Origin of the sequence: Paraburkholderia aromaticivorans, assembly GCF_002278075.1 — a bacterium.
GTDB classification, from domain to species: domain Bacteria; phylum Pseudomonadota; class Gammaproteobacteria; order Burkholderiales; family Burkholderiaceae; genus Paraburkholderia; species Paraburkholderia aromaticivorans.
Genome location: NZ_CP022990.1, coordinates 748,486 through 863,828 on the forward strand (window position 1 = coordinate 748,486; position 115,343 = coordinate 863,828).

General features: G+C 64.8%; 95 protein-coding genes and 1 pseudogene (2 of these 96 only partly in view). 34 read left to right on the top strand and 62 right to left on the bottom strand.

The window, feature by feature from the left end:
* The 4 genes from CJU94_RS23085 to CJU94_RS41870 all read right to left on the bottom strand — a co-directional run.
* Positions 1–586, bottom strand: partial view of a chemotaxis protein CheB gene (locus CJU94_RS23085; protein WP_095421002.1) — the 5' portion only. It extends 41 nt beyond the left edge of the window; 586 of the gene's 627 nt are visible here — the first part of the coding sequence; its start codon is at positions 584–586; its stop codon lies off the left edge, out of view.
* Between the two features lie 10 nt (positions 587–596).
* Positions 597–1,442 (bottom strand): CheR family methyltransferase, encoded by an 846-nt coding sequence (locus CJU94_RS23090; protein ID WP_095421003.1) that lies wholly within the window; start codon positions 1,440–1,442, stop codon positions 597–599.
* 45 nt (positions 1,443–1,487) lie between these two features.
* On the bottom strand, positions 1,488–5,066 hold the full coding sequence (locus tag CJU94_RS23095) for a response regulator (RefSeq protein ID WP_095422754.1): 3,579 nt from the start codon (positions 5,064–5,066) through the stop codon (positions 1,488–1,490).
* A gap of 211 nt (positions 5,067–5,277) precedes the next feature.
* Positions 5,278–5,460, bottom strand: a complete 183-nt coding sequence (locus CJU94_RS41870; RefSeq protein ID WP_244221057.1) for a hypothetical protein — start codon at positions 5,458–5,460, stop codon at positions 5,278–5,280.
* On the opposite strand from CJU94_RS41870, the gene treF reads away from it, so the two are divergent.
* Positions 5,444–7,144 carry an alpha,alpha-trehalase TreF gene (gene treF / locus CJU94_RS23100; RefSeq protein ID WP_244221058.1) on the top strand — a complete coding sequence of 567 codons (1,701 nt, stop codon included), beginning with the start codon at positions 5,444–5,446 and terminating at the stop codon, positions 7,142–7,144. The genes CJU94_RS41870 and treF overlap by 17 nt on opposite strands.
* 58 nt (positions 7,145–7,202) lie before the next feature.
* On the opposite strand, the gene katE is transcribed toward treF, so the two are convergent.
* Positions 7,203–9,326 carry a catalase HPII gene (katE, locus tag CJU94_RS23105; protein ID WP_095421005.1) on the bottom strand — a complete coding sequence of 708 codons (2,124 nt, stop codon included), beginning with the start codon at positions 9,324–9,326 and terminating at the stop codon, positions 7,203–7,205.
* A 246-nt stretch (positions 9,327–9,572) separates the two neighbouring features.
* Positions 9,573–10,469: a MipA/OmpV family protein gene (locus CJU94_RS23110; RefSeq protein ID WP_095421006.1), complete on the bottom strand. Its 897-nt coding sequence runs from the start codon at positions 10,467–10,469 to the stop codon at positions 9,573–9,575.
* 625 nt (positions 10,470–11,094) lie between these two features.
* Here CJU94_RS23110 and CJU94_RS23115 point away from each other — a divergent pair.
* Positions 11,095–12,111 carry a 1-aminocyclopropane-1-carboxylate deaminase gene (locus CJU94_RS23115; protein ID WP_095421007.1) on the top strand — a complete coding sequence of 339 codons (1,017 nt, stop codon included), beginning with the start codon at positions 11,095–11,097 and terminating at the stop codon, positions 12,109–12,111.
* A gap of 177 nt (positions 12,112–12,288) precedes the next feature.
* Here the strand turns inward: CJU94_RS23115 and CJU94_RS23120 are convergent, their stop codons facing one another.
* Positions 12,289–13,179 (bottom strand): LysR family transcriptional regulator, encoded by an 891-nt coding sequence (locus CJU94_RS23120; RefSeq protein ID WP_095421008.1) that lies wholly within the window; start codon positions 13,177–13,179, stop codon positions 12,289–12,291.
* Between the two features lie 130 nt (positions 13,180–13,309).
* Between CJU94_RS23120 and CJU94_RS23125 the strand changes: the two genes are divergently transcribed.
* Positions 13,310–14,035: a pirin family protein gene (locus tag CJU94_RS23125; protein ID WP_095421009.1), complete on the top strand. Its 726-nt coding sequence runs from the start codon at positions 13,310–13,312 to the stop codon at positions 14,033–14,035.
* A 129-nt stretch (positions 14,036–14,164) separates the two neighbouring features.
* The gene (locus tag CJU94_RS23130; RefSeq protein WP_095421010.1) at positions 14,165–14,578 is read left to right on the top strand and encodes a DoxX family protein; all 414 of its coding nucleotides are present in this window, start codon (positions 14,165–14,167) and stop codon (positions 14,576–14,578) included.
* 83 nt (positions 14,579–14,661) lie between these two features.
* Here the strand turns inward: CJU94_RS23130 and CJU94_RS23135 are convergent, their stop codons facing one another.
* The 5 genes from CJU94_RS23135 to prpR all read right to left on the bottom strand — a co-directional run bounded on the left by CJU94_RS23135 (position 14,662) and on the right by prpR (position 21,550).
* On the bottom strand, positions 14,662–15,816 hold the full coding sequence (locus CJU94_RS23135) for an alkane 1-monooxygenase (RefSeq protein ID WP_095421011.1): 1,155 nt from the start codon (positions 15,814–15,816) through the stop codon (positions 14,662–14,664).
* Between the two features lie 474 nt (positions 15,817–16,290).
* Positions 16,291–16,830 (bottom strand): hypothetical protein, encoded by a 540-nt coding sequence (locus CJU94_RS23140; protein WP_244221059.1) that lies wholly within the window; start codon positions 16,828–16,830, stop codon positions 16,291–16,293.
* A 286-nt stretch (positions 16,831–17,116) separates the two neighbouring features.
* Complete coding sequence (gene ahpF, locus CJU94_RS23150) at positions 17,117–18,709, bottom strand: alkyl hydroperoxide reductase subunit F (RefSeq protein ID WP_095421013.1); 1,593 nt, start codon at positions 18,707–18,709, stop codon at positions 17,117–17,119.
* A 160-nt stretch (positions 18,710–18,869) separates the two neighbouring features.
* On the bottom strand, positions 18,870–19,433 hold the full coding sequence (ahpC, locus tag CJU94_RS23155; protein ID WP_095421014.1) for an alkyl hydroperoxide reductase subunit C: 564 nt from the start codon (positions 19,431–19,433) through the stop codon (positions 18,870–18,872).
* A gap of 125 nt (positions 19,434–19,558) precedes the next feature.
* A complete protein-coding gene (gene prpR / locus CJU94_RS23160) occupies positions 19,559–21,550 on the bottom strand; it encodes a propionate catabolism operon regulatory protein PrpR (RefSeq protein ID WP_095422755.1) in 1,992 nt (663 codons plus the stop codon).
* A gap of 204 nt (positions 21,551–21,754) precedes the next feature.
* Here prpR and CJU94_RS23165 point away from each other — a divergent pair, with 204 nt between their 5' ends.
* From CJU94_RS23165 to CJU94_RS23175, 3 genes are all read left to right on the top strand, one after another.
* On the top strand, positions 21,755–22,636 hold the full coding sequence (locus CJU94_RS23165) for an isocitrate lyase/PEP mutase family protein (protein ID WP_095421015.1): 882 nt from the start codon (positions 21,755–21,757) through the stop codon (positions 22,634–22,636).
* A gap of 469 nt (positions 22,637–23,105) precedes the next feature.
* Entirely contained in the window at positions 23,106–24,545 is a 1,440-nt protein-coding gene (locus CJU94_RS23170; RefSeq protein ID WP_095421016.1) for an MFS transporter, read from the top strand.
* A 37-nt stretch (positions 24,546–24,582) separates the two neighbouring features.
* A complete protein-coding gene (locus CJU94_RS23175; RefSeq protein WP_095421017.1) occupies positions 24,583–25,017 on the top strand; it encodes a GNAT family N-acetyltransferase in 435 nt (144 codons plus the stop codon).
* 84 nt (positions 25,018–25,101) lie between these two features.
* Here CJU94_RS23175 and CJU94_RS23180 read toward each other — a convergent pair whose 3' ends face one another.
* From CJU94_RS23180 to CJU94_RS23190, 3 genes are all read right to left on the bottom strand, one after another.
* Positions 25,102–25,980, bottom strand: coding sequence for a 2OG-Fe(II) oxygenase (locus CJU94_RS23180; RefSeq protein ID WP_095421018.1), 879 nt, complete (start codon positions 25,978–25,980; stop codon positions 25,102–25,104).
* Positions 25,981–26,089: 109 nt separating this feature from the next.
* On the bottom strand, positions 26,090–26,569 hold the full coding sequence (locus CJU94_RS23185; protein WP_095421019.1) for a nuclear transport factor 2 family protein: 480 nt from the start codon (positions 26,567–26,569) through the stop codon (positions 26,090–26,092).
* Positions 26,570–26,693: 124 nt separating this feature from the next.
* Positions 26,694–28,292 carry an MFS transporter gene (locus tag CJU94_RS23190; RefSeq protein WP_095421020.1) on the bottom strand — a complete coding sequence of 533 codons (1,599 nt, stop codon included), beginning with the start codon at positions 28,290–28,292 and terminating at the stop codon, positions 26,694–26,696.
* A gap of 108 nt (positions 28,293–28,400) precedes the next feature.
* Between CJU94_RS23190 and CJU94_RS23195 the strand changes: the two genes are divergently transcribed.
* The 3 genes from CJU94_RS23195 to CJU94_RS23205 all read left to right on the top strand — a co-directional run bounded on the left by CJU94_RS23195 (position 28,401) and on the right by CJU94_RS23205 (position 31,606).
* Positions 28,401–29,276 (top strand): LysR family transcriptional regulator, encoded by an 876-nt coding sequence (locus CJU94_RS23195; RefSeq protein ID WP_095421021.1) that lies wholly within the window; start codon positions 28,401–28,403, stop codon positions 29,274–29,276.
* Between the two features lie 214 nt (positions 29,277–29,490).
* On the top strand, positions 29,491–30,048 hold the full coding sequence (locus CJU94_RS23200; protein WP_095421022.1) for a hypothetical protein: 558 nt from the start codon (positions 29,491–29,493) through the stop codon (positions 30,046–30,048).
* A 208-nt stretch (positions 30,049–30,256) separates the two neighbouring features.
* Complete coding sequence (locus CJU94_RS23205; protein WP_095421023.1) at positions 30,257–31,606, top strand: DUF2325 domain-containing protein; 1,350 nt, start codon at positions 30,257–30,259, stop codon at positions 31,604–31,606.
* A gap of 24 nt (positions 31,607–31,630) precedes the next feature.
* On the opposite strand, the gene CJU94_RS23210 is transcribed toward CJU94_RS23205, so the two are convergent.
* The 3 genes and pseudogenes from CJU94_RS23210 to CJU94_RS23220 form a co-directional block, all read right to left on the bottom strand.
* Entirely contained in the window at positions 31,631–32,032 is a 402-nt protein-coding gene (locus CJU94_RS23210) for a winged helix-turn-helix domain-containing protein (protein WP_244221060.1), read from the bottom strand.
* 52 nt (positions 32,033–32,084) lie between these two features.
* A pseudogene (locus CJU94_RS23215) lies at positions 32,085–32,664 on the bottom strand (nitrogen fixation protein NifQ).
* A gap of 83 nt (positions 32,665–32,747) precedes the next feature.
* Complete coding sequence (locus CJU94_RS23220; RefSeq protein ID WP_095421024.1) at positions 32,748–33,266, bottom strand: molybdopterin-dependent oxidoreductase; 519 nt, start codon at positions 33,264–33,266, stop codon at positions 32,748–32,750.
* Positions 33,267–33,429: 163 nt separating this feature from the next.
* On the opposite strand from CJU94_RS23220, the gene CJU94_RS23225 reads away from it, so the two are divergent.
* Positions 33,430–34,308 (top strand): extracellular solute-binding protein, encoded by an 879-nt coding sequence (locus CJU94_RS23225; protein WP_095421025.1) that lies wholly within the window; start codon positions 33,430–33,432, stop codon positions 34,306–34,308.
* The gene (locus tag CJU94_RS23230; RefSeq protein WP_095421026.1) at positions 34,305–36,176 is read left to right on the top strand and encodes an ABC transporter ATP-binding protein/permease; all 1,872 of its coding nucleotides are present in this window, start codon (positions 34,305–34,307) and stop codon (positions 36,174–36,176) included. Before CJU94_RS23225 ends, CJU94_RS23230 begins: the two co-directional genes overlap by 4 nt.
* Here the strand turns inward: CJU94_RS23230 and CJU94_RS23235 are convergent.
* From CJU94_RS23235 to CJU94_RS23245, 3 genes are all read right to left on the bottom strand, one after another.
* Positions 36,158–37,600, bottom strand: a complete 1,443-nt coding sequence (locus CJU94_RS23235) for a nicotinate phosphoribosyltransferase (RefSeq protein ID WP_095421027.1) — start codon at positions 37,598–37,600, stop codon at positions 36,158–36,160. The genes CJU94_RS23230 and CJU94_RS23235 overlap by 19 nt on opposite strands.
* Before the next feature lie 141 nt (positions 37,601–37,741).
* The gene (locus CJU94_RS23240) at positions 37,742–38,944 is read right to left on the bottom strand and encodes a CpaE/TadZ family protein (protein WP_095421028.1); all 1,203 of its coding nucleotides are present in this window, start codon (positions 38,942–38,944) and stop codon (positions 37,742–37,744) included.
* Positions 38,945–39,011: 67 nt separating this feature from the next.
* Positions 39,012–39,296 (bottom strand): hypothetical protein, encoded by a 285-nt coding sequence (locus CJU94_RS23245; protein ID WP_095421029.1) that lies wholly within the window; start codon positions 39,294–39,296, stop codon positions 39,012–39,014.
* Between the two features lie 1,330 nt (positions 39,297–40,626).
* Between CJU94_RS23245 and CJU94_RS23250 the strand changes: the two genes are divergently transcribed.
* From CJU94_RS23250 to CJU94_RS23265, 4 genes are all read left to right on the top strand, one after another.
* Positions 40,627–42,063: a sigma-54-dependent transcriptional regulator gene (locus CJU94_RS23250; protein ID WP_095421030.1), complete on the top strand. Its 1,437-nt coding sequence runs from the start codon at positions 40,627–40,629 to the stop codon at positions 42,061–42,063.
* A 221-nt stretch (positions 42,064–42,284) separates the two neighbouring features.
* Complete coding sequence (locus CJU94_RS23255) at positions 42,285–44,048, top strand: MFS transporter (RefSeq protein ID WP_095421031.1); 1,764 nt, start codon at positions 42,285–42,287, stop codon at positions 44,046–44,048.
* Positions 44,049–44,195: 147 nt separating this feature from the next.
* Complete coding sequence (locus CJU94_RS23260; RefSeq protein ID WP_095421032.1) at positions 44,196–44,537, top strand: NIPSNAP family protein; 342 nt, start codon at positions 44,196–44,198, stop codon at positions 44,535–44,537.
* Between the two features lie 339 nt (positions 44,538–44,876).
* The gene (locus CJU94_RS23265; protein WP_095421033.1) at positions 44,877–47,537 is read left to right on the top strand and encodes a mechanosensitive ion channel family protein; all 2,661 of its coding nucleotides are present in this window, start codon (positions 44,877–44,879) and stop codon (positions 47,535–47,537) included.
* Here CJU94_RS23265 and CJU94_RS23270 read toward each other — a convergent pair.
* From CJU94_RS23270 to CJU94_RS23335, 14 genes are all read right to left on the bottom strand, one after another.
* Positions 47,476–48,327, bottom strand: coding sequence for an alpha/beta fold hydrolase (locus CJU94_RS23270; protein ID WP_095421034.1), 852 nt, complete (start codon positions 48,325–48,327; stop codon positions 47,476–47,478). The two genes, CJU94_RS23265 and CJU94_RS23270, sit on opposite strands and share 62 nt — an antisense overlap.
* 143 nt (positions 48,328–48,470) lie before the next feature.
* The gene (locus CJU94_RS23275) at positions 48,471–50,735 is read right to left on the bottom strand and encodes an ATP-dependent DNA helicase (protein WP_095421035.1); all 2,265 of its coding nucleotides are present in this window, start codon (positions 50,733–50,735) and stop codon (positions 48,471–48,473) included.
* Positions 50,732–52,654, bottom strand: a complete 1,923-nt coding sequence (locus CJU94_RS23280) for a VRR-NUC domain-containing protein (protein WP_095421036.1) — start codon at positions 52,652–52,654, stop codon at positions 50,732–50,734. Before CJU94_RS23280 ends, CJU94_RS23275 begins: the two co-directional genes overlap by 4 nt.
* An 83-nt stretch (positions 52,655–52,737) precedes the next feature.
* A complete protein-coding gene (locus tag CJU94_RS23285) occupies positions 52,738–53,625 on the bottom strand; it encodes an MBL fold metallo-hydrolase (RefSeq protein ID WP_095422757.1) in 888 nt (295 codons plus the stop codon).
* Positions 53,626–53,779: 154 nt separating this feature from the next.
* Positions 53,780–55,198 (bottom strand): MFS transporter, encoded by a 1,419-nt coding sequence (locus CJU94_RS23290; RefSeq protein ID WP_095421037.1) that lies wholly within the window; start codon positions 55,196–55,198, stop codon positions 53,780–53,782.
* A gap of 58 nt (positions 55,199–55,256) precedes the next feature.
* Complete coding sequence (locus CJU94_RS23295) at positions 55,257–56,270, bottom strand: succinylglutamate desuccinylase/aspartoacylase family protein (RefSeq protein ID WP_095421038.1); 1,014 nt, start codon at positions 56,268–56,270, stop codon at positions 55,257–55,259.
* Positions 56,271–56,426: 156 nt separating this feature from the next.
* Positions 56,427–57,311: a LysR family transcriptional regulator gene (locus CJU94_RS23300; protein ID WP_095421039.1), complete on the bottom strand. Its 885-nt coding sequence runs from the start codon at positions 57,309–57,311 to the stop codon at positions 56,427–56,429.
* Between the two features lie 75 nt (positions 57,312–57,386).
* A complete protein-coding gene (locus CJU94_RS23305) occupies positions 57,387–57,974 on the bottom strand; it encodes a LutC/YkgG family protein (protein ID WP_095421040.1) in 588 nt (195 codons plus the stop codon).
* Positions 57,961–59,355 (bottom strand): lactate utilization protein B, encoded by a 1,395-nt coding sequence (locus tag CJU94_RS23310; RefSeq protein WP_095421041.1) that lies wholly within the window; start codon positions 59,353–59,355, stop codon positions 57,961–57,963. The genes CJU94_RS23305 and CJU94_RS23310 overlap by 14 nt, the downstream gene beginning before the upstream one ends.
* On the bottom strand, positions 59,352–60,095 hold the full coding sequence (locus CJU94_RS23315) for a (Fe-S)-binding protein (RefSeq protein WP_095421042.1): 744 nt from the start codon (positions 60,093–60,095) through the stop codon (positions 59,352–59,354). Before CJU94_RS23315 ends, CJU94_RS23310 begins: the two co-directional genes overlap by 4 nt.
* A gap of 391 nt (positions 60,096–60,486) precedes the next feature.
* Positions 60,487–61,233: a FadR/GntR family transcriptional regulator gene (locus CJU94_RS23320; RefSeq protein ID WP_095422758.1), complete on the bottom strand. Its 747-nt coding sequence runs from the start codon at positions 61,231–61,233 to the stop codon at positions 60,487–60,489.
* A 189-nt stretch (positions 61,234–61,422) separates the two neighbouring features.
* Positions 61,423–63,126 carry a S10 family peptidase gene (locus CJU94_RS23325; RefSeq protein ID WP_095421043.1) on the bottom strand — a complete coding sequence of 568 codons (1,704 nt, stop codon included), beginning with the start codon at positions 63,124–63,126 and terminating at the stop codon, positions 61,423–61,425.
* A gap of 188 nt (positions 63,127–63,314) precedes the next feature.
* Positions 63,315–64,493 carry a pyridoxal phosphate-dependent aminotransferase gene (locus tag CJU94_RS23330; RefSeq protein ID WP_095421044.1) on the bottom strand — a complete coding sequence of 393 codons (1,179 nt, stop codon included), beginning with the start codon at positions 64,491–64,493 and terminating at the stop codon, positions 63,315–63,317.
* A gap of 435 nt (positions 64,494–64,928) precedes the next feature.
* Positions 64,929–66,410 carry an RNA polymerase factor sigma-54 gene (locus CJU94_RS23335; RefSeq protein ID WP_095421045.1) on the bottom strand — a complete coding sequence of 494 codons (1,482 nt, stop codon included), beginning with the start codon at positions 66,408–66,410 and terminating at the stop codon, positions 64,929–64,931.
* Between the two features lie 500 nt (positions 66,411–66,910).
* On the opposite strand from CJU94_RS23335, the gene CJU94_RS23340 reads away from it, so the two are divergent.
* Positions 66,911–67,249 carry a BON domain-containing protein gene (locus CJU94_RS23340; protein WP_095421046.1) on the top strand — a complete coding sequence of 113 codons (339 nt, stop codon included), beginning with the start codon at positions 66,911–66,913 and terminating at the stop codon, positions 67,247–67,249.
* 228 nt (positions 67,250–67,477) lie between these two features.
* Here CJU94_RS23340 and CJU94_RS23345 read toward each other — a convergent pair whose 3' ends face one another.
* A complete protein-coding gene (locus CJU94_RS23345; protein ID WP_095421047.1) occupies positions 67,478–67,930 on the bottom strand; it encodes a PA2169 family four-helix-bundle protein in 453 nt (150 codons plus the stop codon).
* Between the two features lie 369 nt (positions 67,931–68,299).
* Between CJU94_RS23345 and CJU94_RS23350 the strand changes: the two genes are divergently transcribed.
* Positions 68,300–68,542, top strand: a complete 243-nt coding sequence (locus CJU94_RS23350; protein WP_095421048.1) for a hypothetical protein — start codon at positions 68,300–68,302, stop codon at positions 68,540–68,542.
* Positions 68,543–68,745: 203 nt separating this feature from the next.
* Here the strand turns inward: CJU94_RS23350 and CJU94_RS23355 are convergent, their stop codons facing one another.
* The 5 genes from CJU94_RS23355 to CJU94_RS41455 form a co-directional block, all read right to left on the bottom strand.
* Positions 68,746–69,327: a glycine zipper domain-containing protein gene (locus CJU94_RS23355; RefSeq protein WP_095421049.1), complete on the bottom strand. Its 582-nt coding sequence runs from the start codon at positions 69,325–69,327 to the stop codon at positions 68,746–68,748.
* A 94-nt stretch (positions 69,328–69,421) separates the two neighbouring features.
* The gene (locus CJU94_RS23360; RefSeq protein ID WP_095421050.1) at positions 69,422–69,766 is read right to left on the bottom strand and encodes a DUF1488 family protein; all 345 of its coding nucleotides are present in this window, start codon (positions 69,764–69,766) and stop codon (positions 69,422–69,424) included.
* Positions 69,763–70,326, bottom strand: a complete 564-nt coding sequence (locus tag CJU94_RS23365) for a DUF4142 domain-containing protein (protein ID WP_095421051.1) — start codon at positions 70,324–70,326, stop codon at positions 69,763–69,765. Before CJU94_RS23365 ends, CJU94_RS23360 begins: the two co-directional genes overlap by 4 nt.
* Positions 70,327–70,420: 94 nt before the next feature.
* Positions 70,421–70,972, bottom strand: coding sequence for a type 1 glutamine amidotransferase domain-containing protein (locus tag CJU94_RS23370; protein ID WP_095421052.1), 552 nt, complete (start codon positions 70,970–70,972; stop codon positions 70,421–70,423).
* A 184-nt stretch (positions 70,973–71,156) separates the two neighbouring features.
* A complete protein-coding gene (locus CJU94_RS41455; RefSeq protein ID WP_167397571.1) occupies positions 71,157–71,498 on the bottom strand; it encodes a chemotaxis protein in 342 nt (113 codons plus the stop codon).
* Between the two features lie 181 nt (positions 71,499–71,679).
* Here CJU94_RS41455 and CJU94_RS23375 point away from each other — a divergent pair, with 181 nt between their 5' ends.
* The 5 genes from CJU94_RS23375 to CJU94_RS23395 all read left to right on the top strand — a co-directional run bounded on the left by CJU94_RS23375 (position 71,680) and on the right by CJU94_RS23395 (position 76,343).
* Entirely contained in the window at positions 71,680–72,942 is a 1,263-nt protein-coding gene (locus CJU94_RS23375) for a DNA topoisomerase IB (RefSeq protein WP_095421053.1), read from the top strand.
* Between the two features lie 193 nt (positions 72,943–73,135).
* Entirely contained in the window at positions 73,136–73,663 is a 528-nt protein-coding gene (locus CJU94_RS23380; RefSeq protein ID WP_095421054.1) for a PRC-barrel domain-containing protein, read from the top strand.
* Positions 73,664–73,826: 163 nt separating this feature from the next.
* Positions 73,827–74,213, top strand: coding sequence for a DUF3175 domain-containing protein (locus CJU94_RS23385; protein WP_095421055.1), 387 nt, complete (start codon positions 73,827–73,829; stop codon positions 74,211–74,213).
* 103 nt (positions 74,214–74,316) lie between these two features.
* Positions 74,317–75,636: a cation:proton antiporter gene (locus CJU94_RS23390; RefSeq protein WP_095421056.1), complete on the top strand. Its 1,320-nt coding sequence runs from the start codon at positions 74,317–74,319 to the stop codon at positions 75,634–75,636.
* Between the two features lie 137 nt (positions 75,637–75,773).
* Positions 75,774–76,343 carry an FUSC family protein gene (locus tag CJU94_RS23395; protein WP_095421057.1) on the top strand — a complete coding sequence of 190 codons (570 nt, stop codon included), beginning with the start codon at positions 75,774–75,776 and terminating at the stop codon, positions 76,341–76,343.
* On the opposite strand, the gene CJU94_RS23400 is transcribed toward CJU94_RS23395, so the two are convergent.
* Complete coding sequence (locus tag CJU94_RS23400) at positions 76,344–77,306, bottom strand: cupin domain-containing protein (protein WP_095421058.1); 963 nt, start codon at positions 77,304–77,306, stop codon at positions 76,344–76,346.
* A 117-nt stretch (positions 77,307–77,423) separates the two neighbouring features.
* Here CJU94_RS23400 and CJU94_RS23405 point away from each other — a divergent pair, with 117 nt between their 5' ends.
* The gene (locus tag CJU94_RS23405; RefSeq protein ID WP_095421059.1) at positions 77,424–77,780 is read left to right on the top strand and encodes a carboxymuconolactone decarboxylase family protein; all 357 of its coding nucleotides are present in this window, start codon (positions 77,424–77,426) and stop codon (positions 77,778–77,780) included.
* A 152-nt stretch (positions 77,781–77,932) separates the two neighbouring features.
* Here the strand turns inward: CJU94_RS23405 and CJU94_RS23410 are convergent, their stop codons facing one another.
* Positions 77,933–78,982 (bottom strand): aldo/keto reductase, encoded by a 1,050-nt coding sequence (locus CJU94_RS23410; protein ID WP_095421060.1) that lies wholly within the window; start codon positions 78,980–78,982, stop codon positions 77,933–77,935.
* A 352-nt stretch (positions 78,983–79,334) separates the two neighbouring features.
* Here CJU94_RS23410 and CJU94_RS23415 point away from each other — a divergent pair, with 352 nt between their 5' ends.
* Together CJU94_RS23415 and pdeR are read left to right on the top strand one after the other, a co-directional pair.
* Positions 79,335–83,867 carry a DEAD/DEAH box helicase gene (locus tag CJU94_RS23415; protein WP_095421061.1) on the top strand — a complete coding sequence of 1,511 codons (4,533 nt, stop codon included), beginning with the start codon at positions 79,335–79,337 and terminating at the stop codon, positions 83,865–83,867.
* Between the two features lie 215 nt (positions 83,868–84,082).
* The gene (gene pdeR, locus CJU94_RS23420) at positions 84,083–86,086 is read left to right on the top strand and encodes a cyclic di-GMP phosphodiesterase (RefSeq protein ID WP_095421062.1); all 2,004 of its coding nucleotides are present in this window, start codon (positions 84,083–84,085) and stop codon (positions 86,084–86,086) included.
* Between the two features lie 101 nt (positions 86,087–86,187).
* Here pdeR and CJU94_RS23425 read toward each other — a convergent pair whose 3' ends face one another.
* A complete protein-coding gene (locus CJU94_RS23425; RefSeq protein WP_095421063.1) occupies positions 86,188–87,075 on the bottom strand; it encodes a crotonase/enoyl-CoA hydratase family protein in 888 nt (295 codons plus the stop codon).
* Between the two features lie 506 nt (positions 87,076–87,581).
* Positions 87,582–89,045 (bottom strand): M20 family metallopeptidase, encoded by a 1,464-nt coding sequence (locus CJU94_RS23430; RefSeq protein ID WP_095421064.1) that lies wholly within the window; start codon positions 89,043–89,045, stop codon positions 87,582–87,584.
* A gap of 227 nt (positions 89,046–89,272) precedes the next feature.
* On the opposite strand from CJU94_RS23430, the gene CJU94_RS23435 reads away from it, so the two are divergent.
* On the top strand, positions 89,273–89,581 hold the full coding sequence (locus CJU94_RS23435; RefSeq protein WP_095421065.1) for a superinfection immunity protein: 309 nt from the start codon (positions 89,273–89,275) through the stop codon (positions 89,579–89,581).
* A gap of 87 nt (positions 89,582–89,668) precedes the next feature.
* Here CJU94_RS23435 and CJU94_RS23440 read toward each other — a convergent pair whose 3' ends face one another.
* The 4 genes from CJU94_RS23440 to CJU94_RS23455 form a co-directional block, all read right to left on the bottom strand.
* Positions 89,669–89,941, bottom strand: coding sequence for a YodC family protein (locus tag CJU94_RS23440; RefSeq protein ID WP_095421066.1), 273 nt, complete (start codon positions 89,939–89,941; stop codon positions 89,669–89,671).
* Positions 89,942–90,423: 482 nt separating this feature from the next.
* Positions 90,424–91,968 carry an MFS transporter gene (locus tag CJU94_RS23445; RefSeq protein ID WP_095421067.1) on the bottom strand — a complete coding sequence of 515 codons (1,545 nt, stop codon included), beginning with the start codon at positions 91,966–91,968 and terminating at the stop codon, positions 90,424–90,426.
* Between the two features lie 31 nt (positions 91,969–91,999).
* A complete protein-coding gene (locus tag CJU94_RS23450; protein WP_095421068.1) occupies positions 92,000–92,674 on the bottom strand; it encodes a TetR/AcrR family transcriptional regulator in 675 nt (224 codons plus the stop codon).
* A 149-nt stretch (positions 92,675–92,823) separates the two neighbouring features.
* A complete protein-coding gene (locus tag CJU94_RS23455) occupies positions 92,824–93,249 on the bottom strand; it encodes an OsmC family protein (protein WP_012427331.1) in 426 nt (141 codons plus the stop codon).
* 352 nt (positions 93,250–93,601) lie between these two features.
* Here CJU94_RS23455 and CJU94_RS23460 point away from each other — a divergent pair, with 352 nt between their 5' ends.
* A complete protein-coding gene (locus CJU94_RS23460) occupies positions 93,602–93,907 on the top strand; it encodes a DUF4148 domain-containing protein (protein WP_095421069.1) in 306 nt (101 codons plus the stop codon).
* Positions 93,908–93,981: 74 nt separating this feature from the next.
* Here the strand turns inward: CJU94_RS23460 and CJU94_RS23465 are convergent, their stop codons facing one another.
* The 6 genes from CJU94_RS23465 to gltA form a co-directional block, all read right to left on the bottom strand.
* Positions 93,982–94,536, bottom strand: coding sequence for a carboxymuconolactone decarboxylase family protein (locus CJU94_RS23465; protein ID WP_095421070.1), 555 nt, complete (start codon positions 94,534–94,536; stop codon positions 93,982–93,984).
* 35 nt (positions 94,537–94,571) lie between these two features.
* Entirely contained in the window at positions 94,572–95,900 is a 1,329-nt protein-coding gene (locus tag CJU94_RS23470) for an aspartate aminotransferase family protein (protein ID WP_095421071.1), read from the bottom strand.
* Between the two features lie 33 nt (positions 95,901–95,933).
* Positions 95,934–96,995: a C45 family autoproteolytic acyltransferase/hydrolase gene (locus CJU94_RS23475; RefSeq protein WP_095421072.1), complete on the bottom strand. Its 1,062-nt coding sequence runs from the start codon at positions 96,993–96,995 to the stop codon at positions 95,934–95,936.
* Between the two features lie 127 nt (positions 96,996–97,122).
* On the bottom strand, positions 97,123–97,977 hold the full coding sequence (locus CJU94_RS23480; RefSeq protein ID WP_095421073.1) for a MurR/RpiR family transcriptional regulator: 855 nt from the start codon (positions 97,975–97,977) through the stop codon (positions 97,123–97,125).
* A 598-nt stretch (positions 97,978–98,575) separates the two neighbouring features.
* Complete coding sequence (locus CJU94_RS23485; RefSeq protein WP_095421074.1) at positions 98,576–100,849, bottom strand: amylo-alpha-1,6-glucosidase; 2,274 nt, start codon at positions 100,847–100,849, stop codon at positions 98,576–98,578.
* A gap of 221 nt (positions 100,850–101,070) precedes the next feature.
* Positions 101,071–102,369, bottom strand: coding sequence for a citrate synthase (gene gltA / locus CJU94_RS23490; protein WP_095421075.1), 1,299 nt, complete (start codon positions 102,367–102,369; stop codon positions 101,071–101,073).
* A gap of 441 nt (positions 102,370–102,810) precedes the next feature.
* Here gltA and CJU94_RS23495 point away from each other — a divergent pair, with 441 nt between their 5' ends.
* The gene (locus CJU94_RS23495) at positions 102,811–103,212 is read left to right on the top strand and encodes a hypothetical protein (RefSeq protein WP_095421076.1); all 402 of its coding nucleotides are present in this window, start codon (positions 102,811–102,813) and stop codon (positions 103,210–103,212) included.
* Positions 103,213–103,383: 171 nt separating this feature from the next.
* Here CJU94_RS23495 and CJU94_RS23500 read toward each other — a convergent pair whose 3' ends face one another.
* The 3 genes from CJU94_RS23500 to CJU94_RS23510 form a co-directional block, all read right to left on the bottom strand.
* Positions 103,384–104,169 carry an alpha/beta fold hydrolase gene (locus tag CJU94_RS23500; protein WP_095422759.1) on the bottom strand — a complete coding sequence of 262 codons (786 nt, stop codon included), beginning with the start codon at positions 104,167–104,169 and terminating at the stop codon, positions 103,384–103,386.
* A 272-nt stretch (positions 104,170–104,441) separates the two neighbouring features.
* Positions 104,442–105,494, bottom strand: coding sequence for a rod shape-determining protein (gene mreB / locus CJU94_RS23505; protein ID WP_095421077.1), 1,053 nt, complete (start codon positions 105,492–105,494; stop codon positions 104,442–104,444).
* 216 nt (positions 105,495–105,710) lie between these two features.
* Positions 105,711–106,370 carry an alpha/beta hydrolase gene (locus tag CJU94_RS23510; protein ID WP_095421078.1) on the bottom strand — a complete coding sequence of 220 codons (660 nt, stop codon included), beginning with the start codon at positions 106,368–106,370 and terminating at the stop codon, positions 105,711–105,713.
* A gap of 337 nt (positions 106,371–106,707) precedes the next feature.
* Here CJU94_RS23510 and CJU94_RS23515 point away from each other — a divergent pair, with 337 nt between their 5' ends.
* Complete coding sequence (locus CJU94_RS23515) at positions 106,708–108,285, top strand: DHA2 family efflux MFS transporter permease subunit (protein ID WP_095421079.1); 1,578 nt, start codon at positions 106,708–106,710, stop codon at positions 108,283–108,285.
* Between the two features lie 22 nt (positions 108,286–108,307).
* On the opposite strand, the gene CJU94_RS23520 is transcribed toward CJU94_RS23515, so the two are convergent.
* Positions 108,308–109,057, bottom strand: a complete 750-nt coding sequence (locus CJU94_RS23520) for an AraC family transcriptional regulator (protein ID WP_095421080.1) — start codon at positions 109,055–109,057, stop codon at positions 108,308–108,310.
* 356 nt (positions 109,058–109,413) lie between these two features.
* Here CJU94_RS23520 and CJU94_RS23525 point away from each other — a divergent pair, with 356 nt between their 5' ends.
* The 4 genes from CJU94_RS23525 (at position 109,414) to CJU94_RS23540 (ending at position 113,650) form a co-directional block, all read left to right on the top strand.
* Positions 109,414–110,262: a hypothetical protein gene (locus CJU94_RS23525; protein ID WP_095421081.1), complete on the top strand. Its 849-nt coding sequence runs from the start codon at positions 109,414–109,416 to the stop codon at positions 110,260–110,262.
* Positions 110,263–110,546: 284 nt separating this feature from the next.
* A complete protein-coding gene (locus CJU94_RS23530; RefSeq protein WP_208645402.1) occupies positions 110,547–111,401 on the top strand; it encodes a PadR family transcriptional regulator in 855 nt (284 codons plus the stop codon).
* A gap of 64 nt (positions 111,402–111,465) precedes the next feature.
* Entirely contained in the window at positions 111,466–112,293 is an 828-nt protein-coding gene (locus CJU94_RS23535) for a siderophore-interacting protein (RefSeq protein ID WP_425272224.1), read from the top strand.
* 100 nt (positions 112,294–112,393) lie between these two features.
* The gene (locus tag CJU94_RS23540) at positions 112,394–113,650 is read left to right on the top strand and encodes an MFS transporter (protein WP_095421082.1); all 1,257 of its coding nucleotides are present in this window, start codon (positions 112,394–112,396) and stop codon (positions 113,648–113,650) included.
* A gap of 52 nt (positions 113,651–113,702) precedes the next feature.
* Here CJU94_RS23540 and CJU94_RS23545 read toward each other — a convergent pair whose 3' ends face one another.
* The 3 genes from CJU94_RS23545 to CJU94_RS23555 form a co-directional block, all read right to left on the bottom strand.
* Entirely contained in the window at positions 113,703–114,788 is a 1,086-nt protein-coding gene (locus CJU94_RS23545; protein ID WP_095421083.1) for an AI-2E family transporter, read from the bottom strand.
* A 159-nt stretch (positions 114,789–114,947) separates the two neighbouring features.
* A complete protein-coding gene (locus tag CJU94_RS23550) occupies positions 114,948–115,190 on the bottom strand; it encodes a CsbD family protein (RefSeq protein ID WP_095421084.1) in 243 nt (80 codons plus the stop codon).
* Between the two features lie 76 nt (positions 115,191–115,266).
* Positions 115,267–115,343 carry the final stretch of a CsbD family protein gene (locus CJU94_RS23555; protein WP_095421085.1) on the bottom strand. The gene runs 106 nt beyond the window's last position, so only the last 77 of its 183 coding nucleotides appear in the window; the start codon falls outside the window, past its right edge; the stop codon is at positions 115,267–115,269.

Here is a 115,343-nt window from a genome sequence, read left to right on the forward strand (position 1 = left end):
TTTCAGGAGAGTAAATAAATTCGGCCGCGCCGCGCTCAATCGCGGCACGCGGCATTTCAGGCGAGCTGGCGGTGTCCGGCGCCTGCACCCAGGTGGTGCCGCCCAGCGCGCGCACCCGCTTCAATCCCTGCGCGCCGTCGTCGTTGGCGCCGGATAACAGGATCGCCAGCAGGCGTTCGCCATACACGGCGGCGGCCGACTCGAACAGCACGTCGATCGAAGGCCGCGAAAAACGCACGGCGGCGTCGGTGGATAGCGCGACGGTGCGGTCCACCTCCACCAGCATGTGATAGCCCGGCGGCGCGATGTGCACGCGACCCGGCATGATGCGTTCGCCCGCATCGGGCTCGAGCACCGGCAACGCGCAGCGGTGCGCGAACGCGCCCACCAGATAGCTGGGTGAATCGGGCGGCAGGTGCGTGACGATCATGACGGCCGGCGCAAAGTCCGCGGGCAGCCCGCCGAGCAGCACGTTCAGCGCTTCGATGCCGCCCGCCGAGCCGCCGAGCACGACCAGCTCGTAGCCGCGCGCCGCTTCGGCGCGCGGTTGGGGATCGGCGGCGGACTGGACAGGTGAGCGTGGCATGATGAACCCGCTAGCGCTTCTGATAAATGCGTTCGCCCGGGCGGAACTCGTCGAACGCTTCGTAATGACGGGAAAAACGTAAGCTTTCCTTACTGCCCAAGCCCAGAAAACCGCGCCGCACGAGCGCGTTTTCGAACAGACCCAGCGCGCGATCCTGCAAACCGCGATCGAAATAGATCAGCACGTTGCGGCACGATACCAGATGCGCTTCGAGAAAGACTTCGTCGGTGGAGAGGCTGTGGTCGGCGAATACCACGCGCCCTTTTAACGAGCCCGCAAAGCGCGCGCCGCCATAGGCAGCGTGGTAGTAGTCGGACAGTGAACGCTTGCCGCCCGCGGCCAGGTAGTTCTGCGTGAAGCCCTGAATCCGGTCGAGCGCGTAGATGCCGGACTCGGCGCGCGCGAGTGCGTCCGGGCTGATGTCGGTCGCGTAGAACAGCGTGCGCTCGGTCAGACCCTCTTCGTCGAAGAGAATTTTCAGCGACCACAGTTCCTCGCCGGTGCTGCATCCCGCCACCCACACCTTGATCGACGGATAGGTGCGCAAACGCGGCAGAACATGCTCGCGCAGCGCAAGGAAATACGCCGGATCGCGAAACATGTCGCTCACCTGGACCGTGAGGTACTGAAACAGCCGCGAGAACTCCTCGCCGTCGCGCATGATGCGGTCCTGCAACTGCGACAGCGTCTTGAGCCCGAACTCGTCGAGCGCCTGGGACAGGCGGCGCCGCAGCGACGACATCGCATAGTGACGGAAGTCGTGCTGATACTTGAGATAAATCGCCTCCAGCAGCAATTTCAACTCGATGTCGAAATCGCTGAGGCGTTGCGGCGCGTCGAATTCGGACTGGCTCATTGGCACTCGCTCATGCGTACCCGCTGACAGGTTCCCGTTCCATGGCTAGCGTTGCCGCAACCACACGCGGCACAGCGCGACCAGCTTGTCCACGTCGATCGGCTTGGAGACGTAATCGTCCGCGCCGGCTTCGAGGCAGCGGGTGCGGTCGTTCGCCATCGCCTTCGCGGTCAGCGCGATGATCGGCAAGTGAGCAAAACGCGGATCGCGGCGAATCTCGCCCATCGCGGTCAAGCCGTCCATCTCCGGCATCATGATATCCATCAGGATCAGATGCACTTCGGGACCGTTTTCCAGCGCGTCGAGCGCTTCGCGGCCGTTGCGCGCAATCTGCAGTTTCGCACCGAGCGGCTCCAGCACGTGCGAGAGCGCGAAAATATTGCGCACGTCGTCTTCGGCCAGCAGGATCGTGCGGCCCTCGAAGGCATTGTCGCGCTGACGCACCGTGCGCAGCATGCGCTGCTGCTCGGGCGCGAGCGACGACTCGACGCTGTGCAGGAACAGCGTGACTTCGTCGAGCAGACGCTCGGGCGACTTCGCCCCTTTGATGATGATCGATTTCGAATAGCGGCGCAGGCGGTGCTCTTCGTCGTCGGAGAGCATGCGGCCGGTGTACACGATGACAGGCAGCGAGACATGCGCGGTGTTCGTCGCGAGGCGTTCGAGCAGGTCGTAGCCGGTGCCGTCGGGCAGCGCGAGATCGGTCACCACGCAGTCGAACGAGACCTTCGCCAGATATTCGAGCGCTTCCGCCAAAGTTGCAACCGCAACGATCTCGGTGTTCTCGCTTTGCAGGAGCGCACGGATGCTTTCGCGCATCGGCGCATCGTCCTCGATCACCAGCACGCGTTTCAGACGCTGCTGCAGGCGCGCTTCGAGGCGGCGGATCGCGGCTTCCATCGTGCTGCGCGCCGTCGGCTTGAGCGTATAGCCGATGGCGCCAAGATGCAGTGCCTTGTCGGCGTGATCCGTGGCCGAGACGATATGAATCGGAATATGCCGCGTGAGCGGATCGTTCTTCAGCCACTCCAGCACGGTGAGGCCGGAGCGGTCCGGCAAGCCGACATCGAGCAGCACCGCCGCCGGGCGCATGTCGCGCACCAGCGCGAGGCCGCTGGCGGCGTCGCTGGCGTGAACGAAATCGAAGTCCAGTTCATGGGTCAGATCGCGCAGGATTTCGGCGAAGGCCACATCGTCTTCCACGGCCACGATCAGACGGCCGGCACGCGTGCGGTGGTCGCGGTCGTCGGCAATCGGGCCGATCGGGGTGTCGGGCCCATTGCCCGTCGCGAGGTCGCCGCCGAGGCCGTTCACGAGGCCATTCGCGGGCGTGATCACCGCGGGCGTGTCGGCGCTCGAAGGCGGCCGCGTCAGCAGCGGCTCCGCCGTCGATCCGGCCCCCGTCTGCGCGCCGGCCGGCGGCACGGCCGATCCGAGTACGGGCGCGTGAGCGTCGGCACTTGCGCTCAACGCTGCCTGAGCGTCGAGCGGCAACCACAGCGAAAACACACTGCCCTTGCCGAGCTCGCTGGCAACGGTGATCCTGCCGCCCAGCAGGCGCGAAAACTCGCGCGAAATCGACAGGCCCAGACCGCTCCCGCCGTATTGACGACTAGTCGAGCCGTCCGCCTGCTGGAACGCTTCGAAGATCATGTCCAGCTTGTCCGGCGCGATGCCGATGCCGGAGTCGCGCACGTCGATGCGCAGCATGTCGCCTTCAACGGGTGCGACCGAGAGCGCCACCTCGCCGTGTTCGGTGAATTTCACTGCGTTCGAGAGCAGGTTGCGCAGAATCTGGGTGACGCGCTGGCCGTCGGTGATGAACGTATCCGGCGTGCCCGGCAGGCGTTCGAACGCCAGGCGCAAATGTTTGGCGCCGGCCATCGGCTTGAACATTTCCTCCAGCGCCTGAAGGGTCGCGTCGATCGACACCGTTTCGAGTTCGACCGTGACCTGTCCGGCTTCGACCTTCGACAGATCGAGAATGTCGTTGATCAGCACCAGCAGGTCGCTGTTGGAGGCGTGAATCGTCTCCGCGTAGCGCACCTGTTCTTCGGTCAGATTGCCGGTGCGGTTCTGCTGCAAGAGCTTCGCGAGAATCAGCGAACTGTTCAGCGGTGTGCGCAGTTCGTGCGACATGTTGGCGAGGAATTCGGACTTGTAGCGGCTCGACTGTTCGAGGCGCTCCGCGTTGGCCGCGAGGTCCGCCTGCGCGCGCAGCAGATCGGACTTTTGCCGCTCGAGACGCTGCGCATATTCTTCCAGCTGCACGTTGGTCTGCTCGAGCTCCGCCTGTTGCGCCTCCAGCCGCGTTTGCGATTCCATCAACGCGCGGCCGCGTTCTTCGAGTCCCTCGTTGGAGACGCGCAGTTCTTCCTGCTGAACCTGCAGCTCTTCGTTCAACTGCTGCGTTTCGGCCAGCGCGTCCTGCAGACGCTCGCGATACAACGCCGCCTCGACGAAGTCGCCCATGCTATTCGCGATCAGTTCCATGAACTCCTGGTCGCGCGGCGCCAGTTCACGCACAAAGCCCAGTTCGACGACGCCGTTGACCTCGCCGTCGTTTTCGATCGGCATGATGAGCAGGTTCTTCGGCGCGCTCTTGCCGGTCGCCGACACCACCTGCACATAATTCGCCGGCACATCGCGCAAGACCAGCGTGCGGCGCGCGGCCGCCGCCTGGCCGATCAGCGTCTCGCCTTCTTCGAAACTGCGCGCCGCGCCCTGTTCGCTTTCACGGCTGAAACCGTAGGTCGCGATGCGGCGCAGCGTGCCATGCCGTTTGTCGCGCACGTACAGCGCGGCAACGACGACACCCAGATACTGCGCGAGGAAATCGAGCATCGCGCGGCCCACCAGCAGCGAGGTCGCCTGACCGACCACCTTTTCGGCAAGCAGACGTTGCCCCGAGCGCAACCACACCTGCTCCTGCAGCATGTCGGTCTGGTCGGCCTGCTGCCGCAGCGCGGCGTCGTAGGTGGACGACAGGCTCGTCAGTTCGCGTCGCCCCATCCACGCGAGCAGGCCGCTCACGCTCAGGCTGAAGAGCAGAAACACGCTCACCAGCGTGGTGGTGACGCGGCGCGTCGCCTCGGCGCGTTCCTGGCGCAGGCGCAATTCGACATCGAGAAAATCGCCGAATTCACGGCGCGTTTCATCGAATTCGATCTTGCCGCGACCGCTCGCCACGGCGCTTTCGAAGTCCTGATTACGCCGGCGCGCGTCGATCATCTGCTCGGCAAAGTTGCTCCAGCGTTGCTGGATCGCCTCGATCTGCTTGAGCTTTTCGACTTGCGGCGGGTTGTCGGAGACCAGTTCCCGCAAGGCCTCGATCTGGGTTTTGAAGCGCGGGCCGCCTTCTTCATACGGCGTGAGGAAACTCTCGTCGCCCGTGATCAGGAAGCCTCGCATCGAAGACTCGCGGTCGACCGCGAGGCGCAGCATTTCATTGGCCTGGCCGATCACGCGCTCGGAGTGCTCGGCCCAGTTCATGGTCGAGACCAGATAAGCAATCAGCCCAACGAACACAGCCATCGTTACCAGGCCGACACCCAAAGGCAACGCAATGTTACGTCGAATGATGCTGCGAAAACGATTCTGGTCGACGGCCTGAGATGCGGTCATTTTTTCTGTCTTCGGCTGGGCGAATCGAGTCGATTCGGAATATTTTTCGGATATTTTGAGCGATTCATTTTGTCGCGCTTCGACGGGCGTAATCATACAGGATGGGTGTTCTTTTTGAGATGCTCGCATGCCGTTTTAGGCTTGCTGGGCGGGGCTGTTGCCGACTCACGCAACTTTGCGTGGCTGACCCGGGTCAATCGTGCGAGGAATGTCAATCCGCGCCTTCGATCGTTCGATCGCCGCCCACTTTTATCCGGTAGCCGATGCCCTCCCACCACTTCATCGCACTCTCGCGCGCGTCTTTGCGTACCCTCTTCGCCGCGGCGCTCGTCTGCCATGCATCGGCAAGCAGCGCGGCGCCGGTTTCCGGTCCGCCCGTGGCACACGGTGGCATCGTGGCCGCGGCGGTGCATGTCGAGCCGCCCACGCAGGCTTCGCCCGTCGTGCCCATTGCGCCGTCCGAGCAGTACCCCACGCTCTATCGCGACGTGCAACTCGCGCATCTCTATCCGGACAGCAAAACCTTCGCGGACATGGTGCCGCTCAGTCCGCCCGCGCAGCTCGCCGCCGCTTACGAAAACGCGAAGCAGCAGCGCAACTTCAGTCTCGCCGACTTCGTGAAACACAACTTCACGCTGCCCGCGCGCACGGCGAAGGCCTACGTCTCCGATTCGAACCAGGACGTGGTCGGCCATATCGATACGCTCTGGAACGTGCTGCGCCGCGAGCCGGATGCGGCAGCGAGCCCGTGGTCCTCGCTGCTGCCGCTGCCGTACGCGTATATCGTGCCGGGCGACCGATTCGACGAGATCTACTATTGGGACTCGTACTTCATCATGCTCGGCCTCGAGCAGAGTGGCCGGCATGCACTGGTCGTCGACGAACTGAAGAACTTCGCGACACTGATCGACCGGTACGGCCATATTCCGAACGGCAATCGCACCTACTATCTCAGCCGCTCGCAGCCGCCGTTCTTCGCGCAGATGGTGCGCCTCGTGGCCGATCGGGACGGCGACGCCGTCTATGCGCAATATCTGCCCGAGTTGCAGCGCGAGTACGCGTACTGGATGGACGGCAGCGAAGGCCTTGCCGCAGGCCATGCGAGCCGGCATGTGGTGCGCCTGCCGGACGGCACCCTGCTCAACCGCTATTGGGACGAACGCGCGACGCCGCGCGACGAGTCGTATCGCGAAGACGTGCTGACCGCGCAGCAGACCCCGCAACGCGATCCCGCGGACCTCTGGCGCAATCTGCGCGCGGGCGGTGAAACCGGCTGGGATTTCAGCTCGCGCTGGTTCGCGGACGGCAAGACGCTCGCCACCGTGGACGTGACCTCGCTCGTGCCCGTCGATCTGAACTGCCTGCTGGCCGATCTGGAGCGCACCCTCGCGAAGGCCTATCGTCTGCGCGGCGACCGCACGCATGCGGAAAATATGGAGCAGCGCGCCGCCACCCGCGCCGAAACCATTCGCCGCGTATTGTGGGACCCACAGTTGCAGGCATTCGGCGACTACGATTTCGTGCATCACACGCTGACACACAGACTCACAGCCGCGACGGTGTATCCGTTGTATACGGGCGTAGCCAGTGGTCAGCAGGCGAAGCTTGTCGCCGCCACCGTGCAGCGCGAATTGCTGCGCCCCGGCGGGCTCGCTACGACGCAGGTGGCGAGCGGCCAGCAATGGGACGCGCCGAACGGTTGGGCGCCGCTGCAATATCTGGCCGTGATCGGCCTGCGGCGCTACAGCGAACCGGCGCTTGCGCACACCATCGCGACGCGTTGGATCAGAACCAATGTTTCGTACTACCAGCACACGGGTAAGCTCGTCGAGAAATACGATATCGATGCGGCGACGCCGGGCGTCTCCGCGGGCGGCGGCGAATATCCGTTGCAAGACGGGTTCGGCTGGACCAACGGCGTGCTGCGGGCGTTGCTGGTGCTGTATCCGCAAGCGGTGCGGACCTCACGCCCCGGCGATATTCCCGAAGGTCCGGCGGGCGTGTCGGCAGCCGCGTCCGCCGCTGCCGCCGCGCCTAAGAACACGCACCGGCTAAACGGCGCGCGGGTGAACCCGTAGCATCGACAACCCTGGCCGGTTCGCGCCAGCCAGGGTTTCGCACCACTCGCGAGACGCCTTACGCCGGCACGGTCTCGGCCTGCCCGGCACGCGACCACACGCGATGCTGCCCAGCCGCCTTGATAAAGGCCTTCAGCACTTCGGCGGCCTGCTTGTCGTCGCCGGTTGCCACGCCGTCGGCATTGTCCGGCAAGTGCGCGGCGGCGAGCACGTCGCGGCCCGCGCCGATCGCCGCAATCGCCTTCAGATGCTTGAACGCCTCCAGCACGAAATGCCGCGCGTCGCCTGATTGCGCCAGCGTCTTCGCGCCCTCGCCGCCTCCCACCACGATCACCGCGTCGAACATGATCGACGGCAATCCGGCGATCGTCGCGTCCGGCGCCATGCCGTCGATCGCGGCAAGCGTCGGGGCGATCAGCATCGGCGCCGCGCCCTCGCCTTGCAGCGTCTGCTGAAGCTTCCTGATGGCGGCGCCATCCGAACCGGGGGCGGCCAGCAAGGCGATCTTGCGGGTCTTGATGCCGGGCTTCACCCGGTTAAGAAGACTCAGCGCCGGCGATTCCTTGGGACCGGACAACTTTGCCGTGCCTTTCTTCGGCGCCGGCAAACCCAGTCCTTCGGCCACCTGCGCCGCGAGCCCCGCATCGAAGTTGGCGAGAATCTCGTTGACCACGCGCGCACGGATCTCCGGCTTCGTCACCTTGCCGAGTTCGAACTGATAAGCCGCGGCGATATGGTCCTTTTCGGGCTGCGACATGCTGTTGTAAAACAGCGCGGCCTGCGAAAAGTGATCGGCGAACGATTCGCTGCGCACGCGGATCTTGGTGCCTTCCACACGCTCCTGATAGCTCTCGAAGCCGCCATCGGCAGGCGCCGGAGGGGTTTCCTTCGGCCAGCCGCCGCTCAGCGAATTCGGCTCGTACGAAGCCTGGCCTACATGGATCGTCTGCCGGTGCATCGCGTCACGCTGGTTGTTGTTGAACGGGCACACGGGCCGGTTGATGGGGATTTCGTGGAAGTTCGGGCCGCCCAGGCGGCTGATCTGCGTGTCCGTGTAAGAGAACAAACGCCCTTGCAAAAGCGGGTCGTTCGAGAAGTCGATACCCGGCACCACATGGCCCGGATGAAACGCCACCTGTTCAGTTTCGGCGAAGAAATTGTCAGGATTGCGATTGAGCGTCATCTTGCCGATGATCTTCACGGGCACGAGTTCTTCGGGAATCAGCTTGGTCGGATCGAGCAGGTCGAAGTCGAACTTGTGTTCATCCGCTTCTTCAACGATTTGCACACCGAGTTCGAACTCCGGAAAATCGCCTCGTTCGATCGACTCCCACAGATCGCGCCGATGGAAGTCCGGATCTTTGCCGGCCAGCTTCTGCGCTTCATCCCATAGCAGCGAGTACGAACCCAGCACCGGGCGCCAGTGAAATTTGACGAAGCGGCCTTTGCCTTGGGCATTCACGAAGCGGAACGTGTGAATGCCGAAGCCTTCCATGGTGCGCAGGCTGCGCGGGATCGCGCGGTCCGACATGGTCCACAGCACCATGTGCGCGGATTCGGGCACCAGCGAGACGAAGTCCCAGAAGGTGTCGTGCGCGGATCCGCCCGTCGGCATTTCGTTCGGCGCTTCCGGTTTGACCGCATGCACGAAGTCGGGAAACTTGATGGCGTCCTGAATGAAGAACACCGGCATGTTGTTGCCGACCAGATCGTAATTGCCTTCCTGGGTGTAGAACTTCACGGCGAAGCCGCGCACGTCGCGCACCGTGTCGGCGGAGCCGCGCGGACCTTGCACCGTCGAAAAGCGCACATAGACCGGCGTTTGCACAGCCGGGTCCTGCAGAAACGCGGCTTTGGTGTACTCGCGCATGGACTCGTACACCTGAAACACGCCATGCGCCGCCGAGCCGCGCGCATGCACGATACGCTCGGGAATACGCTCATGGTCGAAGTGCGTGATCTTCTCACGCATGATGAAATCTTCAAGCAGCGAAGGGCCGCGGGGACCTGCGCGCAGGGTATTCTGGTTGTCGGAGATCTTGACGCCCTGATTGGTTCTTAGCGCCTCACCTTCCGGACTGACTCGAAACTGTTCGAGATCCTTCGATTTCGGATCCGATTCGGGACCATTCGCCTGCGCGTTTTTCGCTGCGGGCTTCTGTGCGTTCGTTTTACCTGCCATGGGAATCTGCTCCTTGCGTTCGGGGCGTGCCGGCGGGGAACTCCGGGCTGACGCACCGAAACAAGGGAGCAAACGGTGTACCTGCGCGCCGAGGCAGCGAACGGCTCGACCGCGCATGCCGAATGCCTAATGCCTAATGCCTAATGCCTAATGCCTAATGCCGAAAGGGTAAGCATGCGGGCGAGCCATGCGGCGCGCGCAATTCGCGCGCCGCCGGCCATCGACTGCCGACGCGCAGACGCTGTATCAGAAGCGGTAGTTGATGGAAATATCGGCTACGCCGTTGGCCTTGCGATGCGTGACCGGACTATTGCCCGCGCTTCCCACCAATTGTTCGAAAGCGCCGTCCGCGGTGGCGAACCAGTGCTTGTCGAACAGCCACACCGCGCTGACGCCGAAACCCACTGACTTGAAGCCCGCGCTGGCGTGGTATTGCGAATACTGCGAATGGGCCGCCTGACTCTGATTCACGCCGAACCAGCTATTCATGTAGGTGGAGTCCGCGAGCGACACATTCGGGCCGGCGAACCAGAAGAACTTGTTGGTGCTGCCCGGCATCGGCATATACGCGCCGAAATCGCCGATCCAGCCATTCGAGCCGCCGAAATAGCGTCTCACGTCCGCACGCAGCACCAGCGGGAAATCCTTCGAGATCACATATTCGCCGGCCAGTTTGATGCCCGGCGCGGGATTGATATTGCCGAGGCCGTTCAGTTCCTGCGGGTCGTCATGGCCGCGCCGTCCAAGATCGTAGACGGCCGCAAGACTCGCGCGCCAGTTCGGGCCTTGTGCGAAGTTGACACCGAAACCCTCGCCGCTCGACAGGAAGAACAGATCCTTGTAGCGCACGTCCACGCTCGGACCGGTCATCAGGTGATACCGGTCGGATCCTTCATAGCGCGGCTGGAACGACGTCGCCATGCCGAGGCGCACCTGCCAGTCCGGGATATTCGGCTGCCACATCTTCTGCAGCGGAATACCGACCGAATATTGCCATTCGCCGAGCGGCGACGGTGTCTGAGCCGAGACCGACCCCGGTAGCACGGCGACACCGCCAATAGTCGCGGCGACGAGAGAAGTCGCCGCGATGCCTGTTTGTTTATTGCGGAGCCTGCCGCCCCGCTTTCTACGGCTGTTGAACACCAGAATTCTCCGATCTCGCATGTCGCGAGGAGGGTTATGGGTTCGCCCAAGGCCCGCAATGGATAAAAACGGCCCCGGGCGGCCGCCGCTCTGTCAGGTGCGGCATGTAACTTTTTCAGCGAACGGCACGCGCTGTCCGGCAAAACACACGACTTGCACGCGGCCGATGGTCCGTCAGACGGACATTTGTCTAACCAGACCGGTGCGAAAGATTTGCCGATGGATGCATCTTTGCAAAATGCGGGCCCGAGCAGTGGAGCGTAGGTTCGGATTGCGCCGGCGCGGCCGGCTTGACCGTGGCCGCGAGCGAGACATGTGCAACTGACGCGCCGGCTTTCAACCGCCTCGAGATCGCCCGATCGAGGCGCTCGATCGGTTGCAGCGGACCTGCCGGCACTGCAACGGCAAGGGTAAGGGCAACCGCAGTCCGACTTGGGTCGTCACGAATTTTTGTTGCATCCATAACCATTTTTACCAATCCTTTGTTAATTCGAATTGCCCTACCTATTTTCAAAATTATGTCTAGCGAAATTTTTTCGCAAGCACATTTCCAGTGCATTTGCCTACCATTTCTATACCGCGAACGGATGCTGTTCGCGTCTCATTTACCGATCAAGGAGCTGCCATGAACCTGCAACGATTCCCTCGTTACCCGCTGACTTTCGGGCCGACGCCAATCCAACCGCTAGCGCGTCTGAGCAAGCACCTCGGCGGCAAAGTGCATCTGTATGCGAAACGCGAAGACTGCAACAGCGGCCTGGCGTTCGGTGGCAACAAGACACGCAAGCTCGAATATCTGATCCCTGAAGCGCTTGCTCAGGGTTGCGACACGCTCGTGTCGATCGGCGGCATTCAGTCGAACCAGACGCGCCAGGTGGCGGCCGTGGCGGCTCATCTGGGCATGAAGTGCGTGCTGGTGCAGGAGAACTGGGTCAACTATTCGGACGCAGTCTACGACCGCGTCGGCAACATCCAGATGTCGCGCATTCTCGGCGCCGATGTTCGCCTCGTGCCCGACGGCTTCGACATCGGTTTTCGCAGGAGCTGGGAGGATGCGCTGGAAAGCGTGCGGGCGGCCGGCGGCAAGCCGTATGCGATTCCGGCAGGCTGCTCGGATCACCCGCTCGGCGGCCTGGGTTTCGTCGGCTTCGCGGAGGAGGTGCGGGCGCAGGAAGCCGAATTGGGCTTCAAGTTCGACTATGTCGTCGTGTGTTCCGTGACCGGCAGCACGCAGGCCGGCATGGTGGTGGGCTTCGCCGCTGACGGCCGCGCCGATCGCGTGATCGGCGTCGACGCTTCGGCCAAACCCGCGCAGACGCGCGAGCAGATCACCCGCATCGCGAGACAGACCGCGGAGAAAGTCGGCCTGGAGCGCGATATCACGCGGGCCGACGTGGTGCTCGACGAGCGCTTCGCGGGTCCGGAATACGGATTGCCGAACGAAGGCACGCTGGAAGCGATCCGCTTGTGCGCGCGCACGGAGGGCATGCTGACCGATCCCGTCTACGAAGGCAAATCGATGCACGGCATGATCGAAATGGTGCGCAACGGCGAATTTCCGGAAGGCTCGCGCGTGCTGTATGCGCACCTCGGCGGGGTGCCGGCGTTGAACGGCTACAGCTTTATCTTCCGAGACGGCTGAACGCTCCGACCGGCGGCCAGCACCGGCAAGCAGCGACCGGCGCCTGTCCAGCCGGTCGCTGCTTTACTCGTGCGCTTTACTCGTGCGCTTTACTCGTGCGCTTTACTCGTGCGCTTTACTCGTGCGATTGCACCGGATCACCGCCCCCGGCTGACAAGCACGCGGTCAAACAAGGCTTTACGCGCTCAAGCGCTTCCTCAAATGCTCTCTCAAGAACTCCGCGAACGCCCGGATCGTGAGGGAGCTTTGCCGGTGCTGCGGATAAACGGCGTAGACGCTCGTCGCAGTAGGCAGAAACTCTTCGAGCACCGGTACGAGCTGACCGGTCTTCAGCGCGTCCGCGACGATAAAATCAGGAAGCCGAACAATCCCGAGGCCCGCCACGGCCGCATCGCGCACCAGTTCGCCATTGTTGGCGCGCAATGGACCGTGTACCTCGACGCCCTTCGTCACACCATCCACGACGAACTCCCAGTTCACCGCCCCGCCATGGCCATACAGCAGACACGAATGACGCGCCAGATCGCCGGGCACCGCCGGTGCGCCGCGGCGGCGCAGATAGCCCGGACTGCAGCACGCCACCACCCTGATGTCCACGAGCTTTTGCGCGATCAGCGTGGAATCGGCCAAAGTGCCGATGCGGATCGCCATGTCGAAGCCCTCGCCCACGACGTCGACGGTGCGGTCGCTCAGATCCATCTCGAAGCGCACGTCCGCGTGCTCGCGCAGGAACATCGCCACGAGCGGCGACAGATGCGCCATGCCGAACGACATCGGCGCGCTCACGCGTAACAGGCCGCGCGGCCCGGCCCGCCGCAGCGACATGGCCTGCTCGGCGTCCTCGACCTCGCCGAGAATGCGTTTGGCGCGCTCGTAAAACTCCTGCCCGAGCGCGGTTACCGCCAACTTGCGCGTATTGCGGATCAGCAGTTGCACGCCGAGCGCCTCTTCCAACGCCATCACCCGCCGGCTGACGAACTGTTTGGACAGCGACAGCCGGTTGGCCGCCGCCGTGAAGTTACGGGCGTCGACCGTGGCGACGAAAATCCGCATGTCGTCAAGTTGCATCGTATTGTCCACTCCACATTGACAGTGTTTCCATTTACAAGGCGATTATAACCATCCGGATTGACCTACACTCTCATTCATGGATCGCGGGCCACCATCTGGCCGGATCGCCCAACCCAAGGAGAAAACGATGCTTGAAATCAGACACGCCAATCAACGCGGCCGCGCGGAGCACGGCTGGCTCAGCTCGCGTCACACGTTTTCGTTCGCGAACTATCACGATCCGAAGCAGAACGGCTTCTCCGACCTGCTCGTCATCAACGACGACCGTGTCGCGCCGGCGCAAGGTTTCGGCAAGCATCCGCACCGCGACATGGAAATCTTCTCGTATGTGCTGGAAGGCGCGCTGGAACACAAGGACACGATGGGCACCGGTTCGGTGATCGTGCCTGGCGACATCCAGTTGATGAGCGCGGGAACCGGCGTCGCGCACAGCGAATACAACCATTCGAAGAGCGAACCGGTGCACTTCCTGCAAATCTGGATCGCGCCGGGGCAAATGGGTACGGCGCCGCGGTATCAGCAGCGTCACTTCGGCGCGGACCAGAAGCGCGGTGTGTTACGCCTCGTGCTCTCGCCGGACGGCGCGAACGATTCGCTGGTGCTGCAGCAGGACGCGCGGGTCTACGCCGGTCTCTTCGACGGCGACGAAACCGCGCGGCTCGAACTGGCCAGCAATCGCTATGCGTATGTGCACGTGGCGCGTGGCAGCGTGAACGTGAACGGTGTCGAGTTCAAGGAAGGCGACGGTGCGCGTGTGCGCGGCGAAGAAGCGCTAACCTTCACGCAAGGTCATGACGCTGAAGTGCTGGTGTTCGACCTGCGCGACATCGAAACGTCGGCGTTGTGGGCCTAGACGGCTCGGCTTGAACGAATCGCCGTTCGAATGGCCTGGCAGGCTGACGGCCTGAGGGTTCAGAATCGGAGTGGCACTCGCCGGAACACACCGGCGGGCCCCGCTCTTCTTATCCTGTGAGAGAAAATCATGCGCTATACGTTATTGGAAAACCAGAAAGACGCGGTCATCCTCGTCGCCCGTGTCCTGTTGATGGTCCTGTTCATCATGTTTGGCTGGTCCAAGCTCACCGGCTTTTCCGGCACCGTCGCTTATATGACGTCGAGCGGCGCGCCGGTACCCGCGTTGTCGGCGGTGATCGCCGTGGTGATGGAACTGGTGGTGGGCATTGCGCTGCTGGTCGGTTTCTTTACGCGGCCGCTTGCCCTGCTGCTCGCGGTCTATACGCTCGGCACCGCGGTCATCGGCCACCATTACTGGAATATGACCGGCGCAATGCAGTATGACAATATGATTCACTTCTACAAGAACATCAGCATCATCGGCGGACTGCTATTGCTGTGCGTAACCGGTGCAGGGAAATATTCCATCGACAGGCGCTGAAGCCGCGCCTCGTGCGCTACGTTGGAACAAGAGCCGCCCGGTCGAAGCCGGGCGGCTTTTTTGCCTGCATCGAACCCTTCGCGCTAGCCGGCAAACTGCGCGAGCACGCGCTCGCGAATCGCCGGCCGGATATTCGCCTGCGCCATGTCGCCTCGATAGTGCGCGACCACGCGGGGATTCATCACGCGGAACCATAGCGGCGGCACGTACGCGAGCATGATCATCGTGGCGTAGCCCGACGGCAATTGCGGCGCGCCGTCGAAATGGCGCAGCGCCTGAAACGAACGCGTCGGATTCGCGTGATGATCGGCGTGACGCTGCAACTGGTACAGAAACAGATTGGTCACGATACGGTTGCTGTTCCACGAATGCTGCGGCCGGCAACGCTCGTAACGGCCGTTCGCGAGCTGCTTGCGGCCGAGTCCGTAGTGCTCCAGATAATTGACCACTTCGAGCAAGGACGCACCGTACACCGCCTGAATCAGCAGGAACGGAATCACCGTTTTGCCGAATAGCGCGATCATCGCGCCCCACAGCATCACGGTCATGGCCCACGAATGCAGGACCTCGTTGCGCCACGTCCACGGCGACTTGCCCAGACGCGCGAGGCGATGTTTTTCGAGCCGCCACGCGGACGCGATGCTGCCCGCTACCGTGCGCGGCAGAAAGGCCCAGAACGATTCGCCGTAGCGCGCGCTGGCGGGGTCCTGCGGCGTGGCCACACGCACATGGTGCCCGCGATTGTGTTCGACGAAGAAGTGCCCGTAAGCGACCGGCGCGAGCGTGATCTTGGCGAGCCATCGCTCGAAGCGGTCCGTCTTGTGGCCGAGTTCGTGCGCCGTGTTGATCGACACGCCGGTCGCCGCGCAGAGCGAGAGCGCGAAACCCAGGTAGTCGTACCACGCCAGCGCATGTGTGCCCACGATCCATAGCGCGCCGAAAAACGACACATACTCGATGAATGTGGCGAGATACACAACGCGCCGGTAATAGCGCTCTCTTTCGAGTGTGGGGACGATCTCTTCGGGCGGATTGCTGGGGTCGTCGCCGATCAGAAAGTCGAGTACCGGGATGATGCCGAACACGAAAATCGGCCCGAACCACCAGAAGATATGCCAACCAGTGTGCAGCGCCAGATTCGCGGCGTGCAGCGGCAAGGTGATCGTGAGCGCGCCTAGCAGCCACCAATAGCGCTTGCTGTCGACCCACCGCGCGGGCGCCGCTTGCGATGTCGCCATTGTCTCCCTCCTTGTTTTATGTCGCCCGAGGTCCGTGCGCGGCGGCATGGCGCACGCACGGGTCGGCGGGACTTTGCCCGACTCCCAGATTTATATGGCCTGGCGAGCGGGATAGCCAGGGAATTGGCCAGGGGAGAGTCTCCAAACGCGCGGGGCGGTAAAGAGGCGCGCGGAGTGGGAGCGTAGCGGGTGAATGAAACGGGTGTCTGAGGGCAGCACGCGCTGCGGAAAGCCGCTTGCCCCTTCCAGGGCCAATCCATATAATCAGCTTTCAAAACTACGTACGAGCGGGTGCGAAAAACGTAGCGCCGCCCGGGCAACCGGGTTCCACCAGGAGTGGAAAATTTGCCGTAAGGCAAAAAGAGAATCCCGCATACAACGGTTGCCGCAAGGCAGCCGTTGGTCTTTTTGTCACGCTCCCTCGCGTCTATCGATGGATCTTCCGGCCTGCGTAAGTTGCACGCAATAAGGTCTTCAAGGCCACCCTCCGGCCTGCCGCTGGCGTTTGGTCAGCTCCCGCTCGAGAAGATAAGCGGATTGAATTCTCAAGATAAGACGGTGCCGTCTCGCCTTATTCTTTTCTACCTCGAAAAACACCGCGTATAACGACGCCTTCCCATCGACGTTCACCTGTTGCATGGTCATAAAATTAGGTTGCCGCTCATCCGCTATAACAATCGGACGATTGCACAATGTCATGACGAGATTTCTTAACAAGAGCTTTGACAACGTGTAGCGAGCCGGATCGAGTACTCGCTGCTCACGGCCGTCGTCGTAAATCTCAGTGTCTCGAATCTCCGCACGCGCTCTTCCGTCTCGGGCGAAGCTGCGCGAAAAACAATGGCAGGAAAGCATCACCACCACTACCACCTTGCAATGGGCGCCAAGGTCACATTTGAAGGCGAAAGAATCCAGGTGGCTCAGATCCCACGTCGAGCCGTGGTAATCAATTGATTGAAAGCGGTGTGCGGTGTGTTCGACTGAATCAGGTACTTGTATTTCAAACTTCGACATAGACGAACGACGGAACTGGATCGGTCACATTCTACGCCGGTCGATTTCGTTCGCTATGCAAAATGATCCCACCAAGTGGCAGAAGACAAGTCAGATTCTCAATCTGACACCAACAATGCCTCATTCAAGCAGAACCATTGGGAGATGTCACAAGAGCTTTCCCACAAGTACACCCCAAAAAGAAGCGCGCCAACCAGGATCAAAATCTTTGCATAGCCAGCCTGCAACGCAAGCGCCAACAAAAACGGCGGCCCGAAGGCCGCCGTCCACTTTCCCCACCACTCCGTCAAACCGCTACTTCGGCTTCAGCCTCGCTAACGGCTTTCACTTCTTCGCTATTGCGAATCAGGTAATCGAACGCCGAGAGCGATGCCTTCGCGCCCTCGCCCACGGCGATCACGATCTGCTTGAACGGCACCGTGGTCACGTCGCCGGCGGCGAATACACCCGGCACCGACGTCGCACCGCGTGCATCGACGACGATCTCACCGTGCTTCGACAACTCGAGCGTACCCTTGAGCCATTCCGTGTTCGGCACGAGACCGATCTGCACGAACACGCCTTCCAGTTCGACCTGCTTCACTTCGCCCGAACGCAGATCCTTGTAAACCAGGCCGTTGACCTTCTTGCCGTCGCCGGTGATTTCCGTGGTCTGTGCCTGCGTGACGATGGTCACGTTCGCGAGGCTGCGCAACTTGCGTTGCAGCACTTCGTCGGCACGCAACGCGGCGCCGAACTCGAACAGCGTCACTTCACGCACGATACCCGCGAGGTCGATTGCCGCTTCGACGCCCGAGTTGCCACCGCCGATCACCGCCACGCGCTTGCCCTTGAACAGCGGACCATCGCAGTGCGGGCAATACGCCACGCCGTGATTGCGGTACTCGCGCTCACCCGGCACGTTGATTTCGCGCCAGCGCGCGCCCGTCGCCAGAATGATCGTCTTCGCCTTCAGCACGGCGCCGTTCGCGAGACGCACCTCGTTGATACGGCCGGGGATCAGCGCTTCGGCGCGCTGCACGTCCATGATGTCGACTTCGTAGCTCTTCACGTGCTGTTCTAGCGCCGTGGCGAACTTCGGCCCTTCGGTTTCCGTCACGGAGACGAAGTTCTCGATGGCCAGCGTATCGAGCACCTGACCACCGAAGCGCTCCGCCACCACGCCGGTGGCGATGCCCTTGCGCGCCGAGTAGATCGCCGCAGCCGCGCCCGCGGGGCCGCCGCCGACGATCAGCGTATCGAACACCGGCTTCTTTTCCAGCTCCTTCGCGGCACGCGCACCGGCGTTGGTGTCGAGCTTCGCGAGGATTTCCTTCACGCCGCTGCGGCCTTGGCCGAACACTTCACCGTTCATGAACATGGTCGGTACCGCCATGATCTGGCGCGCTTCGACTTCGTTCTGGAACAGGGCGCCGTCGATCGCCACGTGGCGGATGCGCGGGTTGATCAGCGCCATCACGTTCAGGGCCTGGACGACTTCCGGGCAGTTCTGGCATGACAGCGAAAAATACGTTTCGAATTGATAGTCGCCGTCGAGATTGCGGATCTGTTCGATCACGGCGTCTTCGAGTTTGACCGGATGGCCGCCGACCTGCAACAGCGCGAGGACGAGCGACGTGAATTCATGACCCATCGGAATGCCGGCGAAACGGATGCCCGTTTCCTTGCCCGGCTCGCCGATCGAAAACGACGGCTTGCGCTCGGCGTCGCCGCGACGCTCAATCACGTTGACGCGCTCCGACAACGTCGCGATATCGTTCAGCAATGCCAGCAGCTCTTGCGATTTCGCGCTGTCGTCGACCGACGCGACGATCTCGATAGGCCTGCTAACCTTTTCGAGGTACGTTTTCAACTGAGTCTTGAGATTGGCATCAAGCATGGCTATTCGATTCCGTGACGATGGGTGTTGGGTTCCCGGCGCCGCACGCATCCGGATAGGACGTGTGCGGCCCGGGGACGCGCGAACCGCGGTAAGAAGCGGTCCGCACGGTAGAGCGCCGTGGCGCCGCGAGGCGCCGACTGCGACAGGCCGTGAGACCTTAGATCTTGCCGATCAGATCGAGCGACGGGGTCAGCGTTTCTGCGCCCGGCGTCCACTTGGCGGGGCACACTTCACCCGGGTGAGCCGCGATGTATTGCGCAGCTTGCACCTTGCGCAGCAGTTCGCCGGCGTCACGGCCAATGCCGTTGTCGTGAATTTCGGCTACCTTGATTTCGCCTTCCGGGTTGATCACGAACGTGCCGCGCAGCGCCAGCCCTTCTTCTTCGATCAGCACGTCGAAGTTGCGCGAGATAGCGAGCGTCGGGTCAGCCAGCATCGGGTACTTGATCTTCTGGATCGTGTCCGACGTGTCGTGCCATGCCTTGTGCGTGAAGTGCGTATCGGTCGACACGCTGTAGATTTCCACGCCGAGCTTCTGGAATTCGGCGTAGCGATCGGCCAGGTCACCCAGTTCGGTCGGGCAGACAAACGTGAAGTCAGCCGGGTAGAAAACGAACACCGACCACTTGCCCTTCAGGCTTTCTTCAGTGACGGTCGCGAAATCGCCGTTGTGATAAGCCTGTGCTTTGAACGGTTTGACTTGACTATTGATGATCGGCATTTGCTGAGTCCTCTTTCTGAGTGGTTGGAAAGTGGAGTCAGTATGTCAGACGGCGCTTAATAGGTAAAGCGGATTGTTTTAATGATGGCGATAGTCTGACACTATGCCGAGCTGCTCGGCGGCTATTATGCCGTGGGCTCGTCTTTCATGAGCCGCCACAGGGTCGTGCGGCCGATTCCCAGCGCCCGGCTCGCCGCGGCGCGGTTACCGCCGACCTGTTCGAGGGCCCGCAGAACGTCCTCGCGGGTCGCACTCGTGCGGGCCGGGACGGTTTTGCCGCTGGGGTTCGAGCCGCTTGCACCGCCCGGCTCCCTCGAGCCGTTCGCGCTCGCCTCGCCGGCCACCGCCTGCGTCATGCGACCGAACTCCGGAAACACCGCCGCCCAATCCTGAGCGGCTTCGCCGGGATAGATCGCGGCGCGCGTGAGCAGATTGTCCAGCTCCCGCACATTGCCGGGCCACGCATAGCGTTCGAACAGCGGGGCGAGAAACGTCAGCACCCGCTCGAGCGCGGCCGCCGACAGCCCATATTGGAGCGCGCTGCGGCTTAACAAGTGTCGCGCCAGTTGCGGGACATCTTCACGCCGCTCGCGCAGCGGCGGCAATTCTATCTGAAGCAGATTCAGACGAAAATACAAATCCGCGCGAAACGCGCCCTGCTCGACCAGCGCGTGCAGGTCGCGGTGCGTGGCGGCGATCACTCGCACGTCGACCGGCGTGGCGCGTCCCGAGCCGAGTTTCATCACCTCGCGCTCCTGCAGGACCCGCAGCAGCCGACTTTGCAGCGCCGGCGGCATCTCACCGATTTCATCGAGGAAGATCGTCCCGGTGTGGGCGATCTCGAAGAGGCCGGGCTTACCGCCTCGCCGCGCGCCGGTGAACGCGCCTTCTTCGTGGCCGAACAGTTCGCTCTCGATCAGCCCCTCGGGCAACGCCGCGCAATTGAACGCGACGAACGGATTGCCGCGCCGCCGGCTCGCATTGTGAATGCCCTGGGCGACCAGTTCCTTGCCGGTGCCGCTTTCGCCGGTGAGAAGCACGGTGGCGTCGTGCGCCGCGCCTGCGCGCGCCAGCCGCCGCACGCGGCCAAGCGCCGCCGAGTCGCCGATCAGATCGTCCAGTTGATGCCGCGCGACGAGGTGTTTCGGCCGCTGGCTGGTCCGCAGCGACCGGTCGATGCGCTGGGCAACCAGCGCGTCCTGCAGCGTCACCACGGAGCCCGAGCGCGCGCCCTGCTCCACGATCGGCACGCAGTTGACGATCAACGCCCGGCCGCCGATCTGCTCGATGCGCTCCTCGATCGGCAGGTCGTGTTCGAGCGTTTCGCGCAGCAGCGGTCCGACGGCGCGCTCGACCTGCGCGGGCACGTCCTGCTCGCGGTCCAGACCGAGCAGTTCGAGCATGGCCGGGTTGACGGCTTCGACCTGGCCGGCCTCGTCGAAAGCGGCGACGCCGTCGCGCAGATGCGCCACGATCGTGTTCAGGCGCACGCGCTTCGACTCCTTCTGACGGCTCACGCGCGCCAGTTCGACCGAGCGCTCGAACGCTTCTTCAACCGCGCCGAGCGAGTACAGGAACACGCTCGCGAGGCCGGCCTGCTGGGCGAAATCGCAGGCCATGCCGGGCCCGATGATGACGCTGCAGCCTTCGGCGGCGAGGCTGTCGACCGCGAGCCGCACTTCGTCGATCGAACGATAGGCGCGCTGCTTCAGGCCGACTTTCAACCACGCGCTCAAGTCGGCCAGTTCGTGCGAGATCGTTTCGTGCAGCACGAGGCCGATCTGCGCGTTGGGCCACGTGGTCGTGGCCCGGGTGATCGCGCTCAGCACGTCGAAGCCGTTCACCTTGACCATCACCACCGGCACGTTCAGGTTGTCGCGCAGGTAAGCGCCGTTCGAGCCGGCGGCCAGCACGACGTCGACCGAGCCCGCGTCCACATAAGCCTGCAAGGCGGCGACGGCCGCCCCGTAGCCCTCCCGAACCGAAAAGAATTTTGCGCGCCCGGCATAGCGCGGCGCGACAGTCTCGCAAAGCGACTGCAACCGGCTGATACTCACCAATGCAACGCCTGGGCGACCCGGATCGGGACGTGCAAAGGACGACGTGAACGTGGACACGGCAGCACTCCGCTCTACATTGAAACGTTCCGTGAAACGTTCCACGGAACACAGACGCCATTGTGCCACGAATCGCCGAGCCGTCGCCTAGTATCTAACCCATTGATTGCCCAAGACAAATCGCCGGCGACGTCGAATGGCACGGTTCCTGCAAAACACCGTCCGCGTCTTATATCCGCTTTTTCTTTCTGGAGACATACCGTCATGACCACTTCCGCTACCCGCCGCGCCGCCTTCCGCGCCAAAGTCAACGAACGCCAGGGCCTGCTCGTGCCCGGCGCGTTCAACGCGATGAGCGCCCGCGTGATCGAGGACGCCGGCTTCGAGGCGATCTACATCACGGGCGCGGGCGTCACCAATATGTCGCTCGGCCTGCCCGACCTCGGTTTCATCGGCCTTGCCGAAGTCGCCGAACATACGGCGCGGATTCGCGACGCGGTCGCGCTGCCGCTGATCGTCGACGCCGACACCGGCTTCGGCAATGCGCTGAACGTGCGCCAGACAGTGCGCGTGCTCGAGCGCAGCGGCGCCGACGTGATCCAGTTCGAAGACCAGATCATGCCGAAGAAATGCGGCCACTTTTCCGGCAAGGAAGTGGTCAGCGCGAGCGAGATGGTCGGCAAGATCCGCGCGGCGGTGGATGCCCGCGAGGACGGCAATCTGCAGATCATGGCGCGCACCGACGCGGCCGCGGTCTACGGCATCGAGGACGCGATCGAGCGCGGCCATCGGTTCATCGAAGCCGGCGCCGACATTCTGTTTATCGAAGCGACCGAATCGCTCGCCGATATCGAACGTCTGCCGTCGCTGTTCGACAAGCCGCAACTGATCAATATCGTGATCGGCGGCAAGACGCCGGTGCAGTCGCGCGAGGCGCTCGCCAAGCTTGGCTACGGCATCGTGCTGTACGCGAACGCAGCGCTGCAAGGCGCGGTGCTCGGCATGCAACGCGCGCTCGGCACGCTCAAGAGCAACGGCCGCCTCGACGAGGACGCCACGCTCGTCGCGCCCTTCAGCGAACGTCAGCGGCTCGTCAACAAGCCGCTGTACGACAAGCTGGACCGCGAGTACGCCGCGAAGGATTGAGCGGCGCGTAGAAAACAGTGTTTGCGGCAACAGGCGAACGGGCATGCCGGCTTGCAGGCACGCCACGTGCGCCGAACCGCGTCGTGCGGCAGCGCTGGCCGGTCGGCCTGGGTGCGCACGCGCGGCCGGGTCCCGCCGGTTCAGCCTGCGTTGCGCGCGGCGGCAGTCTTCGCCGCGTGCGCGCCTCGCTCGCGCGCGGCGATGGCTTGGGTCGCCGGTGTGGCGCGATTTATTGCGTTAGGATTCAGGGCTAGCGCTCGCGTGCCGTCGTGGATGGCCGCGCCGGCGCGTCAATCGCGGCCGCGCGCGTCGCCCGTGCGCCTCGTCCGGATGCCGTCAACACGTTTTCGAAAGGTAGTCGCAAGCACATGAAGGCCAAACCACCGCGCCCAACGCGCCGGCACGCTCACGGCACTCGCGTCCTCGAGCGTTCGCACCACACTGCACGCAGCGTGTCGGGGACAGCCCAATGAGCGGCACCGATACACGCTACGCGCATGTCGGCTGGTTGCCGTATATCGTCGCGGCCACCTTCTTCATGGAGTACCTCGACACCACCGTGATCGCCACCGCGTTGCCGCAGATGGCTCACTCGTTCGGCGTCGGTCCCAACAGTCTCAGTCTCGGCATGACGGCCTACATGCTGGCGCTGGCGATCTTCATTCCGGCAAGCGGCTGGGTCGCCGACCGCTGCGGCTCACGCACGGTGTTCTTCAGCGCAATCGGCGTGTTCACCGTGGCCTCGGTGTTATGCGGCCTCTCGCAGAACGTGGTCGAGTTCACCGCCGCCCGTCTCCTGCAAGGCATGGGCGGCGCGATGATGGTGCCGGTGGGCCGCCTGATCGTGGTCCGCAGCACCGAAAAAAGCCGCATGATGCAGGCGATCTCGACCATCACGTGGCCGGCGATTGCCGCGCCCGTGGTCGGCCCGCCGATCGGCGGTTTCATCACGACCTACGCGTCGTGGCGCTGGATCTTCCTGCTCAACGTGCCGTTCGGGCTCGCTGCGATGGCCGTTGCGCTCGCGCTGGTGCCGAACCTGCGCGGCAGCGAACGCAAGCCGCTCGACGTGGTCGGCCTGCTGCTGAGCGGCGCGACGTTGACCGCGATTCTGTACGGCGCGGAACTGGCGAGCCAGCCCGGCGAGAATCCGTGGCTTGCCGGCGCGATCATTCTCGGCGGCTTGCTGATGGGCGTGGTGGCGTTCCAGCACGCGAAGCGCCATCCGCATCCGCTCGTCGATGTGTCGACGCTGAAGATCCCGACCTTCTCCGTGACGGTGGTGACGGGCTCGTTCACGCGCATCGGCATCGGCGCGGTGCCCTATCTGATGCCGCTGCTCTTTCAGGTGGGCTTCGGCTTGTCGGCGTTCAAGTCGGGGCTGTTGCTGCTCGCGAGCGCGCTCGGCAACCTCGGCATGAAGGCGCTGACCACGCGCATCCTGCAGCGTTACGGTTTCCGCATGGTCTCGATTGTCGATGTGACGGTGGCCGGCGTGTTCATCATCGCGTGCGGGCTGCTCACGCCCAACGTGCCGCTCGCGCTGGTGCTGTTCGTCGTATTCGTCTACGGCGTGGCGCGTTCGATGCAATTCTCCACGCTCGCCACGCTGGCCTATGCCGACGTCGCGCAACCGCAGATGAGCGCGGCCAGCACGCTGTGGAGCGCGGCGGCGCAGATGACGATCGGCCTGGGCATCGCGTTCGGCGCCGTGTCGCTGCGTGCCGCGGCCTTCTTCAACGGCGAGACCACGGGTCGCGTCTTCACGCTCGACGATTTCCGTCTCGCGTTTCTGTTCGCGGGCGTGGTGACGCTGGTGTCCGTGACGGGTTACATGGGACTCGCACGCAATGCCGGACAGAGCATAGGCGGCGGGTCGCGCGGCAGCGAGGATCCGGCGAAGGGTTGACGGCGGGACGCTTTCACAGAACAGGCGGAGATACGGAGTGCAATCACACGAGTTGACGATTTCAAGCAACAAGGCCGATCTCGAGATGGAGACGGTCTACACGTTCCTGTCGCGGGAAACCGCGTGGGCCAAGGGCATGCCGCGCGATACGTTCGAGCGGGCCGTCGCGGGATCGCTATGTTTCGGCGGCTATATCGGCGGCCGGCAGGTCGCGTTCGCGCGCCTGATCACGGACGAGGCGACCTTCGCATACCTGTGCGACGTATTCGTGTTGCCCGACTATCGCGGCAAGGGATATGCAACCACGTTGATGAGGCACGTCTTCGCCAGCCCTTCGCTCCAGCGTTTGCGCAGAATCGTGCTGGTGACGACGGACGCGCATCACGTATACGCGCCGCACGGCTTCAAGGAGCTCGCGAATCCGGAACGCTATATGGAGTTGCATAACCCGGACGTCTACAAGACAGCTTGAACACGGCGCGGGCGAACCACGAAATAACCTGCCGGAGGGCCAACCGCCACCGCCGCTCAGACGGCTGCGTGGCGCGCGCCCGAGTCAGCCGTACGCGCGCTCGCGCATCCACTTCGTCATGATCCATTTGTCGCCCGCGAGCACCGGCGCACCGCCGTGCAAGGTCAACGGATCGAGTTGACGCTGGCCATTCATATAACGGAAATACACCGCGCCGCCCTGCCTTGCCGCGACCGACATGCCCGCTTCCGGGAAAATCGTTTCGCCGCCGTCGGGCACGTCGTTCAGATAGATCACCAGCGTGGCCACGCGCTGGCCGCCCTGTGCGGTATGCACTGCGCTGCCGGGTTGGCCGGGCGGGAAATAGTCGAAATGCGGCCGGTATTCGCCGGTCGTGCCGTAGTGCAGAATCTGCAGCCCTTCGCCGTTTTCGACCGGCCAATTCATCAGACTCGAAATGCGCCGGTCCATGCGCTCGATGAACGGATCTTCACCGCGCTGATACCAGATCCCTTCGCTGGTGCGGTTGCGGATCACGTCTTCCTTGCCGGTGTCCGGATTCACGGTGGTGGAGCGTTTCAACCGATGCCGCGAGCGTTCGATCATCTCGGCGCATTCGTCCGGCGACAGCACGTCGCCGAACACGATCACCTGCGGACGCTCGCAGCGCATCAATACACGCACGTCACGATCGTATGCCCGGATCACATTGCCGCGCGCAACGGGCGGATCGTCGTACTGGTAGGTTTGCGGCGCGGCTTTGGCGAGCGCCGCCTCGGTCGCGACTGCCGCGGCAAAGGCCGGATTCGCCGGGTTCTGGCCGAAGGTCCTGTGCACGGCCGCGCGCGCGGCCTCGTCGGCGAAACCGGCCTGCACCATGGCGTCGATCATCGAATCCGGACTGCAGCCGCGCGCCACGTTGCTGCTCAGCCACTCTTCCCATGCGACATCCACTACTGGCATAACGTTCCTCGTTGGTCCGCTTGAAGAAATACAGTATCGCGTGGCTGAATGATAGCAAGGGCGCAATCCTGTGCGTCACGGCTGCTGGCGCATCACGGCGGCTTGCGGCTCAGGCGCGCGGGTGCCGGCGCCGGTAGAGGTCGAGGCCCTTTCTCGCCTGCGCGCGGATGGCGCGCTGCACGAGCGGCGACCAGCCGAGCAGCGTTCCCTTCAGGCCCAATGCCTGACGCGTCCAACTCCACAAATCGAAGCGGTCGCGGTGTTCGACGATGCGGCCGTCGCGGAACACGAAACGGGCCTCGATGCGGTTGACCACCGCGTGGCCGGTCTGACTGAAAAGATAACGGGCCACCCAGCGCGCGCGGCCGCGAAGATCATCCGCTTCGACGCCCTCGAATGTCAGCGAGAAGTCCTGCGCGCGCGCCACCAGCATGCGCCACATGTCGCGCGCTTCGTCGCCGTGCAGCTCGCCGAACACGGGGTCGCTGAAGACGACGTCGTCGGCGTAACAGGCCGCCATGGTCTCGGCGTCGCGCTGCTGAAACGCCGTGTAGAAACGTTGGATCAGCTCGGTGTTGGGATGGCTCATTGTTCTGATGTCGTGCGTTGCCTGGTGATGAAAGCGATCCGGAAAGCCACCCCGCGAAAAGTCGGCGAGGGCCACGCCGCACACGATATCGGAAAACGGCGCCCACGGGGGCGGCGCGGCGTGCCTATCCGTTCGACGCCACGCCGCGCACCCGCGCGGGCTCTCCTCTGCCGGCCAGCAGCCAGACGCCGGCCGCGATCGACAGCGCCACGGCCGCGGCCAGACCCAGCGCGGCGGCAAAGCCGCTCGCGAAGCTCGCTTGCGCCGCCGACATCAGCGTGGCTCGCAGCGCGGGCGACAGCGTCGCGCTCGCCTGCGCCGTGTCGCCGGCCAGCACGCGCGACATGAAGCCGGCGTCGAGCGCGGCTTTCACCCCGGCGGTCAACGGCATCGCCGCGAGGAAAGCCGCGTGAGTCCGCGCCGCGAGCACCGCGCCGAGCACGCCGACCGAAGTAACGATGGCGGTGAAGCGGGTCGTCGTGCTGATACCGGAGGCCATGCCGGTCCGATCCGGCGGCACGCAAGCCATGATCGCCTTCTGCGTGTCGCCGTTCAGGATCCCCGCGCCGAGCCCCGTCACGACCATGCCGAGGGCGACCAGCGCATAGCGCCCGCCGCCCGCGGTCAGTGCCGTCAGCAGATTGCCGAGCGCGATCAGCAGCAAGCCCGCCGACAACAATGCCATGCTCGACACGCGCTTGCCGAGCGCGGCACCAAGGTACGGCCCGGCCACCATGGAAAGCGCGAACGGCAGCATGCCGACACCCGCGGCCACCGCCGACAGACCGAACGCGTTCTGCAAATATAGCGGCAGGAACGTCATCATCACCTGCGCGCAAGCGGCGTAACCGAACATGGCGAGCACCGCGGCGACAAAACGCGGCTGCCTGAACAGCGCGAGATCGACCATGGCATGGGCGCGCGCCCGCTGCACCTGGACGAAGACGCCGAACAACAGCGCGCAGGCCGCGAACCGTGCGACGGTGCGCCAGCTCGCGAGGCCGTCGGCCGGCACTTCGATTAGCGCCCAGATGCCGAGCGCGAGCGCGACGCCGAACAATAGGCTGCCGGCGACATCGAGCGGACCCGGTTTGGGATTGCGCGACTCGCCGATCACGCGTGACGTGCACCACGCGAGCAGCGCGCACACGGGCAGATTGAGCAGAAAGATCCAGCGCCAGCCGAGCCATTGCGTGACGACGCCGCCGACCAGCGGCGCGACCGTGGTCGCAAGGCCCATGCAGGTGCCCCACACGGCCCACGCGCGCACGCGGGCGGGGCCTGCGTGAAACGTGTTCGCGATCACGGCCAGCGCGGCGGTGAGCAGCATTGCCGCGCCGACGCCCTTGACCGCGCGCGCGACGTTCAGCAGCGCTGCCGTCGGCGCGACGCCGCAACCGAGCGATGCCACGAAAAACACCGCGAGCCCGAGCAGCAGCATCAATTTGCGGCCGACGCGGTCGGCTAGCGCACCCGCGGGCAGCAGGCACGACGCGAACGCCACCATGTATGCGCTGACCACCCATTCGACGTCGGCGAAACTCGCGTGGAACGAGCGGGCGATCGACGGCAGGGAAACCGCCACGACATTGGTGTCCAGCACGATCAGCGCGCAGGTAGCCGACGCGGTGGCCAGCACGAAGGCGGCGTTGACGGGCTGTGAGGGTGGCGTCGAGGGTGACGATGAAGGTGGCGGGACCCGATGTGTGAACAGATGCGGCATACAGGCAGCAATATCGGAAGGAAAGTCACGTTATGGTAGCGAGCCGTCTATTTCCTGTCATTGGCATAAAATCACAAAATAATTAGCCTGATGGAAATACCTAAAACCATGCGGCAACTCGAACTCCGCCATATCCACGCTTTCATTTGCGTCGCGAAGCAGCTTCATTTCTCGCGCGCCGCGCACGAATTGGGAATCGCCGCGCCGTCGCTGACCAAGCTGATTCAGGAGGCTGAACGGCTGCTCGGCGTGCGGCTCTTTCATCGCACCAAGCGCTCGGTCGTGCTGAGCGCGGCGGGCAGCGCCTATCTCGCCGAGGCGCTCGTTGCGCTCGATCACCTCGCACGCGGCGAAGAGCGCGCGCTGCTTGCCGAGCGCGGCGAACTCGGGCGCGTCGAAGTCGGCTATGTGGCGTCGGCGGCCTATGCCGGCGTGTTGCAGCGGGACGTGGGCGGATTTCGCGACACGCGGCCGGGCGTCGATATCTCGATCCGCGAAGTGCCGATGGACAACATTGCCGCGATGTTGCGCGACGGCCTGCTCGACGCGGCTTATGTGCGCCCGCCAATGCCGCTTGCCGAGGGCATTCAGGCCACGACCGTGCATCGCGACCGGTTCGTCCTCGCGCTGCCGGCCGACTGCGCGCTGGCCGCCTCGGCGAACGTGAAGCCGGCGCAACTGCGCGAGCAGTGCTTCGTGCTGCCGGAACAGGAAGCCGGCACCTTCGAAGTCGCGCGGCGCGGCCGCTTCTCCGCGCGGCTCGGACCGCGCCCCGGCACGCTCGCCTCGGTGCTGGCCTGTGTGTCGCTCGGCGGCTACGTCGCCGTCGTGCCGCATACGCTGGCCGACTGCATCGCGTTGCCGGGTGTGGTGTATCGGGGTATCGCCGGTCAACCCATCGCTTCGGAGATCGCGATTGCCTTCCGGAAGTACGAGCGGGCCCCGGCCGTGAAGGCGTTTCTCGACTTCGTCCGGCACAGGTGACGCCTGCCTGAAAATCGGCCTGAAACCGGCCTGACGCGGCGGCAAACGACTTCTGCTCAACACGCCGGCCGCTTTTCGTTATATCCTGCCGAATATCACGGTAGGCTTCGTGGTGTGTGGCGGCGCGTCTTTCAATGCGTCTTTCAGCACGTTTTTCAGCGTGTGCGCCAGCCGCGCGTCATGAGCCGAAACAAGCAGGCAGGAGCCAGTCGCATTGCGCAGCCGATCCATTTCATCCGCCCCGGCGGGACGCCTCGGGCGCTTGCCGAGCGAGCTCTCGTCGACCATCGTCGCGGGGAAGTCCGCGTCCGAGCGCGGCCGCGCCGAATCGATCCGCGATGTGGTCGACGCCTACCGGCGGCTCTATGGCAGCCTGCAGCGTTTCGTGCTGATGCTGACCGCCGACCAGTTGAATTTCGCCCCGGTCGGCACGTCCGGCTCGCATTCGCTGAACCAGTTGCTGTCGATCCTCGCCGAACAGGCGAGCGTGGCCGCGTTCGTGCGTCTGCGCGACCTGAAAGCGGCAATCGAGGAAGCGCGCTGCGCCGAACAGTTGCGCGACGCGATTTTTTCCGACACGTTCAGCAACGATCTCGCTGCGCTACGCAAGGTGGTCACAGAACTTGAACGGCTCGACGCGGCGTTTGTGGGCCTGTGCGTCGGCCATGTGCTCGACCAGCACGCATGGGCGGCGGGCGAATTGAGCGCCGCCAGCGCGGTACGGCACAAGACCCACGCCGCCGAACCCGCCCTCGCCCGCTCCAACGATTGATTCGCGACCACCGCAGATGAACGTTTTCTCTCGCCCACCGTTATATCTTGCCGAATATATCGCCGACCGCGCTCGCGCGGCGAATGTGCGCGGCGCGCTTTACACGCACCTTCATACGTACCTTCGCGCGCACAGTCGCACGTACCTTCGCACGTACGTTCGCACGCACCTTCAATCCGCCTGACACCGAACCGGATTCGAGATCCCCATGCCCACGCCCCCGTTCCGTCTCGCCCAGCCCCCACGCCTGAAACTGTCCGGCGACGAACTCGCCGTTACCGGCATGCGCGCCGATCCGTGCTGCACGCCCGCCAAGGTGTCGTTCCCTCACGCCAAACGGCGCGCGCGCCTCGCCGAACTCGACAGCCATTTGCATTGCTCGATCATCGGCACGTGTCTGGGCACGCACGAACTGCGCAAGCTGGTGCCCAAATTTACGGCGCTCGATCGTCACGACGCGAGCGATCTGCAGATTCATCATTCGGCAGTCGAACTCGCGATCGAAGGCGGGGCGGCCGCCAAAGCGCTGCACAAGCTGCTCGACGAACACTATGCCGGCGCAATCCGCCGCTTCGACAGAGCCACCGACGACGTCACCCTGCTCGAGCTCTGGGATGAAGCACTGAAAAGCGGCGACATCCCGCCGGCCTATTGGGCGTTGATGACGCATCCGTGCGCAACCATGCCCGTGCGCCAGAAAGCGTTCGGCGAATTGCACATGCTGTCGCATCTGGTCGGCGCTGCCAATCGGGCGGACATTCGCCGGCTCGTCGCGCTGGAAGAAGAAAACGCCGCATTGAAAGAGAAAATCGACCGACAGCAGAGCCGTTTGCAGGAACTCAGCCTGCAACGCGACGCGTCGATTGCCGCGCTCAACGAGCAGATCGCCCGGTTGACGGCACAGACATCCCTTCAGACGCCGCCCGACGCCGCCGGCCTCGAAGCCGAGGTGCAACGGCTGCGTGACAAGCTGGCCGATGCCGATCAGCGTGTCGCACTGCATACGAACCGCCGCGAGGCCGCGGAACAGCGCGTGCTCGCGGAACAGGACGCGGCGCTCGCGCTACGCAAGCGCTACGACCAGACGCTGACGCTGCTCAAGCTGGTGCAAGACGAATGCGACGCCCTCGAACACGCGACGGTGCATGCCGCCAGCGCGGCGAGCGGAGCGGGCGCGCGGCGGGCGAGCCTCGACAGCGTGCGCAGCAAGCGGATCGTGTATGTGGGTGGCCGGCCGGGCTCCAACGCTGCGCTCAAGCGACTGGTGGAAGCGGCCGGCGGCGATCTGGTCGTGCACGACGGCGGCGTGGAAGATCGCAAAGGCCTGCTTGCCGCGGCGTTGCCGGGTGCGGATCTGGTCGTGTTTCCGGTTGACTGCGTCGATCATGATTCGATGAACACGCTCAAACGGGTTTGCGAGCGCCATCGGATCGACTACCACCCGCTGCGCACGGCGAGCGTGGCGAGCTTCGTCGAGTTGATGGCCCGCCTGCATCCCGAGAATCTCGCGCAACTCGGCAATCCGACGCCCACGTCATTTTGCCTGCGGCACGGCTAGACGTGCCCTGGCGCCCTGGACCGCTCAGGAGCGGATCAGCCGGGTCAGTTCGGCAATCTGTTTCGCGCAACTTCGCTGCGCCTCGACTTCGACGTCGCGATACAGACGAATGATGGTTTCGCCGACGGGCGTCAGCGTGCAGCCTCCGCCGCTCTGGCCGCCCTGCTCCGAATGCGTGGCAGGCGACTTGAGCGAACGGTTCAGTTCGTCGATCAGCAGCCACGCGCGCCGGTACGACATACCGAGGCTGCGCGCCGCAGCCGAGATCGAGCCGAATTCGCGCACGGCTTCGAGCAATGCGACTTTGCCCGGTCCTAATGCGACCGCGTCTGCGCTGCGGATGCGCATTCTGAAGCGCACTTCGGGCCGCGCCTTCGCGGCTTTCTTCGCCGCGGAGGCGGGTTTGGTTTTTGGGGTGTCGGCCATGCGCGAAAGGATACACGAACCATCTCGTGCCGCCACCGCGGCCAAGCCGCCATCAACGCGGGCAGGGGAAGCAGTGCCCATAGTCTTCGCAACCGGGACAACCCGGCGCCGGGCCGGGCCGTAGGCCCAGTGACAGCGCCCGGTGCTGCGCGAGGAATTTCTTCCACCGCAGGTCGGCGACGTTTAGCGCCACGAGGGTCGGGAAATGGCGTGGAGCATCCGGATGACTTCGTCGCGGCCGGCGAGCCCGAGGTCGCGCCACAGATGATCCGGGTGCAAACAGGCATGGGCGATGATCGACGCGAGACACTGCGCGTCGTGCGCATCGACGGCGGCGCTGGCGTGCGTGAGCAACAGCGCGTGGAGCGTGCGGACGAATTCAGCGTGGCGGCCGGCGTCGGCCGATGGTGGCGGCACGGCGGCCGCGTCGGAGCGCGTGAAATGCCGCGCCAGCACTGCGCGCGACGCCGTCGACTGAAGGCCGAGCAGCGCGAGTTCGTTGCGCACCTCACGCGCGGCGACCAGTTTGGGAAAAGCTGGGTATCGGGCGACCTGGCGTCCTTCGCGGCATTCAGCCAGGCGGCCACCCGCGCCGCAACCTGCGCATCTTGCGGCAACGGCGGCGCGTTCATACCGGATGCGGATGGCAGCACCGGCAACCCGCGCAAGCGGATCGTCAGACAGGCGGCAACAGGATGAGGACCGGCGGGCCCTGTTACGCATGCCGCTCATGGCTCGCGTGCAGCTGGGCCGAAGAGGTCAAAACGTGCGCCTCGATTCGCGCGAGCCGTTTGACATGGCGCGGCGCCGGCAGGATGTCCGATCCGGAAAACAGGATCGGCGCGCCGTCTTCGGCGTCGAGCGCACGGCCGCCGCATTCGTAGGCCACCAGTACGTTTTCGCCGACGGGCGTGTTGAAGAGTTCATGCCATGAAAACGTCACGAGATAGCCGTCATGTCCCACCGCGACGAACACCGTGCGCTTGAATTCGCCCGGCACGCTGTTGGGCAGACCCGCTTCATTGATGAGCGTCGTCAGACGCACGCCGCGATACGGCTCGACGGTGCGGATGAGGCGGTTCGTCGTATAGCAGCGCAGATCGAACGGCGTGGCCACCACGCTTTCGTAGCGCCTGAGTTGATCGAGGCCGAACGAAAGCGGCCGCTTGAATTGCCCGCTCAGCACGAGCGCGCCCGTAACGGCGGGCGCGGCAGTCACATTCACTTGATCCATACGCGCTTATCTCCAGCATCGACGCCCGAACGGCCGGCATCACGTTATATCCGCGCGTATATTACGCGGTAATGACGCCCGCTTGAAGCGACCGGCGGCGTCACAGCACGCAACGCGGCGACGTCGTAATATAGCGCTCTTAATAACGTATCGGGGTTGTCGCATGATTCGCAAGCTGCTCGCTCCTTTCCTGGTCGTCACCGGTATGGTTGCCGCCACGCCTGCGCTGGCGCAGGACGACACGGTCAACGTGCTGTACGCCGGCTCGCTCGTCAATCTGATGGAGCGCAGCATCGGCCCGGCATTCGAAAAGACCACGGGCCAGCATTTCCGCGGCTATGCGGCGGGCTCGAACAAGATCGCCAATGAGATCAAGGGCCAGCTGCGCCGCGGCGACGTGTTCATCAGCGCGAGCCCCAAGGTGAACGACAGCCTGATGGGCGCGGCGAACGGCGATCATGTCACGTGGTACGTGAGCTTCGCCGAATCGCCGTTGATGATCGGCTACAACCCGCGCAGCAAATTCGCGGCCGGGTTCACGAGCAAGCGCTGGGACCAGGTGCTGCAGGAACCGGGCATCCGCATCGGCCGGACCGATCCGAAGCTCGACCCGAAGGGCGCGTTCACCGTCGAGATGATGAACCGGGCCGCGCAGCTCTACCACCAGCCGGACCTCGTGCAGAAGACGCTCGGCGCAGCCGAAAACCCCGAGCAGGTCTTGCCTGAGGAAACGCTGGTCGGCCGCCTGCAATCCGGCCAGCTCGACGCCGGCTTTTTCTATTCCACCGAAACGTCCGACCTGAAGATTCCGGCGATCCGCCCGGCGCCCGAATTGCAGGCCAAGGCCAGCTACACGCTGACGATTCTCAGCGACGCGCCGAACCGCGAAGGCGCGAGCAGCTTCGCCGACTTCCTGTTGAGCGCGCAAGGCCGCGCGCTGCTCAAGCAACACGGCGTGGACGTCGTCAAACCGACGGTGAGCGGCAACCTGCAAGCCATGCCGCCTTCGCTGCAAGCCGTGATCGACGCCGCCACGCAGTGAGCACGGCAAAACGCACCGCTGCGCGTCCGCTGCTGTGGCTGGCGGCGCTGCTGGCCGTCTATCTGTGCGCGCCGTTTATCGCGAGCGTGCCGCAACTCGGCGCGGCGGACTGGGCGAACGTCGACTGGCGCGCCACGTGGTCGGCGGTCGGGATCTCGGCGGCGAGCGCCAGCGTCGCCTCGCTGGCGATTTTGCTGGGCGGCGTGCCGCTCGGCTATTTCCTCGCGCGTTCGAACTCGCGCAAAGTGGCGCTACTCGGTTTCTTCGTGCAGTTGCCGCTGGCGCTGCCGCCGCTCACGAGCGGCGTGCTGCTGCTGTTTCTGCTCGGCCCGTATAGCTGGGTCGGTCAGGTGACGCACGGCAGGTTGACGGATTCGTTCGCCGGCATCGTGCTCGCGGAAGTCTTCGTCGCCGCACCGTTCCTGATCATTGCCGCCAAGTCCGCGTTCGCCGCCGTCGACCCGGTGCTCGACGACGTGGCCGCGACCCTCGGCCATCACGCCGGCAGCCGTTTTTTCCGGGTCATGTTGCCGGTTGCGTGGCCGGCGATTCGCGCGGGACTCGCACTCGCGTGGCTGCGCGCGTTCGGCGAATTCGGCGCGACCGTGATGGTGGCCTATCACCCCTATTCGCTGCCGGTCTATACGTACGTGGTATTCGGCGGCCAGGGGTTGCCGGCGATGATGCCGCTATTACTGCCGACGCTCGCCATCGCGATCGTATGCGCGGCGCTGTCGATCTACAGCCTTCGGCAAAAGAGCGCGCTCGAACAGACCGAACACGGCGACGACGCACTGGAACCCGGCGCGGACCCGACCGCGAGCCGCGGCGAAAGCGCGGACCTGCGCCTCGCCTTTCATTTGCAGCGGCGGCTCGGCGCGTTCGATCTCGACATCGCATGGACGCCGCTCACGCGGCGCCTCGCGATCATCGGACCGTCGGGTTCGGGCAAGTCGCTGGCGCTGCGTCTGATCGCGGGGCTGGAGTCCAACGCGTCGAGCAGCGTGACGCTCGGCACGACGCAATTGAACACGCTGCCACCCGAACGTCGGCAGATCGGCTATATGCCGCAAGACTACGGCCTGTTCCCGCATATGACGGTGGCGCAGCAACTGGCCTTTCCCGCCGACGCCGACCCCGCCAGCGCGCGCTACTGGCTCGACCATCTGGGCCTCGCGCGGCTGGTCGCGCGCCTGCCGCGTCAACTGTCGTTTGGCCAGCGTCAGCGGGTCGCGCTGGCGCGAGCGCTGACACGGCACAGCGAACTGCTGCTCTTCGACGAGCCTTTCGCCGCGCTCGATACTCCGCGGCGACGCCGCTTGCAGCAGTCGTTGCAGGCTCTGCAGCGCGAGATCGCGGCGGTGACGATCATCGTCACGCACGATCCCGATGAAGCCGCGCTGCTGGCTGACGAAGTACTGGTGGTCGAACAGGGCCGTGTGTTGCAAGCGGGCTTTATCGACGCCGTGTTCGAGCGGCCGGCTTCCATGCGCGTGGCCGGCCTGCTCGGCTTGCACAACGTCGGCGAAGGGGTGATGAGCGCTTCGGGCCAGGTGGAGATCGCGCGGGGCCTCATGCTTGCCACGGGCGGCAGCGGGTTTGCTCTCACTGCCGGCGAGCGGGTCATGTGGCGCGTGTCGTCGCACGCCATCGTCGTGACGGACGAAGGCATGCATGCCGGTGTGGTCGACGCGGTCGAGTTGCGGCGCGGCGAGCGCTATGTCCGCGTGAATATCGCCGGCGTCCGTTTCGATATCGCCAACGAAGAGACCCGGCTGCGTGAAGGCGCGCGGTGCCGGATCGATATCCGCGCTTCAGGCGTTGCGGTCTGGCAAGCGGGCGGCGTGCATCAGGCTTCGTGCGCGTGAGCCCGGCGCCTGATCCCGGCGAGCGTTTCCTCCACCAGCAACTGGCCGGACTCGAAAACCGTCACCAGCGCCTCGTCCCAATCACCTTCAACCATGCGTTCGTCCCACGTGACAGGCAGTGCCGCCGTTCGATACTCGCCCGTGCGCCGATTCACCAGCAGCGTCAGCCGCCCTTTCATCGAGCGCTTCGCGGCGTCCGTGACCGGATCCTTGAGCACGTCGTGCCACACGTCGCCTAAGCGGATCGCGGAGCATTTCATCGCAAAGCGCTGCGTATCGCGGTTGATCTGCTGCAACAGCGCGCCGCCCATGCCGAACACGATGTTGTCCGTCGCGAAACCGGCTTCGTCCATCGCGGCGAGAATCGCTTCGATCGAGTCGGGATTCACGCCGTCGCCTTGAATCACACGCACGTTGTTGAGCACGCGCCGCCCTTTGCCGTTCACCGCCGAGCCGAACGACGCCTCGAGCGCCTGCATGGTGTGCAGCACGATCGTCCGCGGGTCGCCGGAGTCCGGCCGGATCACGAGCATGCCGCCGGAGTCGAGCACCGCCTGCTTCAACTCCGTGCCCCAGACGCGGAGCGCGGCGAACAGATCGTAGGAATCGGACACCACCGAAACGATCGCGCCCGGCTTGCCGAACTGCGCAAGCATGTTGCGATACGCGTCGGTTTCCCGCTCGCGGCCCCATGAGGTGATCGTGCTGTGCTCCGCCGCGGGCACGGAAAACGCCGCCATCGCCTCGTGGTAGTAGTGGTTCGCCGCGACCACGCCGAGCACGGTATCCGAGCCCATGAAACTGACCAGGTGCGCCGCGCCGCCAATCGCCGCCGACTCCGCGCTCGACACCCCGCGCGCGCCGAAGTCGTGCAGCTTGAACGGCAATTGGGCGAGGTCGTCGCTGCTCCTGAGCAGATAGCCGCGGATCGTCTTGCGCAGATGCCAGCTTTGCGTCGCCACCGTAATCGGATACCACACGCGCAGCAGCATGGTTTCCAGATACGAAGCCAGCCAGAACACCTGCGGATCGTCGCATTCGACCGTGACGAGCACGTTGTGCACCGGCACGACCGAGCCCTCCGGCACCGCGCGAATGCGCACCGGCAAGTAGCCGCCGTGGTGTTCGACGATGTAGCGCCAGCCGGCCTCGTTGAACGGCTCGCCGTGCGCGGTGAAAAATGCCCTGGCCTGCTCGATCATGGCCGGCGTGACCGGGCGGCACAGATATTCCTTGATCAGCATCTGCAAACCGAAGAACAGCGTGCGATCGTAGCGCCCGCCGCGCGATTCGATATACGAGAACATCGCCGACGCTTCGGGTGGATATTGCAGATAGTGCGACGCCTTGTACGAATCCGTGTTGAGAATCGGATTGGCGAGGATCGACGCGATATCGGTGAAACCGCTGGACTGGTTTTGCATGGGCGATGCGGCGCGCAAAGGGACGCTCTTGAGAGTGATCGGGCGGGCCGGGCTTTCACCCGGTGCTTCCTTCCACCCAGATCATGCCACGGGCGCGCGGACTATCTACTAACGTAGCAGATCGCGCCTCGCCTCGGCAGCTCAATGCCCGGGCTTGAGCTGCGGCGGCACGTTCGGCTGCGACGCGAACAGCCGGCCGATCACACCTTTGCGGCGCTCCGCGCTGGACGGCCATAGCATGTCCGCCAGCAGGCTGATGCCTTGCGCGAGCGTACTGTCGCGCGCCGACGTCACCAGCGGCACGCCGCGGCTGAGCGCCTCGTTGGCCTGCTTTTCATCGCGTGGAAGCTGATGCGCGACCTTCGCGCCAAGCGTCTGTTCGAGCTTCGGAAGATTGATCTGGGCGTTCTTCTCGTATTGATTCACCACCACCCGCACCTTGCTCGCCGGGTAACCCAGTTCCCTGAAAATATCCAGCATGCGGCGCCCACCGTGCAGGTAAAGCAGGTTCTGGCGCACCACCATGCAAATCACATCGCTGTGATCGAGCGCCTGGATGGTGAGCGGATTGAGGCTCTGGCCAATGTCGATCAACACCGCGTCGTAACGCTCGCGCACCAGCGCGAGAATGCGCTCCAGCTGGGCCGGCAGCAACTCCGCTGCCTTGAGCGGATCGCCCGCACCCGCCAGCACATCGAGATTCGCGTGAACATGCATCACGCAGGATTCGAGTAGCGCGGCGTCGAGACGCTCCGCCTGGGAGCAGAGATCGGCAAGTGTGGTGGGCGGCGGTTTGTCGGCCATCAGCAGGCTGGCGTCGCCGAACTGCTGGCTCAGGTCGATCAGCAGCACACGCCGGTTGCTCAACGCGGCGAGCGAGTACGCGAGATTCACGGCAATCAGCGTCGTGCCGCTGCCGCCCTTGCTCGAAGCCAGCGAAACGACGCGGCCCACGCGTCGCCCGCTCGCGTTCTTGCGCGCGTCGACCTGGATCAGGATGGTGGTGATCTCGTCGGCGTCGAGCGGCCACGCCAGCACATGCCGCACGCCGACGCGCATCGCCGCGCCCAGCAAGGCCGTGGACGGCGCCGGCGTCATCAGCACGCAGTGCAGCGCCGGCGTGCAGGCGAGCGCCTCCTCGATGCCGTCCAGGTCGCGCGCGCTCAACTCGACATCGTCGACGATCAGCAGTTCGGCGCTGCGGATCGCACGGGCGTGCGCGCGCAGTTGCCGGGCCGAGCCGTGAGCGGTGCGCAGCCGGTAGGCCACGCCGCTTGCCTCGAGCCGCGCGACGATGTGCGGCGCGCGCTCCGTGCCGGATGAAATCAGGAAGATGTCGATCATGCCGGCTCTCCGCCGCTTAGCCGCCCTCCGGTTGCCGAGGCCACCGCGATCACGGTCTGGGTTCTGATCATTCGTCGGAATCGCAAGGGCGAATGTCCGCCCCGCGATCGTGGTTTCGCTCCGGAGATACCGGCATCTCATACATCGCGTCGCGTAACGCCTCGCGCTGGATCTCCGCCTGCGCCTTGCGCTTGACCGCCTCGGCGATCACCAGCGTCAGTAGATCGGCCGGCGGCGCCGCGAACAATGCGCGCGGCGCGGCGATATGCCGTTGATAAATGGCGCCGCCTGAGCGCACGGCGATTTGACGCGCCGGCTGTGCTGCGCCGGCAGACTTGAAAAATGTGGTCATGACAACCCCCGAAAGATGATGCTCTTTTCAAGGCCGTGTCCAGGTGAGCCGTGCCCGCGCATGCGCGGACACGGCGCCCGGTCCACCTCGTAACCTGCGCCTCTCTATGGAGACTCCGGCCGTTCCTCCCCGCCTCGTCGCGCCCGGTTGGTCCTTGACCGTGCGCTGCCCCTCGCTGCCCCTCGCTGCCCCTCGCTGCCCCTCGCTGCCCCTCGCTGCCCTTTCGCTGTTGTATGTATCGCCCGCCTCACGACGGCGCTATCTGTTGTTTTTTGCGAGGTCGACGTTCAACGTCGTCCGTTCGCGGATGATCGGTACACCTGACCGGTCGTTCGCCCGGTTTCTTTATGAATGCCGTTTCTTTTGTTGGCCCCGCCGTACCCTCGTAAGACGCATTGGTTTTGCCCGCCGCGCCCACGCAGTCGCTGAGTTGCCGCCAGCCTTCTCTTATCTGGCTTCCCCGTGCATGGGCCGGGCGGCGACGCATTCGCTGTGAATAGCTTATTGCAACGCTTATGCCAGGCAGGTTCAAATCCTTGTCGCGCCGCGTTTTTTGCTGCGGCGCACCCCTGTGGGCCGCCATTCGCATCGCGCGTTGATTCGAATTCGATACGTGTTTGGCGGAACTGCGCGCGGACCGCGGAAGGCCGCAACGCGTGTCTGGCTCGCCAGAGCGCCGCGCGCGGCCGCGTGGCGCCGCGGAATGCGCCGCCCTCCGGTCAATCATGCCGACCCTTCGGAACCCTACCGGTAAATAGAGCGTGCTGCCCGATGTGTCGCAGGCGTGAGACAACGCAAATCTCGAACGAATGTGCGATTTCACCAGCGCCGCGGAACGGAATTCAATACTGTGTTGGACACCGCGCACAGCGGTACTTGACCGTCGGATTTTGAACCGCCAGAACAGACGACATGATGCAAAAAAACCTTTCTTAATCCAGACTTGTTTATATGGCGCTCGAAAGCAGTTTCGCTTATCGTTAAGCCCATGCGCCACATAGAGCGCCTGTATCAGGCCAACGAGGTAAAAACGGCTGATGTAATTCGGGGAAAGGTCGTCTGGCGTTACAACGGTGAACACTGGTTGCGCCACCCGTCCGATGTGTAGCACCTCGCGGCTCGCGCCGCCTGCTCCATGCTCCCCGTGATTGCCGCTACCGTGAGTCCGTCGCCGCCCGGCTGCGAAAAGCCGGTGCCCGCGGCGGCGTAATCCCCGGCCGGGTCCGCGCAAACGGACCGGCTGGCTCAGTTGGCCGGAAGCCGGCAGCTTGCCGGTTTGTCGAAGTACATTGCAGAGCAGTCCTGAGAGCAGCATCGAACCGGGGGTAACATGAATACGACTTGCACGCATCTCGACACGGAACGAACCGTTTTATATGTGTCGAATTCGCCGGATCAGAAACTCACCGCCTTTCTGGCGGCTTCTGGCTGGCAGGCGGTGCATGCAAAGAGCACGGCCGTCGCCGAACGCATGATCGAGCGCGGCAATATCAAGGTGGGGCTCGTCGAACTGCCGGGCGAGTGCACCTCCCAACATCTGTCCGCGCTGGCGTCCTGCATGCGGCGCGTCGAAACCAACTGGGTCGCCCAGATCGCGCCGGGTCAGGCGGAGAACGAACTGGTCAGCCGCTTCATCCTCGACTATTGCTTTGACTTCGTGACACGGCCGTGGCTGAACGAGCGGCTCGTGTTCGCGCTCGGCCACGCGCATGGCCTGTCGAGTCTGCGGCATGTGGAAGTCGCGCCGGAGCCGTCGCTCGGCCGCCACGGCATGGTCGGGCAGTGCGAAGCCATGCAGCAGTTGTACCGCCGTATCGACAAATGCGGCGTGACCGACGCGCCGGTGTTCGTCGCCGGCGAGTCGGGCACCGGCAAGGAGCTGACCGCCCGGGCCATTCATGAACGCTCGCCGCGCGCCGGGCGCGCCTTCGTCGCGATCAATTGCGCGGCGATCCCGCCGAGCCTGCTGCAAGCCGAGCTGTTCGGCCACGAACGCGGCGCCTTCACGGGCGCGCTCCAGCGCAAGATCGGCCGGATCGAGAGCGCTCACGAAGGCACCCTCTTTCTCGACGAAATCGGCGATATGCCGCACGAGTGCCAGGCAGTGTTGTTGCGCTTCCTTCAGGAAGGCACGATCGAGCGGCTGGGCGGCAATGGGCCGATCAAGGTCGACGTCCGGGTCATTTCGGCGACTCACGTCGATCTGGACAAAGCGGTCGAAGACGGGCGCTTCCGCTCCGACCTGTATCACCGCCTGTGCGTGCTGCGCCTCGTCGAGCCGCCGCTGCGCGAGCGCGGCGGCGACATCAAGCTGCTCGCCAACTATGCGCTCAGCATGTACAAGCAGGACGGCGCGCGCAAACTGCGCGGGCTGTCGAGCGATGCGATCGTCGCCATGTCGAACTATCCGTGGCCGGGCAACGTGCGCGAACTGATCAATTGCGTACGCCGCGCCGTGGTGATGAGCGAGGGCCGCTTCATCACAGCCGGCGATCTGGGTCTGCCGGAAGCCGAAAATGGACCGGCCGTGACGCTGGCGGAGATTCGCAGCAAGGCCGAGAAAAACGCCATCGAGCACGCTTTGCAGCGGCATGGCTACAAGTTGTCCGAGGCGGCGGCTGAACTCGGCATTTCGCGAGCCACGCTGTACCGGCTGATGCACGCCAACCGGCTGCACCAGGAACCGCCGGCCGGACGCGCCTCGACGCCCGGCGGCGGCGCGGATGCCGACGACGAGGCGGAGCGGAAGGCGCCTTCGCTGGTGTGACCCTGCGCTTGATCTGCGCTTGACCTGCGCTTGACCTGCGCTTGACCCGCGTTCGCTCCGCGTCGCGGCTGCGTCGCTCCATTCCGTCGAGTCCGGGCGGTGTCTCACCGCGCGTCATCCCCTGGATGACGTGAAATGGCGCCGCAATGACGCCTCGCGCGCCTATCGTCGGCACGCCGGCATTGTTATGCTGAAGGCCGTTCATCCATCCGGGAGCGGACGTGGCCGACCAGCACGCACCGGCGCTCGAGCGCCGTTCCTCGTCAGTCCTGCCCGCTCAGGCGAGCCCGTGCGATGCGCTCGCCATCCGCGCGCACCCTGCCAGTCTCGTTCACCCGTGCCGGCGTAAAAAACTCGCGCTGGCCGCGACCATTCTCGGCTCGAGCATGGCCTTCATCGACGGTTCCGTGGTCAATGTCGCCCTGCCGTCCATCCAGACCGAACTGGGCGCCAGCGTCGCGGCGATCCAGTGGGTCGTCGACGCCTATCTGCTGTTTCTCGGCGCGTTGGTGCTGGTGGGCGGCTCGCTGGGCGACAGGCTCGGCCGGCGCACGGTGTTCATCGCCGGAATCGGGTTGTTCACCCTGGCCTCGATCGGCTGCGGCCTCGCGCCGGGCGCCGCCGCCCTGATCGCCGCGCGCGCCGTGCAAGGCGTGGGCGCGGCGTTGCTGGTGCCGAGCAGCCTCGCCATCATCGGCGCGGTGTTCGACGACACCGAGCGCGGCCAGGCAATCGGCACGTGGGCGGGCGTGGGCGCGATCACCTCGGCGCTCGGTCCGGTGGCGGGCGGCTGGCTCGTCGACGCGTTTTCGTGGCGGGCCATTTTCTTCCTGAACGTGCCGATTGCCTGCGCGACCGTCGCGCTGGCGGTCATGGCCGTGCCGGACAGCCGGCAGGACGACGAAGGCGACCCGGCCACCCGGCTCTCCCCGTCCGCAGGACATGTAGCGCCCCGCCTCGACTGGGCGGGCGCGGCCACGGCCACCGCCGGGCTTGGCGCCTTGACCTACGGCCTGACCCTCGCCTCCGCGCGCGGCTTCGGCGACCGCTGGGTGCTGGCGTCGGTGCTGGGCGGCCTGCTGGTGCTGAGCGCTTTCGTCGCGATTGAAGCGAAAACCCGCAATCCGATGATGCCGCTCGACGTGTTTCGTTCGCGCGACTTCGTCGGGGCCAATCTGGTCACGCTGCTGGTCTACTTCGGGCTGGGCGGCGCGCTGTTCTTCCTGCCGTTCACGCTGATCCGCGCCTATGGTTACAGCGCGACCCAGGCGGGCGCGGCGTTATTGCCGGTGCCGGTAACCATCGGCCTGCTGTCGCGGTTTACCGGCGGCCTGACGACCCGCTACGGCGCGCGGGTCCTGCTGAGCGTGGGCCCGGTCGTCGCCGCGGCCGGCTTCGCGATGCTCGCATTGCCGTGGGTGCGCGGCGAATACTGGCGCGGCTTTCTTCCCGCGCTGGCCGTGCTCGGACTCGGCATGACCATCACTGTGGCGCCGCTCACGACAACGGTGATGAGCGCCGTGCCCGCCGCGCGCACGGGCGTCGCGTCGGGCATCAATAACGCGGTGGCGCGGGTGGCGAGCCTGCTGGCGATCGCGGTGCTGGGCATCGTGTTCGTGTGGTCGCACGATGCGGCGCTCGATGCGCGGCTCGATGCCCTGCATGTGCCGCGGGCGGCGCGCGCGGCAGCGAGCCTGGCGCAAGCCGGGAGGGGTTCGGACGCCGCGCCACCGGCCGCTGAGCACGGTACGCCGGATGCAAAGCCGGGGGATGCACAAGCGGCTGGGCGGGCGACGCAAGCCGAAGCCGCACCGGCTACGGCTCAAACCCAGCTGGACGCTTCGCGAGCGCAGCCCGGTCTGGCGCGCGCGCAGACCGACGCGCTCGGCGCGGCATTGCGCGCGGTGGCGCTGGTGTCGGCGTTGTGCGCGTTGGCCGGCGCGGCACTGGCGGCCTTGACGATCCGCTCGCAACGGCCGCTTTAGAGTCGCGACGCCGGACCCACGGCGCGCGCACGGCCATCCATCCACAGTTCAGATCGCGCTGAAACGTCGCCGCGCGGCGCCCGCCATACTGCAGGCATGGTGCTTCAAACCACGACCCTCGACCCTGGACCCACCGGGAGCTTGCACATGACGATAACCTGCTTCATCCGCTATCAGATCGATCCGTTCCAGCGCGATGCCTTCGACGAATACGCCCGCAACTGGGGCCGCATTATTCCGCGCTGCGGCGGCCACCTGGTTGGCTACTTCCTGCCGCACGAAGGGACCAACGACATTGCATGGGGCTTGATTGCATTCGACAGCCTCGCGGCCTACGAAGCGTACCGCGCGAGATTGCGCACCGATGCCGAGGCGCGCGAGAACTTCGTGATGGCCCAAACGAAGCGTTTCATTCTGCGCGAAGAGCGCACCTTCACCGAAGTCGCGGCGGGCACCCTGGGCGTGCCGCCGGTGCATGCGGCGGCGTGATTGCAATCGTGCGGCGTCGAGCGGCGGGTCGACACGCCGCTCACATGGCGCGCGATTTCACCGAAATCGTCACCGCGGCGCGTGCCCTCAGGCCCTGCACGTCGGCTCGGGAATTCCCGAGCATGACGGCCGACATCCGGCAGGCCGGCGCTGACTGACAGGCCGGGTTTTTGCTATTCGGAAGTGCCGTTGCGTCAGCCTTTCCAGACCTCCCGCGCCGCGCGCGCCGGCCGCCGGAGGAACTTGTACGGCCCGAGCCCTGTCGGTTCAGGGTCACGCCGCTGAACCAATCCGTCCGTACCGGCACAGGCATCCGCTTCTGCCCCCGCTTTAAACCCTATGCGCAAACTACTCCAAGCCTGCTTTTTCTTTCTTCTCGCCCTGGGCGCGCCGCCGGTCTTCGCCGCGGCCGCACCCGCCGCACCCGCCTCGTCGGCCTCCGGTCCCGGGGTGACGCTCACGCCCGAACAGGCTCGCCAGGCGCTCGCCGTCCTCAACGATCCCAAGCGCCGCGCGCAGGTTGCCGATACGCTGCAGGCCATCGCCGCCGCCGGCGCCCTCAGCGCGCCGCCTGCTTCCGCGCCCACGGCCGCGTCGGCGCCCGCGGCGGCGAGCGGCGCCGCCGCCCTCGTGCCGGCGGCGTTCAAATCGAATGGCCTTGCTTCGCAAGTGGCCCGTCAGGGCGCGCATTGGGCCGTGCGCCTCGGCAAGTCCGCGCGCAGTTCGGTCGGAGCGCTGCTGGATGTCTCATCGGTGCGCGCCTGGTGGCAGTGGCAATCGACCAGCCCGCAAGCGCGCGCGGTACTGGGCCGGGTCGCCTGGTCGCTGCTGGCCGCGCTGATACCCGCCCTCGTACTCGAATGGCTCGCGCGCCGGCTGTTGCGCCGCGCCTACAAGGCGCTGGCCGCGCGCCGTGAAGCGGGCGACCAGGACGACGCGCCGCAAGCCGATCTGCCCGTGGACGTCGCGCCCCAAGCCGCCGACACCCCGAGCGCCGCGCCGCCGCTGCCCGTTTCCCCGCCTTCTCCAGTCGCGGCAGCACAGGCGAAAGCCGCGGCCGTGCCGGCCGGCACATCGGCAGCCACCTCGGCCAACGGCAAGCTCAGCGAAGTCAAAGGCAGGCAGAGCGCCAAACATCACTGGACGCTGCTGCAGCGCCTGCCGCGCGCGCTGCTGACCCTGGTGCTGCGGCTGTTGCCGCTGGTGGTGTTCGTCGGCGCGGCGAGCGCGCTGATGTCGATCTTCGCCGATGACGGCACGCCGCAAGACCGCGCACTCGATTCGCTCATCGACATCTACGTGCTGTGCCGCGTGATCGTGGTCGGCGGCGGATTCTTCCTGCAACCGGCCGCGCCGCGCCTGCGCCTGCTGCGCATGAGCGATGCGTGGGCAGTCTTCGTGCAGCGCTGGATCGTGCGGATCGTCAGCGTGGTGGGCGCCGGTTCGGCGCTCGCGGAGATCGCCCAGTCCCTCGGGTTGAACGACGCGGCACATCTCGCGCTGATGAAAGTGGTCGCGCTCGCCGGTCACATCATGATCTCGATCCTGCTGCTGCAATGCGCGAATCCGGTCGGCGAATTGATCCGCAAGCGCGTTGCCGCGCGCAAATCGCTGGAGATGGCCGGCAATGTGCTCGCCGAAGTCTGGGCCTGGTTCGCGGTGTTCGTCGTGATGGCGCTATGGTTCATCTGGGCGCTCGACGTGCGCAACGGCTATGAGACGCTGCTCCATCTCGGCGGCATTTCGCTGGCGGTGCTGGTGGGCGCGCGGGTCGTGTCGATCGTGCTGTTCGGCGCGCTCGCCCGGCTCTTCCATGTGCAGGACGACGCGGCGAAGTCGCTCGTGCACCAGCATGCGTACCGCTATTACCCGCTGGTGCGACGCCTCGTGGCCTGGATCATCGGCGCGGTGACCGCGCTCGCGCTGTTGCAGGTATGGGGCGTACACGTGGCCGACCTGTTTCGCACCGGCACGATCGGGCACCGGCTCGCGTCGGCGATCGTCACGATCGGCGTGGCGGCCGTCGTCGCGCTGCTGGTGTGGGAAAGCGTGAACGTGTCGGTCGAACAGCGGCTGGACCGTTGGACCACGAGCGGCGACCTCGTGCGCGCCGCACGCTTGCGCACCCTGCTGCCGATGCTGCGCAGCGCGCTCTTCTGCGCGATCGCGCTGGTGGTAGTGCTCACCGGCCTGAGCGAACTCGGCGTGAATATCGGGCCGCTGCTAGCGGGCGCCAGTATCTTCGGGGTGGCGCTCGGCTTCGGCTCGCAAAAGCTGGTGCAGGATTTCATCACCGGCATTTTCCTGTTGATGGAAAACGCCATGCAGGTGGGTGACTGGGTCACGCTCGCGGGCGTGTCGGGCACGGTCGAATATCTGTCGATTCGCACGGTGCGGCTGCGCGGCGGCGATGGTTCGCTCTACACGGTGCCGTTCAGTTCGGTATCCACGGTGAACAACACCAATCGCGGCATCGGCAATGCGGCGGTGAAGGTCAACATCGTGTTCGGCCAGGACGTCGATCTCGCCATCAGCACGCTGAAGGAAATCGGCGCCGCCTTGCGCGAAGACGATAGTTTCAAGGACGGCATCCTGTCGGACTTCAGTTTCTGGGGCGTCGATGCGCTGGACGGCTCGGCCATCACGCTGACCGGCCAGATTCAGTGTCGCGACAGCGCGCGCTGGGGCGTGCAGCGCGAAATCAACCGCCGCATTCTCGACCAGTTCCGCGAGCGCGGGATCGAGATCGCGAACCCGCAGCGCAATCTCTTGACGTGGGATCCGGACAGCGCGCCGGCGCGGATCGCGGCCGATGAAGCGCCCCCCGCGCCGCCCAGCGAAGCGCTCAAGGGCGAAGCGCGCGACGATGCGCGAGCGTCCGCCTCCGCCGCGGCTCAGCAAGCCGACGCGCCGGTGGAAGATCAGTTGCCCGTCGATCCTAAGCCGGCCGGCGGCCCAGGAACGCCAGCAAATCCCGGTTCAACCTCTGCGCATGAGTGAAGTAGAGCCCGTGACCGGCGCCTTCGTAGACCTGCAGCGACGCGCCGGGTATCAGCGCCGCGGTGGGTCGCCCGGTGAGCTCGAGCGGCGCGGAGGCGTCGCGGTCGCCGTGCAGGATCAACGACGGCACTTCGACACGCGCCAGTTCCGCGCGAAAATCGGTGCTGGTCTGCACGCGCGCCAGTTCCAGCATGGCCTGATGCGAGGTTTGCAGCATCAGGCGAATCGTCCAGTCGAGCGGCGCGCGCGACACGCCCGGCCCGAAGTACGGTCCCGCGTTCGCCTCGATCCAGTCGGGGAAGGAACGGCTCAGCGCGAGACGTCCCTGCTCGAATAGCGCGGCGTCGATGCCGTTCGGGTTGTCGTCGGTTTTCAGCAGATACGGCGTGGCGGCGGGCGCGACCAACGCAATGCGCGCCACGCGCGCCGAACCATAGCGCGTCAGATAACGCACGACTTCGCCGCTCGCGATCGAATGCGCGACCAGCGTGACGCCGCTCAGATCGAGCGCGTTCAGGACGCTCTCCAGATCGCCGGCAAGCGTGTCGAAGTCGTAGCCTCGGCCCGGGTCGCTAGAACGGCCATGCCCGCGCCGGTCATAGGCGATGCAGCGGCAAGCGAGCCGCGACAGCGGTTCCATCTGATACGCCCACATGTCGGCGTTCAGCGTCCAGCCTGAGAGGAACACGAGCGGCGTGCCCTCGCCCCACTCGCGGTAGAAAAGGCGTGTGTTGTCGGCGGTGCGGATGGTGTTCGGTTCGTCGGCGAGATACGGTGCGGTCGCGTTCATAAAAGCCTCCCATGCAACATCGTTGCGGCCTCGAGCGAGAATCGTGATGCCGTACCGCCACTGTGCCGGGCAACAGTAGGCGGGTCGATTACGTGGGAGGTAAAGAGGCAGGCGCACTCGAAAAGCGCCGCCATGCCGGAGCGCTACGGCACCTCCCACCAGCGCGGCAGCAACCGCCGCACCTCGGGCCGCCGATACCGGTCGTCGATCAGATGCACCACGCCCTGGTCGTGCTCCGTGCGGATCACGCGCCCGGCCGCCTGCACCACCTTCTGCAAACCGGGATACAGATACGTGTAGTCGTAACCGTTGCCGAACTTCGCCTCCATCGTGCGGCGCATCTGCTCGTTGATCTCATTCATCTGCGGCAAACCGAGCGTGGCGATGAACGCGCCGATCAACTGCTGCCCCACCAGATCGACGCCCTCCGAAAACGCGCCGCCGAGCACCGCGAAGCCCACGCCTTCGTTCATGGTGCGAAAGCGCGCCAGAAATGCGTCGCGCGCCGCTTCGTCCATGCCGGGTTCCTGCGCCCAGACCGGCAACTCAGGGTGCCGCTCGCGCATCAACGCGACCACCCGCTGCAAGTACTCGAAGCTGCTCAGAAAGCCCAGATAGTTGCCCGGCTGCGCCGCGTATTGCCTAGCGATCAGATCGACGATCGGAACGAGCGAACGCTCGCGGTCGCGCCAGCGCGTCGAGACGTTGCCGGCCACGCGCACCCGCAACTGCTCAGCGCGAAACGGTCCTTCGACGTCGAGCCATTGGGTCGCTTCGGGCAGCCCCAACGTGTCGCGATAGAAATGATGCGGGCTGAGCGTGCCGGAGAACATCACCGTGGTGCGCGCGGCTGCATAGCGCGGCGCGAGAAACGGCGCGGGAATCACGTTGCGCACGCAGAGCGTGGCACTGGTTTTGTCGCGGGGCGCGTAACGATCCGCGGCGAGCGTGATGTCGAAAATAGAATGCTCGCCGAACTGCTCGGCCAGCGCGACGAAATGCATGGCGTCGAAGAAAAAGCGCAGCGATGCTTCGTCGATGGAAAGCGGGGCTTCCGCCAGTTGATCCGTGACCGTGCCGATCAGGTCTTGCGCAGCGGAGAGCAGCTTGCCGGGGACCTCGGTGTAGACCTGATAGCTCGCGGACTGCGCGCGTTTGACGGCGTTCCACTCGCGTTGCAGCCGCTCGAGCGGCTTGCGCAAGATGACGGGCGCCGTTTTGCGCGCGAGCCGGAAGCTTGCCTGATCGAGCGACGCGGTGTACATGCGGCGGGCCCGGTCGAGCAGATTGTGCGCCTCGTCGACCAGCACGCCAACGCGCCACTGGTTGATCTGCGTGAGCGCGTACAGCATGGCGCTGCTGTCGTAGTAGTAGTTGTAATCGCCGACCACCACGTCGGCCCAGCGCGCCAGTTCCTGCGCCAGATAATACGGACAGATCTCGTGGGCGAGCGCCGCCTCGCGCACCGCCGCGCGCGTGAGGCGAGAGCCGGCCAGCGCGGCGCTGCGGGCCGCGTCGAGCCGGTCGTAGAAGCCGCGCGCGAGCGGACAGGCGTCGCCGTTGCAGGCTTTGTCGGGATGCTCGCAGGCTTTGTCGCGCGCGACCAGTTCGAGGGTTCGCAACGGCAGGTGCCCGGCGCCTCGATGGAGCGTGTCGATCGCGTCCAGCGCCAGCGCGCGGCCCGGCGTCTTGGCGGTCAGAAAGAACACCCGCTCGATCTGGTCAGACGCGCACGCCTTGAGCAACGGAAAAATCGTCGCAAGCGTCTTGCCGATGCCGGTCGGCGCCTGCGCCATCAAGGGCTTGCCGTCGCGCGCCGAGCGATAGACCGACACCGCCAGCTCACGCTGGCCGCTGCGAAACTGCCCATGCGGAAACTGCAACGCACCGAGCGCCGCGTTGCGCGCGGCCCGATGCGCCTCTTCCTGCACCGCCCAATCGAGAAAGCGCTCGCATTGCTCGACGAAGAAAATCTCCAGGTCGCGCGCGGTATGCGTTTGCGTCAGCAGCACCTCCTTCCGACTGCCGATATCGAAGTACACCAGCGCCACCGTCAACCCGGCGAGCCCGCGCGCGCGGCATAGCAAATGGCCGTAGACGAGTGCCTGCGCCCAATGCAAGGTGCGGTGATTGGCGGGCATGCGTTCGAGATCGCCGCGATGCGTCTTGACCTCTTCCAGCCGGTTCGCCGCCGGGTCGTAGCCGTCGGCGCGCCCGCGCACGGTCAGGCCGCGATGCGTGCCGGTCAGCGTGATTTCGGTTTCGTAGCCGCTCGCGCGCCGCCCGGCGACCGTCACGTGGCCCGCCATGCCTTCGAGCGAGGTGGGCGCCGGCGTGAAGCGCAGGTCCAGATCGCCGCGCCTCGCGGTGAACTCGCACATCGCCCGCACGGCGACCACGTAGGTCATGCGGTGGCCTCGGTGGTGGCCTCGGTGGTGGGCTCGGTGGTGGGCTCGACGGTGGGCTCGACGGTGGGCTCGGTGATCGCCTCGGTGATCGCCTCGGGGTTGGCCTTTGCGGTGGCCTCTATGGCGGCCTCGGTTCTGGCCTCCGTGGCGAACTCGCGTCTGCCTACTGCGGCGGCCCCGGCAGCCGCTTCATCCGCGCCGCCATTCGCGGTGAGTACTTCATCGGCCCAGCGCACGTCGAGCACGCGCACCGGCATGCCGTGCTGCGCGCAGTACGCGAGCCAGCGGATCTGGTTGTCCTGCAGGCGGTCGCCGGGACCTTTCACTTCGATCAATTCGTAGCGGCGCTCGGCCGGCCAGAAGCGGATCAGATCCGGCAAACCGGAACGATTGCCGCGAATATCGCGCAGCAAGCGCTCGAACCACAGTTTCAGGTGCGCGGCGGGCAGACAGTCGAGCGCCAATGCGACGAGTTCCGGCGAGAGCAGCCCCCAGAACACGAAAGGCGATTGCAGCCCCGCCTTGCTGTGCAGATGCCGCCAGATCGTTTCGCGATAAACGCCACTGTCGAGCTGCGCGAGACACGCGGCGAACTGTTGCGCACGACGCGCATGAAAATCCGGCGCGTGCAGATCGGCCGGACCACGCTGGAACGGATGAAAGAACGCGCCAGGCAGCGCCGCGAAGACTGGCTCCCAACACAGCAGCCCGAACAGCGAATTGATCAGCGCGTTTTCGACGTAATGAACCGGCGCGGTCTCGCGCGTCAAATGATCGCGAACGACGTACTCGACCGGCATGAGCGCGTCGGGCCGCGGCACCACCAGCGTGCTGCGCTCGACGGGACGCGCCGCGCTCGCCCGTGCGACCGGCAGGCCACGTTTGCGCTGCAAACGCACCAGCATGCGCGCGATGCGTTGCGCTTCCTCCTCGCTCTCCGGTGCCGCGGCGGCCTGCGAAGCCAGCGCGAACGCGTCGTCGAAACGCTCGCTGCGTTCGAGCACGCGCATGCGCCGATGACGCGCGCCAGGCCACGCGCATTGCTCGTAAACGGCGAGCGCGGCCGGCCAGTTCTGCCGCCGCTCGCACAGGTGGCCGATGCGAAACAACAGTTTCGCGCGCCGCGTTTCGAGCCAGGGGTTAGAGGTTTCGATTGCCCCGACGGCTCCGACCAGTTCGTCGATCGCGGCGACTTCCGCGTCGCCGCCGGGCAGCCATTCGAGCGCTTCGCGGCATGCGTGCAAGGCGAGATAAACGTCCACGTCCACGCGCGCCTGAAACGCGCGCGACGACGGCGCGAACGCCACCTTCTCGTACTGGAACACGCCGAGGTCGGCAAGCACGAACTCCGACCACTCCTGCTGCAAGTTGCCGAAGAACATCAGCCGCAGACGTTCGCAAAGCGGCGCGACCGCCACGTGAAGCACGCAATCCGTAGATCGGGCGTGCCATGCGCAGAGCGGACGTGCCGCGACGCTGTCCCCGTCGCGTTCGTCGAGATAGAACGCACGCACCGTTTCCAGCAGTTCCGGTTTGCGCAAGCTCTTGGCGCCGGGCATCAACGCGAGCGCATCCGCGAAAATCTCCATCAACTCGGCACGCGTGGTGAGCGCGAACAGATCGTCGAGCGTCAGGCCCGGCTCGGTGTCGACCCAGCCGAGCGCGGCGATCGGCGCCACCGCCTGCAACGGGCAGCCAATCTCCTCGTAAGCCAGGCGGCTCGCGCGGAACAGCGTGCCTTTGCGCATCAGCATGCGAACCAGCAGCGCACGCGAAGATTGCGGTAACGCGGCGAACTCGCGCACAAACGCCTGTTCATGCGCGTCGAACAGGTCGTCATAACGCTGCGCGAGCCACGCGAGGGCGCGCTCGAAGTTCAGCAGATAGTAGAAAGCGTAGGGAGAGGCAGGTGTTGCCACGGCACTGTCACGAAACCTGTATGTTTATACAGTGATGATAGCAAAATCCGTGAAGGCGCCGGCCACATCGGGTCAAAACAGCGTCAGGGCGCGGCGTGAAGGTACTGCCATTCGAAGCCGTTCGCGCCCCTGCTCACCCGCCCCGCCGAGCTCTGCGGAAAATGCGCGGTGAAGAGCGTTGCGCCGCGATCGGCCGCGTAGTTGAGCAACCAGTGCCGCGAGCGCCGCGCCGACGCGGCATCGCGGCAGAAGGTCGAGTTCCATTCGGGCCGGTAGACCTGAACAGGGTTATGCATCACATCGCCGGTAAAGATCGCCTCCTCACCGCGCGAGCGGATCGAAATCGACATATGGCCGGCGCTATGCCCCGGCGTGGGATGAAACTCGATGCCGTCGCGCCACGCGCCGCCCCTGGCAGGAATGGTGACCGCCTGGCCGGCTTCGATCACCGGCACGACGCTGTCTTCGAAAACCATACGGCGGCTGTCTCCCGCCGAAGTCGCGAAGAACGCCTGTTCCGCTTGCGGGAATACATATTTCGCATTCCGGAAGGTCGGCTGCCAGCGACCCTCGACCCACTGCGTATTCCAGCCCACGTGGTCCGCATGCAGATGCGTGAGCAGTACTTCGTCCACCTGCGCCGGCAAGACGCCCGCCTCGGCGAGACGCTCCAGATACGGGTTGTCCAGTCGATGAAACAGCTTGCTGAACGGCCGCTCCTTGAAATTGCCGATGCCGGTGTCGATCAGCACGGTCAGGCCGTCCATCTGCACGACCCAGGTGTGCACGCTCAGCTTCACCTCGTTGCGTTCCAGGTCGAGGCTCTGCGCCGAAAGCCGGCGGCTCAATTCGTCCGCGGCGGACGGCGTCCAATCCGGATAGAGCACCGCGGGTGCCAACGGAAAACTGGTTTCGCTGACGCGGGTAATGCGCGCGTCGCCTACCCTGTGCGCAAGAACCTCGATTGGCATGGTGTGTACTCCGTGAAAGTGCGGCGGCAGCCATCTGAGCGGTGACGCCGCGCTGCCGTGGCGAATGGCGTCACTATCGCAAATCCGGTGCGTGCCGGCCAATGCCGTTTTCTGCGGATGGCGATGCCTTGCCGGCATCGCCATGAACGCCGCGTCACGCAATCGTTCTCACCGGCGTGCGGCGCGCGGCCACGCCGTACAGCAGCGCGCTGAACGCGGCCGCCACGCCGCCGACGCAGGCCAGCGCCACGCCCAGACCGGCGCTGTGCCCGCCGAGCCGCTCGTTGATGAAGCCGACCGCGAACGGCCCGAGGCCGCCGCTGATCGCATTGGTGAGAAACACCAGCAACGCGATCGAACGTCCGCGCATGCGATTCGGAATCGCGATCTGGATCGGCACCGGCGCCAACGCCATCGCCACACTCGCCGCGAACGCGCACGCGCCATACAGCACCACCGCGATGTGCACGTCGCCGACGAGCGGCATCGCGATCGCGGCCGGCACCAGCAACAGCGCCGCCAACGCGGACAGCGCCAGCACTTTGCGCAGCGCGGCGGCGTCGCTCACGCGTCCGGCGAGCAGGCCCGCGCTCACCACGCCGAGTATGCCGCCGAACATGTAGGCCGGCGCCGCCATCTGCCCGACTACGCGCGGCGTTAGATGGAAGTGACGGATCAGCAGCGTCGGAAACCAGGCCGCGTGCGAGTAGAAGAGCGTGATCAGCGCGACATAGGCGCCGAAATACGGCAGACAGAAACGGTTCTTCACGAACAGTTCGCGCAGCACGTCTTTGAGCGGCGGTGTGCTGTCCTGAGCGGCTTCGTCCATGAAAACCCGGCCCGATGCCCGTTCGGTCGCGACGACGCGTCCCGCGGCGGCCGAACCTGGCGCAGTGGCGTCGAGTGCGGGCGACAGGCCACGCCGTTGCGGCTCGCGCACCGACAATGCGACGATCGCCGCCAGCGCCAGCCCCGGCAAGCCAACCGCGACGAACACAGCCTGCCATCCGTTCAAACCAGCGCCCGCGAGCCACGTGGCGCCCGCACCGTGTTCGAGCGAACCGAGCAGCATGCCGCCGCCGAACAGCGCCACGCCTCCGCCGATATACGGTCCGAGCATGAATACGCTGCTTGCCCGGGTGACTTTGCGCGGCGGGTACAGATCGCTGAAAATCGACAGTGCCGCCGGACTCAAACCCGCTTCCGCGATCGCGGTCCCGGCACGCGCGGCCAGCAATTCGCCGAAGTTGTGCGCGAAACCGCATAGCGCGGTGGAGACGGCCCAGATCGCCACGCAAACCGCGATCAGACGCACGCGATTGGAGCGATCGATCAGCCGCGCGATGAACACGCCCGCCGTCGCGTAACACAGCGTGAACGAAAAGCCTTGCAGCAAGCCGATTTGCGTATCGGTGAGCGTCAGCGTTTCCTTGATCGGTTGCACGAGAATGCTCACGATCTGGCGGTCGAGATATGAAAACGCAAAGCAGACAAAGAACAGAACGACGACGTAGGCGTGCCCACGACGCGTATCGGCATCGTCGGCATCGGACACGGTGGTGACTGCATTCATGGCGAATCTCCGGCTGGGCACGGCGAAGAAATGGTTTGCCTCGGTTCGATGAACGGCGTCATTGCCATTGCGCATCCGCGGCCAGCACGGCGAGACAGTCGCCCGGCTCGACGCGCGCATACGAGCGCTTGCACACCACCACGCCGTCGCCGGCAAAGCGGATCTCCTGGGGTGCGCTCCACGGCGCATACGGGTCGAACACCCGCGCGGCCAGTTGATCCTTTTCGACCCGGTCGCCGAGCGCGAAAACGGGTTCGGCAACACCCGGGCGCGAGGCGAACACGTAGTGCCGCGCGCCGTCCACTTTCAGCCAGCGGGAGTCGTGCCGCGGCGCGGGCGGATGATCGTCGGGCGTGACGCCGAGCGCGTGCAGCACGCGCCGCAGACCGTCCTCGACGATCGCCACGCCGTCGGGATTGCAGGCCGCGTAGCCGCCGAACTCGCCGCACAGGAACAGCTTGCCGTGCCGCTCGACAGCCGCGCCGTACGTGCGGTCCTCGCCGAGCAGATCCATGAGCATGGTTTGCGGCGCGGCAAACGCCTGCACCAGCCGCCGGTATTCGGCGCGGCGCGACGGGTCCGCGGGCGGCGCCGCGAGCAAGGCCGGCAGATGATCGAACGACGCACCGCCCGCGTGCAGATCGATCACCACGTCGGCACGCGGAAACAGTTCGGTATCCGCATAATGCGCAATCATCTCAGTGAGGTTGCCGTTGCGCGCGCCGGGAAAAACGCGATTCAGATTGCCACGGTCGATCGGCGAAGTGCGCGAGCCGTTGATAAAAGCCGGGAAATTCAGCGCCGGCACCACGATCAGACGGCCCTTGATCGAAGTCGCGGGCAAGCGCTGAATCAGCTTCATCAGCGCGACGGGACCTTCGTATTCATCGCCGTGATTGCCGCCTGTCAGCAGCACCGTGGGCCCGTCACCACCGTTGAGTACGGTAATCGGCACCGGAATATGGCCGTAAGCGGAGCGATCGTGCGAATACGGCACGCGCAATGTGCCGTTCTGCAGACCGGGGCGTTCATAGTCGATGTCGGTGCAAATCAGCGAGGGTGTGGACGGCATGGTTGTCTCCCGATAAGAAAGTGAGCCGGAGCGACGTCGTCGGATGACGGCGCGAGGCCATGCAATCAATATCGTCGAGGCAAAAAACCAGCGCCAATGCCGATTTTTAGGGTAGCCGATGCCTCAAAGGCATCGCAGCCCGGCCCTGCCCGCGGTTCACTTCTGCGCGTTGAGCAAGGCGATGAATTGCGCGAGCGCGGGGTTGCGATGCTGCTCGTGATACGCGAAATGCAGCGGCAGCGCGATAGACAGATCGGCCAGGTTGAGGAATTGCACCAGCGCCGGCGGCCGGTCGCGATTGGCCGAGTTGACGATCGCCGCGCCCACGCCCGCCGACACCAGCGAGAGAATCGCCGCTTCCGTCGATACTTCCTGCACGACGTCGAGCGTCAAACCGGCGCGCTCGCATGCGCCGATCAGGCGATCGTAGTAAGCGGGATAGACGTGCCGTGGGAACGTAATGAACGGCTTGCCGCCCAGTTGCGCGGCGCGCACCGTCTTTCGGCGGCCGAACGACCACGCGGCCGGCGCCGCCAGCACCACGCCGTTTTCGAGCAGCGGCAGACTGGTTATCTGCTCGGGCAGCGCGCCGAAGTGATAGATGAAGCCGCCGTCCAGCGTGCGCTGGTTGATGGCGTCCAGTTGCTCCGGCGTATTCATCGGCGTGAGTTCGATAGCCACTTGCGGCGCCGCCTGCTGGAAGGCTTGCAGCGCGTGCGGCACAAGGCCGCCCCATACCGCGTTTTCGACGAAACCGATCCGCACGTGGCCGCACACGCCCGCCGCGATGCGTTGCGCGACGCGCGCCGCCGACTCGACCTGCTGCAGAATACCGCGCGCCTCGCGCAGATAGGCTTCGCCCGCCAGCGTGAGTTTGAGGCCGCGCGGCGTGCGCTCGAACAGCGCGACGCCCACGGTTTCTTCGAGGTCCTGGATCTGCCGCGAAATGGCCGGCTGGGTCACGTGCAGTTGCTCGGAGGCGCCGCGCACGCTCGCATGCTCGGCAACGGCGACGAAGTAACGGAGATGCCGGAGTTCCATGTCAGCAGAATGGCAGGCTCATTTAACGGATTGCCGGCATTGTGCCATTCGATCGTGCCACGGCGATTGCGTTTTTTACTCCGCCGCGAGCCACACCACCGTCAACGACCGCACGCCTTGCGCGCCGCGAATCAGCACGCCTTCGATATCCGCCGTCGCCGACGGTCCGGTCACGAGCGCCGCATAACGGGCGTCGCGGAAATCGTCGCGCCGGTACACGTCCTGCAGCCCGTCGAGCAATTGCGCCGGATCGAGCAGCACCACCAGATGCTGCACGATGTAGCCGACCGCGTTGACCACGTACTCGCGTTCGCTGAACCACACCGAGCCGGTTTCGGCAACGCCGAAGCGAGCCCGCACCACGCCGACCTCGATGTCCTGCAACGACGCGGGTTGCGTGTCGGCGGTAAGCGTGCGCGTGCCCGGCACTTCCGGCGTGGCCGAGGCGATGGATGCCTCGGCGCCGAACCGCTCGCGAATCAGCCCGGGCACGTCGTCCGCCGCTTTGGCTTCCACGCACGCGCCGCCCATTGCCTGCAGCGCCGCCGTAAAGCGCGCGCGCAGATCGCCGCCCGCCGCATCGAAGAGCGGCACCTCGGGTCGCGGCCGTGCGGGAGGTTGCGCATCGCGCACCTTCGCCAGAAAAGCTTCACGCGTTGTCATGCTCGCCTCCACGATTCTTCTTGTACCAGGCGTGGAAGGTCAGCTTCGGCGCCTCCGGCAACTCGCGTTGCTTGCCCCAGATATTGAGCGGGTTGTACAGCACGAAGTTCGGCAGCCGCCGCAGCGCGCTGCCCATCGAGGACACCGTCGCGCGATACAAGGTCGGACTCGCGAGCAGCCGCCCCGCCATCTTCAACACCTCCTGCTTCACGAACGGCACTTCGTGGCGCTCGGCGATCACCGTGCGCCATTTGTAGATCTGCTCGTGAATATTGATCTTCACCGGACACACATTCGTGCAACTGCCATTGAGTGTCGATGCGAACGGCAACGCGCTATAGCGCTTCAGATCGAAAGTCGGATTGATGATCGCGCCGATCGGCCCCGAGTAGGTGCCGCCATACGACAACCCGCCGCTGCGCCGGTAGACGGGGCATGTATTCATGCAGGCCCCGCAGCGAATGCACTTGAGCGAATACCAGAAGTCCTCCATCGCGAGCCGCTCCGAGCGGCCGTGATCGACGAGGATGAAATGCATCTCCGTGCCCGGACGCGGCGCGCGGAAATGCGACGTGTACTGCGTGATCGGCGAGCCGAGCGCGCTGCGCGACAGCATGCGCACAAACACGCCAAGGTCCGACACCTTCGGAATCAGCTTCTCGATACCGATCGACGCGATATGCAAGGGCGGCACATTCGCAGAAAGATCCGCGTTACCTTCGTTCGTGCACACCACCACCGTGCCCGTTTCCGCCACCGCGAAATTGCAGCCGGTCATGCCGGCCGTCTTCTCGCGCACGAAGTACGGCCGCGTGTTCATCCGCTGGCTTTCCGCGAGGTAGTGGATGTCGCTGTTCTTCGGGTCGGTGCCGATGGTGCGGCCAAACAGCTCGGCGACGTCGGCACGCAGTTTGTGGACCGCCGGCACCACCATATGGCTCGGGTCCTGGTGATCGAGTTGCTGGATCCGTTCGCCGAGATCCGTTTCCATCACCGTAATGCCGCGCGGCTCCAGATACTCGCGCATCTTGCATTCGTCGGTGAGCATCGACTTGCTTTTGACGAGTGTGGTCATGCCGCGCTCCGACATGATCCGGTGCACGAGCGCATTGTGCTCTTCAGCGGTGGCGGCCCAATGTACCTTAACGCCGTTCGCCTCGGCCGCCGCGGCGAACTGGTCGAGATACGTGGACAGGTTGGACAGCGTATGTTCCTTGATGCCCGATGCCAGCTCGCGCATCGTTTCCCACTCGGCAATGCCGTGCGCCTGCGCATCGCGCTTCTCGCGCAAATCCCACAGACGTTTGTCGTGGAACGCGACATGCTCGGTCTTGCCGAGGAAAGCGCCCGCCGCTTTCGCGTGATCGATGCGGTTGCTCATGCGCGTGCTCCGTTGAGGACCTGCGCGATATGAATGAAGCGCGCGTCGGCTTTCATGCGTTCCGCGCAGCCCTGCTGGTGCATCAGGCACGACATGTCGCCCGATACGATGTACTCGGCGCCCGCGTTCAGATGATCGCGCACCTTGTCCTGTCCCATGCGCACCGACACCGGTTCTTCAGTCACGGAGAACGTGCCGCCGAAACCGCAGCATTCGTCGGGCCGCGCCGGCTTGACGAACTCGATGCCCTTCACGCCTTCGAGCAAGGTGCGCGGTTTCGAAAACGGCGTGGCCGCCACTTCCGACATCGACGCTTCCTTCAGATGCCGCAATGCGCTGCAACTGTTGTGCAAGCCCACTCGATGCGGAAATTCCGCCCACGGAAATTCACGCGCGCCGATCACGTCGTGCAGAAACTCGACGAGTTCGTAGGCGCTCGCCCGGACCTTCTTCACTTCGTCGGTCTGCTCGAGCGCGGTGAGATGCTCACGCACGTGATGAATGCAACTCGCCGACGGTCCGACGATGTAGTCGTAGCCGGCAAAGTTGCGCGCGAACACACGCTCGGCGCCGGCGGCCTCGGCATGCGCGCCGCTATTGGCCATGGGCTGGCCGCAGCAGGTTTGCTCCTGCGGATAGTCGACCTCAATGCCGAAGCGTTCGAGCAATTCGAGCGTGGCGATCCCTACTTCGGGATAGAACGCGTCAATGAAACACGGGATAAACAGGGCAACTTTCATAGGCTCATTCAAAGGACAAGCGGCAGCCGGCGATTCGCTCACTCTACTGCGGAACCGCGGCGGTGAACCAATACCTCGTCCGGCGGCAGGCGGCCTAGGCGAGATGAATCAGCGAGGCTTCCGACGCTTCAGTATGACTGGTATGGTTGGTCTGACCACGAATATAGGGGAAGTTGCAGGAGGGTGTCAATCGCCGGCTGGGATCGATCGGGCCGCGGCATGCGTCGCACGCAGCTAGCCGGAGCGGCGGGTCAGGCCGGAGGGGAAGTTAAAACGAAGGTTGGAACCGCAAAGACATGAACGCGCTGTTCCCGCTTAAGCCGCATCGAGCGGCATCGAGCGGCATCGAGCAGCATCGAGCCGCACCAAGCGGCATCGAGCACTCACGCGCTCAAGACACCGCGCTCGACGAAGGCTTCGCCGCGTCTTCCTTGTACAGTTCGCGCACATACGTCAAGTGACGCTCGGCAGCCTTGCGTGCCTTCAAGGCGTCGCGCGCCATCACGGCGTCGTAAATGGCCTGGTGCTGGCTCATCAACTGCTTTTCCATCGCGTCGTCGTAATCGATGAGCCGATGGTACTGGCGCATCCCTTCGCGAATCAGCGTATGGATGCCGTGCATCACATGCGCGAGCGCGATATTGTGCGTGGCGTCGGCGATCGCGAGGTGAAACGCGGCGTCGAGTTCGGCGAGGTTCGCACGGTCCTGCGACTGCGAGCCGGCTTTCAATGCCTCGAATGCGGCACTGATCTTTTTCAGATCGGCGGCCGTGGCGCGCTGGGCGGCATAGACCGTCGAGATCGATTCGAGACCCTGGCGCAGCTCCAGAATATCGGCGCTGGTGCGCGGGTTTTGCAACAGCAACTCGGCAAGCGGCTTGGAGATGATCGGCGCGGTGACGTCGACCACCGTGAAACCGCCCCGCCCCGAAGTTTCGATGTAGCCGTCCGCTTCCAGCCTGATCAACGCTTCCCGCAACGAAGGCCGCGACACGCCGAGCTGCGTGGCCAGGTCGCGTTCAGCTGGCAGCCGGTCGCCGGGCATCAGCGTACCGTCCGAAATCAGTTGCTTGATCTGGTCGGACACCACGTCGGACAGCCGTTTGCGCGTGAAGGACTGGATCGGGAGGAATGGCATGGGCAGCGGTGAGTGAAGCCGGTTGATCAAGCGGATGTTCAGGCGGCGGACAACCGTCCGGGCGCCGTTCGCTGCACCCTTGAAGCAGCGCGCGACGTCCAACGGATTATACCGTTCAACGGCTCGGGCCCATCGCGCACGAGCGACGCGCAGGCCGCGCTCGCACCGTCCGGCGTGCTCTGTCGAACCCTAGCGCGCACCCGCGGCATAGAAACTCGCCAGATCGCGCTTGAGCGTGTGCAATGCGGCGTCGTCGAGATAGATCATGTGGCCGGTCGGATAGTAGGCGATTCGCACGTTGGCGCGCAGCGGCCCGTCCAGTCCCAGATGCGCGAGCGCATACTCGGTCGCGTAAAACGGCGTGGCCAGATCGAAATAGCCGTTCAGCGACATCACGCGCAACTGCGGATTCTGCCGCATCGCTTCGGCCAGATCGCCCGCCGCATACGGCACGGGCAGACGTTCGCCCCACCAAGCGCGATGCTTCCAGTCCCAATGCGTCAAGGCTTCGTCGTTGAAGACGCGATAGCGGTCCGCAGGCGTAAAGTGCAGGTCCTGAGCGAAGTGCTGGTGCAGCGCCGCGTCGAAAGCACTCGACACGCTGCTCACCGAGGCGTCGTAATCGGGCCGCTCGGATACGCTGTCAAAGTCGATGCCTTCGAAACGCCCATCGTAACGGCCGACGCTGCGCGCCTCGTCGCGCAGCAATTCAGCGCGATAACGCGACGGATAAAGACGCAGGCGGCTCCGCTTCACATAGTCCACGTCGAGCCCCGTGAATTGCGCGACCCGCGCGGCGATCGCGTCGCGTTCGGCGTCGGGCAGCGCGTCGCCTTGCGCGAGCGCCTGCGCGTAAGGGCCGCGCGCGAATGCGCGGGCATCGTCGAGAAAGGCGGCCAGACTGGCGGGCTTCGGCACGATCCTGTCGTGATACCAGGCAATCGCCGCGAAGCTCGGCAGATAGCTTTCGCTCCGGAAATCCGCGCCCGCAGAAAATGCCGCCGAATCAAGCACCGACGACATCAGGATCACCCCATTGAGTGCAATGTTGTCCTGCCCCAGCCGGTACGCGAGCATCGCGGCGCGCGCGGTTCCATACGATTCGCCGAGCAGATACTTGGGCGAATTCCAGCGCTGGTTCACCGTCAGATAGCGGTCGATAAACTGCGAAAACGCGTCGAGATCCTGATCCACGCCCCAGAAGTCTTTGCCCGTGCCGTGGCCGACTATCCTCGACAAACCCGCGCCGACCGCGTCGATAAACACCAGGTCGGTGGTGTCGAGCAGGCTGTCCGGATTGTCGGCGAGCGTGTACGGCGCGGGCGGCGTGATGGCGGGGCTCGCGGTGTGCGCGCGCTTCGGCCCGAACGAGCCGATCAGCAGGAATACGCTGCCCGCGCCGGGTCCGCCGTTGAAGAGAAACGTGACGGGCCGCGTCGCCGGTGCTTTGCTGGCGACGCTGTAGGCGACATAGAACACACTCGCGTTGGCCTGCCCTGTCTTGTCGCGCAACAGCAGGTTGCCGGCGGTGGCTGTGTAGTCGATCTTGCGGCCGTCGAGCCGGATCGAATGCTGCGTCACCGACGCGGTTTCCGGCGGCACGGGGATCGGCGGCGACTCGCCTTTCGCGCCGCGCTGCGCCGTGCTGCCCGACGCGTCGCTGCGTGCCGCTGCAGCCGCCCGTGGCTGGCTAGCCGCGCGCGCCGCGGACGCCGCGGTTTCCGCGGTTTCCGCGCTCGCGGCGGCATCCGCCGAGTCGTCCAGTTCAGCAGCCGCGCACATCGTGCTGAAGGCGGTAAGCACGGCAAGGACGAGCGCCGTCGCCGCGAACGCGGCCGCCAGCGAGCCTGCCATCAGCGATCGGCGCAACGAGAGGGTGAAGCGAAGGCCCATGGGGTTCCCGACAGAGAGTCGATATGCGCCGGTTTCCGGACTGTTCTGGCTTAAGACGAACTCGGCGATCGATTTTTGACGCAAGCTTTCGCGGCGTCAACCCAAAGCTCGCAAGAACGCGTCTTATACCCACGACGCATCGCCCCTGCGTTCGTGAATCGAAAGCAAACGAAACGTTGACGAAAGACTCAGCGAACCGGCAACGCACGGACGAATGCGGCGATGCGCTCGCACGCGTCGATCAACCGCGCTTCTTCGACCACGAAACCCAGCCGCACGAAACCATTCGCCGTCTCGGCAAAGGCACTCGCGTCGAGTACCGACACGCCTTGCGCGCGAAACAGCTGCCAGGTGAAGTCAACCGTATCGAGGCCCGTGCCGCTCACGTCGACCATCATGAACATGCCCGCTTCGGGCAACACGCAGCGCAAACCCGGCACACGCTGCAAGCGCTCGAACACGACGTCGCGCCGGCGCCGGTAAATCTCCCGCATCCCGGCGGCGATCTGCGCCTTGTGCTGCAACGCCGTCAACGCGGCCTGCTGGATGAAGCCGGGCAAGCCGTACAGCATCGCGAGGGCGAGCCGCCCCATATGCTCGATCAGCTCCGCCGGCCCGATCGCCCAACCCACGCGCCAGCCTGCCATGGCATGCGATTTCGACAGGCTGCCGAGCGTGACGGTGCGCTCCGCCATGCCGGGCAACGCCGCAATACTCACGTGCTCGCGTTCGAAAGTCAGCTCGGCGTAGACCTCGTCGGACAGTACCCACAGATCGTGCCGGCACGCGAGCCGCGCGATCCGTTCGAGATCGGCGCGTGGCATGACCACCCCGGTGGGGTTGCACGGCGTGGCGAAAAAGATGGCTTTGGTGCGCGCGGTGATGGCCGCCTCGAGCGCGTCGCAATCGACATGAAACGCTCGAGCCCGATCGACCGGCACCGTGACGAGCGTGGCGCCCGCGGCGCGCACGCAGGCCTCATAGGTCAGATACATCGGTTCGGGGACGATCACCTCATCGCCCGCCTCCAGCAGGCACAACGATGCGGCGAACACGCCGTTCTGCGCGCCGGCGGTCAGGATCACATTGGCCGCGCTCGCCGTACAACCGGTCAGGCGCGCGTGCTCTTCGGCAATCGCCGCGCGTACCGGCTCGCGGCCGGACACGGCGCTGTAGTGCGTGTCGCCGCCGCGCAAGGCCTCGACCGCGCGTTCGACGATCGGCGCGGGCGTGGCGAAATCTGGATCGCCGACGCTCAGCACGATGACGTCTTCACCATTGGCCGCCGCCTGCTGCGCGACCCGATGGATTTCCCATGCGGACGTGCGCCTGCCTTGCAGGCGCTCGACCAGATTCGAGTACTTCATTGCCCTACCCCTTTACCCATGGACTCGCCAATGTAAAGGGGCACGCCCGAAACGTCCAGACACGAAAAAGCGCCACGCGAGCCAAATGCCTCGCGTGGCGCTTTCACGCACTCCGCTTTCACGCACCGCGTTCTGTAGCCCCGTTCTGTAGCCCCGTTCTGCAGTCCCGTTCTGCAGTCCCGTTCTGCAGTCCCGTTCTGCAGTCCCGTTCTGCAGTCCCGTTCTGCAGTCCCGTTCTGCAGTCCCGTTCTGCAGTCCCGTTCTGCAGTCCCGTTCTGCAGTCCCGTTCTGCAGTCCCGTTCTGCAGTCCCGTTCTGCAGTCCCGTTCTGCAGTCCCGTTCTGCAGTCCCGTTCTGCAGTCCCGTTCTGCAGTCCCGTTCTGCAGTCCCGTTCTGCAGTCCCGTTTCGCGGCCCCGTCCCCGCGGGGCGCGGCGCTCAAACCTGGCGGCGCAACTCCGCCGGAGGCACCTTCATCAGATGCCGGTATTTCGCCACCGTGCGGCGCGCCACCAGCACGCCCTGGTCGGCGAGCATCTTGGCGAGCGTCACGTCCGAGAGCGGATCACGGGTGTTTTCCGCGGCAATCATTTCCTTGAGCAGCGCGCGCACCGCTGCCGCCGAACAGGTGCCGCCGCTTTCCGTGCCGAGTTCGCGCGGGAAGAAATGCTTGAACTCGAAAATGCCGCGCGGCGTGGCCATATATTTGTTGCCCGTGGCGCGCGAGATGGTAGATTCGTGCAGACCGAGTTCGTCGGCGACATCTCGCAGCACCATCGGCTTGAGCGCGATTTCGCCGTACTGGAAGAAGGCCTTCTGATGCGCGACGATGCACTCAGCCACGCGCTGGATCGTATCGAAGCGTTGTTGCGCATTGCGGATCAGCCAGCGCGCTTCCTGCAGTTGCTGCGCGAGCGGCGAGCGGCTCGCGCCGGCCGACTGCGCAAACAGCTCCGCATACATGCGGTGAATACGCGCGCGCGGCTGCACCGCCGGGTTGATCGCCACGACCCACTTGTTGCGCACCTGACGCACGATCACGTCCGGCACCACGTAGTTATCCTCGGTGCGGCCATAGCAGTTGCCCGGCTTCGGATCGAGCTTGCGCACGAGAGCACAGGCAATCCGCAGTTCTTCCGCGCTGCAGCCAATCTGCTTTTGCAGTTCGGCCTGCTCGCGGCGCGCGAGCCGTTCCAGATGATGTTCGACGATTTGCCGCGCCACATCGCGCCCCGGCGTGTCGGCCGGCAACGCGTTCACCTGCAGCGACAGGCACTCCGAGAGCGTGCGCGCGCCCAGACCCGGGCGATCGAGCGATTGCACGAGACGCAGCGCCACCAGCAACTCGTCTTCGGTCAACTCGGGTTCGAGATCCACGCTATCGGCGAGGTCGGAGAGCTCCTGGCGCAGATAGCCGTCTTCGTCGAGCGCCTCGATGATGAAGCGGGCCACGGCGCGGTCACGGTCGTCGAGGCGATAGAGGCGCAGAGAGTCGTGCAACTGCTCACGCAAGGTCGGCTGGGAACGCGCCCACTCGGCCGGATCGCTGCTGTCGGAGTCGCCGTTCTGGCGGGTCGAACTGCGGCTGCTGTAGTCGCCGGAAAAGTCCCCCGGCATGTCGTCCTGGCCCGCGCTTTCCAGCGTGTCGTTGCCGCCCGAGTCGGAAGGTAGGGAATCGGGCTCGGCTGTAGCGAGGGTGTCGGTGGCGGGCAGCGCCCCGGCGTCTTCGCCCGTCGCGGCGGTGGCGAGCGCGACATCTTCCGTATCCGAGGAGTCGTATTCGAGGAACGGATTGGTGTCGAGCGCCGTGCGCAACTCCTGCTGGAATTCGAGAGACGACAACTGCAACAGACGCACCGATTGCTGAAGACGCGGCGTGAGTGCGAGAGACTGCCTTGTGCGTAGTTCAATTGAAGGCATTGTAGTGAGGTCCCGTTAATAGCCGAAAATGGTGAGTAGCCTCCTTGGAGCAACTGTCGTACCAGCTCGCGCAACACGCTGTTTTTTCAATGCTTTGCATTTTCAGGCCCGGCCCTTGCGCAGGCCGCGCGCCACCATTTTTACAAGCACCCGGCAATTTCCGGTCCTCGCCTGCGCCGGCCGTCGAACTCGGCCCCGATGCCTCGCCACGCCCTATTCCTCAGCCTAAAGCCGCGAGCCGTAACGGCTTTCCTGCCACGTGAGCGCTCGGCGGGAGCGCCGGGCACACCGCTTGCGTCTGGGCACTATGTGGACGGACGCCGGTCTTTGCATGCGAAACGCAGCTGCGAAATCGCCTGCACAGACTGTCGCCCGGTGTCGATAACGGGCCCTGACGGAACCGTAGCGGCAACGACCCCACGCGTGTCATCAGCGGTTCCGGCCGCGATCGACCGCAGGCAACAAGACCGCAATTTTCATCAACACCCGAAGGAGAAACCATGAAGACGATCCAATTCCTGAAGACCGCAGGTAGCATTGCTTGTATCGCATTCGCACTGAACGCTACGGCGCAAACCAGCGCCTCGGCCCCGTCGGCTTCGTCCGAAACCATCGGCGAGCACGTCGACGACGGCACCATCACCACCAAGGCCAAGGCTGACCTGCTGGCCGCCAAGAACGTCAAGTCGACCCACATTCATGTGAAGACGCGCAAGGGCGTGGTGTGGCTCACGGGCTCGGTACCTTCGTCAGACGACAAGGCTGCGGCCGAAGAAGTCGTGAAGGCCGTGAAGGGCGTGTCGAGCGTGAAGAACCATCTCAAGGTCGCCGCTCAGTAAGCGCGCGCGGTCTGAACGGGAGCGTCGGCTTCGGCCGGCGCTTCTCGTCGCCTGCTTCTCGTCGCTTGAGTCCATAAAAAAGCCGTCCCAAATGGGACGGCTTTTTCGTGGCCGGTCGATTGCCGATTCAAGCCGAACCTCCGCCGCGGCCGGACAACACTCTAATAACACTCAAACATCGTCCGGCAAAAACCGGCGCTCTTTGGAGCGCCGGCCGCTCACCCAAACCTAGCGACGCGTCGCCGCATACTGATCGCGCAGATCACGCACGCGGTCATGGTTTTGCAGCACGCCTTGATACTGCCGCTCCACCAGTGCCCGCACGTCCGCCGGCAACTCCTTTTCGAGCGCGTCGTGATAGCGCTTCTTGGCGACGTCCTCGCCCTTCTCGCACTCGGCCAGAATGTCATGGTCGCTGCGGTCGGTCACCGCCGACTTCACGTCGACCCAGCCGCGGTGCAGTGCGCCGCTCATGCTGCCGCCCGTTTCAGGTTTGCCGCCGAGCGCCTGAACCGCGTCCTGCAATTCACGCGCGCCGCGCGTGCAGTCTTCGGCACGCGACAGGAACAGCGTTTTCAGTTGCGCGTCGTGCGCATCTTCTGCTGCCTTGCGAAAGCCCTTCTCGCCGTCCTTCGACGTTTCGACCAGATCGTTCAGCACGGAAACAACGTTCGTAGCCATTCAATACCTCCAAGGGTTTCGTTAGTCATGGAATCCGTCGCCGGACGCGTCACGTGTGTTTGACCACGCTCGCATTCAACTGCGGGGTTCCTCTCACTATTCGCATGATGCGTGCCCGGCGCGGATGGCCAAAGACACGCCGTGCGCCGCGGCGAGGTGCGCTCCCAGACTTTCCAACGCACGTAGATTTTGCCCACGACTTCAGCACGCAACAGCCCGCCAGGCCCCGCGCAGCTCGCTTTCGCCGAATGGCACGGGGGTTGCTTCGCACTGTCGCCCCGGGCACGCCGCGCAGCGCAACGACACACTGCAAGACATGCCAATGAATTGAAAACAATGGGCAGGCAACAACGACAGGGAGCATCCACCATGAAGATCAGGAGCACGGAATTTCTAGTCGCGGTCGCGATCATCACCTCGGCGACGGTGATGCAGATCCGCGAGCACATGCAGCCACGCGAAGCGACGTCCGCAAACGAACAAGCTGGGCCGCCTTCGTGTGGCGCGACACACGAAGGACTCGCGCCGGCCGCCTGCGAGCCGACTCACGACGAACCTCAGCCGGAGCGCGCAACGCATCGTCAACGCAGCGCGCCGCAATTCTGGGTTTGAGCACACGCGCGGACGACTCCATTCGTCTGCGCGACTTCGATGACCTGAAAATTGCGGTGAAAACCGCGCACACGTGAAAACGGCCCGACGTATGTCGGGCCGTTCTGCCAATTCTGCTTCACACAATCCTGCTTCACACCGCTGCGCCGGCCTTCACATTCAGGAGTTGCTTGATAAACACCGTCGTCTCGCGGTGTCGGCACTCACGCGCGATGCTCGGTGAACTCGTTGAGCGGCACCGGCTTCTTCAGAGGATCGAAGTCCGCCCAGCGCCCCTGCTGCCAGCGACCGCTCGCGCGCTCGATTGCGACGCCGCCTGTTTCGCGCAACACCCGTGCGGCGTCGAACTGATTGGCCGGCGAGACGTGCACGGCGACCAGCACGCCGGAATCGCGCAATTCCTCATGAGAAGGCGATCGATGCCCCGCCTTGCCGCCATCGCGCGTGCGTGCCATCGCCCCGACCAGCGAGCCGACATACGCACCGACGCCCGCTGCGATCAGCGAGACGATGACGGGCGCCGAAAAGGCGGCGAAGATCGCGACACCCACCACGGCGCCGGCCACCGCGCCGATGGTCACGCCCATGCCGGCGCCTTTGGGCGCATTCTCCGCGCCGGCATCCGTACTGGTATCGCCGCCGATCGGAAAACGCGCATGCTGCCCGCGCGGATTGACGAAAAACAGCGTGACGTCTTCTTCCACGAACCCCGCATTGAAGAGCTTTTGCGCCGCCTCTTCAGCGGCGGGAAAAGTCGTAAAGCGTGCTGCGACGATGAGTGACATGAGGCCTCCTTGCATCGTTGAATAGAGAGCGCGCCAAATGCCGCCGCACGTCGCCGCGCCATTCGGCGCGCTCGCGCAACGGCACGCGCCGGCACTACGCCGCGGTGCCGCGATCCGATTCCATGCCTTCCACCCTGAACAGTCCGCTATGCAACACCACGCCTTCTCCGTTGTTCTGGTCGAGCGCTTCCGCGCAGACCGAACGGATGCGGTGGCGGCCCTTGTGGAAGGCCGACATGAGCGTTGCCTCAAGCGCGGAATCGGCGCCGAAATGATCCTCCAGCGCCTCCGCGGTAATCGCGCACACAACCGCTTCGCCGTCCACGCGCGCCATGAAGCGCACGGTCAGATTCGCTCCGTCGAAGTCCGGCTTGTCGTCGGAAAAAGTGATCTGCATAAGGGAATCCTCATAGGCCGGCCGCGGCACGATCGCGTTCATGACGAACTCTTCATTGAGCCGGCGAGTTGCTGCGCCATCGCCAGATGATGTTTGATGGTCGGCAACGCGTGCGTCGCCGCCGCCTTGATCCGTGCGTCGGTGCCGCTCGTGCTCTCCTGCTGGAACAGGTCGACCGCACGCTGATGCGCTTCGACACCGACCTGCTCGACATAGGCCTGATCGAATTCCTTGCCCTTGAGCGTCTGCAGTTTGCCGACCAGCGCGGAATCGGCCGACGGCGTCGCGGTAAAGCCCTTCTTCGAAACGAGCGCCGCCATGCCGTGCGAGAGTTTCGTGTGATCGGCGATCATCTGCTGCGCGAATTTCTTCACGCGCGGATCGCTGGAGTTTTTCAGCGCGATCTTGCTCGCCGCGATTTCGGTGGCGTCAGACGTCGAGGCGTCCTGCACGAACTGCTGGTCAGCGGGCGAGAGCTTCGTGCCGCTGACCGGCGCATCGCTCGCGGGCGCGTCGCTGGCTTGCGCATACACCGCGCCGATGGACGCCACGCTCAACCCGAGCGCGACAGTCATCGCTTGTAGGGGATACCGGAATTTCATGCATTTTCTCCCTTTTCAATAGCTACGGCGAAACGGACCCGGCGAGACGCGGTGCGACCTACGTTCAATCTCGCACCTCGCCCGTCACCGCCGTTCATGCCGCCTGGCGCTTGGATAACTGCGCAATCAATGTCTTGTTGAACGCCGGCAGGTCGTCGGGCTTGCGGCTGCTAATCAGATTGCCGTCCTCGACCACTTCCTTGTCGACCCACGTGCCGCCCGCATTGCGAATGTCGTCCTGCAAACTCGGCCAGCTGGTGAGCGTCCGGCCCTTGATGATGCCCGCTGACACCGGCAACCATCCGCCATGGCAAATCACGGCGATCGGCTTCTTCGCGCCGTCGGCGGCCTTGACGAAGGCTTGCGCCTGCGGCAGCAAACGGATGGCGTCGCCGTTCACCACGCCGCCCGGCAGCACTACGGCGTCGTAGTCGTCGGCGCTTGCCTTGTCGAACGTCAGATCGACCTCGACAGCGTCGCCCTTGTCCACATGTTTGAAGCCCTGAATCTTGCCGGGCCTGGCTGAAATCACGTGCACCGTCGCGCCTGCTTCAGACAGCGCGCGTTTCGGGTCGTCCAGTTCTGCCTGCTCGAAGCCATCCACTGCCAGTACCGCCACCTTGTAACCATTCAACATGCCAGCCATGCGTACTCTCCTCATGTAAGTGCCGGGGCCGGGTGTCATGCGGCATGGCCCCGCAATCAGTCCGCTATTGATCTCTTCAGGCAGCAAAAGGCGTGCCCATGCGCCGCGCGCGCCGCAAGCGCCCTCGCCGTGCTGCTTTGACTATTCAAAAGCCGCCCGGCCATCACGCGCCCACCGGATCCGGTTAGAGACCTTGGGGGTCGTCATCGAGACTGTCGTCGTCGTTGGCGAGCGGATCGATAATCCGGTCGGGCTCGATATCGCCGTCCGGCACGAGCGTCGAATCGCCGTCGGCGGCGGCGCGCTCGCCCGTGCCGGCACGATCCGTGTCGCTGCCGAGTTCCGTGTCGCCGGTTTCGAGCGCGTGGTTGTCCAGCTCCGAGTCCACGTCGAACTCATGACGCTTCGCCCCGGCGACATCGCTGCCGCTATCGGACGAATCGCTCGGGCCGAGCGCGCCCGTCGTGCCCGCCGTTTGTTGGACGACCTGTTGCGGCTCTTCGTCGGGATTGAGGGTGCTGCTCATAGCGCTCTCCTTCGTTGATTTGTGGATTACCCGTACCGAGTGTTCGCAAGGACCGTTCCGCTGCTTCAAGAAACGGTTGTGGCGCAGCACGCGAGTGCGCGGGCGCGCCGGGCACCGCCGTTGCTTGACGGCAGCCATCGGCGCAAATCGCGCTCACCGCTTGAAACTTCTACCTGCGACGATGGCTGACACGACCACCCCGATTCGACGCCGCCCTGCACGCACGGACGACGACCGTGAGAAACCCGCCGCTGCCGCCGTCATGCCGCCCGGCTTGCGCCATGCCGACGATACGAAGCCGGGCATCACGCGCAAGCGCGGCAACGGCGGATTCGTGTATTTCGACGTTTCGGGCAAACGCATCGACGACGAAGACGAAATCAAACGCCTCAACGCGCTCGCCATTCCGCCGGCTTATGAGAACGTGTGGATCTGCCCGGATGCGCGCGGTCACATTCAGGCAACCGGGCGCGATGCGCGCGGCCGCAAGCAATACCGCTATCACGCGCGCTGGCGCGAGACGCGCGACGCCGACAAATACGAACGCATGGCCGAGTTCGGCCGCGCATTGCCGAAGATTCGCGCGCGTGTTGCACGCGACCTGAAATTGCCGGGCATGCCATGCGACAAAGTCATCGCCGCGATCGTGCAACTGCTCGACACGACGCTGATCCGGATCGGCAGCGTCGAATATGCACGCGACAATCAGTCGTACGGATTGACCACACTGCGCAAGAAACACGTGAAGATCGAAGCCGGCCAGTTGCGCTTCCGGTTTCGCGGCAAGAGCGGCATCGAACACGACGTGACGGTGAACAATCCGAGCATCAAGCGCATCGTGCGGCGTTGCGCCGAATTGCCGGGCCACGACCTGTTTCAATATCTCGACGAAGACGGCACGCGCCGCACCGTCGGCTCCGCCGACATCAACGATTACCTGCGCCGTGCGAGCGGCGCGGATTTCACCGCCAAGGACTACCGCACGTGGGCCGGCAGCGTCTATGCGCTGGCCGCGCTGCGACGGCTGATTTGCACCAGCGCGGCGGAAGCGCGCCGGCACGTGGTGGCGACCGTCAAGGACGTGGCCGCGCTATTGCGCAATACGCCGGCCGTGTGCAAGCGCTGCTACATTCACCCAGCGGTGATCAGTGCATTCGAAGCAGACGAATTGCAGCGCCTTGCGCCCGGTCAATCGCGTCGCGGGCTGAAAGTGGACGAGATGGCTTTTGCCGCATTGCTTGCGCAGGCCGAGAAACGCGCGGCGAAACTCGCACGCGAGGCGGGCGCGAAGGGCCGCAAGGCGCGTGAGTCGGCGGTGGCGGAAAGCATCGACACGTCGCTCACGAGTTTGCTCAAGAAATCGCGAACGGCGCGTAAAGCAGCGGCGGCGAAGACCGATGCGAAGGCCGGCGCAAAGACCGCGCGCGCGGCGGCGCAAGCCTAGGGGCGGGCGCAAAAATTTCAAACCCGTCAGCACGCTTTACGCATGGAGGGCAAAGCCTGCACGTGTTTTTCGCGAACGCGGACGCACGTCCGAACACTGCCACCCGCCGCCGCGCGACGAACGCGCCTCCCGAAACTCGAAGGAACGCCCGTTGCTCAAGCTTGCACATACCCACCTGTAGAGGAGTCACATCATGCTCAACCAGACACAGAGTCAAGCCGGTATGCGCCAGAGCGAGGGTGCCCGGATCGTCGGCAAAGGCAGTGCGACCGCCGACGGACCCGGCCCGGACGTGATGGCCGCCGCCACGCTCGACGGCAACAAGGTGCTTAGCAGCGACGGCGAGGACATCGGCAAGATCAAGGACATCATGCTCGACGTCAACTCCGGACGCGTCGCGTATGCGGTGCTCTCGAGCGGCGGCTTTCTTGGCATCGGCGACAAGCTGCTCGCGATTCCATGGCACGCATTGACGCTGGATACCGAACAGAAGTGCTTCGTGCTGAACATGACCGCCGAGCGCGTGAAGAACGCTCCGGGCTTCGACAAAGACCATTGGCCGGCCATGGCCGATCAGACCTGGGCCACGTCCGTACATCAGTATTACGGCAGTGAACCCTACTGGGGCCGCGACCGGTACGATCGACGCGACGACTACGGCGTAGGCGACGTTCCGCCGGCCTCGTCAGATGCGCCCGAAGCAGGCGGGATGAAGCTGTAGTCCACCCTCGTGGAGGGCGCGTGCGGCGTTTCGCTCGCCGCGTCCGAGCCGATGCGCCGGCGTGCCGCCCCCACGACAGCCGGCGCATTTTCACTTTGCGCGCGACGTTGCCGGACCTCAAAGCGTCGTTAAAGCGCGCCCACTCCAATCAGGAGCCGACACGATGGCCACTAAACGATCCCCCAGCAAATCGAAACGGCCTGTCGCGCGCGGCAAGTCGGGACGGCCGCCACGCCAGCGGCACGCACAGGCACACGCCGCGCATCGGGCCGCGCACTCGAAGAAATGGTCGCACCACGTGATGGAGACCAGTGACGCGATGGATATCCAGCATGACATTTTCAAAACCGGCAGCGCCGAGTCGATCGCGCAATCGCTCAAGCAGTCGTCCACGAACAGCCGCCGCCGCAAAGGCACGCCGTTCCAGTCGGCCATGTCGATGCTGAACTTCTATATCAACCGCGCGGGAAGGAATCTGCCGAAAGCGCGCCGTGATACCTTGCAACAAGCCAAGCGCAAGCTGCGCGAAGCATTCGGACGCGCGCCTTGACATGACGCCTCAGCCGCGGACGCGCCCGCGCGCATTTCTTCAACCGGCCACGCATGCGGCACGCGCATACGAGCCCTTACCGGATGCTCATGCACGAAACTTCATGCACGAAACTTTGTGGTTTCTCATCGTCGGCGGCGTGCTCGTTTTCATGGGCCTCGCGGCGACGACACTGCGGCGGCTGCCCATCAGCGCCGCCATGTTCTACCTCGCGATCGGCTACGCGCTCGGGCCAGCCGGTATCGGCCTGTTGCGTCTGGACATGATCGCCGACGCGCATCTGCTGCGCATCTTCACTGAAGTCGCGCTGCTCGTCTCGCTGTTTGCCATCGGCCTGCGCTTGCGGCTGGGCATGCTGGAAAAGCTCTGGACCGTGCCGCTGCGGCTCGGCTTCCTCGCCATGCTGGCGACCATTCCGCTGCTGACCCTCTTCGGCGTCTACGTCCTGCATCTCGGCTGGGGGCCGGCGCTGCTGCTGGCGGCGATTCTCGCGCCCACCGACCCGGTGCTCGCCCACGACGTGCAAGTGCACAATCCGGGGGATCTCGATTTGCTGCGCTTCGCGCTCTCCGGCGAAGGCGGCCTGAACGACGGTATCGCACTCCCGTTTGCGCTGCTCGGCCTGGCGTTATGCGCCGCGCCCTCCTCTGCAGCGGGGGAACTGCTGAACCTGAAGCTCGCAGGCAGCGTGGTGTGGGGCGTGGCAGGGGCGCTCGCGATTGGCGGCGCGCTCGGCTGGGCCACCACCCATGCGGTGACCTGGCTGCGCACCCGCCATGCGCAGGCGCTCGGCCTCGAAGGTTTCTTCGCGCTCGGTCTGATCGAACTCTGCTTTGGCGTCGCGCAACTCGCGCAAACCTATGGTTTTCTGGCCGTATTCGCGGCCGGTGTCGCGATGCGCCGCGTCGAACATCGCGCGAGCGGCGGCATGTCGGCTCGCAAGGCCATCGGCACCGTCGATCCGGAAGACGTCGACGCGACCGCGGCGAATCCGAGCAAAGCGCATGCGTACATGACGGAATCGGTGCTCGGCTTCACGATCGAACTCGAACGCATTGCCGAAGTCGCCGTCATGACAATGGTCGGCAACGTGCTTGCCACCATGCAAGCGCCGCTTTTCACCTGGCAGACCATTGCGCTCACCGCCGCGCTGTTCGTCCTCGTGCGGCCGGTGTCGGTGGAATTGTCGCTGCTGGGGTCGAGCGCCACGCCGACGCAACGGCGGCTGATGAGCTGGTTCGGCATCCGTGGCATCGGATCGTTTTACTACCTCGCGTATGCACTTGAAAACGGCAGCGCGGCCGACGTCGCGCCGCTCGTGCCGCTCACGCTCGCCGTGATCGCGGCCTCGGTCGTGATCCACGGTGTCTCGGCAACGCCGTTGATGAACTGGTATCACCGGCTGCGCACCCGCGAGGGTTAGGCAGGCACGGCCATCCAGCGCCTGAATACGTGACGCCTTCGATTCGCCCGCGCTCGCGCAGGCGGTCTTCGTTCGAACGTAAATCGAAGCCGCTAGAATACGGGACCTTCCTGCCGCAACACGACTTCTCATATTCAATGACCTCACGCGACGATTCGGAACGTACGGCGCGAGCGAGCGCCGCCGACTCACTGTTTGCTTTTCTCAAGTCGCTGCCGCCCCGCGAGCGCTTGATGGAAGGCAGCTTCATGGCCGTGCAGGCGGTGGCGGGCGCGAGCCTCGCCTTCGCCATCGGCCGCGCGCTGCATACCGAGCAGGCGTTCTGGGCCTGCATCACCGCGATTGCGGTCAGCCAGCACAGCTATATCGATACCCGCAACCTGTCGCGCGATCAATTCATCGGCGCAATGGTCGGCGGCTTGTGCGGACTCATGGGCACGACGCTCGGCGCCGGCTATTTCGCCGCCTATGCGGCCACCGTAGGAGCGGCGATCATCATGTGCTGGATCCTGAACGTGGGCAGCGCGGCGCGTCTGGGCGGCATCACGGCCACCATCATGCTGCTCGTGCCCGGCATCGGGCCCGCATGGGACAAAGCCTTGCTGCGCCTCGGTGAAGTGACGCTCGGCACGGTCTGCGCGCTGCTGGTGGCCATTCTCATGTCGTGGATCGAGGAGCGCTGGCTCGGCAAGCCGCACAAGACCTAGCTAGGGTCGAGCCGCGTCGCTCGCCTGCGGCAGACGCCGGTAACGTCCCGGCGTCACGCCCATGCTTTGCTGAAACGCCTTGCCGAAAGCCGCCTCCGATTGATAGCCCACCGCTTCGCCGATCTCGGCCGCGCTGCGCTGCGTGCGCCGCAGCAGATCGCACGCCAGGGTCATGCGGATCTGCGTGAGAAAGTCCATGACCGTCATGCCCGCGCGCTCATTGAAATGGCGTGCGTAAGTCGCGCGCGACATGGCGGCAAGTTCGCCGAGTTCGGCAATGGTCCAGGCCCGCTCGGGAGCGTTCAGCATGCCTTGCACGGAAGCGCCGAGGCGCGCGTCGGCAAGCAGTGCGAGCACGCCTGAGGTCGATGCATGCTGTTCGCCATGCACGCGCAACGCCATGGCAAACAGCGCCTGGCTCAATGCGGTGACGATGGCAAGGGCACCCGCCTCGCGTCGTTCCGCCTCGGTCCGCATCAGCGCGATCACCGTTTGCAACGAGCCCAGCGTTGGCATGCCGCCCAGCGAGACATGGAACGGATCGGGCAACGCGTTGAGCAGCAACGCCGACGAGCCGGGCGCGTAGACGAAGCGGCCGCAAAGCAGATCGACGTCGGCGGAGATGGGCGCGGGATTGCCGCTGTCTTTGCCGCTGTCGTTGCGCCGCACCGGCAGCATGCCGTCATGGCCGAGTGTCAGCGGCGCGGCGGCGGCCAAGCGCCTCACGTCGCGCACACGGTGCGCCGCGCCACGCGGAAACAGCATGAAGTCGCCCGCGGTCAGGGCGTGCTGTGCGCCATCCGCGGTTTCGACGATACACGCGCCGTCCAGCACCAGGTGAAACGGCGCAATGCCCGGTTCCATCGGGTCATGATCGACGTCGAAGGCGCCCGAGAGCAGGCAACGCAGATCGAGACTGGCCTGGGGCCGGGCGAGGTCGATCAGTCGGCTAAGGGTATCCATGAGACGGTCGCGCTAAAAATTGAGCGAATCGAGTATTCAGGATAGCGCCGGACAGCGCAATACTCTGTCTCACGACGCCGGCACCCGCCGGCGCGCAGCAGACCAAGGAGCACTGCCATGTTGAACTGGATCGATTACCGCAAAGAACTGTTCGGGCGCATCGGCGAAATCGGCAAATTGTCGCCGGATACCGTCAGAGCCTATCAGACGATGTCGAGCGCCGGCCAGAAGAAGGACCTGCTCGGCGCCAAGACGCGCGAACTGATTTCGGTCGCCGTGGCGGTCAGCCTGCGTTGTGACGGCTGTATCACCGTGCACACCGCCGAAGCGCTCAAGCTGGGTGCAACGCGCGACGAAATCGCCGAAGCGCTGGGCGTGGCGGTGGCCGTCAATGCGGGCGCCGCGATGGTGTACTCGGCTCGCACGATGGATGCCGCCGCCGCTTATGCGGCGCAAGCTGCGGATGCGGCCTGAGCCGCCCGAGGAACGGGCGGCAGACGCCGCCTTAGGCTGCCTGAGAGGCCGCCACGAAGCGTGAGCGGCCGCACCGCAAACCGCCTGCTGCGTCGCGCGGCGTACGACCGGCGCGCACCGCCGCGCGGCCCGCTCTCCGCGTGCGCCCGCCACTACGCCCGATGCCGCGCCGTCTCCAGCTGCTTGCGGCGCGGCTCGCCCTGACGATCCAGCATCCAGCCCGGATATTCGGCGGGCAGCCTGCTGACCTGATCGAGCTTCGCGAGTTCGTCCGCGGTGAGCGAGACGCCGGTCGCGGCAATATTGTCGTCGAGCTGCTCGAGCTTCTTCGCGCCGACGATCACCGAGGTCACCACGCGCTGATGCAACAGCCAGGCCAGCGCGATCTGCGCCACGGTCACCTTTTTCGTCCCGGCCATCTCACGCATGACGTCGATACAGTCGTACGCGCGCTCGCGCTCGACCGGCGGAAAGTCGAAGGTCGTGCGGCGGCTGCCCGCTTCGCCCTGCTGCTCGCGCCCATATTTGCCGCTCAGCAAGCCGCCCGCGAGCGGACTCCACACCATCAGACCCAGGCCCTCGCTGCGCAGCATCGGCACGAGTTCACGTTCGAGGTCGCGGCCCGCCAGCGTGTAATACGCCTGCAGGGTGTCGAAGCGCGCGAGACCGAGACGCTCCGAGATGCCGAGCGCTTTCACGATCTGCCACGCGGCCCAGTTCGACACGCCGACGTAGCGCACATGGCCGTGCTGCACGAGCGTGTCGAGCGCGCGGACGGTTTCTTCGATCGGCGTGGCCGGGTCGAACCCATGGATCTGATACAGGTCGACGTGATCGAGCTGCAGACGCTTCAAGCTCGCCTTCACGCCGTCGATGATGTGGTAACGCGAGGCGCCGCGCGCGTTCGGAAACTCGCCGGTCTGGCCGAACACCTTGGTGGCCACCACCACTTTGTCGCGTGGCACCTTGAGGTTTTTCAGCGCCTCGCCCGTGATCTGCTCGGACAGACCTTCCGCGTAGACGTCGGCCGTGTCGATGAAATTGATGCCCGCGTCGAGCGCCCTGCCGACCAGCCGCTCCGCGTCGCCCTGCTGCAGATCGCCGATCTGCTTCCACATGCCTTCGCCACCGCCGAAAGTCATCGTGCCCAGACATAACTCTGAAACAAACACACCGGTACGGCCCAACTGGTTGTAGCGCATCGTCGAGACTCCATCGTTGATTCGTGGACGGGAGAGCCGTAGAGAGTACTGCAATTAGCAAAATCAGGCAGAGCGCAAAACGCTCGTGCCGGCGCCCGTCAGCGGGCGCGGATTTGTTTCAACCTCCTTACGATCGGTTCGACCGCGCACCACACCGAGCGGCACCGGCCGGACGGCAAACATTGGCGCCGTATGGGCGGATTCGCCGGCAAGGCGAGCGCCGGCAAGGCGAGCGCCGGCAAGCCGGGTTCGGCAAAACCCGCGCAAACCTGCCAGACTAACCTCTGATCCTGACTCCTGATCCTGATTCCTGAGCCTGTTTTCTGGTCGTGATCGCTGCCGCCCTCTGGATATGGCACGCGGCGCCCCCATCTATGCCAACATGACTTCGGCCACCAGCACCTCTGCCGCCGCCCTGGATGCGGCTTCCGGCACCGCATCCGGTTGTGTCGTGACGCCCGTGGTGGGAGGGTGGGCGGCCGACGCGCTGGGCGATTTTCATCCCGCGGTCGCGAGCTGGTTCCGCCAGCGCTTCGCCGCCCCGACCGAGGCCCAGGCCGCGGCGTGGCCGCAGATTCGCGGTGGCCGCTCCACGCTGGTGGCCGCGCCCACGGGTTCGGGCAAGACCCTCACCGCCTTCCTGTCCGCACTCGACGATCTGGTCCAGCAAGGGCTCGCCAACGGCGGCGCACTGCCCGACGAAACACTGGTGGTCTACGTTTCTCCGCTCAAGGCGCTCTCCAACGACATTCGCCTCAATCTGCAAGTGCCGTTGCAAGGCATTGCCGCGGAACTCGACGCGCGCGGCTTGCCGCCGCTGGATATCCGCACCGCGGTGCGCACCGGCGACACCACCCAGCAGGAACGCAACGCGTTGAAAAAGCGCGCGCCGCATATTCTCGTGACCACGCCGGAATCGCTTTACGTGTTGCTCGGTTCGGACTCCGGCCGCCGCATGCTCGCGACCGTGCGCACGGTGATCGTCGACGAAATTCACGCGCTGGCCGGCAGCAAGCGCGGCAGCCACCTCGCGCTCAGCCTGGAGCGGCTCGACGCGCTGTGCCGGCGGCGCCTGCCGCGCATCGGCCTGTCTGCGACGCAAAAACCGGTCAGCGCTGTCGCGCGCTTTCTGGTGGGCGGCGCGAGTCTGGACAGCGACCTGCCGGCCGATTGCGCGATTGTCGACGTGGGTCACGTCCGCGCCCGCGATCTCGCGCTCGAAATCCCGCCCGTGCCGCTCGAAGCGGTGATGCCCAACGAGGTGTGGGAACGCGTCTACGACCGTCTCGCCGAACTGGTGGCGATGCACCGCACCACGCTCATCTTCGTCAACACGCGCCGCATGGCCGAGCGCGCCGCGCGCCATCTGACCGAGCGGCTGGGCAAGGACGTGGTCGCGGCGCACCACGGCAGCCTCGCGAAAGAACATCGGTTCGACGCCGAACAGCGCCTGAAACGCGGCGAACTGCGCGTGCTGATCGCCACGGCTTCGCTGGAACTCGGCATCGATATCGGCGACGTCGATCTGGTCTGCCAGATGGGTTCGCCACGCGCGATCGCGCCGTTCCTGCAACGCGTCGGCCGCTCGGGCCACCATGTCGGCGGGATGCCGAAAGGCCGGCTCTTTCCGGCGTCGCGCGACGATCTGATCGAATGCGCCGCGCTGCTCGATTGCGTGCGGCGCGGCGAACTCGACGCGTTGCGCATTCCGCGCGCCCCGCTCGATGTGCTCGCCCAGCAGATCGTCGCGGAGGTTGCGAGCGCCGAATGGAGCGAAGACGCGCTGTTCGAGATGATGCGGCGCGCCGCGCCGTACGCGGACCTGACACGCGAACAGTACGACGCCGTGCTGCGCATGCTTGCCGAAGGCTATACGAGCCGCAACGGTCCGCGCGGCGCCTATATTCACCGCGACGTGGTGAGCGGCACGCTGCGTGGCCGGCGCGGCGGCAAGCTGGTCGCCGTCACGTCGGGCGGCACGATTCCCGAGAACGCCGACTATGCGGTGGTGCTCGAACCGCAGGCGATCCACATCGGCACCGTCAACGAGGATTTCGCCGTCGAAAGTCTCGCCGGCGACGTGTTTCAGCTCGGCAACGCGTCGTACCGGATTCTGCGGATCGAAAGCGGGCGCGTGCGGGTCGAGGACGCGCAGGGGCAGCCGCCGAATATTCCTTTCTGGCTGGGCGAAGCGCCGGGACGCAGCGACGAGCTGTCGTTCGGCGTCGCGCGTTTGCGTGAACAGATCGGGCGGCTTCTCGACGCGAACGCTCCGGTGGCGCCGGCCGTCGTGGCGGACGTGGCCGGAATGGAAGCTGAAGCTGAAGTTCAAACGCTCCCTGCCCGCCTCGACCACGCGACCCACTGGCTCGAACACAACCTCGGTCTCGACGAAGCCGCCGCGCGCCAGATCGTCGACTATCTCGCCCGCGCGCGCGCCGCGCTCGGCGTGCTGCCCACGCAGAACACGCTGGTGATGGAGCGTTTCTTCGACGAATCCGGCGGCACCCAACTCGTGATCCACGCGCCGTTCGGCAGCCGCGTGAACCGCGCGTGGGGCCTCGCGCTGCGCAAGCGGTTCTGCCGCACCTTCAACTTCGAACTGCAAGCCGCCGCCACCGAAGATGCAATCGTGCTGTCGCTGACCGGCAGCCATTCCTTCGTGCTCGACGACGTGTGGCGCTATCTGCATTCGAACAGCGCGGAGCATCTGCTGATTCAGGCGCTGCTCGACGCGCCGCTGTTCGGCGTGCGCTGGCGCTGGAACGCGACCACCGCGCTCGGCTTGCCGCGTTATACCGGCGGCCGCAAGACCGCGCCGCAATTGCAGCGCATGCGCAGCGAAGATCTGCTGGCGAACGTGTTTCCCGAACAGGCTGCCTGTCTGGAGAACGTGGTCGGCGAACGCGAGCTGCCGCGGCATCCGTTAGTGGACCAAACCGTCGACGACTGTCTGCACGAGGCCATGGATAGCGAAGGCTGGCTCACGCTGCTGCGCCGGATCGAACAGGGCGACGTTCAGCTGGTTGCGCGCGATTTGCCGGCGCCCTCGCCGCTCGCGGCCGAAATCCTCAATGCGAAGCCCTATGCGTATCTCGACGACGCGCCGATCGAGGAACGCCGCACGCAGGCCGTGCTGAGCCGCCGCTGGACGGATCCGTCGAGTGCCGACGATCTCGGCGCGCTGGACGCCGGCGCCATCGAAAGCGTGCGCGACGAAGCATGGCCGCAGGCGCGCAACATCGACGAGATGCACGAGGCGCTGACGGGGCTTGCGTGCATCACCGAGGCCGAAGCGCGCCATCACGAAGGCTGGCCGGCGTGGCTCGCGGCGCTGGCCGACGCCGGCCGCGCCAGCCGCTTGCAATTCGCCTCGGGCGACGCCGTGTGGCTGCCCGTGGAGCGCCTCACCTGCTTCGAGGCGCTCTATCCCGACGCCCGCTTCGCGCCCCCGCTCGCCGCGCCGAAAGGCTACACGGAGAGCTGGCACACCGACGACGCCTTGCTCGACGTGCTCCGTGCGCGTTTGACGGGTTTCGGCCCGCTGCCGGTCGGCGCGATCGCGGCGGCGCTAGACTTGCCGGCGGCCTCGGTCGAACAGAGCCTCACGCGCCTCGAAGCCGAAGGCTACGTGATGCGCGGGCGCTTCACGCCGCAAGCCGCGGAAGAAGAATGGTGCGAGCGGCATCTCCTCGCGCGCATCCACCGTTACACGGTGAAACGCTTGCGCCGCGAAATCGAGCCGGTGGAACGGCACGACTTCATGCGTTTTCTGTTCGAGTGGCAGCACCTGACGCCGGACACGCGCAGCGAGGGGCGCGACGCGCTGGCCGCGGTGCTCGAACAGCTCGAAGGCTTTCAGGCCGCGGCGGGCGCGTGGGAGGAAGACATCCTGCCGGCGCGCGTGAAGGCGTATGTAAATACTTCGCTCGACGAACTATGCCGGGCCGGCAAGATAGTCTGGACCCGCCTGACGGAGCGCGCGCGCGGCGCGTCGGGACCGGTCCGCAGTACGCCGATCGTGCTGCTGCCGCGCGCGCAGGTGCGCGTCTGGAGCGCATTGCTCGATCCGTCGAAGCAACCGGAGTTGTCGGCGCGCGCGCAAGGCGTGTACGACGCGCTCACGCAACACGGCGCCATGTTCTTCGACGAACTGCTGGCTGAAGTTCGCGTATTGCGTATGGAACTCGAAAACGCGCTGGGCGAACTGGTGGCCGCGGGCCTCGTGAACTCCGACAGTTTCGCGGGCTTGCGCGCGTTGCTGAAGCCGGTTGCCAAACGCAATGCGTTTTCCAGCAACCGGCGCGCACGCTCGAGCGCGCTGATCGGCGGCATGGACGACGCGGGCCGCTGGGCGCTGGTCACCCGTCCCGCGGCCGCTGTTGCAGCCGGGACGACGCCGGAGCGCCGCCGGCAACTACCGCCTGAAGTGCTCGAACATGTCGCGATGACGCTGTTGCGCCGTTATGGCGTGGTGTTCTGGCGGTTGCTCGAACGCGAGGCAGATTGGCTGCCGCCATGGCGAGATCTCCTGCGCGTATTCCAACGGCTCGAAGCACGTGGCGTGATTCGCGGCGGACGTTTTGTGAATGGCCTCGCGGGTGAGCAATTTGCGCTGCCTGAAGCGATTCCGGTATTGCGGGAAGTCCGACGGCATGCGAACGATAGTGCTTTTGTGTGTGTCGCCGGCACGGATCCATTGAATCTCGCGGGCACCTTGCTCGTCGGCGAACGCGTGCCCGCGGTGGCGGGCAATCGGATTCTGTATCGCGACGGCGTCGTGGTGGCGACGCTCGTGGCCGGGGCGTTCTGGTTCGATCCTTCGCTGGAAGCGGTTCCCGCCGCGAGAGAGCAGGCTCGTGCATGGCTCGCGCGGCGGTTTTGACCGTTTTAACCGTTTGGCATGCGGGCCGCCGGTCACAAGTTCGCTTTCCGTGGCGCATAAAGAAACACTAAAGGTGCGCCCGCACTTACCGATAATCTTTCTAAGCCCGAACGCCAGCCGCTTCGCTACAATGGGGACAGTCTTTAAGTATGATGAAGACTGTTTGCCGACTCCGCCTTCAAGACGGCCAACGGCACACACCGCCCGGGGATCTCATGAACGACGACCAACACGACCAGGTGCTTTATGCCCAGTTCGGCACAAGCAGCCCATGCTGGCGTCTGTCGAACGACAGCAACGCGCTCGAACTCACGCCCGTGACTGGCGACGTGCCTGCCAATGTCGCCATTCCGCTGAATCCCCAGCAGGCCTCGCAAATCCGTTGCCTCACCGGCGTGACCTCGCATCTCGTGCTCGACGTGCGGCTGTTCGGCGAGCCGCTGCGCCTGCATCTCGTCGGTAAAAAGCTCACCAGTAACTCCTGGGCCGGTACCGCTTCGGCCTATGACGACACCGAATCCGTCGCGCGCGATCTGGTCCATGGCCTCTCGTTCGCCGAACAGGTCGTTTCCGAGGTGAATTCGGTCGTCGTGATCGTCGACCGGCACGGCCGGATACAGCGCTTTAACCGGCTCGCCGAGGAACTCACGGGCGTCAAGGAAGAAAACATCATCGGCCGCAACGTGTGGGCGCTCTTTATGTCTACCGAAGACGGCGCGGCCTCCAGTCAGAACATTGCGGGCTTCTTCAATCGCGGCGTGTCGTACGAAGTCGAGCGGCGCGTCAAAACGGTGCATGGCGAACGGCTTTTCCTGTTTCGCAACAAATTCGTTCACAGCGGCAGCGGCGTCGAAGAGCAATTCCTGATCTGCTCGGGCACCGACATCACCGAGGAACGGCTCGCGCAGGAACGCCTCACCGAACTGGCGAACACCGACTCGCTCACCGGCCTCGCGAACCGCAACGCGATCCAGGACAAGATCCGCGCCGCCATTGAAGACGCCGCGCCGGGCGAGGAAATCGGCGTGCTGTTTCTCGACCTCGACAACTTCAAGAAGGTCAACGATCACTACGGCCACGTCTTCGGCGACCGCCTGATCCGCGACGTGTCGACCGCCATCAGCGCCTGCCTGAACGAAGGCGACACACTCGCGCGGCTGGGCGGCGACGAATTCATCGTGCTCGCGGCCAAGGGCTCGGCGCACGCGCTCGAAGCCACCGCGCAGCGCATACTCGAACGCATGCGCACGCCGTTCAGCCTCGGGCTGGTGGAGGTCTACACCGGCTGCTCGATCGGCATCGCGCTGTATCCGGAACACGGCGACAACCTCGAATCGCTGATCCGTTCCGCCGACACCGCCATGTACGTCGCCAAAGACGAAGGCAAGCGCACCCACCGCGTGTTCTCGCCCGACATGAACCGCAAGGTCGCGGAATATATGTGGCTCGACACCAACCTGCGGCGCGGTCTCGAAGAAGGCCAACTGACTCTGCATTACCAGCCGAAACTGTCGCTCGCCACCGGCGTGGTCCAGGGCGCCGAAGCGCTGGTGCGCTGGAATTCGCCGGAGCGCGGACAGATCATGCCCACCGAGTTCATCCGTTACGCGGAAGAGTCCGGGCTGATCGGCGTGCTCGGCCGCTGGGTCATGGAAACGGCCGCGAAACAGGCCGCCAAATGGAAAGCGGACGGCTACAACCTGCGCATCGCGATCAACGTGTCGGCGCGGCAACTCGTCGATACGGCCGTGGTCCGGCATTTCACCGAGGCGCTGCAACACGCGAATCTCGATCCCTGCCTGATCGATCTCGAACTGACCGAGAGCTGCCTGATCGAAGACGAAACGGCCGCGATCGATCTGATCAAGCAGTTCCGCCAGATCGGCGCGCAGGTTCATCTGGATGATTTCGGCACCGGCTATTCGTCGCTGTCGCAGCTCGGCCGGATTCCGCTCGACGTCATCAAGCTCGATCGCAGCTTCGTGCGCTCGATCAACGCCGATACCAAGGCGCAAGCGCTGGTACGCTCCATGGTGGTCGTCGCGCAGGAGCTGAATTTCAAGGTGGTCGCCGAAGGGATCGAAACCGAGTCGGAAGAACTGTTCATGAAGGGCTTGGGCGTCGACTACGTTCAGGGCTTTCTATACGGCCAGGCCATGCCGGCGGCTGAATTCGAGCGCTGGCTGCAGGATAGACAGAAGCTCAGACTGATTGCCTGAGCTTCCGTACGCCCCACGGAAAAGTCCCCCGGGTAGCCGCCCCCCTGCGGCTTGTTACGTTCCGACTTACGCTCGAAGTTGCGTATGCAGCCCAAGCCGGTTCAGGCGAAATTGGCCGTGCTGACGGCCGTCTGCCGCAGATTCGACGTGCGCCGGTTCTGCAGCGTCACGAGCCGTTCCATGAAGGCCAGATCCTTTTCTTCGATCGTGAAGGCGGCCTCCACCCAATCCTCAGTGATTTCCATCAGCTCGGCGCGCGAGAGTTGCAGCACGCGCTGGCGTGCCCGCAGCATCGCGCGGATGCCGTTCATTTTGGGTTTGAGCGTGTCGATGAAGGTACGGGTCGCCATATACGCTTCGCCCGGCTCGAACAGTTGATCGACCAGGCCTTTGCCGTAGTGCCACTCAGCCGTATGCGATTCGCCGACGCCGATCAGTTCCTCCGCGAGCCGCATGCCGACTTTGCGCGCCACCAGTGAATAGCCGCCCATGCCCGGGAACAGATTGAAGGCGATCTCCGGGAAGCCCATGCGCGCGTCGCTCTGCGCGAGCAGGAAATGATGGGCGAGCGCGGCCTCGAAGCCGCCGCCGAGCGCCGTGCCCTCCACCATCGCAATCGAAATCGCCCCCGTGTCGAACCCCCGCGACGCCGCGTGCACGCAATCGACACACGCCCGCGCGTACGCCATCAGCGCCTGGCGCTTACCGGTGCGGATCGCGTCCGCGAAGAAGTCCAGATCGCCGCCGACGTTGTACATGGTCGGAATCAAGGAGCCGGTGACCCAGAAGTCGATCGGCAATCCCGAGTCTCGCGCTGCCTGCGCGAGCTCCAGAATGTCGTGCACCAGGTCGAGATTGAAACAGGGACGCGGCTGCGCCCGCAACATCATCCACATGATGTTGCGGCCTTCTTCGTAGTAAGCGGAAATTTGCGAAAGATTGCCGGCCTCAAGAAACGGACGGCAGGCGTGGTGGTTATGGAGATTCATTTGAACGGTCCTTTTAAGGTTAAACACTGGTATTGCCATGCGAGCCTAAAGCAGACCGGAATCGGATGGGAGCGGGGTAACCAACAGATGAATGCAAGCGGCGCTCAAAGCCGCGCCAGCCGGCGCTGTGCGCGGTGGTGGGGGTTTGGCGGCGGGTCCTCGCGACGCAAACGCTTGCGCACTGAAGATGGGCGAAAATGACCCACAAATGAGCGCAGAGCGCCTGTCAAATTACCTACAGCCGAGGATTGAATTTCTTGCCGCGGAGGAAAGAGAAAGAAATAGTCTTCGATTAGAAAATGCAATCGAAAATATGAGTGGCGAATGGTTTTTTTCTGGCTTGTGCGCTAACAGACGGAATATCCGTTTCGCATATTCAAACGCGCGTGCAACCTGTGCCGCGCATCTCCTATAGGGTGGATGCGCGGCACGGGCGGCCGGCTTGTTACGCTCTCATGCAGTGGATGATTGCGCGCGTCGTGCCGGCCGTGGTGTCGTGAAACCGCTCAAGGCGCGGCCGCGATCACTTCCGCGACCGCGGCCGTGAGCTTCTTGCCGTACGGCACGTGCAGGAACTCGTTGGGGCCGTGCGCGTTCGATTTCGGTCCGAGCACGCCGCACACCATGAACTGCGACTTGGGGAACCCCGCCTTCAGCACGTTCATGAGCGGAATCGTGCCGCCCTGCCCCATGTAGGCGACGTCGGCGCCGTAGTGCTGGCGCGACGCGTCGTTCAGCGCCGTGGCCAGCCACGGGGCGAGATCGGGCGCGCTCCAGCCGCTCGCCGCGCCGGCATCCGGCTTGAAGGTCACCTTTGCGTTGTACGGCGGGTCGACTTCGAGCAGCGCCTTCAGTTCGGCGACGGCCTTCTCCGCCTCGATCAGCGGCGGCAGCCGCAGCGACAGCTTGAACGCCGTGCGCGGACGCAGCACGTTGCCGGCGTCGGCGAGCGCGGGCAAGCCGGCCGCGCCCGTCACCGACAGGGACGGACGCCACGTCGAATTGAGCAAGGCCTCCTGCGGATCCGTCGTGGTGGGCAACACCTGGCGGCCGTCCTGACCGCATGCCCATGGCAGCTTTTTCCAGACGTCGTCGCCGAGAATCTGGGCGGTGGCTTGCGCCTCACGCATACGGTCCGCCGGAATCTCGACATGGAAACCCTTCGGCAGCAACGTGCCGTTCGCGGAGTCTTCCAGACGGTCGAACAGTTGCCGCATGATGCGAAAACTCGACGGCGCGATCCCGCCATAGCCGCCCGAGTGAATGCCTTCGTCGAGCACCTGCACTTCCAGGTCGCCGGCGACTAGTCCGCGCAACGACGTGGTGAGCCACAGCTGGTCGTAGTTGCCCGCGCCCGAATCCAGACACACGACGAGACCCACCTTGCCGAGGCGCTCGCGCAGCGCGTCGACGTACGGCAGCAGGTCGTAGCTGCCCGACTCCTCGCAGGTTTCGATCAGACCGACGCAGCGCGGACGTTCGACTCCTTGCGCGTCGAGCGCCGCGAGCGCGGTGATGCTGGCGTAGATCGCATAGCCGTCGTCGGCGCCGCCGCGGCCGTACAGCTTGTCGTTCTCGAGCTTGGGCGTCCACGGCCCCAGATCGTTGCGCCAGCCGTCGAACTCGGGCTGCTTGTCGAGGTGGCCATACAGCACAATGGTTTCTTCGCTGCCGGAACGGGTGGCCGGCGTTTCGAAGAAGATCACCGGCGTGCGGCCCGGCAAGCGGATCACTTCGAGTTTCAGGCCGCGCACGGCCTGCTGCTCGGCCCATTGTGCGGCGTCGGTGATCACACGTTCCAGATAGCCGTGCTTGACCCATTCAGGATCGAACGCCGGACTCTTGGCCGGCACCGCGATGTAGTTCGTGAGCGCGGGCACGATCTCGTCGTTCCACTTGCGGTCCACGAATTCACGTAGCGTGTCCGGGTTGATGCGTTGAGACTGTTGGGTCGTGTCGTCGGAGATCATGATGGTGGTCCGTGGCGGTTCTGTTCAGTCGAAACGACCATGATAGTCCTGATGCGCGATCGGCTGAACCCCTCGCCGCGCATCGTGCCGGCTCTGCAGCTGTCGCCGCTGCCCATGGCGGCCGATTCCCGCGTGGCACGACGCGTTTGCCGCGCCCCTGCACGAACAAACAAGGGCGCGGTAATCGCGCGACAATCGGGCATACGTCGTGTGTGGGGAGGCGGCTCATGAGTGGCAATCTCGTCGTTCAGGCCATCGCCGCGGTGCTGGCGTTGGCGCTCTATTTTCTGCCGGCCGTTCTGGCGGACCGGCGCAAACGCCACGACGTGCTGACGCTGGCGCTCTTCAATGCCTGTCTTGGCTGGACCGTGTTCGGCTGGCTGCTTGCGCTTTACTGGTCATTGCAACCGAACCCGCCGAAGAACATCGCCGGCGAGGTGGAGCAGACACGCAAACTCGTGAGCATGCGAGCGTTTTCGTCCGCGCTGCTCGTGCGCGTGCAGCGACGAACCACGCGGGAGCGCTCTGAGGACTAGATCAAACGGCGCGCGGCAGCGCGGGAAAGCGGAAGAGCGGGACAGTGGAACGGCCGACCGGAGCACCGGCCGGCCCAGCCGCCTGGTTCAGGCAGCGCGGCCTACGCGGTTCCACAGAACGGAACCAGCGGGAATGGAGCGCGGCTCTGCGCGCACGCTCGCGGGTGCAAACATCTCGCGGCGCAGCTCGCCGTGTTCGTCGAACCACTCGCAAATCAGCCAGTTGCCCGGATTGAGCGCCACCGGCCCTGCGTATGTCACCGTCATTCGCGAGCCCCCTTCTTTCAACGTGACCACGTCTCCGACATTGAACTGAGCGGCTGGCGGTGTCTGGAATGCGTCAATGGTAGCGGTTAGCATATTTACCCCCTACGGAACCGTTGAGCGTCATTAAATCGTTGCGCCGGATTTCTCGACATTAGACCTGCTGAAGTAAAACTCTAAAAAAGTTTGCCAAGATTAACAATCGAAATTAATCACCGCAAGCGCTTTTTATTGATACCGTTTTCATCGGCAGTGGAATGGCTTCCACTGCCGGCGGACCCAGGGTAAAACCGGAAAACCCTTCAACAGGCCGCCTGGCGCCCTGTCCGTGCGGCACCGCACGATCGCAACTGTTACTGCAGCGCACTCGCACAGGCAGTGGAAAATGCGAAGCGGTTTTGTCATATGTAAAGCAGCGACACAGGATATTCAGGTTTATTCTGATCCAGCGCAAACAGAATTACCTGTGAACCACTCAGTCATCGGTAAATGCGGGATGCTTAAAATGGCCGTTGTTTAAAGAATTACCTAATAAGTCCCGACGGCCTCTGATGAAAACGGTTACGGTCGCCCGATTTTTAAAGCCGCTGCGCCGCGCGCCGCAACGCGAACTGCTGATGACGCACCAGCAGCACGCTCAAGCCGATGCACACGAACATCAGCAACGCGTTGATGGTCAGGCTGATCTGGAACGCGTGCGCATAGACGCCCGGCGTCGCGCGGCCGCCAATGGCCCCAAAGAACGCGCCGCTGATGGCCGCCGTGCCGAACGCCGAGCCGATCTGCAGCGTCGACGAGACCACGCCCGACGCAAGTCCGGCTTTCTCCGGCGCGACTTCCAGCAACACGATGCGCATGATCGACGGCAGCAGCAGACCATGACCGACACCCGCGCACACCAGGCCGCAATAGAACAGCAGATCCGGCGTGGCCGACTGGGTCGCGGACCAGCCCGTGACCGTAAAGCCGAGCGTCATCATCGAAAAACCGAGCGTCAGCACGTGAGCGCCGATGCGCCTGACCACCGCCGGCGAGGTCAGCGGCCCGAGCACGAAGCCGATCGCGAACGGCATGATCGCCATGCCCGAGGCGAGCGCCGTCCAGTGCAAACCGGTTTGCAGGAAAATCCCGTAGGTCAGGAAAAATGCGCTGTTGCAGTAGAACAGGAACGCGAGCACGAGGCCGAGCGCAAAGGCCGGGTTACGGAACAACTGCAGGTCCACCAGCGGATGGCCGCCGGCGCGCTCGACTCGCCGCTCGGTCCGCACGAAGAGCGCGAACGCGGGGACCGCTAGCGCGAACATCACGAAGGTCCACGTCGGCCAGCCCGCTTCGCGGCCGTGCGTCATCGGGTAGATGAGCAGCAACAGCACAGCGGAGAGCAGCACCACGCCCTTCAGGTCGATGCCGGTATGCGTGGCCGGCTGATTCTCCGGCACGAACTTCCAGGTGCCGAGAAACGCCGTAATGCCGATCGGAATGTTGATGAGAAAAATGATGCGCCAGTCGAGTCCGAACGGGTGGTACGTGATCAGCGCGCCGCCGCCCAACTGCCCGACAATCGACGACAGCCCGAATACGAAGCCGTACAGGCTCATCACTTTGGTCTGCTGATGCAGCGGCACGACCGCGCGAATGGTCGCGAGCACTTGCGGCGCCATCACGGCGGCGGCGATGCCCTGCACGATCCGCGCGATCACCAGCATGTGCCCGCTGGTCGCGAAACCGCACAGCGCCGAGGCGACCACAAACGCCGCCATGCCCGTCATGAACATGCGGCGGCGGCCGAACAGGTCGCCGAGCCGGCCGCCCGTGATCAGCAGCACCGCGTACGCCGAGGCGTAGGCGGAGACGACCAGTTGCAATTGCGCGTCGCTGGCGTTCAGGCCGGTGTGGATCGAGGGCAACGCGAGATTGACGATGAAATAATCGAGCGGCGCGAGAAAGGCGCCGACGAACAGCACGGCAAGCGCCAGCCCCTGCCGTTCGAAACGCGGCGCAGTCTTGTCGGCCGACGCCGCCACGCTCGCGGCCACGGCGCCCGGACAGGTCACCGCGCCGGCTGCCGCGCCCTTGGGCCCGGCCAGTGCCGCCGGAGCGGACTTGATGGCTTCGCTATTCATGACTGATCGTTCAAAAATTAGGTAAAAAAATTTAGACGAGCGCACGCATGGCGACGTCTACGATGCCTGTCAGCGCGTCTTCCTGGTGAGCGACCCGCCCCAGCACGCGCAGACCTTGCATCACGCAGAGCAGGAAATCGCCGACGGCTTTTTCGTCGAGCGTGGAATTGAACGCGCCGCTTGCCTGACCGCGAATCACCGACGCCGCCAGCAGCGTTGCCATGCGGCGCTGAATCGCGGCGACGCGGGTGCGCAGTTCCTCGTCGCCCGGCTGCATTTCCAGCGTGGTGTTGGTGATGAAACAGCTGCGCTCGCCGGTCAGCGCGCATGCGACCCGCGCGTAGTGCAGCAAGGCATTGCGCAGCGCCTCTTCCGGCGGCACCGGCGCGTTGAGCCGCTCGGCGAGCCGCGCGACCGAACCTTCGGCGTAGTGCTCCAGCGCGGCCAGCATGATGCCGTGCTTGTCGCCGAATACGCCGTACAGACTGCCGCGCAGCAGCCCGGTGGCTTTGCACAGGTCGTCGATCGACGTGGCGTGGTAGCCATGATTCCAGAACACCTGGCTCGCGCTCGCGAGGACCGTGTGCGTGTCGAACTCGCGCGGCCGGCCCCGGGCACAAACCTCGCCGGCTTTTTTCCCGGATTGCTTTGCGGTTTGCTTTGTGGTCTGTTTCACGCCTTGCTTTGAATCGCCAGATTGCTTCATGCAATCGATATTATGACCAGGCGTTCAAGAAAGCAAGACGAGTTTCCGTAGGGTGCGCTGCGCGTCGGCGCGGGATACAACAAAAACCGGCGCCGGGTTCGACCCGTGCGCCGACTTGATCGCTTGAACGGCCGGGGAACGGCGCGAGCTCAGGTTTCGAGTTTCGCGTCCATCGTAATCGTGGCGTTCAGGACTTTGGACACCGGACAACCGGCCTTGGCGTCGGCGGTCGCCTTGTCGAAGGCGGCCTTGTCGCCGCCGGGGATCTTCACCGCCACGTCGAGATGGACCGCGGTGATCGCGAAACCGCCGCCGTCCTTGTCGAGCGTGACCGTGGCCGTGGTGCCGATACGCTCGGGCGTGATGCCGGCCTTGCCCAGTTCCGCCGACAGCGCCATCGAGAAACACCCCGCATGCGCAGCCGCAATCAGCTCTTCCGGATTCGTGCCGATGCCGTCCGCGAAGCGTGTCGAAAACGAGTATTGGGTCTCCTTGAGGACGCCGCTGTCGGTGGAAATCGAGCCCTTGCCGTCTTGCAGGCCGCCTTGCCAGACTGCTGATGCCTTGCGCTTCATCGCTCTCTCCTGTTTGTGCCCTGCTTCGCGCGCTCCACGACCGGATCTGATGCCCGCCGCCACGGTCCCGCCCGGATGGTGTGCGGCTTCGGCATCGGTCGCGAGTGCCGCGCGGCGTTGCAGACGCGGGCGGAAACCGAACTTCATCATAGGCGCTTCCGTGTGCCAGCGTCGTGACGATGCCGGCAATGGATCGAAACAGAAGCTGCGCCGATAACTGTATCAATAACGGCAATAATCTTTCTTCGGGAAGCCGCTTTTTCACCGACCTTGCAAGAAATAGACTGTTTTCAACGGATCGGTACAGAGCATCGAACCGATCTCACCAATAAATCCAATACTGGAGGTCATCATGAAATCGCTCATTTCCGCAGTGGTCATCGCATCCACGCTTGTCGTTCCAGCTGTCTCGTTCGCCCAGCAGGCCAATGGCCTGACACGCGCGCAGGTGCGCGCCGAACTGGTTGCCGCGCAAAAAGCGGGCCTCGTGAATCAGAACGACGTCGACTATCCGAAGACGGTGCCGCAAAGCGGTACGGCAGTGGCCGCGGTGGCCACGGGTTCGCAGGACGTCGGCGGCGTGAAGGCGGTTTCCTCGGATGCCGGCGCGCGAGACCCGCTGCAGCAAGGTCCGTTCTCCACGTATCGCGGCCAGTAAGCCGTATGCCGCGCCGTAGAGCGGCGCGGTTCAGCGCGTTGTGGGCAGCACCATGGTCAGCGCCCTTGCCGGCGCTACTCGGCGAACGGCAAACTCTCCTGGCCCACGGCGCGCATGCCGAATACGTTCAGCGTCATTGCCACCAGTGCGTAGTAGCCGAGCAGTCCCACCAGGTTGATCACGACCTGATGGCCGAAACGCTCGACCGCCCTCGCATAGGTCGCCTCGGAAACACGCTTGGTGTCGTATAGTTCGTTCGCGAAGTCGTGAATCAGCGCGTCCTCGGCTTGCGCGAAATCCGGGCGCAGGCCCTGGCGAATCGCCTCGGCATCCGCTACGGACACGCCGGCTTCCAGCGCGATCGGATAGTGGATGTACCACTCCGCCTGCGCCTGCCAACGCGCCGCCGTCACCAGAATCGCCAGCTCCGAAAGCCGCAGCGGCAAACCAGTGCGGTAGCGGCAGAACGCGCCCAGACGTTGCGCCTGCTGCGCCAGTTCCGGGCTATGAATCCAGCCGAGAAACGGTCCGTTCAGATTGCCGCGCGGGCCCGCCAGGATTTCGTCGAGCACCGCTTTCTGCTCGGGCGTGGCGCCGGACGGGTCGAAATGAGGCAAACGTTCGGTCATCGTCGTTCTCGCAAGTCGGGGTGGTGTCGAAGGTCTCAGACAGCGGCCAGCGCGGCGCCAATCGCATCGGTGAGCCGGTTGACGATTTCGTCGATGTCGCGCGCGGCGCAGATAAACGGCGGCGCCAGTAACACATGATCGCCGATCTTGCCGTCGACCGTGCCGCCCATCGGATACACCATCAAACCACGCGCGAAGGCTTCGCGCCGGATCGCCGCGTGCAGCTTGAGGCCGGCGTCGAACGGCGTTTTGCCGGCGCGATCCTCGACCAGTTCCACGCCGACGAACAACCCTCGTCCGCGTATATCGCCGATGTGCGGATGCTGCGCATAGTGCTCGCGCAAGCGGCCGCGCAATTGTTCTCCGCGCGCCAGCACGTTGGGCAGCAGTTCGTCTTCCTCGATCACGCGCTGCACTTCGAGCGCCGCGGCACAGGCAACGGCATGGCCGATATAGGTATGGCCATGCTGAAAGAACCCCGAGCCGCCGACGATCGCCTGGTAAATCCGCTCGCTCACGAGGGTCGCGCCGATCGGCTGATAGCCCGCGCCGAGCCCCTTGGCGATGGTGAGGATGTCGGGCGCCACGCCGTCTTCTTCGCAGGCGTACAGATAGCCGGTGCGGCCCATGCCGGACATGATCTCGTCGAGAATCAGCAGCACGCCATAGCGGTCGCACACCGCGCGAATCTTGCGAAAGTATTCCCGCACCGGCGGCACGGCGCCGGCCGTCGCGCCAACCACCGTTTCCGCGACGAACGCCGCGACCGTGTCCGCGCCGAGTTCGAGAATCTTCTGCTCGAGTTCATCGGCAAGACGTTGCGCGAAGGCCTCGTCGGTTTCGTCGGCACGCTGCTCGCGATACGCGTAACACGGGCTCACGTGATGTGCTTCGATCAAAATCGGCAGGAACGGCTCACGGCGCCACGCATTGCCGCCGATTGCCAGCGCGCCGAGCGTGTTGCCGTGATAGCTCTGGCGACGCGCGATGAAATGGCGCCGCTGCGGTTCGCCCTTTTCCACGTAATACTGACGCGCGAGTTTCAGCGCCGCCTCGATCGCCTCGGAGCCGCCCGACACGAAGTACACATGTTCGAGTCCTTGCGGCGCGCTCGCCACCAGGCGCTCGGCGAGTGCTTCAGCGGCTTCGGTCGTGAAGAACGAGGTGTGCGCATACGGCAATTGCTGCGACTGCCGTTTGATCGCGTCGATCACGCGCTGGTTGCTATGACCGAGACACGAGACGGCGGCGCCGCCGGATGCGTCGATATAGCGCTTGCCCGTGGAATCGACGATCTCGATTCCGTCACCCGCGACGGCGACCGGCAGCGACTGCTTCGGCGAACGATGAAACACGGTGGACATGATTGTCGGATTCCTGTTGGTTGCGGCGACCGGTCAGGCGGCGGTCGGTCCGCCTGCCGTGCGGGTGATGAAGTTGTCGAATACGCACCGCGCCTGCCGGTAAACTTTCATCGACACACCCGCGCTGCCGATCTCGAAGAGCGCGGTGGCAAGCGTGTTTTCCCCGTCGGGATCGTGCGGGTCGCCGCGATAGATCGGCAGGCCGGCTGGCGCGCGATCGCGTAAGACGTCGAGCAATGCGGCCGGTTGTAACGGGTCGGTGATCGCGGGCAACAACGCATTTACGCGCATCTGGCGCTCGCGCGAAGAGTCCGTGACGATTTGCGCTTCGGCGTCGCAGCCCGGATGAATCATGTGGTTCGCGTGGCCGTAAAGATTCGCCACCGCATGCACCGAGCAGCGCTGCGCGCTCGCTTCGACGCTGACAAGGCGCGCGTCCCCCGCGCAGCCGAGCGTATGGTGAAAGCCGCTCGCGGCCGGCATGTCGCGCAACATATGCAGCGCCTCGTCGAGCGAGGTGGCATCGAGTACGGCTCGCGCGAGAATCATGCGCGGCACGCCTGCAACGGGGACGCGAATGCGCAGGTTGTTGATCGCCTGCACGATGCCGGCATGGCTCGCGGCAAACGTGTGTCCCGGCAGCGACCCCGGATAATAGAAACTCACGAAGCCCGGCTTGCCGGCCCGTCGAACCTCGACCAGCGCGCAGCGCTCGCGCAGAAACGGATCGCCGTCTTCGTTGTGCGCGATGAAACGCGTGTTGCCAGCCCGCGCCGCCAAGGTGGTGCAGCCGTCTGGCGCGTTGTGAATCAGTTCGCCACGACAGTTCCACAGGAACACGTCTTGCGCCGACCAGCCCAGGCCGTCCGCCATGCCGTCCAGTTCGGCCAGCAACGCCGGGCAATGCGCGCGTGCCGCCTCGCGCAGTGTCTGCACGAAAGGGTCGCCGCGCCAGCGCCGAACCGCCTGCCATGCTGCGCTCTGATTCATGTAATCGGCGAACACCGGCCGCGCGAGTTCGCCTAGCCGGCGGCCGATTTCATACGGCTCGCCACTCACCTGAAAAAGATCCCATCCCTGCTTCGACGTCAGCATCACATCATCTCAACAATCGGTACTTATTTATAATTCATAACAACACTTGTTGTCAAACGATAGGGCATCAATCCATATGGAGCGTTGCTGCGCTCCCGCAGGACCTGCCGGATTCAGACGAGAATGTTCACGGGACGTACGCGCCTTTCGCGTGCAGCGACTGCTCGGCGATGGCGAGTTGTTCGACCGCGCCCGCGCCCTCGAGCGCGAGCAGATGCGCGACCAGCGATTCGGCGATCGCGGTCGCCGCCACCAGTGAAGGAAAGAACGAAGGGCTTTCGTGCGAAAAGATCAACACCTTGTCGGCGTTCAGCGCGATCGGCGACACGGCGCTGTCGGTGATGGCGATCAGCTTGCTGCCTTTTTCCAGCGCGGCCTCGGCCACGCGCGCGGCTTCGACCGAATACGGCGCGAAACTGATCACGATGGTCGCGCTATCGCGCTCGACCGTGCGCAATTGCATTTCCAGCGTGCCGGCCTCGCCATTGAGCAGGGACACCGAGGAACGAAACAGCCGGTACCCGTAGACGAGGCCGAACGCCACCGCGTAACAGGAGCGGAAGCCGGCCACATGCACGTGCGGCGCGCGCCGCAACAGACGCGCCGCTTCCACGATCACACGGCCGTTATGCGCGGCGGTGACCTCGAGGTTGTGTTGTTGCGCGATCAGCAGGTCGCTCGCCAGCGCGTCCTTCGATTTGACGAGCGAACGGGCGCGGCTTGTCAGCGGCTCGGGCCGCGTGCGCACGCGCGCGACGAACAGGTTGCGCAATTCGTTCCAGCCGGGGAAACCGAGTTGCTGCGACAGACGCACCAGTGAGGCTGGTTGCACCTGCGCGCGTTCGGCGACTTTGCGCATGGACGAGACCGCGACTTCGTCGGGATGATCGAGCAGGAATGCAGCCCCCATCTGGAACTGCGGACTCAGTTCGGAGAAGCGCGCCCGGATCAGGGCGGCAAGCTGGTCGAAACTGTCTGGCATGCGAAATTACCGGGCGAGCGGTCGATGAGGGCGACAACAAATGTTACCACCCCGCACATGGGCGCCAACAGGAGGGGCGCCATCTGGCGAGTGACAAACGAATTCTGTCCTGTCGCAAACAAAGTTATCCTCACGATTTTTCGCAAATAAAACCGTCCCAGAAAGACGACCTCGGCGTTCACGGCTTCCGCCATAAGGGTCTGCGGAAACGTTCTTCCTCACCAAGCCCCCGCTTTCGCTTCATTGTAAATACTGCCAACGCCCATCCGAATGATCGATGCCAAGACCATCATCGGACTCTATTGGTTGCAGAACAAACTCAAACTGTCTTCCAGCGGGAGTAAAGGCGCGACATAACGCGGAAATCGCATGCGACGCACAGCGGACGGCCCATATAAGGCCGTTCGAAAGATTGCAATGCGTATCGCCATGAACAAAACGGAGGCAGGTTTTGAGTGGAAAAGAATCGCGGCCCATCTCGGGGTTCGGGTGACTTGCCTCCTGGCTCAGCCGTTGAGCTACCGTGCAGGTATCTGCGTCTCCTCAAGACGGGCGCTACTCGTACCACTTTGCGCTCACCCTCGCCCCCATCCCACGCTCAAAGCAACGCGACCACCCGCACGTCGCCCTGCTCCGCCGAAGCCACGACCTTCTCGCCGATCCGGCGGAACGTGATCGACACCGACGCATCGCCCACCCGCAAATCGCTCAATTCGAGCCAGTCGATGCCTTCAGGCAGCATCGGCTGCTCGATCAGCACCTCGCGCCGTTCGGCGTCGATCGTGATGCCCAGACACGCTTCGAGCATCATGAACGGCGAACCCGCTGCCCAGGCCTGCGGCAAACAGGCGACCGGATAAGCGGTGGGCGGCTCGCCGCGCCGCCGTGGGAAACCGCAGAACAGCTCCGGCAAACGCATGTCGAAATTGACCGCCGCCTGGAACAGCGCCTGCAGCAGCCGCACCGCCGCCGCCTTGCCGCCGTAGCGCGACAGGCCGCGCGCGCACAGCGCGTTGTCGTGCGGCCAGACCGAGCCGTTGTGATACGCCATCGGATTGAAGCGCGCCTGGCTCGCGGCCAGCGTGCGCACGCCCCAGCCGGTGTGGAACAACGTGGAGTCGAGCGCGCGCACCACCGACTCGCCGCGCTCGCGCGAAGGCAGGCCGAAGGCGAGCAGGTGACCCGCATTCGAAGCCATCACCCGGCACAGTTCGCCGTGACCGTCGAGCGCAATGCCGTAGAAGCCCGCCTCCGGCATCCAGTATTTTGCTTCGACGCACTGACGAATCGTCTTCGCGCGCTCGCTGTATTGTGCCGCCGAATCGTGCAGGCCGCGCACCTTCGCAAAGTGAGCCATGGTGTCGAAGGCGGCGCTTGCATACGCCTGCACTTCGACGAGCGCGATGGGGCCGTCGGGGAAACGGCCGTCGGCGTGAAAGACGGAATCGTGGCTGTCCTTCCAGCCCTGATTCGCCAGACCGCCGTCCGACTCGCGCTGATAGTCCAGCAGGCCGAAACGATTCCTGTCGCATACGCCCGCGACCCACTGCGCCGCGCGCTCGAGCGCCGGCCACAATTCGTCGATCAACGCGCTGTCGCCCGTGCGCGCCGCATAGGCGCCGGCCAGCACGATGAACAACGGCGTGGTGTCGACGCCGCCGTAATACAGCGCAAACGGCACTTCGCCGGTGGCGGCCATTTCGCCCTTGCGCATCTCATGCATGATCTTGCCGGGCGCGGCATCGCGAAACGGCGAATTCTCACGCGCCTGATGTTCGGCGAGAAAACGCAGGACGCCGGCGGCCAGTTGCGGCTGCAACCAGAGCGTTTGCAGCGACGTGATGACCGCGTCGCGGCCGAACGGCGTCGAGAACCAGGGAATGCCGGCGTACGGATACGGGCCGGTCACGAGATCCGTGGTCAGCAGGCCGAGATCCGCGAGCGAGCGGTCGATCCACGCATTGAAAAGCGGATTGCTCGAACGCACGCGCGCGGTAGCGCGGCGGCGCTCGCGCATGACGAGGTGGGCGTCGACGAGCGCGGCGCGCACCGCGGCGCGGCCGACACGCGGGCGCTCCGCGTCGATTTGCGACAGATGCGCTTCGCTCACCGCATGGGTGGGCTGCGACACGCCTGCGCCGGGGTTGTCCGCATGCGCGACCACCTGCACCGCGACCGACAGGTAGATCGACACGCATGCCTGCGCGGGCAGCTTGACGGTGTAATCCGCGCGGTCGGCGAACAGCTTGTCCGGCTCCGGCGAAAAGGCGATCTGCACATTGCGCGCCACGTCGTCGAGGCCCACATAGCCGAGCAGCACTTCCCGATTTTCGACGCGCGCCGGTTCGACGCGGCCCTGCTTGTCGCGCTTCAGGCCGCGCACTTCGAACATGTCGCGAAAGTCGCTCGCGAACGAAATGGACAGCGGCACCACGGCGTCGCTCGTGCCGTAGTTGGTCAGTTCGATGGCTTCGTTGAGGACGGTGCCCGACAGCACCCGCACGCGTTCGACGTGGATCACGCCTTCGGGCGTGCTGTCGCCGCCGAGCGGCGGCAACGGGCGGTTGGTCAGATGCGCGGTGAACGAGGTGTTGTCGCTGCTGACGCTGCCCGACAGCAGCGACGGCGCGCGTCCGCCGAAGGTGAGGCGCAGTTGCGAGAGAACCCGGGTGTCGTTGACGAACAGGCCGTCGTCGTGGCCGGTGATATCGCCGAGCGGATCGTTGACGATAAAGGTGTCGCCCGACTTCAGCACGTGCTGGGTGGCGCTCGCGACGTTGAGATTTTCCGTGGGGATGAATACGCCGTCCGGCTCGGGTTCGCGGTGATCGATTCCGCCCGAAAGGCCGCCGAGGGCTTCTGGCTGCTGCATCAGTGTCACTCCTATGGGTTCGCTTCTGCGTTCAGTGTCACATTCGGTTACCACGGGCGCTGCCCGGTCGCTTCCGATTGTAGAGGGTCTGTCCGCGTCAGACGAACTTATCACATGGGAGTTTCGCTTTTTTTCCGTGGCACAGGACGTGCAGAGGTCATGGCGCGGCGCCCCTCGTGGGGGTGCCGCGCGGGTGCGAGGCGCCTCGGCGCCTTAACGCTTTAGCGCTTCGCGAGCGGCTTGGCCTCGCGTTGCGTGTCGCCGATGAACAGCTGACGCGGACGGCCGATCTTCTGTTCCGGATCGGCGATCATTTCGTTCCACTGTGCAATCCAGCCGACCGTGCGTGCCATCGCGAAGATACACGTGAACATGGCCGTCGGAATACCCAGCGCGCGCTGCACGATACCCGAGTAGAAGTCGACGTTCGGGTACAGCTTGCGCGACACGAAGTATTCGTCTTCCAGCGCGATCTTTTCCAGCGCCATGGCCAGCTTGAACAGCGGGTCGTCGTGCAGGCCCAGTTCTTCCAGCACTTCGTGGCAGGTTTCGCGCATCAGCTTCGCACGCGGATCGTAGTTCTTGTAGACGCGGTGACCGAAGCCCATCAGCTTCACGCCCGAGTTCTTGTCCTTCACCTGCGCGATGAACTCGGGAATGTTGTCGACCGAGCCGATTTCTTCCAGCATGTTCAGCGCGGCTTCGTTCGCACCGCCGTGCGCCGGGCCCCACAGACATGCGATACCGGCTGCGATACACGCGAACGGATTGGCACCCGACGAACCGGCCAGACGCACGGTCGAGGTCGAAGCGTTCTGCTCGTGGTCCGCGTGCAGGATCAGGATACGGTCCAGCGCGCGCACCAGCACGTCGTTGACCTTGTACTCTTCCGCCGGATTGGCGAACATCATGCGCATGAAATTCGCGCTGTACGACAGGTCGTTCTTCGGATAAACGAACGGCTGGCCCACGGTGTACTTGTACGCCATCGCCACCAGCGTCGGCAGCTTCGCGATCATGCGGATCGCGGAAATTTCACGGTGCTCCGGGTTATTGATGTCGAGCGAGTCGTGATAGAACGCCGACAGCGCGCCGACGGCGGCCACCAGAATCGCCATCGGGTGTGCGTCGCGACGGAAACCGCGGAAGAAGAAGTGCATCTGGTCGTGCACCATCGTGTGCTGCGTGACCGTCTTGACGAACTCTTCCTTCTGCTGCGCGTTCGGCAACTCCCCCTTGAGCAGCAGATAGCAGGTCTCGAGGAAGTCGGCGTTCTGCGCGAGGTTGTCGATCGGATAGCCGCGATACAGCAACTCGCCCTTGTCACCGTCGATGTAGGTGATCGCGGAATTGCAAGCCGCCGTGGACATGAAGCCCGGGTCGTACGTGAACTTGCCGGTCTGGCCGTACAGCTTGCGGATGTCGATCACGTCCGGGCCCAGCGTGCCCTGGTAAATCGGCAGATCAATGGTCTTGTCGCTGTCGGAAAAGCTCAGTGTTGCGTGTGACTTCGAGTCCATCTACATGTTCCTTTTACTTTCAAATCGCACACGTGCCGGCATGCTCGATCGTCGTTGAACGCCATTGGCATGCTCAGGCTCCGGTACGCATTTTAAGGTCCACGGAGGCCTGTATTGCGACGATTGACCGCAACAATCCATCTCGACCGACGCAACATTCGTTGCCTGATTTTCCGCTAAATGCGGTAGAACGTGCGGCGAACCACACACAAACGTCACACGGGTCGACGCGCCACGGCCGGTCTCCAACACCGACCGCCAGCGAAATGAAAGCTGGAGCGCTTACTGCAACAATGTTTTGCGGCAGCCGGACTGCGAAGGCACAGCGGCATCTGCGATACTGAATCCGTGTTTTGCTTCCCCTGCGAACACATCGCTGTCTTTGGCCCACCGTCCCACGGTGGGCTTTTTTAATCAGCCAGAAGAAACAGGAAGGACCCGATGAACGCCTCTCTCGAAACGCTATTTCCGGATCACGTGCACAGCGACGAAAACATCGTCACCGCGCTGAATCACCAGGATATCGTCGTCGCATTATCCGCGGCGCTGAAGACACAAGACGTGGCGGTGCTGCATATGCTCTACCCGCGTACCGACGCGCGCACTCACCGCAGCCTCGATACGCTCGTGAACGTACTGCACGGCCACGGTCTGCATGAAGTCGCGGATCTGCTCGCGCAGGAAGCGCATTACCTGCTGTTCAAAGACCCCGTGAAAGCGTGGAAAGCCTTCCACGAAATTCGCAACGACTCGCTCGCGATCGGCGTGCATCTGTATTACCACGGCCTCGTCGGCGAAGCGGCGGAACTCGCGCTCGATAAAGACGCGCATCGCAAGCCGTGATATCGGGCGTTTGAATCGCTGCCGCTGCCGGCGCCGGCGCCGCACCGACGCGCGCAGACCGCCTCGAGCGCGGGACACCGGCGGTGAGACGCCAGGCGCAAGGCACGGACCCATCGTGCAGTGATTGCACGATCATTACACGCTCGCCATTACGCCGTCATTACGCCGTCATTAAGCGCTCACGGAGCGAATGAACTCGTCGATATAGCGATTGAACGCCGACGGATGCGCGAGATTCATCCCGTGCGACGCGCCGCGCACGGTCTCGCGGCGCGCATCCGGCAACCAGGATTGCAGCGCGGCCACGGTGCGGCGGAACATCTCAGGACTCTTTTCGCCGTCGATCAGCAGAACTGGACAACGCACCTCAGCGGCTTGCCCGGAAACATACGCGGGCAACGGATCGCGGAACTGACGGGCGAGCGTGTGCGCATTGTCGGTCGCCATGCGGCGAAAACCCGGCGTGCTCATCGCCCAGAAGCCGGGCCGGCTGACCGAATCGACGAACAGTTGCAGGCCGGCCTCCACCTCGCCGCTTTCGATCAGTTGCGCGGCCTTCGAGCGCAACGCATTGGCGGTCTCCGGCAAACTGGCGGGCGGCCGGCCGGCAATCTGCAACGGGCCGCCCGGATCGGCAAGCGTCAACGTACGCACGTGCCGGGCATGGCGCCGCGCACAATGAAACGCCACGCACCCGCCGCGCGAATGCCCCACCACATGGGCCGGTCCCGCGCCGAATCGTTCGATGAATTCAGCCACTTCATCCGCATGCACGCTCCAACTGAACGGCAAGCCCGGCGCCGTATCGGCCGCCGGCCAATAGTGCGTGAGACTCACCGCAACACACCGGTAATGCTTCGACAAACCCGCGAGTTGGGGTTCCCAATAGCGGTAGTCGCACAGCGAGCCATGCACGAACAGCAAAAGCTCACCCTCACCCGCTTCCACGTAAGGCATGCGCAAGCCGCTCCGCAATTCGATGAAACGCGATGATGGCGGCGGCGACGAAACGGCAACGGATTGATTCACGGTGGTTCACGGACAGCGCGGCAACGCCTGAAGTCAGCGAGGCCGGCTCGAGATGGAATGGGGGAAAGAAAGTGCGTACACATCCCTGAAACCGGAATGCGAGCCGTATTGTCACACAGGCGCCCGATCGGTGCGGCAGCCCGGTCAGCGGCCGGACTGGCGCCATGCCGCGGCGGCCGCGCGGCGGCTCCCGCGCGGAGTCATTCGTAAGCGAGCTCGTCCAGCAGACCGGCTGCGGCCGCCGCGCCCGCGCCGCGCACCGCGCACGTCAGCGGTTCATCGGCGACGCGCACCTCGAGGCCGATCTCGCTCGTCAGGCGGCGGCTCAGGTTGCCGAGCAGCGCGCCGCCGCCCGTCAGCACGATACCGCGGTTGGCGATGTCGGTGACGAGTTCCGCCGGCGCCGTTTCGAGCCCGCGTTTTACCGCGCCGATCACCTGGCGCAGCGGCCCTTCGATCGCATCGGCGATATCGTGGTTGCTCAGCTGGACCGTGCGCGGCAAGCCGTCGTCGACGCTGCGTCCGGTCGCGTTCATATGCTCGCGCGGCACGTCGCGCACGGCCGAGCCGATGTTTTTCTTGACGTGTTCAGCGGTCTGCTCGCCGAGCAGCACGCCGTACAGATTGCGCACGTAGGTCACGATCGCCATGTCGAAGCTGTCGCCGCCCACGCGAATCGAGCCGCTATAGGCCATGCCGCCGAGCGCGATCACGCCGACCTCGGTCGTGCCTCCGCCGATATCGACCACCATCGAACCCGTCGCTTCGGACACCGGCAGGCCCGCGCCGACCGCCGACGCGAGCGATTCGCCGATCAGGCTCACCTTCCACGCGCCGGCCGCCACGGCCGCTTCCTTGATCGCGCGACGCTCGACCTGGGTCGCGCCCGCCGGCACGCACAACGTGAAGGCGGCGCGGCGGCTGAACAGCGGCCGCGGGCGCGCCATGTCGACGAATTGCCGGATCATGTGCTCGGCCGCGGAAAAATTGGCGATCACGCCGTGGCGCATCGGCCGCACGGCTTCCAGGTTGGCTGGCTCGCGCCCCAGAAGCTGGCGCGCCTGAGCGCCCACGGCGGCGACGCGTTTCGGCCGGTCGGCGGCTTCTTTCTGGAAGCACACGACAGACGGCTGATTCAGCACGATGCCGCCGTCGTCGGTATAGATAAGGGTGTTGGCCGTGCCGAGGTCCACTGTCACGGATTGCCGGAACAAGCGATCGAAAAACGGGTGATGCGGCGTCGGTCTGGCCATAGGAAGGCTCTGATGTGTCGTTATCCGCCCATGCAGGGCAGTCTGGAAATGCGCCCCCGGTCACCCGAGCCGCTTGGCTCGCCCGCAGGACGTCCGTTGAAGGGTCGTCCTGCTCGGCGCTGCGCGGTCCGCGCGGCGGGGGTGATTTTCATGCTTATGAGCCGTTAACGGCAAGCAGATCAGATTCTTTAGAGCCGCTTTTCAATCAGGGCCGTGTCAGCCGCGCGACAAAGCGCCCAGCGCGTGTTCCAGCGCCTCGAGACCGAGCGCGACGCCGTCGGCGTTGATCGTGTGACCGATGCCCGGCAACGCATAAGCGTCAACGGTATAGCCAGCGTGGCTGAACGCGTCGGCGGCGTGCTCGAGCTCCTGCACCGGAATCACTGCGTCGTCTTCGCCGTGGATCAGCGTGAGCGGCGTGCCGTTCTGCGCGACGATCACCGAGGCGAGCCGCCCCGAGTACGCGACCACGCCGGCCGCGCCTTCCGCACTGGTCGCCACGTGGTGCAGCGCCATGATCGACCCTTGCGAAAAACCGACCAGCGCAAGCCGTCCGAAAGGCAGCCGCCAGTGCGCCAGTTCGGTTTCGAGCATGCGCCGCAGCGCCGGGTAGGCCGCGGCGACGCGCGCCTCGCGATTTCCCTCGTTGACGTCGCGCAGGCTGAACCACTGACGCCCGCCGAAGCCGCCGTCGAAGGCGTCGGTGCCGTCGAGCGAAGTGAACGCCACGTCCGGCAGGCTCTCGCTCCAGATGTCCGCGAGCGGCATCAGATCGCGCGCATTGCTGCCGACGCCATGCATCAGCACCACCAGACCTTTGGCAGGCGCGGTCACCGGCGCGCGCCGCCAGCCGTGTTCGAATTGCTCCCAGGTCATATCGTTTCCTTTTCTCTGTTGATTCGTAGTGGATATTTCCGCCTGCGCGCTGCACGGCTCAGCGATCGACATCCGCGAACGCGCCACCGATATGCCGCAACCTCGCGCGCAACCCCAGCCGCGAGCATACGCTGCCGGATTTGTTTCCGCCCTCCCGCCTGCACGCGCCGGCCACGTCCAAACGTGAATACAGGTATGCTTTTGCGAGCATTCAGCGGACCCGCGGCCGCATGCATCGCGCGAGCGCGAAATCGCGGGCGCGAAATGGAGCATCCGCGAGAACACCCGCCGGGACATCCGCGCCGCACGTTCGCAGCACACCGATCCGGAGAACCGTTTGAGCCAGCCTTCATCCGCGCCTGCCTCGGCGCCGCCCGCACCTCCGCCGCCGCTGCAGGGCGGCCGGCTGGTGCTGGCTACGATTGCCGTCGCGCTCGCCACCTTCATGAACGTGCTCGACACGTCGATCGCGAACGTTGCGATTCCAACCATTTCGGGCAACCTCGGCGTTTCCGTCGACGAAGGCACGTGGGTCATCACGGTATTCGCGGCGGCCAACGCCGTGTCGATTCCGCTCACCGGCTGGCTCACGCAACGCATCGGCCAGGTGAAGCTCTTTGTCGGCGCGATCCTGATGTTCGTGCTGGCTTCGTGGTTGTGCGGCATCGCGCCGACGCTGCCGATCCTGCTGCTCGCGCGGATTTTCCAGGGCGCCGTGGCCGGGCCGCTGATTCCGCTGTCGCAAGCCATTCTGCTCGGCTCGTATCCGAAGGAGAAATCCTCGACCGCGCTCGCCCTCTGGGCGATGACCGCGACCGTCGGCCCGATTGCGGGCCCGGCGCTCGGCGGCTGGATCACCGACAGTTATAGCTGGTCGTGGATCTTCTATATCAACATTCCGGTCGGCCTGTTCGCGGCCGGCGTCACATGGATGATCTACCGAACCCGCGAGTCGCCCACCCGCAAGCCGCCCATCGACGTGGTCGGGCTCGGCCTGCTGATCACGTGGGTCGCCTCGCTGCAGATCATGCTGGACAAGGGCAAGGACCTCGACTGGTTCTCGTCGCCGGTAATCGTGATTCTCGGCATCACCGCGCTCATCAGCTTCGCGTTCTTTCTCGTCTGGGAATTGACCGAGGAAAATCCGATCGTCGATTTGCGGCTCTTCCAGCAGCGCAACTTTCTCGGCGGCACGATCGCCATTTCGGTCGCGTACGGCGTGTTTTTCGGCAACCTCGTGCTGTTGCCGCAATGGATGCAGGAGTATCTGAACTACCGTTCAGTCGACGCCGGTCTCGTGACCGCGCCGCTCGGCGTCTTCGCGGTGCTGCTCGCGCCGGTCATGGGCCGCGTGCTGCCGCGCTCGGATGCGCGCATGATCGCCACGCTGGCGTTCATCGGCTTTGCGATCGTGTTTTACATGCGCTCCAGATACGTGATCGAAATCAACACGTGGCATCTGGTCCTACCCACGCTGCTGCAAGGCATTCCGATGGCGCTGTTCTTCGTGCCGCTCACGTCGATCATTCTGTCCGGCCAGCCGCCGAGCAAGATTCCCGCGGCGGCGGGTCTGTCGAATTTCGCGCGCGTGTTTTGCGGCGCGGTGGGCACCTCGATCGCCGGCAACGAGTGGAACAACCGCACCGTGCTCCATCACGAACGGCTCACCGAACAGGCTTCCGTCAACAACCCGGTGTTCAATCAGCAGATCGATTCGACGCAATCGCTGCTGCACCTGAATCCGCAATCGGCTCATGCGTTGTTCGATTTCACCGTGAACACGCAGGCGGCGATGATGGGTCTGAACGATATCTTCTTCGTCTCGGCGGTCATCTTCATTCTGATCATTCCGCTGATCTGGATTACGCGGCCGGCCAAGGGCGGCGGCGGCCCGGATGCGGCGGGCGCGCATTGAGCGCGATGGCAAGTGCGCTACGTCAGCGGAAATAGCGGGCGGGCGTGTCGCCGAATGCGTCCCGAAACACGGCAATGAAGGAAGACACGTCGCTGTATCCCACCTCGAGCGCCACCTGCGTCACGCTAGCCCCGGCGCCGAGGTGCTCCAGCGCGACCAGCAGGCGAAGCTGCTGGCGCCACTGCCCGAAGGTCTGCCCGGTTTCCTTGACGAACAGGCGCGCCGCCGTGCGAGCGGTCACGCCGGCGGCCTCGGCCAGTTCTTCGAGCACCGCGGTGTCCGCCGGGTTGGCACTCAGCGCGTCGGCGATGCTTTGCGCACGCGGATCGCGCGGCCAGTTCAGCCCTAGCGGCGCGACCGGCAAGCCCGGCAAGCGATCCAGCAGCACTTGCACGAGACGCACGGCGGCTTCGTCCAACGGTGTGTCGTGCCGCAGATCGGCCGCGGCGCTCAGCAAAGCCGCCACCAGCCGATCGGGCACGACGGCGACGCTGTGCGGCGGCAGCGCGACGGCATCCATGCCGGCATAGAGCGAGCAGAACTGGACAGGATGGGTCGAGGACAAGCGGTGCAGCACGTCCGCGGGTATCCACACCGCGTGCGCCGGCGGCACGACCCATCGCTCGGTCTGCGTGCGTACGATCAGCACCCCGGCGTTCACATGGATCAGCCGCGCGCGACGAAAGGCGTGCAGTGGTTCGTCCAGCGTCTCGTGCTGCTCACCGATCACGAAGGCCGGTTGCTCGACGCCGTCTGGATCAACAATGTCCATTAGGGTGTCCGTTTTGCCCGGTTACTGCCGCAAGGGCAGCAAGATTAGCATAGCCGGAGTGAAGCATTGCGGCGCGCCGCTCGCGCCGAGGGCCGCGCACGGCATCGGGCCCAAACCCGAAGGATGAGCGTTCGCTCCTACACGTCCGGTCACCCGGTGGCAGTCTTGTATTCGATTTGTCACCGGCATATAAACAAAACATGCGATCCGATGCTTAAGCGGTGGGTGCCTCGTAGCGATACATCAGGCAGATTCGGAGCAACGGTTCAGCAACTGTCGAGGCATGCCAGCTACGCGGCGCCCTCTTCCATGTATTGCGTAGCCGCTGTGGAAGCGATACCCGGCAGGAGAGCAGCATGAGCGCCCACTCCGAAGCGCAAGACCGCACCGCGACCATCGCGCCGGCCGGACATGTACTGCGCACCTCGGCCGTGATGACGGTGATTGCGATTTCTTTGGCGGGATGTGGCGGAGGTGGCGAGAGCGAGGTCGCGGCCAACCCGGCGGCCGGCAACAGTGCCAACCCAGCGGAACGGGTCGTGAATCCACATGTGGTGTCGCTCGATGCGCCGTTCCGCGGCAAGACATACAGTCAGTGGGCTGTCTCGTTCTGGCGGTGGGCGCTGGAGCTGCCGCTCGGTCCGCTTCCGCATCCGTTCGACGACTGCAACCATCGTCCCATTTCAGCGGCCCAAATGGGAAACGTATGGTATTGGGCCACACCCAATTCGACACGGCTGACCTGCAATCAGGTAGCCACGACCATCCCCGCGGGGACCTCCCTCTTCCTGTCGTTGCTCGACGGCTCGTCTATCTTCCTACCCATGGCCCAGGGGACGACGTCGCTGAACGACCCGCCGATCCGGGCATTCACGGCGGACCAGCTGAAAATTGTCAGCGCCTTCGCGAGCGACATCCAGGGATTGTTCTGCACCATCGACGGCGTGTCGGTAGCCAATATCACCGCTTATCGCACGAAGATCGGCCTGTTCTCGTTTTCTGCCCCGAGTCCCTGGATTTTCGGCCACACCGGAGGCAAAGGGAGCTCCGCCGCAGACGGCTATTACCTGCTGCTGGAGCCGCTCTCCGCAGGGTTGCACACGATTCACTACGGTGGGAAGTTCGTGATTCCCGCAGGCGTGTTCGGGTCCGACCAGGCGGTCATCGATAAAGATGTGACGCTGCTTATCAGGGTTGGCTCGTAGCGCGGGTCATCGATTATGCGGCCGCGCCTGACGGGTCAACTGTCACCCGCGGCGAGAGCGGTCCGGCGCGTTGCTCCCGGCCCGCGTCTCAAGTCCCGTCACGCTCTGAATGAACTTCCCATGTTTTTCACGCCTTCCCCGAAGGCATGAATGCCATTTTTTTGATGATCGTTTGACATCGAATAACGCGCGGCGAGACCCACATCGCAAAAAACCAGTTTGACAAACTATCTTTAGATATATATCTTACGACACATCTTAAGACACAAATGGGAGTTCCCAAGATGCGTCATCACCACCGTTTTTCCCGTGCGCACGCAGCGGACACTAGCCCCTCTTCCATCGGCCACGAGCGCGAGTCGCTGCACGCGCTCTGGCATGCGTTCGCCCGCCGTCACGAGTTTCGCGGCGAACATGACAACCGTGGCGACTGCGGCGCCCCCCGCACCCAGACCCGCCACGGCTACGAGCGCTTTTCGCTGCACGCGCTGTGGCACGCCATCGGCCGTCATCATGAGCATCGCGGCGGCGGGCGCGGCGGGCGCTTCGGCGGCGGCGCGGGCAGCTTCGGCGGCGACGGCGACGGGTTTCCGCGCGGCCGCAAATTCACCTCCGACGACCTGCAACTGCTGCTCCTGTCGATGATCGGCACGCAGCCGAGCCACGGCTACGAGCTGATCAAAGCCCTCGAAACGCGTTCGAACGGCTTCTACAGCCCGAGCCCCGGCATGGTCTATCCGGCGCTCACGTATCTGGAAGAACTCGGCTACGTGACGGTGCAAGTCGAAGGCAACCGCAAGCGCTACGAGCTGTCGCAAACGGGCCGCGACTATCTGGCCGCCAATCGCGAACGCGTCGAGTTGATGCTCGCCAGGCTTAGCCATATCGCCCGCAAGATGGACTCGGTGCGCCGCGCGTTTGCCGGCGAAGAACCGGCCGACATCAGCGAAGGCGGCTGGCTGCCCGAACTGAACGAAGCGCGCCGCGCGCTCAAGCGTGCGCTGCTGCTCCGCGACAACGCGCCGGCGGCCGAACAGCGACGCATTGCCGAAATCCTGATGCGCGCGGCCAAAGAAATCGAAGACGCGGTCAAACCGGACAGCGACGCAAGCGAGAACGGCGGCGCCACAGCCCTCTGAGATCGCGCCGCCCGCGCCTGCCGCGCGGGAACGCGCGCAGCCAACCAACAGGAGTAGCAACCTCATGCTGATGAAACACCAACCAACCGATCTGGCAGTCCAGCGCGTGCGGCATCCGCTGAAATTCCGTCTGCTGCAGGTCAAGCAGGTGCGCGCGCTGACCCCGCATCTGATCCGCGTCACCTTCACGGGTGAAGACCTGCACGACTTCGTCTCCGCTTCGTTCGACGACCACATCAAAGTGTTCTTCCCCGAACCCGGCGCGGACAAGCCGGCGCTGCCCGAAGCGGGCCCGGACGGTCCGGTGTTTCCGGCCGGCCAGCCGCGCCCGGTCGCGCGCGACTTCACGCCGCGCCGCTTCGATCGCGAGGCGCGCGAACTCGACATCGAATTCGCCATGCACGACGCGGGCCCGGCGGCTGCCTGGGCGGCGCAAGCCAAAGTGGGCCAGTACCTGGGCATCGGCGGCCCGCGCGGTTCGCTCGTGATTCCCAAGGGCTTCGACTGGCACTTGCTGATCGGCGACGACACCGCGCTGCCCGCCATCGCCCGCCGCCTGGAAGAGTTGCCGGCCGGCACGCGCGTCGCGGCGGTGATCGAAGTGGCCGACGCGTCGGCGCAGATCGAGTTCACGACGCAAGCCGAGCTGCATCTGGTCTGGCGCCATCGCAATGAAGCGGGTTTGCGCGGCGAAGCTTTGCTGCAGGCGGTCCGCGAAATCTACCTGCCCGAAGACGGCGAAGGCTACGTGTGGGCGGCCGGCGAATCCGCGACCATGCGCGCGGTGCGCTATCACCTGTGCACGGAGCGCGGCGTCGAGAAATCGCGCATTCGCGCGGCCAGTTACTGGAAACAGGGTGCCGAAGCGGTGCACGAATCGCTCGACGATTGAACGCGCGCCGTCCGGGGCGAGGCACAGTGCTACGGCGCACGCATGTTGCGGCGCCGGCCGCGCGAGCGGCGTGCCGAGAATAACAACAAGGAATCGACCGATGTACTCAATAAACGCAATGCACGAACGCCGCCTGCTGTGGCTGCTCGCGCTGACGCAATTCACCATCATCATGGACTTCATGGTGATGATGCCGCTCGGCCCGCAGATCATGCACGCGTTCGCCATCACGCCGGCTGCGTTTGCCACGGCCGTGTCGGCGTATTCGTGGTGCTCGGGGCTGTCGGGACTGTTCGCGGCGACCTATATCGACCGCTTCGACCGGCGGCGTCTGCTGCTGACCATGTACGCGCTGTTCGCGCTCTCGAACCTCGCGTGCGCGCTGGCCGACAGCTTTGCGTTGCTGCTGGCCGCGCGCGCCTTCGCGGGCATCACGGGTGGCGTGCTGGGCTCGGTGATCATGGCGATCGTCGGCGATGTGATTCCCGTGCAACGCCGTGGTGCCGCCACCGGGACGATCATGACCGCCTTTTCCCTCGCGGCGATTGCGGGCGTGCCGGCCGGCGTGATGCTGGGCGCCCATTTCGGCTGGGCGGCGCCGTTCTTCCTGCTGGTGGCGCTGTCGCTTCTCGTCTGGTCGGCGGGATGGCGACTGGTGCCGTCGCTGACCGGACATTTGAGCCGCCGTCAGCCGCCGCTCGCGGAAGTGCTGCCGGATCTATGGCGGCTCCTGAGCAACCCGCGGCATCTGAACGCGTTTGCGCTCACGTTCATGATGATGGTCGCGCACATGCTGGTGATTCCGTTCATTTCTCCGGTGCTGGTCGCCAATCACGGCGTCGCGCCCGAGCAGCTGTCCTGGCTCTATATGGCGGGCGGCGCGGCGACCTTCTTCACGTCGCGCCGCGTGGGCGGGCTGGCGGACCGGTTCGGCACGCGGCGGGTGTTCCGCATCGTGGCCGTGCTCGCATTCCTGCCGGTGCTGTTCGTCACGCATTTGCCGGATCTGCCGTTCTACGCGCTGGTGATGTTCTTCCCGTTCTTCATGGTGCTGATGTCCGCGCGCATGGTGCCGATGCAGGCGCTGCTGACCACGGTGCCCGAGCCTGCCCGGCGAGGTGCGTTTCTCAGCGCGAACAGTGCGCTCCAGGCATTGGGCACCGGATGCGGTGCATGGATCGGTGGCCTGATGCTCGGCACCTCGCCTCATGGGCAGATTGTCGGATACGGCACGGTCGGCTGGGTTTCGGTTGCTGTCGGGCTGGCCGGCGTTGTGTGGGTTTCGCGCGTACGCGGCGCCCAAAGCACTGTGCCCGCGCCGCAGATGCTGCACGGTGAAGCGGTCGGCGAAAGCTGAGTGCGCGCCTCGCGCGGCGCTGTCCTGCAAGGCGCCGCGCGAACGGCAAAGCTCAGTCGGCTTTGCCCGTCAACGCCCGGCGCGCGGCTTGCCCTTCATCGCGCGAGGCCGAATAGAAAACCCGCGCGCGGCCGATGACGATTTTCAACATGGCGATCACCGGCACGGCCAGAAAGATCCCCGCCACGCCGCCCAACTGATCGCCGGCCAGCAAACCGACAATGACCAGGAACGGGCTGACTTCGACGCCTTCGCTCATCAGATAAGGATTGAGCACGTAATCCTGGAAGAGCCGGTACAGCGCGATAAAGATCACCAGCCAGAGCAGATGCGCATAGCCGCTGAACACGGCCACCACCAACGTAATGGCGATCGCGCCGAGCGGCCCCGCGAACGGCACGAACTCCAGCAGGCCCGCGCTCACCGCCAGCAGGAACGCGTAAGGCACCCCGAGCAGCGAGAACGCCACGCCATAGCAGATCAGCGTGGCGAGCGACAGGAACAACAGCGCCCGCACGTACTTCGACAACAGCAGGTTCAGATCGGTCACGATCTGCGCCCATAACACGCGATGCCGGTCCGTCAGCAGGTTCAGAAACGCATCCCGCATCTGCGGGCCTTCGTTGATCAGCAGGAAGCTCAGAATCGGAATCAGCACGAGGTAGATCAGGTTGCTGGCCGCATGCATCACGCCGAGGCCGACGCTGCGCGCCATCGGCACGGCCTTGTCGGAGCCGGTCTCGATCTGGCTGCGCACGAAATCCACGATCCGTTCGCGCAGCGGTTCGAGAAAGTGCGGTAACGGAAAGCGATTGGGCACGTCGGACTTCATCAAGGCGGGCAGCTGCGCGAACAGATGCGTCGCCTGATCCTGCAATTGCACGCCGAAGAGCGAGCCGACCACCGCGATCACCGCGACCACCACCACGAACACCAGCGCGATCGACGCCACTCGCGGCACGCGGCGCGGCCGGATGCGCTCGACCAGGTCGACCAGCGGATAGACGAGGTAGCTGAAGAAAACCGCGAACACCACCACCAGCACGGTGGATGACGCCATATAAATGCAGAAGAACAGCAGCGCGATAAGCAACGCGGTCCAGACTTTTCTGGCCGTGCCGACGTCGAATCCCAGCATGAACCTTCCTCGAATAGACGATGAGATCCGGCGCCTCGAACGCGCCGGGAACATCGAACGAACATCGGATAACCAAGGCATCCGGGGCCAACCGCGGGCCCAACGAACGCGCCGGCGACGAGGTGACGACTGCACCCGGCGGCGCGGCGCGTGGCGGATTTACAGCAGCCTGGCCAACAGAAAACCCACGCCGGCTGCGATCAGCAGCGCGCCGATCGGATTGCTGCGAGCCGTTTCGGCGACCTGATCGACGCTGTCGCCATATTTCGCCTGCGCCTTGCCGGCAAGCTGGCGGACCTTGCCCTCGGCTTGCAGATCCACCTTGCCCGTCAGGCCGCCGACGGCGTCCTGCACCTTGCCTGCCGCATCCTTCACGGAACCTTCGAACTGATTTGAATTCATGTGATCCTCCTTGAACAGAGTGGTGAGGCCGTCGTCGGCGAAAACCGGCGCTCGACCCCGACCACCGTTGCGACCGTTACCGCTTCACGCGGTTGCGTACCGCATCCGCGGCTTCGCCGACTTTCGACTGGACCTTGCCGGCGAGTTTTTCAG

Bases quoted from the DNA above. Each gene is read 5' to 3' on its own strand.
- CJU94_RS23090 (WP_095421003.1), bottom strand. From the start codon at position 1,442: ATGAGCCAGTCCGAATTCGACGCGCCGCAACGCCTCAGCGATTTCGAC.
- CJU94_RS23095 (WP_095422754.1), bottom strand. From the start codon at position 5,066: ATGACCGCATCTCAGGCCGTCGACCAGAATCGTTTTCGCAGCATCATT.
- CJU94_RS41870 (WP_244221057.1), bottom strand. From the start codon at position 5,460: ATGCCACCGTGTGCCACGGGCGGACCGGAAACCGGCGCCGCGCTGCTT.
- katE (WP_095421005.1), bottom strand. From the start codon at position 9,326: ATGGCAGGTAAAACGAACGCACAGAAGCCCGCAGCGAAAAACGCGCAG.
- CJU94_RS23115 (WP_095421007.1), top strand. From the start codon at position 11,095: ATGAACCTGCAACGATTCCCTCGTTACCCGCTGACTTTCGGGCCGACG.
- CJU94_RS23120 (WP_095421008.1), bottom strand. From the start codon at position 13,179: ATGCAACTTGACGACATGCGGATTTTCGTCGCCACGGTCGACGCCCGT.
- CJU94_RS23125 (WP_095421009.1), top strand. From the start codon at position 13,310: ATGCTTGAAATCAGACACGCCAATCAACGCGGCCGCGCGGAGCACGGC.
- CJU94_RS23130 (WP_095421010.1), top strand. From the start codon at position 14,165: ATGCGCTATACGTTATTGGAAAACCAGAAAGACGCGGTCATCCTCGTC.
- CJU94_RS23135 (WP_095421011.1), bottom strand. From the start codon at position 15,816: ATGGCGACATCGCAAGCGGCGCCCGCGCGGTGGGTCGACAGCAAGCGC.
- CJU94_RS23140 (WP_244221059.1), bottom strand. From the start codon at position 16,830: ATGTCGAAGTTTGAAATACAAGTACCTGATTCAGTCGAACACACCGCA.
- ahpF (WP_095421013.1), bottom strand. From the start codon at position 18,709: ATGCTTGATGCCAATCTCAAGACTCAGTTGAAAACGTACCTCGAAAAG.
- ahpC (WP_095421014.1), bottom strand. From the start codon at position 19,433: ATGCCGATCATCAATAGTCAAGTCAAACCGTTCAAAGCACAGGCTTAT.
- CJU94_RS23165 (WP_095421015.1), top strand. From the start codon at position 21,755: ATGACCACTTCCGCTACCCGCCGCGCCGCCTTCCGCGCCAAAGTCAAC.
- CJU94_RS23170 (WP_095421016.1), top strand. From the start codon at position 23,106: ATGAGCGGCACCGATACACGCTACGCGCATGTCGGCTGGTTGCCGTAT.
- CJU94_RS23180 (WP_095421018.1), bottom strand. From the start codon at position 25,980: ATGCCAGTAGTGGATGTCGCATGGGAAGAGTGGCTGAGCAGCAACGTG.
- CJU94_RS23185 (WP_095421019.1), bottom strand. From the start codon at position 26,569: ATGAGCCATCCCAACACCGAGCTGATCCAACGTTTCTACACGGCGTTT.
- CJU94_RS23190 (WP_095421020.1), bottom strand. From the start codon at position 28,292: ATGCCGCATCTGTTCACACATCGGGTCCCGCCACCTTCATCGTCACCC.
- CJU94_RS23195 (WP_095421021.1), top strand. From the start codon at position 28,401: ATGCGGCAACTCGAACTCCGCCATATCCACGCTTTCATTTGCGTCGCG.
- CJU94_RS23205 (WP_095421023.1), top strand. From the start codon at position 30,257: ATGCCCACGCCCCCGTTCCGTCTCGCCCAGCCCCCACGCCTGAAACTG.
- CJU94_RS23210 (WP_244221060.1), bottom strand. From the start codon at position 32,032: ATGGCCGACACCCCAAAAACCAAACCCGCCTCCGCGGCGAAGAAAGCC.
- CJU94_RS23220 (WP_095421024.1), bottom strand. From the start codon at position 33,266: ATGGATCAAGTGAATGTGACTGCCGCGCCCGCCGTTACGGGCGCGCTC.
- CJU94_RS23225 (WP_095421025.1), top strand. From the start codon at position 33,430: ATGATTCGCAAGCTGCTCGCTCCTTTCCTGGTCGTCACCGGTATGGTT.
- CJU94_RS23235 (WP_095421027.1), bottom strand. From the start codon at position 37,600: ATGCAAAACCAGTCCAGCGGTTTCACCGATATCGCGTCGATCCTCGCC.
- CJU94_RS23240 (WP_095421028.1), bottom strand. From the start codon at position 38,944: ATGATCGACATCTTCCTGATTTCATCCGGCACGGAGCGCGCGCCGCAC.
- CJU94_RS23245 (WP_095421029.1), bottom strand. From the start codon at position 39,296: ATGACCACATTTTTCAAGTCTGCCGGCGCAGCACAGCCGGCGCGTCAA.
- CJU94_RS23250 (WP_095421030.1), top strand. From the start codon at position 40,627: ATGAATACGACTTGCACGCATCTCGACACGGAACGAACCGTTTTATAT.
- CJU94_RS23260 (WP_095421032.1), top strand. From the start codon at position 44,196: ATGACGATAACCTGCTTCATCCGCTATCAGATCGATCCGTTCCAGCGC.
- CJU94_RS23265 (WP_095421033.1), top strand. From the start codon at position 44,877: ATGCGCAAACTACTCCAAGCCTGCTTTTTCTTTCTTCTCGCCCTGGGC.
- CJU94_RS23270 (WP_095421034.1), bottom strand. From the start codon at position 48,327: ATGAACGCGACCGCACCGTATCTCGCCGACGAACCGAACACCATCCGC.
- CJU94_RS23275 (WP_095421035.1), bottom strand. From the start codon at position 50,735: ATGACCTACGTGGTCGCCGTGCGGGCGATGTGCGAGTTCACCGCGAGG.
- CJU94_RS23285 (WP_095422757.1), bottom strand. From the start codon at position 53,625: ATGCCAATCGAGGTTCTTGCGCACAGGGTAGGCGACGCGCGCATTACC.
- CJU94_RS23290 (WP_095421037.1), bottom strand. From the start codon at position 55,198: ATGAATGCAGTCACCACCGTGTCCGATGCCGACGATGCCGATACGCGT.
- CJU94_RS23295 (WP_095421038.1), bottom strand. From the start codon at position 56,270: ATGCCGTCCACACCCTCGCTGATTTGCACCGACATCGACTATGAACGC.
- CJU94_RS23300 (WP_095421039.1), bottom strand. From the start codon at position 57,311: ATGGAACTCCGGCATCTCCGTTACTTCGTCGCCGTTGCCGAGCATGCG.
- CJU94_RS23305 (WP_095421040.1), bottom strand. From the start codon at position 57,974: ATGACAACGCGTGAAGCTTTTCTGGCGAAGGTGCGCGATGCGCAACCT.
- CJU94_RS23310 (WP_095421041.1), bottom strand. From the start codon at position 59,355: ATGAGCAACCGCATCGATCACGCGAAAGCGGCGGGCGCTTTCCTCGGC.
- CJU94_RS23315 (WP_095421042.1), bottom strand. From the start codon at position 60,095: ATGAAAGTTGCCCTGTTTATCCCGTGTTTCATTGACGCGTTCTATCCC.
- CJU94_RS23320 (WP_095422758.1), bottom strand. From the start codon at position 61,233: ATGCCATTCCTCCCGATCCAGTCCTTCACGCGCAAACGGCTGTCCGAC.
- CJU94_RS23325 (WP_095421043.1), bottom strand. From the start codon at position 63,126: ATGGGCCTTCGCTTCACCCTCTCGTTGCGCCGATCGCTGATGGCAGGC.
- CJU94_RS23330 (WP_095421044.1), bottom strand. From the start codon at position 64,493: ATGAAGTACTCGAATCTGGTCGAGCGCCTGCAAGGCAGGCGCACGTCC.
- CJU94_RS23335 (WP_095421045.1), bottom strand. From the start codon at position 66,410: ATGCCTTCAATTGAACTACGCACAAGGCAGTCTCTCGCACTCACGCCG.
- CJU94_RS23340 (WP_095421046.1), top strand. From the start codon at position 66,911: ATGAAGACGATCCAATTCCTGAAGACCGCAGGTAGCATTGCTTGTATC.
- CJU94_RS23345 (WP_095421047.1), bottom strand. From the start codon at position 67,930: ATGGCTACGAACGTTGTTTCCGTGCTGAACGATCTGGTCGAAACGTCG.
- CJU94_RS23350 (WP_095421048.1), top strand. From the start codon at position 68,300: ATGAAGATCAGGAGCACGGAATTTCTAGTCGCGGTCGCGATCATCACC.
- CJU94_RS23355 (WP_095421049.1), bottom strand. From the start codon at position 69,327: ATGTCACTCATCGTCGCAGCACGCTTTACGACTTTTCCCGCCGCTGAA.
- CJU94_RS23360 (WP_095421050.1), bottom strand. From the start codon at position 69,766: ATGAACGCGATCGTGCCGCGGCCGGCCTATGAGGATTCCCTTATGCAG.
- CJU94_RS23365 (WP_095421051.1), bottom strand. From the start codon at position 70,326: ATGAAATTCCGGTATCCCCTACAAGCGATGACTGTCGCGCTCGGGTTG.
- CJU94_RS23370 (WP_095421052.1), bottom strand. From the start codon at position 70,972: ATGGCTGGCATGTTGAATGGTTACAAGGTGGCGGTACTGGCAGTGGAT.
- CJU94_RS41455 (WP_167397571.1), bottom strand. From the start codon at position 71,498: ATGAGCAGCACCCTCAATCCCGACGAAGAGCCGCAACAGGTCGTCCAA.
- CJU94_RS23375 (WP_095421053.1), top strand. From the start codon at position 71,680: ATGGCTGACACGACCACCCCGATTCGACGCCGCCCTGCACGCACGGAC.
- CJU94_RS23380 (WP_095421054.1), top strand. From the start codon at position 73,136: ATGCTCAACCAGACACAGAGTCAAGCCGGTATGCGCCAGAGCGAGGGT.
- CJU94_RS23385 (WP_095421055.1), top strand. From the start codon at position 73,827: ATGGCCACTAAACGATCCCCCAGCAAATCGAAACGGCCTGTCGCGCGC.
- CJU94_RS23390 (WP_095421056.1), top strand. From the start codon at position 74,317: ATGCACGAAACTTTGTGGTTTCTCATCGTCGGCGGCGTGCTCGTTTTC.
- CJU94_RS23395 (WP_095421057.1), top strand. From the start codon at position 75,774: ATGACCTCACGCGACGATTCGGAACGTACGGCGCGAGCGAGCGCCGCC.
- CJU94_RS23400 (WP_095421058.1), bottom strand. From the start codon at position 77,306: ATGGATACCCTTAGCCGACTGATCGACCTCGCCCGGCCCCAGGCCAGT.
- CJU94_RS23405 (WP_095421059.1), top strand. From the start codon at position 77,424: ATGTTGAACTGGATCGATTACCGCAAAGAACTGTTCGGGCGCATCGGC.
- CJU94_RS23410 (WP_095421060.1), bottom strand. From the start codon at position 78,982: ATGCGCTACAACCAGTTGGGCCGTACCGGTGTGTTTGTTTCAGAGTTA.
- CJU94_RS23415 (WP_095421061.1), top strand. From the start codon at position 79,335: ATGGCACGCGGCGCCCCCATCTATGCCAACATGACTTCGGCCACCAGC.
- pdeR (WP_095421062.1), top strand. From the start codon at position 84,083: ATGAACGACGACCAACACGACCAGGTGCTTTATGCCCAGTTCGGCACA.
- CJU94_RS23425 (WP_095421063.1), bottom strand. From the start codon at position 87,075: ATGAATCTCCATAACCACCACGCCTGCCGTCCGTTTCTTGAGGCCGGC.
- CJU94_RS23430 (WP_095421064.1), bottom strand. From the start codon at position 89,045: ATGATCTCCGACGACACGACCCAACAGTCTCAACGCATCAACCCGGAC.
- CJU94_RS23435 (WP_095421065.1), top strand. From the start codon at position 89,273: ATGAGTGGCAATCTCGTCGTTCAGGCCATCGCCGCGGTGCTGGCGTTG.
- CJU94_RS23440 (WP_095421066.1), bottom strand. From the start codon at position 89,941: ATGCTAACCGCTACCATTGACGCATTCCAGACACCGCCAGCCGCTCAG.
- CJU94_RS23445 (WP_095421067.1), bottom strand. From the start codon at position 91,968: ATGAATAGCGAAGCCATCAAGTCCGCTCCGGCGGCACTGGCCGGGCCC.
- CJU94_RS23450 (WP_095421068.1), bottom strand. From the start codon at position 92,674: ATGAAGCAATCTGGCGATTCAAAGCAAGGCGTGAAACAGACCACAAAG.
- CJU94_RS23455 (WP_012427331.1), bottom strand. From the start codon at position 93,249: ATGAAGCGCAAGGCATCAGCAGTCTGGCAAGGCGGCCTGCAAGACGGC.
- CJU94_RS23460 (WP_095421069.1), top strand. From the start codon at position 93,602: ATGAAATCGCTCATTTCCGCAGTGGTCATCGCATCCACGCTTGTCGTT.
- CJU94_RS23465 (WP_095421070.1), bottom strand. From the start codon at position 94,536: ATGACCGAACGTTTGCCTCATTTCGACCCGTCCGGCGCCACGCCCGAG.
- CJU94_RS23470 (WP_095421071.1), bottom strand. From the start codon at position 95,900: ATGTCCACCGTGTTTCATCGTTCGCCGAAGCAGTCGCTGCCGGTCGCC.
- CJU94_RS23475 (WP_095421072.1), bottom strand. From the start codon at position 96,995: ATGCTGACGTCGAAGCAGGGATGGGATCTTTTTCAGGTGAGTGGCGAG.
- CJU94_RS23480 (WP_095421073.1), bottom strand. From the start codon at position 97,977: ATGCCAGACAGTTTCGACCAGCTTGCCGCCCTGATCCGGGCGCGCTTC.
- CJU94_RS23485 (WP_095421074.1), bottom strand. From the start codon at position 100,849: ATGCAGCAGCCAGAAGCCCTCGGCGGCCTTTCGGGCGGAATCGATCAC.
- gltA (WP_095421075.1), bottom strand. From the start codon at position 102,369: ATGGACTCGAAGTCACACGCAACACTGAGCTTTTCCGACAGCGACAAG.
- CJU94_RS23495 (WP_095421076.1), top strand. From the start codon at position 102,811: ATGAACGCCTCTCTCGAAACGCTATTTCCGGATCACGTGCACAGCGAC.
- CJU94_RS23500 (WP_095422759.1), bottom strand. From the start codon at position 104,169: ATGCCTTACGTGGAAGCGGGTGAGGGTGAGCTTTTGCTGTTCGTGCAT.
- mreB (WP_095421077.1), bottom strand. From the start codon at position 105,494: ATGGCCAGACCGACGCCGCATCACCCGTTTTTCGATCGCTTGTTCCGG.
- CJU94_RS23510 (WP_095421078.1), bottom strand. From the start codon at position 106,370: ATGACCTGGGAGCAATTCGAACACGGCTGGCGGCGCGCGCCGGTGACC.
- CJU94_RS23520 (WP_095421080.1), bottom strand. From the start codon at position 109,057: ATGGACATTGTTGATCCAGACGGCGTCGAGCAACCGGCCTTCGTGATC.
- CJU94_RS23525 (WP_095421081.1), top strand. From the start codon at position 109,414: ATGAGCGCCCACTCCGAAGCGCAAGACCGCACCGCGACCATCGCGCCG.
- CJU94_RS23530 (WP_208645402.1), top strand. From the start codon at position 110,547: ATGCGTCATCACCACCGTTTTTCCCGTGCGCACGCAGCGGACACTAGC.
- CJU94_RS23535 (WP_425272224.1), top strand. From the start codon at position 111,466: ATGCTGATGAAACACCAACCAACCGATCTGGCAGTCCAGCGCGTGCGG.
- CJU94_RS23540 (WP_095421082.1), top strand. From the start codon at position 112,394: ATGTACTCAATAAACGCAATGCACGAACGCCGCCTGCTGTGGCTGCTC.
- CJU94_RS23545 (WP_095421083.1), bottom strand. From the start codon at position 114,788: ATGCTGGGATTCGACGTCGGCACGGCCAGAAAAGTCTGGACCGCGTTG.
- CJU94_RS23550 (WP_095421084.1), bottom strand. From the start codon at position 115,190: ATGAATTCAAATCAGTTCGAAGGTTCCGTGAAGGATGCGGCAGGCAAG.